The 112334-nt window shown below is 69.5% G+C and carries 113 protein-coding genes, 1 tRNA gene and 1 pseudogene (2 of these 115 cut by a window edge); 77 read left to right on the top strand and 38 right to left on the bottom strand.

Annotated features, from left to right (window positions below; genetic code table 11):
- Window positions 1–337 carry the start of a helix-turn-helix transcriptional regulator gene (locus DEU35_RS01145; RefSeq protein WP_116238383.1) on the bottom strand. The gene continues 2240 nt to the left of window position 1, outside the view, so the window shows 337 of its 2577 coding nt (coding positions 1–337); the start codon lies at window positions 335–337; its stop codon lies off the left edge, out of view.
- A 200-nt stretch (window positions 338–537) separates the two neighbouring features.
- Between DEU35_RS01145 and miaB the strand changes: the two genes are divergently transcribed.
- Genes miaB through dapF form a run of 4 tightly spaced genes read left to right on the top strand, consistent with a single transcriptional unit; the run spans window position 538 to window position 4341 of the window.
- Window positions 538–2085, top strand: a complete 1548-nt coding sequence (gene miaB / locus DEU35_RS01140) for a tRNA (N6-isopentenyl adenosine(37)-C2)-methylthiotransferase MiaB (protein WP_103210435.1) — start codon at window positions 538–540, stop codon at window positions 2083–2085.
- Window positions 2082–3011, top strand: a complete 930-nt coding sequence (gene miaA / locus DEU35_RS01135; RefSeq protein ID WP_116238382.1) for a tRNA (adenosine(37)-N6)-dimethylallyltransferase MiaA — start codon at window positions 2082–2084, stop codon at window positions 3009–3011. The genes miaB and miaA overlap by 4 nt, the downstream gene beginning before the upstream one ends.
- Entirely contained in the window at window positions 3008–3448 is a 441-nt protein-coding gene (locus DEU35_RS01130; RefSeq protein ID WP_116238381.1) for a GNAT family acetyltransferase, read from the top strand. The genes miaA and DEU35_RS01130 overlap by 4 nt, the downstream gene beginning before the upstream one ends.
- A 38-nt stretch (window positions 3449–3486) precedes the next feature.
- A complete protein-coding gene (gene dapF / locus DEU35_RS01125; RefSeq protein ID WP_103210443.1) occupies window positions 3487–4341 on the top strand; it encodes a diaminopimelate epimerase in 855 nt (284 codons plus the stop codon).
- 140 nt (window positions 4342–4481) lie between these two features.
- Here dapF and DEU35_RS01120 read toward each other — a convergent pair whose 3' ends face one another.
- The gene (locus DEU35_RS01120) at window positions 4482–5126 is read right to left on the bottom strand and encodes a class I SAM-dependent methyltransferase (RefSeq protein ID WP_103210445.1); all 645 of its coding nucleotides are present in this window, start codon (window positions 5124–5126) and stop codon (window positions 4482–4484) included.
- Window positions 5127–5212: 86 nt separating this feature from the next.
- Here DEU35_RS01120 and hflX point away from each other — a divergent pair, with 86 nt between their 5' ends.
- Entirely contained in the window at window positions 5213–6730 is a 1518-nt protein-coding gene (gene hflX / locus DEU35_RS01115; protein WP_103210447.1) for a GTPase HflX, read from the top strand.
- 119 nt (window positions 6731–6849) lie between these two features.
- Here the strand turns inward: hflX and DEU35_RS01110 are convergent, their stop codons facing one another.
- Entirely contained in the window at window positions 6850–8736 is a 1887-nt protein-coding gene (locus DEU35_RS01110; RefSeq protein WP_116238380.1) for a prolyl oligopeptidase family serine peptidase, read from the bottom strand.
- Window positions 8737–8886: 150 nt separating this feature from the next.
- Window positions 8887–9576 carry a transcriptional repressor LexA gene (gene lexA, locus DEU35_RS01105; RefSeq protein WP_103210451.1) on the bottom strand — a complete coding sequence of 230 codons (690 nt, stop codon included), beginning with the start codon at window positions 9574–9576 and terminating at the stop codon, window positions 8887–8889.
- A 258-nt stretch (window positions 9577–9834) separates the two neighbouring features.
- On the opposite strand from lexA, the gene DEU35_RS01100 reads away from it, so the two are divergent.
- Genes DEU35_RS01100 through DEU35_RS01075 form a run of 6 tightly spaced genes read left to right on the top strand, consistent with a single transcriptional unit; the run spans window position 9835 to window position 14155 of the window.
- On the top strand, window positions 9835–10185 hold the full coding sequence (locus tag DEU35_RS01100) for a LysM peptidoglycan-binding domain-containing protein (RefSeq protein ID WP_116238379.1): 351 nt from the start codon (window positions 9835–9837) through the stop codon (window positions 10183–10185).
- Between the two features lie 46 nt (window positions 10186–10231).
- Window positions 10232–11326, top strand: a complete 1095-nt coding sequence (locus DEU35_RS01095; RefSeq protein ID WP_103210456.1) for a histidinol-phosphate transaminase — start codon at window positions 10232–10234, stop codon at window positions 11324–11326.
- The gene (gene hisB / locus DEU35_RS01090; RefSeq protein ID WP_116238378.1) at window positions 11323–11937 is read left to right on the top strand and encodes an imidazoleglycerol-phosphate dehydratase HisB; all 615 of its coding nucleotides are present in this window, start codon (window positions 11323–11325) and stop codon (window positions 11935–11937) included. Before DEU35_RS01095 ends, hisB begins: the two co-directional genes overlap by 4 nt.
- A complete protein-coding gene (gene hisH, locus DEU35_RS01085) occupies window positions 11934–12584 on the top strand; it encodes an imidazole glycerol phosphate synthase subunit HisH (RefSeq protein ID WP_116238377.1) in 651 nt (216 codons plus the stop codon). The genes hisB and hisH overlap by 4 nt, the downstream gene beginning before the upstream one ends.
- A 46-nt stretch (window positions 12585–12630) precedes the next feature.
- A complete protein-coding gene (gene priA / locus DEU35_RS01080; RefSeq protein WP_103210464.1) occupies window positions 12631–13377 on the top strand; it encodes a bifunctional 1-(5-phosphoribosyl)-5-((5-phosphoribosylamino)methylideneamino)imidazole-4-carboxamide isomerase/phosphoribosylanthranilate isomerase PriA in 747 nt (248 codons plus the stop codon).
- Window positions 13361–14155, top strand: coding sequence for an SseB family protein (locus tag DEU35_RS01075; protein WP_103210466.1), 795 nt, complete (start codon window positions 13361–13363; stop codon window positions 14153–14155). The genes priA and DEU35_RS01075 overlap by 17 nt, the downstream gene beginning before the upstream one ends.
- 355 nt (window positions 14156–14510) lie before the next feature.
- On the opposite strand, the gene DEU35_RS01070 is transcribed toward DEU35_RS01075, so the two are convergent.
- Entirely contained in the window at window positions 14511–14936 is a 426-nt protein-coding gene (locus DEU35_RS01070) for a DUF1844 domain-containing protein (RefSeq protein ID WP_371861588.1), read from the bottom strand.
- Window positions 14937–15180: 244 nt separating this feature from the next.
- Here DEU35_RS01070 and infC point away from each other — a divergent pair, with 244 nt between their 5' ends.
- The 31 genes from infC (at window position 15181) to DEU35_RS00915 (ending at window position 45422) form a co-directional block, all read left to right on the top strand.
- Complete coding sequence (gene infC, locus DEU35_RS01065; protein ID WP_115920336.1) at window positions 15181–15807, top strand: translation initiation factor IF-3; 627 nt, start codon at window positions 15181–15183, stop codon at window positions 15805–15807.
- Window positions 15808–15854: 47 nt separating this feature from the next.
- A complete protein-coding gene (rpmI, locus tag DEU35_RS01060) occupies window positions 15855–16049 on the top strand; it encodes a 50S ribosomal protein L35 (protein WP_013583375.1) in 195 nt (64 codons plus the stop codon).
- A 29-nt stretch (window positions 16050–16078) separates the two neighbouring features.
- Window positions 16079–16462 (top strand): 50S ribosomal protein L20, encoded by a 384-nt coding sequence (rplT, locus tag DEU35_RS01055; RefSeq protein WP_056227445.1) that lies wholly within the window; start codon window positions 16079–16081, stop codon window positions 16460–16462.
- A 112-nt stretch (window positions 16463–16574) separates the two neighbouring features.
- Entirely contained in the window at window positions 16575–17372 is a 798-nt protein-coding gene (locus DEU35_RS01050; protein ID WP_103210468.1) for an RNA methyltransferase, read from the top strand.
- Between the two features lie 75 nt (window positions 17373–17447).
- A complete protein-coding gene (locus tag DEU35_RS01045) occupies window positions 17448–18206 on the top strand; it encodes an amino acid ABC transporter ATP-binding protein (RefSeq protein ID WP_056227450.1) in 759 nt (252 codons plus the stop codon).
- Window positions 18207–18336: 130 nt separating this feature from the next.
- The gene (locus DEU35_RS01040) at window positions 18337–19257 is read left to right on the top strand and encodes a glutamate ABC transporter substrate-binding protein (protein WP_103210473.1); all 921 of its coding nucleotides are present in this window, start codon (window positions 18337–18339) and stop codon (window positions 19255–19257) included.
- A gap of 76 nt (window positions 19258–19333) precedes the next feature.
- A complete protein-coding gene (locus tag DEU35_RS01035; RefSeq protein WP_094733477.1) occupies window positions 19334–19984 on the top strand; it encodes an amino acid ABC transporter permease in 651 nt (216 codons plus the stop codon).
- Window positions 19981–20904, top strand: a complete 924-nt coding sequence (locus tag DEU35_RS01030; protein WP_170210597.1) for an amino acid ABC transporter permease — start codon at window positions 19981–19983, stop codon at window positions 20902–20904. Before DEU35_RS01035 ends, DEU35_RS01030 begins: the two co-directional genes overlap by 4 nt.
- Window positions 20905–20959: 55 nt before the next feature.
- The gene (gene pheS / locus DEU35_RS01025) at window positions 20960–22000 is read left to right on the top strand and encodes a phenylalanine--tRNA ligase subunit alpha (RefSeq protein ID WP_103210477.1); all 1041 of its coding nucleotides are present in this window, start codon (window positions 20960–20962) and stop codon (window positions 21998–22000) included.
- A complete protein-coding gene (pheT, locus tag DEU35_RS01020) occupies window positions 22000–24510 on the top strand; it encodes a phenylalanine--tRNA ligase subunit beta (RefSeq protein ID WP_116238376.1) in 2511 nt (836 codons plus the stop codon). The genes pheS and pheT overlap by 1 nt, the downstream gene beginning before the upstream one ends.
- Window positions 24511–25039: 529 nt before the next feature.
- Window positions 25040–26089 carry an N-acetyl-gamma-glutamyl-phosphate reductase gene (gene argC, locus DEU35_RS01015; protein WP_116238375.1) on the top strand — a complete coding sequence of 350 codons (1050 nt, stop codon included), beginning with the start codon at window positions 25040–25042 and terminating at the stop codon, window positions 26087–26089.
- Window positions 26086–27243, top strand: coding sequence for a bifunctional glutamate N-acetyltransferase/amino-acid acetyltransferase ArgJ (gene argJ / locus DEU35_RS01010; protein WP_116238374.1), 1158 nt, complete (start codon window positions 26086–26088; stop codon window positions 27241–27243). Before argC ends, argJ begins: the two co-directional genes overlap by 4 nt.
- Entirely contained in the window at window positions 27240–28142 is a 903-nt protein-coding gene (argB, locus tag DEU35_RS01005; RefSeq protein WP_103210488.1) for an acetylglutamate kinase, read from the top strand. The genes argJ and argB overlap by 4 nt, the downstream gene beginning before the upstream one ends.
- Window positions 28139–29356, top strand: coding sequence for an acetylornithine transaminase (locus DEU35_RS01000; protein WP_116238373.1), 1218 nt, complete (start codon window positions 28139–28141; stop codon window positions 29354–29356). Before argB ends, DEU35_RS01000 begins: the two co-directional genes overlap by 4 nt.
- Window positions 29353–30276: an ornithine carbamoyltransferase gene (gene argF / locus DEU35_RS00995; protein ID WP_116238372.1), complete on the top strand. Its 924-nt coding sequence runs from the start codon at window positions 29353–29355 to the stop codon at window positions 30274–30276. The genes DEU35_RS01000 and argF overlap by 4 nt, the downstream gene beginning before the upstream one ends.
- A complete protein-coding gene (locus DEU35_RS00990) occupies window positions 30273–31427 on the top strand; it encodes a heparan-alpha-glucosaminide N-acetyltransferase domain-containing protein (protein WP_258873298.1) in 1155 nt (384 codons plus the stop codon). The genes argF and DEU35_RS00990 overlap by 4 nt, the downstream gene beginning before the upstream one ends.
- Before the next feature lie 9 nt (window positions 31428–31436).
- Entirely contained in the window at window positions 31437–32867 is a 1431-nt protein-coding gene (gene argH / locus DEU35_RS00985) for an argininosuccinate lyase (protein WP_103210496.1), read from the top strand.
- Window positions 32868–32918: 51 nt separating this feature from the next.
- Window positions 32919–33566, top strand: a complete 648-nt coding sequence (locus DEU35_RS00980) for a SatD family protein (protein ID WP_116238370.1) — start codon at window positions 32919–32921, stop codon at window positions 33564–33566.
- Window positions 33563–34276 (top strand): hypothetical protein, encoded by a 714-nt coding sequence (locus DEU35_RS00975; RefSeq protein ID WP_103210502.1) that lies wholly within the window; start codon window positions 33563–33565, stop codon window positions 34274–34276. The genes DEU35_RS00980 and DEU35_RS00975 overlap by 4 nt, the downstream gene beginning before the upstream one ends.
- A gap of 67 nt (window positions 34277–34343) precedes the next feature.
- Complete coding sequence (locus tag DEU35_RS00970) at window positions 34344–35219, top strand: DUF2510 domain-containing protein (RefSeq protein WP_116238369.1); 876 nt, start codon at window positions 34344–34346, stop codon at window positions 35217–35219.
- 54 nt (window positions 35220–35273) lie between these two features.
- Window positions 35274–36587 (top strand): tyrosine--tRNA ligase, encoded by a 1314-nt coding sequence (tyrS, locus tag DEU35_RS00965; protein ID WP_103210507.1) that lies wholly within the window; start codon window positions 35274–35276, stop codon window positions 36585–36587.
- Between the two features lies 1 nt (window position 36588).
- Window positions 36589–37389 carry a DUF4184 family protein gene (locus tag DEU35_RS00960; RefSeq protein ID WP_116238368.1) on the top strand — a complete coding sequence of 267 codons (801 nt, stop codon included), beginning with the start codon at window positions 36589–36591 and terminating at the stop codon, window positions 37387–37389.
- A 153-nt stretch (window positions 37390–37542) separates the two neighbouring features.
- Window positions 37543–38445 carry a ParA family protein gene (locus tag DEU35_RS00955; RefSeq protein ID WP_056227506.1) on the top strand — a complete coding sequence of 301 codons (903 nt, stop codon included), beginning with the start codon at window positions 37543–37545 and terminating at the stop codon, window positions 38443–38445.
- Complete coding sequence (locus tag DEU35_RS00950; protein WP_116238367.1) at window positions 38429–39292, top strand: ScpA family protein; 864 nt, start codon at window positions 38429–38431, stop codon at window positions 39290–39292. The genes DEU35_RS00955 and DEU35_RS00950 overlap by 17 nt, the downstream gene beginning before the upstream one ends.
- Window positions 39282–39902, top strand: coding sequence for an SMC-Scp complex subunit ScpB (gene scpB / locus DEU35_RS00945; protein WP_396652077.1), 621 nt, complete (start codon window positions 39282–39284; stop codon window positions 39900–39902). Before DEU35_RS00950 ends, scpB begins: the two co-directional genes overlap by 11 nt.
- A complete protein-coding gene (locus DEU35_RS00940) occupies window positions 39899–40705 on the top strand; it encodes a pseudouridine synthase (RefSeq protein WP_116238366.1) in 807 nt (268 codons plus the stop codon). The genes scpB and DEU35_RS00940 overlap by 4 nt, the downstream gene beginning before the upstream one ends.
- A gap of 52 nt (window positions 40706–40757) precedes the next feature.
- Window positions 40758–41891 carry a prephenate dehydrogenase gene (locus DEU35_RS00935; protein ID WP_116238365.1) on the top strand — a complete coding sequence of 378 codons (1134 nt, stop codon included), beginning with the start codon at window positions 40758–40760 and terminating at the stop codon, window positions 41889–41891.
- Window positions 41884–42627, top strand: a complete 744-nt coding sequence (cmk, locus tag DEU35_RS00930) for a (d)CMP kinase (protein WP_246077949.1) — start codon at window positions 41884–41886, stop codon at window positions 42625–42627. Before DEU35_RS00935 ends, cmk begins: the two co-directional genes overlap by 8 nt.
- The gene (gene der / locus DEU35_RS00925) at window positions 42617–44140 is read left to right on the top strand and encodes a ribosome biogenesis GTPase Der (protein WP_056227518.1); all 1524 of its coding nucleotides are present in this window, start codon (window positions 42617–42619) and stop codon (window positions 44138–44140) included. The genes cmk and der overlap by 11 nt, the downstream gene beginning before the upstream one ends.
- Before the next feature lie 294 nt (window positions 44141–44434).
- Window positions 44435–44872: a DUF805 domain-containing protein gene (locus DEU35_RS00920; RefSeq protein ID WP_116238364.1), complete on the top strand. Its 438-nt coding sequence runs from the start codon at window positions 44435–44437 to the stop codon at window positions 44870–44872.
- A gap of 103 nt (window positions 44873–44975) precedes the next feature.
- Entirely contained in the window at window positions 44976–45422 is a 447-nt protein-coding gene (locus DEU35_RS00915; RefSeq protein WP_103210522.1) for a DUF805 domain-containing protein, read from the top strand.
- A 161-nt stretch (window positions 45423–45583) separates the two neighbouring features.
- On the opposite strand, the gene DEU35_RS00910 is transcribed toward DEU35_RS00915, so the two are convergent.
- Complete coding sequence (locus DEU35_RS00910; protein WP_116238363.1) at window positions 45584–45997, bottom strand: GNAT family N-acetyltransferase; 414 nt, start codon at window positions 45995–45997, stop codon at window positions 45584–45586.
- Between the two features lie 164 nt (window positions 45998–46161).
- Between DEU35_RS00910 and DEU35_RS00905 the strand changes: the two genes are divergently transcribed.
- The gene (locus DEU35_RS00905; RefSeq protein ID WP_116238362.1) at window positions 46162–47064 is read left to right on the top strand and encodes an NUDIX domain-containing protein; all 903 of its coding nucleotides are present in this window, start codon (window positions 46162–46164) and stop codon (window positions 47062–47064) included.
- Between the two features lie 124 nt (window positions 47065–47188).
- Here the strand turns inward: DEU35_RS00905 and DEU35_RS00900 are convergent, their stop codons facing one another.
- Together DEU35_RS00900 and DEU35_RS00895 are read right to left on the bottom strand one after the other, a co-directional pair.
- The gene (locus DEU35_RS00900) at window positions 47189–47572 is read right to left on the bottom strand and encodes an RNA-binding S4 domain-containing protein (protein WP_116238361.1); all 384 of its coding nucleotides are present in this window, start codon (window positions 47570–47572) and stop codon (window positions 47189–47191) included.
- 42 nt (window positions 47573–47614) lie between these two features.
- The gene (locus DEU35_RS00895; RefSeq protein ID WP_116238360.1) at window positions 47615–48193 is read right to left on the bottom strand and encodes a GNAT family N-acetyltransferase; all 579 of its coding nucleotides are present in this window, start codon (window positions 48191–48193) and stop codon (window positions 47615–47617) included.
- Window positions 48194–48316: 123 nt separating this feature from the next.
- Here DEU35_RS00895 and DEU35_RS00890 point away from each other — a divergent pair.
- A tRNA-Pro gene (locus tag DEU35_RS00890) sits at window positions 48317–48393 on the top strand.
- Window positions 48394–48849: 456 nt separating this feature from the next.
- Window positions 48850–49170, top strand: coding sequence for an RNA polymerase sigma factor (locus tag DEU35_RS00885; protein ID WP_147301813.1), 321 nt, complete (start codon window positions 48850–48852; stop codon window positions 49168–49170).
- A gap of 407 nt (window positions 49171–49577) precedes the next feature.
- Here the strand turns inward: DEU35_RS00885 and DEU35_RS00875 are convergent, their stop codons facing one another.
- Window positions 49578–52286 carry a hypothetical protein gene (locus DEU35_RS00875; RefSeq protein ID WP_258873297.1) on the bottom strand — a complete coding sequence of 903 codons (2709 nt, stop codon included), beginning with the start codon at window positions 52284–52286 and terminating at the stop codon, window positions 49578–49580.
- A 136-nt stretch (window positions 52287–52422) separates the two neighbouring features.
- On the opposite strand from DEU35_RS00875, the gene DEU35_RS00870 reads away from it, so the two are divergent.
- From DEU35_RS00870 to DEU35_RS00850, 5 genes are read left to right on the top strand one after another with little or no spacing between them, the layout of a single operon-like run.
- Entirely contained in the window at window positions 52423–54609 is a 2187-nt protein-coding gene (locus tag DEU35_RS00870) for a glycoside hydrolase family 36 protein (RefSeq protein ID WP_258873296.1), read from the top strand.
- Window positions 54606–55925, top strand: a complete 1320-nt coding sequence (locus tag DEU35_RS00865) for an ABC transporter substrate-binding protein (protein ID WP_116238357.1) — start codon at window positions 54606–54608, stop codon at window positions 55923–55925. Before DEU35_RS00870 ends, DEU35_RS00865 begins: the two co-directional genes overlap by 4 nt.
- A gap of 56 nt (window positions 55926–55981) precedes the next feature.
- The gene (locus DEU35_RS00860) at window positions 55982–56920 is read left to right on the top strand and encodes a carbohydrate ABC transporter permease (RefSeq protein WP_181904529.1); all 939 of its coding nucleotides are present in this window, start codon (window positions 55982–55984) and stop codon (window positions 56918–56920) included.
- On the top strand, window positions 56917–57792 hold the full coding sequence (locus DEU35_RS00855; RefSeq protein WP_258873295.1) for a carbohydrate ABC transporter permease: 876 nt from the start codon (window positions 56917–56919) through the stop codon (window positions 57790–57792). Before DEU35_RS00860 ends, DEU35_RS00855 begins: the two co-directional genes overlap by 4 nt.
- On the top strand, window positions 57789–58868 hold the full coding sequence (locus DEU35_RS00850; RefSeq protein ID WP_258873294.1) for a LacI family DNA-binding transcriptional regulator: 1080 nt from the start codon (window positions 57789–57791) through the stop codon (window positions 58866–58868). The genes DEU35_RS00855 and DEU35_RS00850 overlap by 4 nt, the downstream gene beginning before the upstream one ends.
- A gap of 671 nt (window positions 58869–59539) precedes the next feature.
- On the opposite strand, the gene DEU35_RS00845 is transcribed toward DEU35_RS00850, so the two are convergent.
- From DEU35_RS00845 to DEU35_RS00840, 3 genes are all read right to left on the bottom strand, one after another.
- Window positions 59540–59998, bottom strand: a complete 459-nt coding sequence (locus DEU35_RS00845; RefSeq protein ID WP_103210536.1) for a hypothetical protein — start codon at window positions 59996–59998, stop codon at window positions 59540–59542.
- 83 nt (window positions 59999–60081) lie between these two features.
- Complete coding sequence (locus DEU35_RS16940; RefSeq protein ID WP_170210598.1) at window positions 60082–60246, bottom strand: hypothetical protein; 165 nt, start codon at window positions 60244–60246, stop codon at window positions 60082–60084.
- A gap of 144 nt (window positions 60247–60390) precedes the next feature.
- Window positions 60391–60756, bottom strand: coding sequence for a hypothetical protein (locus DEU35_RS00840; protein WP_103210537.1), 366 nt, complete (start codon window positions 60754–60756; stop codon window positions 60391–60393).
- 395 nt (window positions 60757–61151) lie between these two features.
- Between DEU35_RS00840 and DEU35_RS00835 the strand changes: the two genes are divergently transcribed.
- Both DEU35_RS00835 and DEU35_RS00830 read left to right on the top strand, forming a co-directional pair.
- A complete protein-coding gene (locus tag DEU35_RS00835; protein WP_258873352.1) occupies window positions 61152–62231 on the top strand; it encodes an acyl-CoA desaturase in 1080 nt (359 codons plus the stop codon).
- Between the two features lie 157 nt (window positions 62232–62388).
- Window positions 62389–63330, top strand: coding sequence for an alpha/beta fold hydrolase (locus DEU35_RS00830; RefSeq protein ID WP_258873293.1), 942 nt, complete (start codon window positions 62389–62391; stop codon window positions 63328–63330).
- A 166-nt stretch (window positions 63331–63496) separates the two neighbouring features.
- Here DEU35_RS00830 and DEU35_RS00825 read toward each other — a convergent pair whose 3' ends face one another.
- From DEU35_RS00825 to DEU35_RS00810, 4 genes are all read right to left on the bottom strand, one after another.
- Window positions 63497–64126 carry a hypothetical protein gene (locus DEU35_RS00825; RefSeq protein WP_147301812.1) on the bottom strand — a complete coding sequence of 210 codons (630 nt, stop codon included), beginning with the start codon at window positions 64124–64126 and terminating at the stop codon, window positions 63497–63499.
- A gap of 116 nt (window positions 64127–64242) precedes the next feature.
- A complete protein-coding gene (locus DEU35_RS00820) occupies window positions 64243–65910 on the bottom strand; it encodes an FAD-binding dehydrogenase (RefSeq protein ID WP_116238352.1) in 1668 nt (555 codons plus the stop codon).
- A 93-nt stretch (window positions 65911–66003) separates the two neighbouring features.
- A complete protein-coding gene (locus tag DEU35_RS00815; protein WP_116238351.1) occupies window positions 66004–67296 on the bottom strand; it encodes an ABC transporter permease in 1293 nt (430 codons plus the stop codon).
- The gene (locus DEU35_RS00810; protein ID WP_116238350.1) at window positions 67293–68000 is read right to left on the bottom strand and encodes an ABC transporter ATP-binding protein; all 708 of its coding nucleotides are present in this window, start codon (window positions 67998–68000) and stop codon (window positions 67293–67295) included. The genes DEU35_RS00815 and DEU35_RS00810 overlap by 4 nt, the downstream gene beginning before the upstream one ends.
- A 132-nt stretch (window positions 68001–68132) precedes the next feature.
- On the opposite strand from DEU35_RS00810, the gene DEU35_RS00805 reads away from it, so the two are divergent.
- Genes DEU35_RS00805 through DEU35_RS00795 form a run of 3 tightly spaced genes read left to right on the top strand, consistent with a single transcriptional unit; the run spans window position 68133 to window position 70706 of the window.
- Window positions 68133–69341 (top strand): sensor histidine kinase, encoded by a 1209-nt coding sequence (locus DEU35_RS00805; protein WP_146035581.1) that lies wholly within the window; start codon window positions 68133–68135, stop codon window positions 69339–69341.
- Window positions 69338–70000 carry a response regulator transcription factor gene (locus DEU35_RS00800; protein ID WP_103210559.1) on the top strand — a complete coding sequence of 221 codons (663 nt, stop codon included), beginning with the start codon at window positions 69338–69340 and terminating at the stop codon, window positions 69998–70000. The genes DEU35_RS00805 and DEU35_RS00800 overlap by 4 nt, the downstream gene beginning before the upstream one ends.
- 25 nt (window positions 70001–70025) lie before the next feature.
- A complete protein-coding gene (locus DEU35_RS00795; protein ID WP_116238349.1) occupies window positions 70026–70706 on the top strand; it encodes a pentapeptide repeat-containing protein in 681 nt (226 codons plus the stop codon).
- 120 nt (window positions 70707–70826) lie between these two features.
- Here DEU35_RS00795 and DEU35_RS00790 read toward each other — a convergent pair whose 3' ends face one another.
- Entirely contained in the window at window positions 70827–71039 is a 213-nt protein-coding gene (locus DEU35_RS00790) for an alternative tryptophan synthase beta-subunit (protein ID WP_103210564.1), read from the bottom strand.
- Between the two features lie 137 nt (window positions 71040–71176).
- Here DEU35_RS00790 and DEU35_RS00785 point away from each other — a divergent pair, with 137 nt between their 5' ends.
- Together DEU35_RS00785 and DEU35_RS00780 are read left to right on the top strand one after the other, a co-directional pair.
- Window positions 71177–71536: a YnfA family protein gene (locus tag DEU35_RS00785; protein WP_116238348.1), complete on the top strand. Its 360-nt coding sequence runs from the start codon at window positions 71177–71179 to the stop codon at window positions 71534–71536.
- A gap of 19 nt (window positions 71537–71555) precedes the next feature.
- Window positions 71556–71765 carry a hypothetical protein gene (locus DEU35_RS00780; protein WP_103210570.1) on the top strand — a complete coding sequence of 70 codons (210 nt, stop codon included), beginning with the start codon at window positions 71556–71558 and terminating at the stop codon, window positions 71763–71765.
- Window positions 71766–72009: 244 nt separating this feature from the next.
- Here DEU35_RS00780 and DEU35_RS00775 read toward each other — a convergent pair whose 3' ends face one another.
- Window positions 72010–72444 carry a DUF2000 domain-containing protein gene (locus DEU35_RS00775; protein WP_103210573.1) on the bottom strand — a complete coding sequence of 145 codons (435 nt, stop codon included), beginning with the start codon at window positions 72442–72444 and terminating at the stop codon, window positions 72010–72012.
- A 49-nt stretch (window positions 72445–72493) separates the two neighbouring features.
- On the opposite strand from DEU35_RS00775, the gene DEU35_RS00770 reads away from it, so the two are divergent.
- Both DEU35_RS00770 and DEU35_RS00765 read left to right on the top strand, forming a co-directional pair.
- Complete coding sequence (locus tag DEU35_RS00770; protein WP_116238347.1) at window positions 72494–73285, top strand: AraC family transcriptional regulator; 792 nt, start codon at window positions 72494–72496, stop codon at window positions 73283–73285.
- Entirely contained in the window at window positions 73282–73677 is a 396-nt protein-coding gene (locus DEU35_RS00765; protein ID WP_103210577.1) for a barstar family protein, read from the top strand. The genes DEU35_RS00770 and DEU35_RS00765 overlap by 4 nt, the downstream gene beginning before the upstream one ends.
- A gap of 29 nt (window positions 73678–73706) precedes the next feature.
- Here DEU35_RS00765 and DEU35_RS00760 read toward each other — a convergent pair whose 3' ends face one another.
- The 7 genes from DEU35_RS00760 to DEU35_RS00735 all read right to left on the bottom strand — a co-directional run bounded on the left by DEU35_RS00760 (window position 73707) and on the right by DEU35_RS00735 (window position 77542).
- Window positions 73707–74195: an NUDIX domain-containing protein gene (locus DEU35_RS00760; RefSeq protein ID WP_219728536.1), complete on the bottom strand. Its 489-nt coding sequence runs from the start codon at window positions 74193–74195 to the stop codon at window positions 73707–73709.
- Window positions 74188–74352 carry a hypothetical protein gene (locus DEU35_RS16935; protein WP_180993486.1) on the bottom strand — a complete coding sequence of 55 codons (165 nt, stop codon included), beginning with the start codon at window positions 74350–74352 and terminating at the stop codon, window positions 74188–74190. The genes DEU35_RS00760 and DEU35_RS16935 overlap by 8 nt, the downstream gene beginning before the upstream one ends.
- An 84-nt stretch (window positions 74353–74436) precedes the next feature.
- Complete coding sequence (locus DEU35_RS00755) at window positions 74437–74967, bottom strand: hypothetical protein (RefSeq protein ID WP_147301811.1); 531 nt, start codon at window positions 74965–74967, stop codon at window positions 74437–74439.
- Entirely contained in the window at window positions 74964–75530 is a 567-nt protein-coding gene (locus DEU35_RS00750; protein WP_180993487.1) for a GAD-like domain-containing protein, read from the bottom strand. Before DEU35_RS00750 ends, DEU35_RS00755 begins: the two co-directional genes overlap by 4 nt.
- Window positions 75531–75540: 10 nt before the next feature.
- Window positions 75541–76836 (bottom strand): polymorphic toxin type 15 domain-containing protein, encoded by a 1296-nt coding sequence (locus DEU35_RS00745; protein ID WP_103210585.1) that lies wholly within the window; start codon window positions 76834–76836, stop codon window positions 75541–75543.
- Window positions 76833–77150 (bottom strand): hypothetical protein, encoded by a 318-nt coding sequence (locus DEU35_RS00740; protein ID WP_103210588.1) that lies wholly within the window; start codon window positions 77148–77150, stop codon window positions 76833–76835. Before DEU35_RS00740 ends, DEU35_RS00745 begins: the two co-directional genes overlap by 4 nt.
- Entirely contained in the window at window positions 77147–77542 is a 396-nt protein-coding gene (locus DEU35_RS00735; RefSeq protein WP_258027969.1) for a YbaB/EbfC family nucleoid-associated protein, read from the bottom strand. Before DEU35_RS00735 ends, DEU35_RS00740 begins: the two co-directional genes overlap by 4 nt.
- A 121-nt stretch (window positions 77543–77663) precedes the next feature.
- On the opposite strand from DEU35_RS00735, the gene DEU35_RS00730 reads away from it, so the two are divergent.
- Window positions 77664–77966, top strand: coding sequence for a hypothetical protein (locus DEU35_RS00730; protein ID WP_116238345.1), 303 nt, complete (start codon window positions 77664–77666; stop codon window positions 77964–77966).
- 29 nt (window positions 77967–77995) lie between these two features.
- On the opposite strand, the gene DEU35_RS00725 is transcribed toward DEU35_RS00730, so the two are convergent.
- Window positions 77996–79774: a Na+/H+ antiporter gene (locus DEU35_RS00725; RefSeq protein ID WP_103210594.1), complete on the bottom strand. Its 1779-nt coding sequence runs from the start codon at window positions 79772–79774 to the stop codon at window positions 77996–77998.
- A 161-nt stretch (window positions 79775–79935) separates the two neighbouring features.
- Here DEU35_RS00725 and DEU35_RS00720 point away from each other — a divergent pair, with 161 nt between their 5' ends.
- Both DEU35_RS00720 and DEU35_RS00715 read left to right on the top strand, forming a co-directional pair.
- Complete coding sequence (locus DEU35_RS00720) at window positions 79936–80406, top strand: hypothetical protein (protein WP_103210596.1); 471 nt, start codon at window positions 79936–79938, stop codon at window positions 80404–80406.
- A 2-nt stretch (window positions 80407–80408) separates the two neighbouring features.
- Entirely contained in the window at window positions 80409–81188 is a 780-nt protein-coding gene (locus DEU35_RS00715) for a hypothetical protein (protein ID WP_103210598.1), read from the top strand.
- Between the two features lie 61 nt (window positions 81189–81249).
- Here the strand turns inward: DEU35_RS00715 and DEU35_RS00710 are convergent, their stop codons facing one another.
- The 7 genes and pseudogenes from DEU35_RS00710 to DEU35_RS00680 form a co-directional block, all read right to left on the bottom strand.
- Window positions 81250–84600, bottom strand: a complete 3351-nt coding sequence (locus DEU35_RS00710; RefSeq protein WP_116238344.1) for an ATP-binding protein — start codon at window positions 84598–84600, stop codon at window positions 81250–81252.
- A complete protein-coding gene (locus DEU35_RS00705; RefSeq protein WP_396652076.1) occupies window positions 84597–85331 on the bottom strand; it encodes a DUF4194 domain-containing protein in 735 nt (244 codons plus the stop codon). Before DEU35_RS00705 ends, DEU35_RS00710 begins: the two co-directional genes overlap by 4 nt.
- Window positions 85318–86823, bottom strand: a complete 1506-nt coding sequence (locus DEU35_RS00700) for a DUF3375 domain-containing protein (RefSeq protein WP_103210602.1) — start codon at window positions 86821–86823, stop codon at window positions 85318–85320. Before DEU35_RS00700 ends, DEU35_RS00705 begins: the two co-directional genes overlap by 14 nt.
- A gap of 57 nt (window positions 86824–86880) precedes the next feature.
- Window positions 86881–88857, bottom strand: coding sequence for a glycosyltransferase family 39 protein (locus DEU35_RS00695; protein ID WP_116238863.1), 1977 nt, complete (start codon window positions 88855–88857; stop codon window positions 86881–86883).
- 207 nt (window positions 88858–89064) lie between these two features.
- Window positions 89065–90420 (bottom strand): annotated as a pseudogene (locus DEU35_RS00690) (APC family permease); the annotation flags it as partial.
- A gap of 251 nt (window positions 90421–90671) precedes the next feature.
- Window positions 90672–92066, bottom strand: coding sequence for an aspartate aminotransferase family protein (locus DEU35_RS00685; RefSeq protein ID WP_116238342.1), 1395 nt, complete (start codon window positions 92064–92066; stop codon window positions 90672–90674).
- Window positions 92063–92533, bottom strand: coding sequence for an Lrp/AsnC family transcriptional regulator (locus DEU35_RS00680; RefSeq protein WP_116238862.1), 471 nt, complete (start codon window positions 92531–92533; stop codon window positions 92063–92065). The genes DEU35_RS00685 and DEU35_RS00680 overlap by 4 nt, the downstream gene beginning before the upstream one ends.
- Before the next feature lie 144 nt (window positions 92534–92677).
- Between DEU35_RS00680 and DEU35_RS00675 the strand changes: the two genes are divergently transcribed.
- Window positions 92678–94321, top strand: a complete 1644-nt coding sequence (locus DEU35_RS00675; protein WP_116238861.1) for a cellulase family glycosylhydrolase — start codon at window positions 92678–92680, stop codon at window positions 94319–94321.
- A gap of 92 nt (window positions 94322–94413) precedes the next feature.
- The gene (locus DEU35_RS17505) at window positions 94414–96411 is read left to right on the top strand and encodes a glycosyltransferase family 39 protein (RefSeq protein ID WP_116238341.1); all 1998 of its coding nucleotides are present in this window, start codon (window positions 94414–94416) and stop codon (window positions 96409–96411) included.
- 174 nt (window positions 96412–96585) lie between these two features.
- Here DEU35_RS17505 and DEU35_RS00665 read toward each other — a convergent pair whose 3' ends face one another.
- Entirely contained in the window at window positions 96586–97377 is a 792-nt protein-coding gene (locus DEU35_RS00665; RefSeq protein ID WP_116238340.1) for an alpha/beta fold hydrolase, read from the bottom strand.
- 57 nt (window positions 97378–97434) lie between these two features.
- Here DEU35_RS00665 and DEU35_RS00660 point away from each other — a divergent pair, with 57 nt between their 5' ends.
- From DEU35_RS00660 to DEU35_RS00635, 6 genes are all read left to right on the top strand, one after another.
- Window positions 97435–98001, top strand: a complete 567-nt coding sequence (locus DEU35_RS00660) for a mismatch-specific DNA-glycosylase (RefSeq protein WP_103210617.1) — start codon at window positions 97435–97437, stop codon at window positions 97999–98001.
- A 41-nt stretch (window positions 98002–98042) separates the two neighbouring features.
- Complete coding sequence (locus DEU35_RS00655) at window positions 98043–98462, top strand: DUF2809 domain-containing protein (protein ID WP_103210619.1); 420 nt, start codon at window positions 98043–98045, stop codon at window positions 98460–98462.
- 62 nt (window positions 98463–98524) lie between these two features.
- The gene (locus DEU35_RS00650) at window positions 98525–98821 is read left to right on the top strand and encodes a DUF1905 domain-containing protein (protein ID WP_103210621.1); all 297 of its coding nucleotides are present in this window, start codon (window positions 98525–98527) and stop codon (window positions 98819–98821) included.
- Between the two features lie 3 nt (window positions 98822–98824).
- A complete protein-coding gene (locus DEU35_RS00645; protein ID WP_103210623.1) occupies window positions 98825–99304 on the top strand; it encodes a prepilin peptidase in 480 nt (159 codons plus the stop codon).
- 67 nt (window positions 99305–99371) lie between these two features.
- The gene (locus DEU35_RS00640) at window positions 99372–100442 is read left to right on the top strand and encodes a YihY/virulence factor BrkB family protein (protein ID WP_116238339.1); all 1071 of its coding nucleotides are present in this window, start codon (window positions 99372–99374) and stop codon (window positions 100440–100442) included.
- The gene (locus DEU35_RS00635) at window positions 100435–101166 is read left to right on the top strand and encodes an NAD(P)H-hydrate epimerase (RefSeq protein WP_116238338.1); all 732 of its coding nucleotides are present in this window, start codon (window positions 100435–100437) and stop codon (window positions 101164–101166) included. The genes DEU35_RS00640 and DEU35_RS00635 overlap by 8 nt, the downstream gene beginning before the upstream one ends.
- A gap of 10 nt (window positions 101167–101176) precedes the next feature.
- Here the strand turns inward: DEU35_RS00635 and DEU35_RS00630 are convergent, their stop codons facing one another.
- Window positions 101177–101932, bottom strand: coding sequence for a glutamine amidotransferase (locus DEU35_RS00630; RefSeq protein WP_116238337.1), 756 nt, complete (start codon window positions 101930–101932; stop codon window positions 101177–101179).
- Between the two features lie 68 nt (window positions 101933–102000).
- Between DEU35_RS00630 and DEU35_RS00625 the strand changes: the two genes are divergently transcribed.
- Window positions 102001–102228, top strand: coding sequence for a response regulator (locus tag DEU35_RS00625; protein ID WP_103210629.1), 228 nt, complete (start codon window positions 102001–102003; stop codon window positions 102226–102228).
- The gene (locus tag DEU35_RS00620) at window positions 102225–102869 is read left to right on the top strand and encodes a CYTH domain-containing protein (protein ID WP_116238336.1); all 645 of its coding nucleotides are present in this window, start codon (window positions 102225–102227) and stop codon (window positions 102867–102869) included. Before DEU35_RS00625 ends, DEU35_RS00620 begins: the two co-directional genes overlap by 4 nt.
- Window positions 102870–103022: 153 nt before the next feature.
- Here the strand turns inward: DEU35_RS00620 and lpdA are convergent, their stop codons facing one another.
- Both lpdA and DEU35_RS00610 read right to left on the bottom strand, forming a co-directional pair.
- Window positions 103023–104420: a dihydrolipoyl dehydrogenase gene (gene lpdA, locus DEU35_RS00615; protein ID WP_103210632.1), complete on the bottom strand. Its 1398-nt coding sequence runs from the start codon at window positions 104418–104420 to the stop codon at window positions 103023–103025.
- 9 nt (window positions 104421–104429) lie between these two features.
- Window positions 104430–105071 (bottom strand): copper resistance CopC family protein, encoded by a 642-nt coding sequence (locus DEU35_RS00610; protein ID WP_116238335.1) that lies wholly within the window; start codon window positions 105069–105071, stop codon window positions 104430–104432.
- A gap of 294 nt (window positions 105072–105365) precedes the next feature.
- On the opposite strand from DEU35_RS00610, the gene DEU35_RS00605 reads away from it, so the two are divergent.
- The 3 genes from DEU35_RS00605 to DEU35_RS00595 all read left to right on the top strand — a co-directional run bounded on the left by DEU35_RS00605 (window position 105366) and on the right by DEU35_RS00595 (window position 107181).
- Window positions 105366–105854, top strand: a complete 489-nt coding sequence (locus tag DEU35_RS00605; protein WP_174799632.1) for an FHA domain-containing protein — start codon at window positions 105366–105368, stop codon at window positions 105852–105854.
- Window positions 105854–106540 (top strand): MerR family transcriptional regulator, encoded by a 687-nt coding sequence (locus DEU35_RS00600; RefSeq protein WP_103210636.1) that lies wholly within the window; start codon window positions 105854–105856, stop codon window positions 106538–106540. Before DEU35_RS00605 ends, DEU35_RS00600 begins: the two co-directional genes overlap by 1 nt.
- Before the next feature lie 95 nt (window positions 106541–106635).
- Window positions 106636–107181: a MerR family transcriptional regulator gene (locus DEU35_RS00595; RefSeq protein ID WP_103210638.1), complete on the top strand. Its 546-nt coding sequence runs from the start codon at window positions 106636–106638 to the stop codon at window positions 107179–107181.
- 185 nt (window positions 107182–107366) lie between these two features.
- On the opposite strand, the gene DEU35_RS00590 is transcribed toward DEU35_RS00595, so the two are convergent.
- The gene (locus DEU35_RS00590; RefSeq protein ID WP_103210640.1) at window positions 107367–108179 is read right to left on the bottom strand and encodes a ParA family protein; all 813 of its coding nucleotides are present in this window, start codon (window positions 108177–108179) and stop codon (window positions 107367–107369) included.
- 68 nt (window positions 108180–108247) lie between these two features.
- Between DEU35_RS00590 and DEU35_RS00585 the strand changes: the two genes are divergently transcribed.
- Together DEU35_RS00585 and DEU35_RS17340 are read left to right on the top strand one after the other, a co-directional pair.
- Window positions 108248–111655: a pyruvate carboxylase gene (locus DEU35_RS00585; protein ID WP_116238334.1), complete on the top strand. Its 3408-nt coding sequence runs from the start codon at window positions 108248–108250 to the stop codon at window positions 111653–111655.
- 46 nt (window positions 111656–111701) lie between these two features.
- A protein-coding gene (locus tag DEU35_RS17340) for a MinD/ParA family protein (protein WP_258873291.1) crosses the window boundary here: on the top strand, window positions 111702–112334 show its beginning. It continues 1701 nt past the right edge of the window; only the first 633 of its 2334 coding nucleotides appear in the window; its start codon is at window positions 111702–111704; its stop codon lies off the right edge, out of view.

The following is a 112334-nucleotide window of genomic DNA, read 5'->3' as shown; positions in this document are numbered from 1 at the left end:
CGACATCGAGCGAGTCGACATCGTCGACGACCACCACACCCTCGACGACGCTCGTGGCGGTGTGCTCGCTGAGGGCGCGGAGCCCGACGTGCCCGGAGGCGTCGATGGCTCCGAACTCGACGTTCGACAGCGCGCAGGACGTCCGCAGCTCGACAGCAAGAGCGTCGTGCCGCTTCAGTTCTGCGGCGATGGTGCGCAGAAGATAGCTTCGTCCGCTCCCGCGCGGACCCGCCAGCACCAGCGATGTGCCGCCTCGAGCTCGCTTCGCCAGCGCCGCAGCATCCCGGTCCGTTCCGACCAGCCCTCTCGACCACTTCGTCGAACGGTCTTCCCCCATATTCTTCTCCCCCCGGAGACCGCCCGTGGATCTTGTAGGCGGTGACGTGTCCCCCAAATTACCTACACGAGACGCACTTTCTTGTCCCGAATACGCACCCTTTGACCCGGTATGCGCCAGAAGGTGCGAGCTCCGTGGGGGAGGGGATCGCACGCGAACAGACGGTCGAGGCGGTGCCGACGTTTAGACTTGCTCGCATCATGACCACCCCCGTTTCGACCCCGACGCTCATCGAACCGTCCGCCGCCGCTCACGGTGTCGATGGCCCGCGCACCTACGAGGTCCGTACGTTCGGCTGCCAGATGAATGTGCACGATTCGGAGCGGCTTTCGGGCTCGCTCGAGAGTGCAGGATACGTCCGCGCGGACGCCGGCGCCGAGGCGGACGTCGTCGTGATCAACACCTGCGCGGTGCGCGACAACGCCGCCGGCAAGCTCTATGGAACCCTGGGGCACCTGAAGTCGCGCAAGGATGCGCACGCCGGGATGCAGATCGCCGTCGGCGGTTGCCTCGCCCAGATGGACAAAGAGGCCGTCCAGCAGAAGGCTCCATGGGTCGACGTGGTGTTCGGCACGCACAACATGGGCTCACTGCCCGGCATGCTCGAGCGTGCACGTCACAACGGCGAAGCCGAGCTCGAGATCCTGGAGTCGCTGGAGATCTTCCCCTCGACGTTGCCGACCAAGCGCGATTCCGTCCACAGCGGATGGGTGTCGATCTCGGTCGGCTGCAACAACACCTGCACCTTCTGCATCGTGCCGAGCCTGCGCGGGAAGGAGAAGGACCGCCGCCCCGGCGACATCCTGAACGAGATCCGCCTGCTGGTCGATGACGGCGCCATCGAGGTCACCCTGCTCGGGCAGAACGTCAACTCGTACGGCGTCGAGTTCGGAGACCGTCTCGCCTTCGGCAAGCTGCTGCGCGCTGCGGGCGAGATCGAGGGCCTCGAGCGCATCCGTTTCACGAGCCCTCACCCGGCTGCCTTCACCGACGACGTGATCGCGGCCATGGCGGAGACCCCCGCCGTCATGCCGCAGCTGCACATGCCGCTGCAGTCGGGCTCGGATCGCATCCTCAAGGCGATGCGCCGCTCGTATCGTAGCGAGAAGTTCCTCGGCATCCTGGACCGTGTGCGCGAGCGAATTCCGAACGCGGCCATCACGACCGACATCATCGTGGGCTTCCCCGGTGAGACCGAGCAGGATTTCCAAGAGACGCTGCGGGTCGTCGAGGCCGCGCGCTTCTCGAGCGCCTTCACGTTCCAGTACTCGATCCGCGAGGGCACCCCCGCAGCGACCATGGCCGATCAGGTGCCCAAGGCCGTCGTGCAGGAGCGTTACGAGCGCCTGCTCGCGCTGCAGGACCGCATCGCGGCCGAGGAGAATCAGAAGCAGCTGGGTCGTACGCTCGAGGTGCTCGTCTCGGCCGGTGAGGGTAAGAAGGACGCCTCGACCCACCGTCTGACCGGTCGCGCCGAAGACAACCGCCTGGTGCACTTCGAGCTGCCGGAGGGGTCGCCTCTCCCGCGCCCTGGCGACGTGGTGTCCGTCACGGTGACCCACGCGGCGCCCTTCCATCTGCTCGCCGATGCCCCCGACGGAGCACCGCTGCGCATCCGCCGGACGCGCGCGGGCGACGCGTGGGATCGTTCGCAGGCCGAGTCCTGCGGCGTCCCGGTGCCGGCGGGCGAGAGCGGCGTGGCGCGCGCCGTGTCGCTGGGGCTTCCCACCCTTCGCGTCGGCGTGTGACCGCGCCCGTCCTCTGGGCCGTCGTCGGCGCGACCGGGACGGGCAAGACCGGTCTTTCGCTCGATCTCGCCGAGGCTGTGGCCGCCCACGGACGGCGGGCGGAGATCGTCAACGCCGACGCCATGCAGCTGTATCGCGGCATGGACATCGGCACCGCAAAACTTCCCGAGACCGAGCGCCGCGGCATCCCGCACCATCTCTTCGACGCGCTCGCGGTCACCGACGAGGCCGCGGTGGCCTGGTATCAGGATGCCGCCCGCACGGCGATCCGAGAGATCCACGGTCGGGGGTCCGACGCGATCCTCGTGGGCGGATCGGGGCTCTACGTCTCGAGCGTTCTCTGGGACTTCCGCTTCCCCCCGCGCGACGAGAAGCTGCGCGCCGAACTCGAGGACGAGCTCGAGCGACACGGTTCGGGTGTGCTCTTCGCACGTCTCCGCGAGGCCGACCCCGCGGCCGCCGAGCGCATCGACCCGCGCAATGGCCGCCGGGTCGTCCGTGCCCTCGAGGTGCTGGCACAGGGCGACCAGACGCACGGTGGTGCTCTCCCCGAGGCGCCGGAGTTCTGGCATCCGGCGACCCGGATCGTGGCCACCGCCGTCGACCGCGAGGAGCTCGTGCCGCTACTCGACGCGCGCGTCGAGCGGATGTGGGCGGACGGGCTGCTCGACGAGGTCGACGCGCTGCGCGCGGAGGGCCTCGAGCGCGGCGCGACCGCGGGGCGGGCGATCGGATACGCGCAGGCCCTCGGGCACCTCCGGGGCGAACTCGCCCGGGACCAGGCCATCGCCGAGACTCAGGCGCTCACGCGGCGCTACGCGCGTCGGCAGGTGTCGTGGTTCCGGCGGTATGCCGGAGCCCTCTGGGTCGATGCGCGGACCGCGGATGCCGGGCTCCTGGCATCCCGAGTGGGGGAGGAATCGTGACGATCGACATCCGGGCATTCGAGGCGACCGATGAGGACGCCGTCGTAGCGCTGTGGGAAGAAGCGGGTCTCACCCGTCCGTGGAACGATCCGCGCGCCGACATCCGCCGCAAGCTGACCGTGCAGCCGGAGCTCTTCCTCGTGGCGGTCGACGACGCCCGGATCGTCGGCAGTGTGATGGCGGGATACGACGGCCACCGCGGCTGGCTCTACTACCTCGCCGCCGCGGCCTCGCATCGTGGCCGTGGAATCGGTCGGCTCCTCGTGGCGGAGGCGGAGCGTCTGCTCGAAGCGATGGGCTGCCCCAAGGTGCAGCTCATGGTGCGTCCCGACAACACCGGTGCACGTGGGTTCTACGAAGCGCTCGGCTACGAGCCCTTCGACACCTGGGCGACCGGCAAGCGGCTCGTCGTGGACGGGCCCTCGTCCTCGGCATGAGCGGCCAGCGCGCGGCGACCGCTCTCTAGACTGGGCGCATGGCGACTCTCGCGTTCACCAAGGGGCACGGCACCGGCAACGACTTCGTGGTGGTGGCCGACCCCGACGGGGAACTCGAGCTCTCCGACGCGCAGATCGCCGTGCTCTGCGACCGTCACTTCGGCATCGGAGCCGACGGGTTGCTGCGTGTTGTCCGTTCCGCCGCTCTCGATGAGGGCGCCGAGGCCGCGGCATCCGGTGCCGAATGGTTCATGGACTACCGCAATGCCGACGGATCGAAGGCGGAGATGTGCGGGAACGGCACGCGCGTGTTCGCCCGGTACCTGAGCGACACCGGTCTCGCCACGCTCGACGGAGGGCTGCGCATCGGCACGCGCGCGGGGGTGAAGACCCTCACGCGCAGCGAACGCGGTTACGAGGTCGACCTGGGCGTCTACGCGATCGAGGGCGATGAGACGCTCGTGCGCGCCAAGGGGCTGCCGGTCGCGCGCCCGGGGGTGGGAGTCGACGTCGGCAACCCGCACGTGGTGGTGGCACTGTCCTCGGAGGCGGAGCTCGAGGGGCTCGATCTCACGTACCAGCCGGTCCTCGACCCGTCTCCCCGTCACGGTGCGAACGTCGAGTTCGTCGTTCCGTCCGACCCGCTCGTGCGCGACGGGGTCGGCGCGATCCGCCTGCGCGTGTTCGAGCGCGGAGTGGGGGAGACGCTGAGCTGCGGCACCGGCGTGGCCGCGGCAGCCCTGGCTGTGCGGCACTGGGCAGGGGTGGCCGCCCCCGACTCCTGGGTCGTCGATACGCCCGGGGGAACGTTGGGCGTGCGCGTGGCCGAGGGTCGCGTCTTTCTGTCGGGCCCGGCATCGCTGGTGTTCACGGGCGAGGTCGCGCTCGCCTGAGGCGCGCGGCCTTCTCGTTGACGCGCGAGATCACACGGTGGCGTGAGGTGCCCCGATCGGCGCACGAGCGATCGGATGACAGAACGCGGACGGTGCGATCGCGGCATCCGGTCGCGGCGCGGCGAGGAGGAGTCTCGGCGTCAGGAGACGACGTCGATGAGCTCGCTCGGCGGCGAACCGTGCTTGCGCACGCGCAGCACACGGAAGCCGCGGCCGGTGGCGGCGCGCTGCACGCCGTACCCCTCCGGGAAGGTCGCCGCGAGCCAGCGCTGCAGGGAGTCGGAGCCGAGATTGCGCTGGACGACGAACCAACCGTCGCTGCGCTCCGAGAGGCGCGGGATCCAGTGCTGGAGCATGCTGTGCAACTCGGACTTGCCGACGCGGATCGGCGGATTGGACCGGATGGTGCGGAACGACACGTCGTCGGGAACATCCTCGGGTCGCACCGCGTTGATGTTGTGGAGGCCGTGGGAATCCGCGTTCCGCCTCACGAGATCGAGAGCACGCTCGTTGACGTCGACCGCCCAGATGGTCGCGTGCGGTGAGGCGAGCGCCAGCGACAGCGAGATCGGACCCCACCCGCACCCCAGGTCGAGGAAGTGCCCACCGGCGGGAGGGGGCGGGGTGTTCGCGAGCAGCACCGAGGTGCCGGCATCCACGTGGTCGGGACTGAAGACGCCGCCGGCCGTGACCACCTCGAGTTCTCGACCGGCCAGCGTCACGCGAAGGCGGCGGAGCTGCTCGGGACTCGACGGCGACGCGCTGAAGTAGTGCTCGCTCCCCATCACGCCAGGATATCCGACCGGCCCCCACGCCGCCGGGCCGGATAAAGTGCCAGAACACGCGGGAACACCGCGAACGGAAGGAACCCATGACCGAACAGACCACACCCCCGAGCACCGACGCGTCTCCGGTGGATCCGGTGGACCGTGTGCTCTCGCGCGCCGAAGCGCACCGAGGGGTCCGGGTCTTCGGTGCCGCGCAAGCTCTCCAGGACGTCACCACGGCCTACGGCGGCGACTCCGACGGCGACCAGTGGGACCGCGAGGAACGTGCGGCGTTGCGTCGCGTCGCCGGTCTCTCGACCGAGCTCGAAGACGTCACCGAGGTCGAGTACCGACAGTTGCGCCTCGAGAACGTCGTGCTCGTCGGCGTGCACCCCCAGGGTGAGCAGGCGGATGCCGAGAACTCGCTGCGCGAACTGTCGGCGCTGGCCGAGACGGCCGGTGCCGTCGTCCTCGACGGCGTGCTGCAGCGGCGGCCCCATCCGGATCCGGCGACGTACGTCGGACGCGGCAAGGCGGCGGAACTGCGCGACATCGTCGCCGCCGTCGGTGCCGACACCGTGATCGCCGACACCGAACTGGCCCCCAGCCAGCGGCGCGCCCTCGAAGACGTCGTGAAGGTCAAGGTGATCGATCGCACGACGGTGATCCTCGACATCTTCAGCCAGCATGCGAAGAGTCGCGAGGGAAAGGCTCAGGTCGAGCTCGCGCAGCTCGAATACCTGCTCCCGCGCCTGCGCGGATGGGGCGACTCCATGTCGCGTCAGGCCGGCGGACAGGTGGGCGCGGGCGGCGCAGGCATGGGCTCGCGCGGTCCCGGTGAGACGAAGATCGAACTCGATCGCCGTCGCATCCGCACGAAGATGGCGCTCCTGCGCAAGCAGTTGCGTGATTTCGCGCCGGCCCGCGAGGCCAAGCGCGCCGAACGCAAGCGGCACACGATCCCCTCTGTCGCGATCGCCGGGTACACCAACGCCGGTAAGTCGAGCCTGCTCAACCGCCTGACGAGCGCCGGAGTGCTCGTCGAGAACGCCTTGTTCGCGACCCTGGATGCCACGGTCCGTCGCTCCGAGACGAGTGACGGCCGCGTGTACACGTTGACCGACACGGTCGGCTTCGTGCGGAACCTTCCGCATCAGCTCGTCGAAGCGTTCCGCTCCACGCTCGAGGAGGTCGGCGACGCCGATGTCATCCTCCACGTCGTCGATGCCTCGCATCCCGACCCGGCCGCGCAGCTGATGACGGTACGCGATGTGATGGGCGACGTCGACGCGAACTTCGGTCAGGAGATCGTGGTCTTCAACAAGGCGGACCTGGTCGGCGAAGACGACCGTCTCGTGCTGCGAGGGCTCGCGCCGAACGCGAAGTTCGTCTCGTCCCGGACAGGGGAGGGCATCGAGGAGCTGCGCGCCGCCATCGAGGACGCCCTGCCGCGGCCGGCGGTCGAGGTGCAGGCGATCGTTCCCTACGACCGTGGCGACCTCGTCTCTGCCGTGCACGAGAGCGGATTGATCGTCGCCCAGGAGCACCGCGAGAGCGGGACGTTCCTGCACGCTCACGTGGGCGCGCGCCTCGCGGCGGAGCTCGCCGCGTTCGGAGCCTGATCCCCGGTCGGATCACGGGCCCCCGCGCTTCGGCGTGGGGGCCCGTCCCTTTTGCCTCCGTCGGCCGCGCGGGGCGCCTCCGCCCTGAGGGTTGTCTGCGCCTCCGGCGCCTCGAGAGGTCAGCTGAGCTCGAGTGCCCGGACGCCGGGGGTCTCGAAGCCGAACACCGCGCCGAGGAAGCCGAGCTCGCGCTCGAGTGAGTCGATCACCGTCTCGGACCGCCGGAAGCCGTGACCCTCGCCCTCGTACAGCACGTACGCGTGCGGCACGCCGTGCGCGGTGAGAGCATCGCGGATGGCCTCGGCCTGCGAGGGCGGGACGACTCGGTCTTCCGAGCCCTGCAGGATCAGCAGGGGTACGCGGAACAGATCCGGGCGCCCTAGAGGTGATCGCTCGACATACACCGCCTCGGCCTCGGGCAGGGGGCCGATGAGTCCGTCGAGGTAGCGAGCCTCGAAATCGTGGGTGTCCTCGGCGAGAGCGCGAGCATCTCCCACGCCGTAGCGCGAGATACCGGCCGAGAACACGTCGGTGCGGGTCACCGCGGCCAGCACCGTCCACCCGCCCGCCGATCCGCCGGCGACGGCGAGACGACCGGGGTCGGCGAGACCCGCCTCGGCGAGGGCGGATGCCGCGGCTGCGACGTCATCGACATCGACGACGCCCCACTGTCCCTTGAGTCGGTCGCGGTACCTGCGCCCGTAACCGGTGGAGCCGCCGTAGTTGACGTCGAGAACGCCGATCCCGCGACTGGTGAAGAACGCCGTCTTCGCCGAGGGGGCGGGGCCCACGTGCGAGGTGGGTCCACCGTGCACGAGGACGACGTAGGGCGGCCGCTCGTCTGCGGCGGGAGTGACGTCGGGGTTGGTCGGGGCGTAGGCGAAAGCGTGCACCGGGCCGTGGGGGCCGTCGGTCGATAGGGCGCGGGCTACCGGCATCCATTCGTCCCCCCAGGAGCCGGCACCGCCGGTGACGAGCTCGACCGAGCCGGAGTCGAGGTCGACCAGCCAGAGTCCCGAGCGTCCGCCCGCATCGGACCCCGAGACGAGCACGCGCGCCTCACGGACATCGTCGATCGCTGCTCCCGCGACGACGGGGACCCCGACCGGGCGCACGCCGCTGGGGGCGATCTCGACGATGTCGTCGGCTCCGTTGGTGCGGACCGCGACGACGCGCCCGTCGGCGGCGGCCCCGAACCACCGGGTGCCGAGGACCCACAGGCCGCCGCCGGTGTCGGCGTCAGCGGGGGCGAGGGCCTGGGCGTCGCCGTCGAGAGGGCGGCGGAAGAGGTTCCAGCGCCCGTCGGGATCGTCGGCGTAGAGCAGCTCGTCGTCCGCTATCCAGACGGGCTGCAGCGGCGCGCGCGACTCGCCGCCCGCCACATCGCGGACGGATCCCGTCTCGAGGTCGGCAACGCGCAGGACCGTGGCATCCCACGGCATGTCGGGGTGGTTCCAGGCGACCCAGGCCAGACGCCGACCGTCGGGGGAGAGGGCCGGCTGCGCGAGGAAGTCGCTACCCTCGGCGAGCACCTCGACCGTTCCGTCGAGCGGGATGCGCACGATCGCCCGGCGCGGAACTCGGGAAGAGCCGTGGGTCTCGCGGACGGCCAAGAGGACGCCGTGCTCCCAGCGGAGGCCGCCGTGGCGTACGGCGTCGTCGGCGGGAGTCAGCGCCCGCGCGGTCTCGCCCGGACGGAGCGCGTACACGCGCTGGTCGGTCTTCTCGACGTAGTACAGCTCACCGTCGTCGGACGCCGTCCACGCGCCGCCGCCGTACTCGTGGACCGCGGAGCGCGCATTGGCGGGTGCGGGGAGCACCGTATCGGTCGAGCCGTCGGCCCGGCGGCGTTTCACCGCGACGCGACCCGCTTCGTGGGGGACGGACTCGCCCCACCAGATCTCGTCGCCCACGAGCCGCGCTCCGTCGACCCGCGGTGACGCCTGCGCGACCGACCCGGCCGTGATCGGGGAGGGCCAGGAACCGTAGGGGAGCGTGTCAGCCATGACACCAGCCTAGGCAGGGGCTCCGACATTCGACCCGGCGATCGCCCCGCATCCGTGGGAACCCGAAGGCGGGTGAGGTGCCGAGCGGCCCGAGCGTGCAGAGGGCCGGATGCCGCCGCGCGTGCGGGCATCCGGCCCTCGATGGTCCGATCAGACGGTGCGCAGCACCGCGACCACGCGACCGAGGATGACCGCCTCATCGCCGAGGATCGGCTCGAACGCGCTGTTGCGGGGGAGGAGCCAGGTGTGGCCGTCGCGCCGGCGGAACGTCTTGACGGTCGCCTCGTCGTCGAGCATGGCGGCCACGATCTCGCCGTTCTCGGCGGTGGCCTGAGAGCGGATGACGACCCAGTCCCCGTCGCAGATGGCCGCGTCGATCATGGAGTCGCCCGAGACCTTGAGCATGAACAGGTCGCCCTTTCCGACGAGCTGGCGCGGGAGAGGGAAGATCTCCTCGACCTGCTGGTCGGCAGTGATGGGCACGCCGGCGGCGATGCGACCGACCAGGGGCACGAGGGCGGCGTCGCCCAGGGCGGGGGCGGTGTCGGCGGGGTTCTCGGCGGCGGCGCCGGGAAGATCGATGAGCACCTCCATCGCACGTGTCTTGCCGGGGTCGCGACGGAGATATCCGCTGAGCTCGAGCTGATTGAGCTGGTGGGTGACGCTCGAGAGCGACTTGAGGCCGACCGCGTCGCCGATCTCGCGCATGCTCGGCGGATACCCGTGCCGAGCGATCGAGCGCTGGATCACTTCGAGGATCGCCAGCTGCTTGTCGCTGAGGTTCTTCCGCCGCCGCGTCTGCGGCCGCTCGCGGCCGGCAGCGGTCGTCGCGTCGGTCATCTGTGCTCCCCTCGCGCCGCGGGAACCACGGCGGAAATTCGAATGTCGGAGGTTGGTGATGAGGTCTCCGTGTCGAAACCGTATCCGGTCGACGACCCGAATGACACGGAGCCCCACGCGTGTCGCGTTCGATTCGTATGCGATACACGACGTCTTGACACTCGAACAGGTTCGAAGATAGATTCGGAATACAGATTCGCACCACCGCCCTCCCGGCCGAGGGCGGGGTGCGAATCTCTCCCCACCAAGGAGCACATCATGAGCAGCATCGCCCTCACCGCCCCGTCCACCCGCCTGCGCATCACCGCGCGCGGCCGTCGTGTCGTGGCGTTCCTCGTCTCGCTTCCGATCGTCGCCGTGCTTGCCGTGGCGATCGTCGGCGGCGGGTCCGCCCTTGCGTCCGGCGACGCCGGCGCCCCTGCCGGGGCGTTCACCGAGATCACCGTCATGAGCGGCGAGACCCTGTGGTCCATCGCTGAAGACGTGGCCCCCTCGGCCGACCCGCGTGACGTGGTCGCCGAGATCACTCGCCTCAACGCTCTTCCCGGCGGCTCGGTGTCGGCGGGTCAGCGCATCGCGATCCCCGCCGAGTACGCCCCCGCGGCCTGAGCGCCCCGACCCGGCTCGCGCACTCCGCCCTCCCTCGACGCCTACGATGGGTGAGGTGACCGTACGCCTCGACGACCTTCCTCTTCGCGACGATCTGCGGGGCATGACCCCGTACGGAGCCCCGCAGGCCGCACTGCCCGTGGCGCTCAACGTCAACGAGAACACGCATCCCGTTCCGTCCGAGGTGGCTGACGACATCCTCGATGCCGTGGCTCGGGCGTTGCGGGACGTCAACCGCTACCCCGACCGTGAGTTCACCGGTCTGCGCGAGGCCTTCGCGGGATACCTCGGGCACGGTCTGAACCCCGACCAGATCTGGGCGGCCAACGGTTCGAACGAGGTGCTTCAGCACATTCTGCAGGCTTTTGGCGGCCCCGGTCGCACGGCGATGGGCTTCGCCCCCACCTATTCGATGTACCCGATCCTCACGCGTGCCACGGGCGCGCGCTGGATCGTCGGGGAACGCGAGCACGACTTCACCCTGTCGCCCGAGTCGGCCGCCGCCCAGGTGCGCGAGCAGCGCCCCGACATCGTCTTCCTCTGCGCGCCGAACAACCCGACGGGCACCCCCCTGCGCCTCGACGTCGTCGAGGCGGTGTACGACGCGACCGACGGCATCGTGATCGTCGACGAGGCCTATGAGGAGTTCGCGCCCCGTGACGAGCCCTCGGCGGTGTCGTTGCTTCCCGATCGCCCGCGTCTGGTGGTCTCGCGCACCATGAGCAAGGCCTTCGCCTTCGCGGGCGCCCGGGTGGGCTACTTGGCGGCCGACCCCGCGCTGGTCGACGCCCTCCGCCTGGTGCGGCTGCCGTACCACTTGAGCGCCCTCACGCAGGCGGCGGCGACCGCCGCGCTCGGCCACGCCGAGACGATGCTGTCGATGGTCGACGAGATCGTCGCGCAGCGCGACCGGATCTCGGCCACGGTGTCGGCCCTCGGCTACACCGCCCACGAGTCGTGGACCAACTTCGTCCTGTTCGGCGGCGTCGACGACCCGGCGGCCACCTGGAAGGCGCTGTACGACCGGGGCGTCCTCATCCGCGACGTCGGCATCGCCCACCACCTGCGCGTCACCGCGGGAACGGCCGACGAGACCACCGCATTCCTGGACGCGCTGGCCTCGGTAGGATCGCGGTCATGACCGGCCCCGCCTCGCCCCGTACCGCCTCGATCGCGCGCGAGACGAGTGAGTCCCGAGTCGAGCTCGAGCTCGACCTCGACGGACGCGGCGTCAGCGACATCTCGACGAGCGTGCCGTTCTTCGACCACATGCTCACCGCTTTCGCGAAGCACTCGCTGACCGACCTGCGCGTCCGCTCGACGGGCGACACCCACATCGATGCACACCACACGGTCGAAGACACCTCGATCGTGCTCGGGCAGGCTATCCGCCAGGCGCTCGGCGACAAGTCCGGTATCGCTCGCTACGGCGACGCCCTCGTGCCGCTCGACGAGGCCCTCGCGCAGGCCGTGGTCGACATCAGCGGGCGCCCGTACCTCGTGCACACCGGTGAGCCCGCCGGCTTCGAGCACCACCTCATCGGCGGTCACTTCACCGGTTCACTCGTTCGCCACTCCTTCGAGGCGATCTCGATCCACGCCGGTCTGACCGTTCACGTGCGCATCCTGGGTGGACGCGACCCGCACCACATCGCCGAGGCCGAGTACAAGGCGCTCGCGCGCGCCTTCCGTCAGGCCAAGGCTCTCGATCCCCTCGTCGACGGTGTCCCGAGTACCAAGGGCGCGCTGTGACCCGCAAACCCGTCGTCGCCGTCTTCGATTACGGCTCGGGCAACGTCCACTCCGCGGTCAAAGCGCTCATCGAGGCGGGAGCCGACGCCCGGCTCACCGCCGATCGTTCCCTGCTGCTCGACGCCGACGGTCTGCTCGTTCCCGGCGTCGGCGCGTACGGCGCGGTCATGGGTGCGCTGAACGACAGTCGCGGCGGCGAGATCATCGATCGCCGTCTGGCGGGCGGTCGGCCCGTCCTGGGTATCTGCGTGGGCATGCAGGTCATGTTCGAGCGTGGCATCGAGCGGGGCGCCGACACCCCCGGGCTGGGGGAGTGGCCCGGTACCGTGGCCGAGCTCGAGGCGCCGGTGCTCCCGCACATGGGCTGGAACACCGTGGCATCCGGTGAGGGATCGCGCTTGTTCGACGGACTCGAGGGCGAGCGGTTCTACTTCGTCCACTCGTACGCGGCGCAGGACTGGTCGCTCGAGGTCACCCCGCCCTTCCCTCAGCCGGTCCTGACCTGGTGCACGTACGGCGCGCCCTTCCTGGCGGCCGTCGAGAACGGCCCCCTGTCGGCCACGCAGTTCCACCCGGAGAAGTCGGGCGAAGCCGGTATCCGGTTGCTCGCCAATTGGATCGACGGGCTGCGCGCGACTACTGTGTGACCTCGTGCCCCGGCTCGGCGAGATGCGCCGAAGGGTGCGAGGAGCCATGAACGATTTCGCGTCCACGCCCGAACTTGTGCTGCTTCCCGCGGTCGACGTCGCCGACGGTAAGGCCGTCCGTCTGACCCAGGGTGAGGCCGGTACCGAGACCAGCTATGGCGACCCCGTCGATGCTGCCGCCGACTTCGCTCGCCAGGGCGCGCAGTGGATCCACCTCGTGGACCTCGACGCCGCGTTCGGCCGCGGTAGCAACGCGAGCGTCATGCGCAAGGTGATCAAGCAGGTCAAGGGCGTGCAGGTCGAGCTCTCCGGCGGCATCCGGGACGACCGTTCGCTCGAGGCGGCGCTCGAGAGCGGAGCGACCCGCATCAACCTGGGTACCGCGGCCCTCGAGAACCCCGAGTGGGCCGCCGACGTCATCAACCGCTACGGCGAGGCGATCGCGGTCGGTCTCGACGTGCGCGGCACGACTCTGGCGGCGCGCGGCTGGACCCGCGACGGCGGTGACCTGTGGACGGTCCTCGAGCGCCTCGAGAACGCCGGCTGCAGCCGCTACGTCGTGACCGACGTCACCAAGGACGGCACGCTCCGCGGTCCCAACATCGAGCTGCTGCGCGAGATGGCCCAGCGCACGCCCAAGCCGATCGTGGCCTCGGGTGGCGTCTCGAGTCTCGACGACATCGCTGCGCTGCGCGAGCTGGTGCCACTCGGAGTGGAGGGCGCGATCGTCGGCAAGGCGCTCTACGCGGGTCAGTTCACCCTGGCCGAGGCGCTGGATGTCGCCGGACACTGACGATCCGCACGGCCACGGCATCCACGGGGATTCCGCCGGCGTTCCGTGGGAGGGCCGGAGCTTCCAGCCCAATCAGCACTCGGGCGACGACGGCTCCGCCGATCCGGCGCTGCTCGCCTCTCTCTTGGCGTTCCGTGCCGGCGAGGGCGATGCCCGTGCCATCGTCGATGCCTATCGCGACGCGCGCCTGCTGATTCCCCTGGTCGCCGAGAAGGGCGACCACGGCGTCGGTGCGCACGGCCTCGAGGTCGACAAGACGCAGGAGCTCTCGATCGTGACGGTCGCCGCACCGGACGGCCGCAAGGTGCTCCCGGTCTTCACCTCGGTGGCGGCTCTTCAGGCGTGGGATGCCATGGCCCGCCCGGTCCCCGCCGACGGGCGCCGCACGGCCCTGGCGGCGGCGTCGGAGGACACCGAGCTCATCGTCGTCGACCCCGCGTCGGAGACGGAGTTCGTGATCCGTCGTCCGGCCGTCTGGGCGATCGCCCAGGGTGAGCCGTGGGAGCCCGCGCACACCTCTCCCTCGATCTTCACGGGCCTGCAGGAGAGCATCTCGGGCGAGCTCGCCGTGCTGGACCTCGCCGTCGAGTCAGGGGATCCCACCGGTCGCCTTCGCGGCCCGGAGCTCGTGGTCCACCTGCAGCTCATGTCGGGCCTCGAGCAGGAGGAGTTGGATGCCACGCTGGCGCGCCTCGCCCGCCGCTGGTCGGCGGACGACCGCATCGCCGTGCTGGTCGACTCGCTGACGGTCAAGCTCCACCGCAGCACCGACGTCTGACCCGTCTGTCGACCTCGGTCCGACGGCACGCGCTCCGAGACCCCCGCAGTCTCGGTGAAGTCGGCCTGCGGCACAGGACGAAGGCGGTGCCCCTTCCCGAGTCGATCGGGGTAGGGGCCCGCTCATACCCGTACGGGTGTCACGGAAGAGGCGGCCTGCGGCACAGGGCGCAGTGATGCCCCCTTCCCCAGGCAATCGGGGTAGGGGGCCGCTCCCACACCCTCAGCGGTCACAGAAGAGGCGGCCTGCGGCACAGGACGAAGGGGGTGCCCTTTCCCTGGTCGATCGGGGTAGGGGCCCCGCTCTCGACCTGGGAAAGGGCACCCCCGCAGTCCGGTACCCCAGTACGACCGACTTACGTGACCGGCCCCGTCCACTTCTCGCCCGGCCCCTTGCCGATCGGGTCCTGGATCGTGGATGCCTCGCGGAACGCGAGCTGCAGCGACCGCAGACCGTCGCGCAGCGAACGTGCGTGCATGTCGCTGATCTCGGGGGCCCCGGCGGTGATGAGGCCGGCCAGCGCGTTGATGAGTTTGCGGGCCTCGTCGAGGTCGAGCTGCTGTCCGGGGTCGTCTGCGAGGCCGGTCTTCACAGCGGCGGCGCTCATGAGGTGCACGGCGGCCGTGGTGATGACCTCGACGGCCGGAACGTCGGCGATGTCGCGGGTGGCGGACGAGGCCGCGCGCTCCTGCTCCTCCCAGCGGGCGAGGCGCTCGTCTTCGGCTCCGTGGCGGTGCGCGGCCTGGTCGTCGGCGGGCTGGTCGGAGGGGATCGTGTCCACGTGAATCTCTCTGCTAGACTATGGCGGGCTTCGGAGTGTCTCACTCCGTACGAAAGAGGATCACATCCCACCCGCGCTTGCCGCTCCAGGCTACCGGGTTCCCGCACTCCGCTCCGTTTCGCACGGGGCCGTCAGGGTGCAGAAGCCGGTGTCGAAAGCACCGTGCCGGGTGGCGTGTTCTCCTCTTCGCCCGCGATTCCGACGGATCGCGGCGGCCACCACCCGTACGAAAGAGGAGTTCCGCATCAGCGATCCCCGCACCAACGAGCGCATCCGAGTCCCGGAGGTCCGTCTCGTCGGACCCAACGGCGAGCAGGTCGGCATCGTCCGAATCGAAGCTGCGCTGCGCCTGGCCCAGGAAGCGGACCTCGACTTGGTCGAGGTCGCGCCGAGCTCGAAGCCGCCCGTGGTCAAGATCATGGACTACGGCAAGTTCAAGTACGAGGCCGCTCAGAAGGCCAAAGAGACGCGTCGTAACCAGGCGAACACCGTCCTCAAAGAGGTCCGGTTCCGTCTGAAGATCGAGGCGCACGACTACATCACCAAGCTCAAGCGCGCCGAAGGCTTCCTTCAGGCGGGCGACAAGGTGAAGGCCATGATCCTGTTCCGTGGTCGCGAGCAGTCGCGTCCCGAGCAGGGCGTCCGTCTGCTTCGCAAGTTCGCCGAAGACGTCGCCGAGTTCGGCACCGTCGAGTCGAACCCCACGATCGACGGCCGCAACATGGTGATGGTGGTCGCTCCTCACAAGAACAAGTCCGAGGTCAAGACCGAGCAGAACGCGCAGCGCACGGCGAACCGTGAGGCCGCGCGCAGCGCCGCTCGAGGCGACTCGGCACCCACAGACGAAGCTGCTCCGGCGTCCGCCGAGTAAAGCTCCCCGACTCCCGCTCCGGCGGGAACCCCAACGAAGGAAGACAGATGCCGAAGCAGAAGACCCACTCGGGCGCCAAGAAGCGCTTCAAGCTCACCGGTAGCGGCAAGCTCATGAAGCAGCAGGCCGGCATGCGCCACAACCTCGAGGGCAAGGCCTCCAAGCGCACTCGTCGCCTCAACCAGGAGCAGGTCCTGGCCAAGGGTGACTCCAAGGTCGCCAAGAAGCTCCTCGGCCTCTGAGCGCCGACGCACGTTAGGAAGAATGAGAAATGGCTAGAGTCAAGCGGGCGGTAAACGCCCACAAGAAGCGTCGCGTCATCCTGGAGCGCGCCTCCGGTTACCGCGGTCAGCGTTCGCGTCTGTACCGCAAGGCCAAGGAGCAGGTCACCCACTCCCTGGTCTACGCGTACCGCGACCGCCGCAAGCGCAAGGGCGACTTCCGTCGTCTCTGGATCCAGCGCATCAACGCCGCCTCGCGCGCGAACGGCATGACGTACAACCGCTTCATCCAGGGCCTCGGTCTCGCGGGTGTGCAGGTCGACCGTCGCATGCTCGCCGAGCTCGCCGTGAACGAGCCCGCCGTGTTCGCGTCGCTCGTCGCGACCGCGAAGGCTGCGCTGCCGACCGACGTCAACGCCGCGAAGACCGCGTAAGACACGTCCTCTCGAGCGGGCGTCCTCTTCGGAGGGCGCCCGTTTCGTTGTTCCTGCGGGTCGTTCGCGCGGCGTCCCGAGCAGCATTCCGCCGGGGTCATACACTGGTGACGTGCTCGAGAACCCTCGTTCGCCGCGGGTGCGCGCCGTGGCCAAGCTCAGCAAGCGCGCCGCCCGCCAAGAGACGGGTCTGTTCCTGCTCGAAGGCCCGCAGGCCGCTCGGGAGGCGCTCGCCTGGGCCCCCCAGACCGTGCTCGAGGTCTATGCGACTTCTGCCGCGCTCGAGAAGCACACGGATGTGCGCGAGGCCGCGGAGCGAGCGGGTGTCGATCTGCAGGTCACCACCGAGGCGGTTCTGGACGCGATGGCCGATACGGTCACGCCCCAGGGGATCGTGGCGGTGGCGCGTCAGTCACCCACCGCGCTGGAGGACATCCTGGCCGGGGAGCCGCGCCTCATCGCGATCTGCGAGGAGGTGCGCGACCCCGGGAACCTCGGCACCATCATCCGGGCCGCGGATGCCGCGGGCGCGGACGCCGTGATTCTGACCGGCCGCACCGTCGACCCCTACAACCCGAAGGTCGTCCGCTCGACCACCGGATCGCTGTTCCATGTGCCGGTTGCCGTCGAGCTCGAACTCTCGGACGTCGTCGCCAGCGCTCACCAGGCGGGGCTGCGCATCGTCGCCGCCGATGTCGAGGGCACCGACTTCTTGGCATCCCGAGGGCTTCTGTCGGAGCCGACGGCCTGGCTCTTCGGCAATGAGGCCCGGGGACTCGACGAGTCCGCCCTCGCCCAGGCGGACCTCGCTCTGCGCTTGCCGATCTACGGTCGCGCCGAGTCTCTGAACCTGGCCACGGCGGCGAGCGTGTGCCTGTACGAGACGGCTTTCGCCCAACGAGCGCGCTGACGCCTGCTGTTACAGAACGGTTAAGGCGTGCGCCGGAATGTGGTCGGGCGCCCAGCATCCTCATAGGGTGAAGGCATGGCATCCGTTCCCCCGAAGACCGAGCCCCTGGTCGTCGTCGCCGACGTCCAGAAGCATTACGGGCAGTTCCAGGCTCTGAAAGACATCGACCTCACCGTCGACCGCGGCGAGGTCGTCGTGGTGATCGGACCCTCGGGGTCCGGCAAGTCGACGCTGTGCCGCACCATCAACCGCCTCGAGACCATCACGAGCGGTTCGATCACGATCGATGGCAAGGAGCTTCCCAAAGAGGGGAAGGGTCTGGCCGAGCTGCGTGCCGACGTCGGCATGGTGTTCCAGTCGTTCAACCTCTTCGCACATCTGACGATCCTCGAGAACGTCACGCTCGGGCCCATCAAGGTCCGCAAGATGAAGAAGGCGGATGCCGAGAAAGAGGCGCGTGCGCTTCTCGACCGCGTGGGCGTCGGACACCAGGCCGACAAGCTCCCGGCCCAGCTCTCGGGCGGTCAGCAGCAGCGCGTGGCGATCGCCCGCGCGCTGGCGATGAAGCCCAAGGTCATGCTCTTCGACGAGCCGACCTCGGCTCTCGACCCCGAGATGATCAACGAGGTGCTCGACGTGATGGTCGGCCTCGCCAAAGACGGCATGACGATGATCGTCGTCACGCACGAGATGGGCTTCGCCCGCAAGGCCGCGAACCGCGTGGTGTTCATGGCCGACGGGCAGATCGTCGAGCAGGCGACGCCCGAGCAGTTCTTCACGCGCCCCGAGTCCGACCGGGCGAAAGACTTCCTCTCGAAGCTCATCACCCACTGACGAGCCCCCATCATGACGGCGACGGACGAAGAGGTTCCTCGCCGAAGCGCGCAGTTCCGCCCCGGGCGATTCGCCGCGTGCTCTCCAGACTCTTGTATCCGCACAGCACACGTAACCAAGGAGACATCACATGCGTAAATCTCGTTTTCTCGCCGGCGCGAGCATCGTCGCCGCCGGCCTGCTGGCCCTGACGGCCTGCAACAGCGGCACCCCGGGCGCTGCCCCCGGCTCCGACGGCGGCAGCGGCTCCGACACCCCCGTGTACGGCGCGGTCGCCAGCGACGTCAAGATCGACGGCAGCAAGACCTTCGACAAGATCACCTCCGCCGGCAAGATCGTCGTCGGTGTGAAGGAAGACCAGCCCGGTCTCGGTTACCTCGACCCCGTGACGGGCGAGCGCAAGGGCTTCGACGTCGACGTCGCACGCTGGATCGCCGCCTCGCTCGGCTACGACCCGGCCGACACCTCGAAGGTGGAGTACAAGGCGATCGCGTCGGCCAACCGCGAGCAGGCGCTCATCAACGGCGACATCGACTACTACGTCGGCACCTACTCGATCACCGACAAGCGCAAGGACCAGATCTCGTTCGCCGGTCCGTACTTCCTGACCGGTCAGGGCCTGCTCGTCGCCGCCGACAACGACACCATCACGGGCAAGGACTCGCTCACCGCCGAGACCACCGTGTGCTCGGTGACCGGTTCGACGCCGATCCAGCGCATCCGCGAGCAGACTCCGGCCAAGGTCGTCGAGTTCGACACCTACTCGCAGTGCGTCGAGAAGCTCAAGAACGGCGAGGTCGACGCGGTCACGACCGATGAGGCCATCCTCCTCGGCTACGCCGCCCAGGATCCCGACAATCTCAAGATCGCGGGCGAGCCCTTCAGCGAGGAGCGCTACGGCGTCGGCATCACCAAGGGCGACACCGCCTTCCAGGAGTTCGTGAACACCATGTTCACCGACGGCGGTTCCACCTGGGAGGCCATCTTCGAGAAGAACCTCGGCGCCTCGGGTGTCAAGGGCGAGCAGCCGGCGGTCGACCCCGTCAGCTGATCTCCCGGTGCGGGCGGCGCACTCCGCGCCGCCCGCACCCCCGACGAGCACGACGAGAAAGAACGGACAGCGTACGGTGAACCAGATCTTCGACTACCCCGACCTGTGGGCGCAGGCGCTCTGGGGGACGGTCGTGCTCTTCGTGGGCGGCGGCCTGATCGCGCTCGTGCTCGGCTTCATCGTGGCGGCCATGCGCGTTTCGCCCGTGCCCATCGCCCGCGCGGTCGGCGCGGTCTACGTGAACTGGATCCGCAACACCCCGCTCACGTTGGTGCTGTTCTTCTTCGCGTTCTGCGTGCCGCTGCTGATCGACGTCCCGCGCGGGAGCTTCCTGACCCTCGCGGTGTGCGGCCTCGGCATCTACACGGCGACCTACGTGGCCGAGACACTGCGCTCGGGCATCAACACCGTGCCCGTCGGCCAGGCGGAGGCGGCCCGCGCTCTCGGTCTCGGCTTCGGCCAGGTCATGACGCTCGTGGTCCTGCCCCAGGCGACCCGTTCGGTCATTCCCCCGATGATGAGCGTCTTCATCGCCCTGCTCAAGAACACCACCGTCGCCGCCGGATTCTCGGTGGTCAACCTCGGGAACATCCGCGCGACGATGAGCGAGAACGGCGAGAACCAGCTCGTCACCATCCTTCTGGTGATGGCGGTCTTCGTCATCCTGGTCCTGCTGCTCGCGGCGCTGCAGAACGCGGCCGAGAAGAAGTGGAAGGTCGTCCGATGAGCTCCTCCGTCCTCTATGACGTACCGGGTCCCCGCGCACAGCTGCGCAACCGCATCCTCGGCGTCGTCACCCTCGTCCTCGTCGCCGCCGTCATCGGCTTCGTCGTCTGGCGCTTCATCGACACCGGCCAGTTCTCGGCGGCGAAGTGGAACGTCTTCAGCTACAGCGCGATCTGGGAGCGTTTCGGCCAGGCGACACTCGCGACGCTCGCGGCGTTCGCCGTCGCGGCCGTCGGCGCGCTCGTCCTCGGCTTCATCCTTGCCATCGGCCGCATGTCCGACCACCGATGGGTGCGCCTCCCCGTCGGCTGGGTCGTCGAACTGCTCCGCGCCGTCCCCGTCCTCGTCTTCATGCTGCTGCTGTACTACGGTCTGCCCGTCATCGGCATCAAGATGTCGTCGTACTGGGCGGTCGTCATCGCCCTGATCCTCTACAACGGCTCGGTGCTGTCCGAGGTCATCCGCGCCGGCGTCGAGGCGCTCCCGCGCGGACAGAGCGAGGCCGGCTACGCCGTGGGGCTCCGCAAGGCCGGTGTGATGCGCCTGATCCTGCTCCCGCAGGCCATCCGCGCCATGCTGCCCGTGATCATCGCCCAGCTCGTGGTGACCCTGAAGGACACCGCTCTCGGCTTCATCATCACGTACCCCGAGCTGTTGTACTTCGCTCGTCTTCTCGGCTCCAACGGCGAATACGGGTCGCCGCTGATCCCGGCCGCGATGGTCGCCAGCGTCATCTACGTCGCGATGTGCCTCGCCCTGTCGTACACCGCGCACCGCGTCGAGCTCGGCCTCCGCCGCTCGCCCAAGGGCGGCAATGTCGCTCCCGCGGAGCCCGCGGGACAGACCGGCACCGACACCGAGCTGATCGTCGCCCAGCGCGGCCTCGGCAAGTACGACGCGGGTAGCGGCGGCGGAATCTGAGTCATCGGTCCGACGGGCGGGGGAGTGTCCCCGCCCGTCGGTAGACTCTCATCTCGTGTCCGACGCACCCGAGATCACCCCTGAGGCCGTCGCCTCCGCGGTCGATGAGGCCCTTGCCGCCATCGCCGCCGCCGCGACCACGGCCGAGCTCAAGTCCGCCCGCTCCGCGCACACGGGGGAGCAGTCCTCCCTCGCGCAGCTGAACGCCCAGATGCGCAACGTCGCCCCCGAGCACAAGGCCTCTTTCGGCAAGCTCGTCGGGCAGGCCCGCGGTCAGGTGAACCAGGCGCTCGCCGCCCGCGAGAGCGAGCTGGCCGAAGCCGAGACCGCCGCCCAGCTCGAGGCCGAGCGCATCGACGTCACGGCGCTGCCGCAGCGCGCACGCGTCGGGGCACGGCATCCGATCTCGCTCCTGCAGGAGCAGGTGTCGGACATCTTCGTCGGCATGGGCTGGGAGATCGCGGAGGGCCCCGAGCTCGAGCACGAGTGGTTCAACTTCGACGCGCTCAACTTCGACGTCGACCACCCCGCGCGTCAGATGCAGGACACCTTCTTCGTCGACCCGGTCGCGCGCCACCTGGTGCTGCGCACCCACACCAGCCCGGTTCAGGTGCGGTCGATGCTCGAGCGCGACCTGCCGATCTACGTGCTCTGCCCCGGCCGGGTGTACCGCACCGACGAGTTCGACGCGACGCACCTGCCGGTGTTCACGCAGTTCGAGGGTCTCGTGATCGACAAGAACATCACGATGGCCCACCTCAAGGGCACGCTCGACCACGCCGCGCGCGTGCTTTTCGGGCCCGAGGCCAAGACGCGCTTCCGCGCGAACTTCTTCCCGTTCACCGAGCCGAGCGCAGAGCTCGACTTGTGGCATCCCACCTTCAAGGGCGGGGCGCGCTGGATCGAGTGGGGCGGCTGCGGAATGGTGAACCCCAACGTCCTGCGGGCCGCCGGTATCGATCCCGAGGAGTACTCGGGCTTCGCGTTCGGCATGGGCATCGAGCGCACGCTCATGTTCCGCAGCGACGTACAAGACATGCGCGACATGGCCGAGGGCGATGTCCGATTCAGCGAGCAGTTCGGAATGGTGGTCTGATGCGCGTCCCGCTCTCCTGGTTGCGCGAGTACGTCGACGTGCCCGCCGAGGCCACGCCCGAGGACGTCCTCGCGGCTTTGGTGTCGGTCGGCTTCGAAGAGGAGGACGTGCACCGCTTCGAGCTGTCCGGCCCGATCGTGGTCGGCGAGGTGAAGGAGTTCACTCCCGAGCCCCAGTCCAACGGCAAGACCATCCGCTGGTGCCAGGTCGACGTCGGAACCGAGAACGGGGGAGTGCGCGGCATCGTCTGCGGCGCGGGCAATTTCTTCGAGGGCGACAAGGTCGTGGTGACCCTGCCCGGCTCTGTGCTGCCCGGACCCTTCCCGATCGCGGCTCGCAAGACCTACGGCCACGTCTCCGACGGCATGATCGCTTCGGCGAAAGAGCTGGGTCTCGGCAGCGAGCACAGCGGCATCCTGCGTCTGATCGATCTGGGAATCGATGCGCCCGTCGGCACGGATGCCATCGCGCTGCTCGGTCTGGATGACCTCGCGGTCGAGATCAACGTCACTCCCGATCGCGGCTACGCCCTGTCGTTGCGCGGGGTCGCCCGCGAGTACTCGCACGCGACCGGCGCGGACTTCCGCGATCCGGGCCTCGGCCACGACGGCGCCGCGGGACGCACGCCCTCGGGCTTCCCGATCACGGTCGCCGACCAGGCTCCCATCCGCGGACGCCAGGGCGCCACGGAGTTCGTCGCGCGGATCGTCCGCGACGTCGACCCCTCGCGTCCGACCCCGCCGTGGATGATCACGCGCCTGTCGCTCGCCGGGATCCGCTCGCTCGGCGTGCTGATCGACATCACGAACTACGTCATGCTCGAGCTCGGCCAGCCGATCCACGGCTATGACCTCGACCGGCTGCAGGGCGGCATCACGGTGCGCCGCGCGGAGCAGGGCGAGAAGCTCGAGACGCTCGACGGTCAGGTGCGCACGCTCGACTCCGAAGACCTCCTGATCACCGACGAGTCGGGCCCCATCGGCCTCGCCGGTGTCATGGGCGGCGGTCCGACCGAGATGAGCGACGCGACTCGGAACGTGCTCATCGAGGCGGCGACGTTCGACCAGGTGTCGATCGCCCGAACGGCGCGTCGGCACAAGCTCCCCTCCGAAGCATCGCGGCGCTTCGAGCGCGGCGTCGACCCGCTCGTGCCGTACGTCGCGGCCGAGCGTGTCGCCTCGCTCATGGTGGAGCTGGCCGGCGGCACGCTCGACACCGAGCTCGGCGGGTCGCTCGGCTCGAGCTACCGTCGCGAGGCGATCACGCTCCCCGCGGGCTTCGTCCCCGGACTGATCGGCGTGGAGTACACCGATGACGAGATCGTGTCGGCGCTGCGACTCATCGGATGCACGGTCGAGGAGCGCGACGGAGGGTGGTCGGTGACCGCCCCGTCGTGGCGCCACGACCTCAGCGACAAGTGGACGCTCGCCGAAGAGGTGGCGCGCATCGAGGGCTACGACCGCATCCCGGCCGTGCTGCCGACGCCCCCGTCCGGTCGCGGGCTCACCGCCGCGCAGCAGGGGCGCCGCCGCGTGGCCAACGCCCTGGCCGCGGCCGGCTTCGTCGAGACGCCGTCGTTCCCGTTCACGACCGAGGAGCAGAACGCCCTGCACGGTTCGCCGTCCGGTGACCCGCTGCCGAGCGTGAAGCTGGCGAACCCGCTCGACGGACTGGCGCCGTTCCTGCGTCGCTCGCTCGTTCCGGCCCTGCTGCAGGTCGCGCACCGCAACGTGTCGCGCGGCATCGTCGACCTCGCGCTGTTCGAGACCGGCACGGTCTTCCTCCCGAAGCCCGGCGTGCGATACGGCACCCCGTCGGTCCCGCCGCTGGCGGTGCGACCGGATGCCGCGACGCTCACGGCCCTCGACGCGTCGATCCCGCCGCAGCGTCGCCACGTCGCCGTGCTCCTGACGGGACACACCGTTGCCAAGCAGCCGGGTCAGCCCGCGGTGGCCGCGGACCTCGCCGCCGCCGTGGATGCCGTCCGAGTGCTCACCGCCGCCGCCGGTCTCGATGTGGAGCTGGTGCAAGCGCAGCGCGCGGCGCTGCACCCGGGTCGCACGGCTCGCGTGCTCGCCGCGGGCACCGACATCGGTTACGTCGGAGAGCTGCTGCCCGTCGTCGCCGCGGCCGCCGATCTGCCCGGTCGCGTTCTCGTGGCCGAGCTCGACCTCGACGCCATGCTCGAGCTCGCACACGCGCGCGTGGTCGCGGCATCCCTCTCGGGCTTCCCGGCCGCCACGCAGGACGTGTCTCTGACGCTGCCGATCGATGTCGCCGCCGGCGCGGTGCGCGCCGCGCTGCTCGAGGGCGGGGCTCCGCTGCTCGAAGGTGCCCGGCTCGTCGACGACTACCGCGGCCCGGGCCTCGCCGAGGGAACGAAGAGCCTGACATTCGCGCTGCGTTTCCGCGCCGAGGACCGCACGCTGACCGCGGCCGAGGCGACCGCGGCGAAGCTCGCGGGTGTCGCCGTGGCCGCCGAGCGCTTCGGTGCCGCCATCCGCGACTGACCGTTCTGCACGACCCGGAGCGCCGCCGGCCCGCGCCGTGCGGCGCTCCGGCGTTCCGCGAGGGTCTCGTCGTACGGGGCGGTGTGTGACGGCCGCGAGGCTGGACCGGGCCGCCTCGGCACGCGCCCGGGAGGGATGCGCCCGCGTGCGCACAGGAGTCTGCCCTCATCGCCGGTAAGGGGGCAGTCGGACGTGCGCGGCGATGAGGGCAGGTTTCACAGCATACGTCCTTCGTGTCCCCCATTCGGGGGACGTGGGGTGAGGGTGTCGCCGGCGCGGCGTCTCCCGGAAGTCTGCGGCGACACCGACGTTGATTTGCCCCTCCGCCTCCGCTGCCGTTACCCTCGCCACATGTCGTCGATCACCGTGCGCACCGAGGAGCTCTTCGTGAGCACCGGTGGCGAGCGTCGACGTCGGGTCGCGCGCCGATTCTCGGCGACCTCGTAACCCGCCACAGGTCGGGCGTACGGGCGTCGCCGCCCCGGTTCATGCGGATTTCCGCACCAGCCCCGACTCGTAAGGTGGATACATGACCCTCTCGGTCGCCGTCTCCGGCGCTTCCGGCTATGCGGGTGGCGAGATCCTCCGCCTCCTGGCCTCTCATCCCGACGTCCAGATTCGTACCGTCACCGCGCACTCCAGCGCGGGACAGCCCCTCGTCGCCCACCAGCCGCACCTGCGGTCCCTCGCGCACCTCGTGCTGCAGCCGACCACACCCGAGGTGCTCGCCGGGCACGACGTGGTGTTCCTGGCTCTGCCGCACGGTCAGTCCGCCCAGTACACCGACGCCCTTGGCGGCACCCCCCTCGTGATCGACGCGGGTGCCGACCACCGGCTCACGTCAGCGGAGGACTGGGCGGCGTTCTACGGCGGACCGCACCCCGACCCGTGGGCGTACGGCGTTCCGGAGCTCCCCGTCGCGGGCGCCAAACAGCGTGAGAACCTCCGCGGGGCCACGCGCATCGCTGCCCCCGGCTGCAATGCGTCGACGGTCGCTCTCTCCCTCGCACCCGGCGTGGCCGCCGGGGTCATCGTGGCTTCCGATATCGTGTCCGTGCTCGCCGTCGGCCCGAGCGGTGCCGGGAAGTCGGCGAAGACGAACCTCCTCGCGAGCGAGATCCTCGGTTCCGCGAACCCCTATGCCGTGGGTGGCACGCACCGCCACATCCCCGAGATCCGGCAGGCGCTGATCGCCGCCGGTGCGCCGAGCGACGGCATCCGGTTGTCCTTCACCCCCGTGCTCGTACCGATGTCGCGGGGCATCCTCGCCACCTCGTCCGCTCCGATCCGGGAGGGGGCGACGGATGCCGAGATCCGCAGCGCCTGGGAGACGGCTTACGCCGACGAGCCCTTCGTGGAGCTCCTCCCCGAGGGGGTGTTCCCGCGTACGGCTGACGTGCTCGGCGCGAACGTCGCGTCGATGGGAATCGCCATCGATCGCGCGGCGAATCGGGTGACGATCGTCGCCGCGGTCGACAATCTCGTCAAGGGCACCGCCGGCGCTGCCGTCCAGTCCATGAATCTGGCGTCGGGTCTCGCCGAGACCACCGCCCTTCCTTTGAACGGAGTCGCCCCGTGAGCGTGACCGCCCCCGCAGGATTCGAAGCCGCCGGTGTGGCCGTCGGCCTGAAGTCGACGGGCGCGCGCGACGTCGCCCTCGTGGTGAACCGCGGTCCGCTCAAGGTGGGAGCGGCGGTGTTCACCTCGAACCGGGCCAAGGCCAACCCGATCCTCTGGTCGGAGCAGGTCGTCACGGACGGCACGATCGAGGCAGTGGTGCTCAACTCGGGCGGAGCCAACTGCTTCACCGGCTCGTTCGGCTTCCAGACCACGCACCAGACCGCCGAGCGCGCCGCCGCGCTCCTCGGCGTCGGAGCGGGCGACGTGGTGGTGTGCTCCACCGGCCTCATCGGCACGGGCGACGAGGTGTTCCGGGCCAAGGTCCTGCAGGGCGTGGACGAGGGCGTGGCCGCCCTCTCGCCCGAGGGGGGAGAAGACGCGTCGCTGGCGATCATGACCACCGACTCGAAGCCGAAGCGCGCCGTCCACACCGGCGAGGGCTGGTCGATCGGCGGCATGGCCAAGGGCGCCGGGATGCTCGCTCCGGGCCTGGCCACGATGCTGGTCGTCCTGACGACCGACGCGGTCCTCGACGCCGCGGGGGCCGACGCGGCGCTCCGCTCCGCGACGCGCGTCAGCTTCGACCGGCTCGATTCCGACGGCTGCATGTCGACCAACGACCAGGTCACGCTCCTCGTGAGCGGCGCGAGCGGCATCCGCGTGGATGCCGAGGAGTTCGCCGCAGCCCTCGCCGCGGTGTGCGACGATCTCGCCGCTCAACTGCAGGGGGATGCCGAGGGATCCAGTCACGACATCACGATCCGCGTCGTGAACGCGGCGAACGAGGACGACGCCGTCGAGGTCGGTCGTTCGGTCGCGCGCAACAACCTCTTCAAGGCCGCGATCTTCGGCAACGACCCCAACTGGGGCCGCGTTCTCGCCGCGATCGGCACCACCCACGCCGCCTTCGACCCCTACGACGTGGACGTCTGGATGAACGGCGTCCGTGTGTGCACGGCGGGCGGTCCCGATCGCCCCCGCGACGACGTCGACCTCACGCCGCGTGCCACCGACCTCGTCATCGACCTGCGGGTCGGAGACGCCGCGGCCACGATCCGCACCAATGACCTGACGCACGATTACGTCCACGAGAACAGCGCCTACTCCTCATGACCCATGTCGATCTGCAAGACACCGATCCCGCCGAGGCCAGTGAACGGGCGGTCACGCTCGTCGAGTCGCTGCCCTGGGTGCGCAAGTACCGCGACCAGGTGGTGGTGGTGAAGTACGGCGGCAACGCCATGGTGAGCGACGAGCTGCAGGATGCTTTCGCCGCGGACATCGCCTACCTGCGCTACGTGGGCGTCAAGCCCGTCGTCGTGCACGGTGGGGGACCCCAGATCTCGTCGATGCTCGACCGTCTCGACATTCCCAGCGAATTCCGCGGCGGCTACCGGGTCACCTCGACCGAGGCGATCAGCGTGGTCCGAATGGTGCTGACCGGGCAGATCAACCCGCAGCTCGTGGCCAAGGTGAACGCGCACGGGCCGCTGGCCACCGGCCTGAGCGGCGAGGACGCGGGCCTCTTCGGGGGCCGCCGTCGCGGCGTCGTCGTCGACGGTGTCGAGCACGATCTCGGTCGTGTCGGCGACGTCGTCACGGTCGACCCGCAGCCGGTGCTCGACCACCTGGCCGCGGGCCGCGTGCCCATCGTGTCGAGCATCGCGCCCGACCTCGACAACCCGGGCACCTCGTTGAACGTGAACGCGGATGCCGCGGCGGCGGCGCTGGCGACGGCCCTCAACGCCAAGAAGCTCGTCGTCCTGACCGACGTCCCCGGGCTCTACGCCGACTGGCCCAACCGCGACTCGCTCGTGTCGCACCTCACCTCGACGGAGCTGCGCGCGATGCTGCCGACGCTCGAGTCGGGGATGATCCCGAAGATGCAGGCGTGCCTCGACGCCGTCGACGGGGGAGTGCCCACCGCGGCCATCATCGACGGACGGGTGCCGCACTCGGTGCTCGTCGAATTGTTCACCAGCAAGGGAATCGGAACGGAGGTGGTCGCATGACCACCGCAACCTGGCAGGACGACGCCGGACGCGATCTGGTCCGCAGCTTCGGCGACCGCATGGCGCTTTTCGTGCGCGGAGAGGGGGCCTACGTCTGGGACAGCGAGGGGGCGAAGTACCTCGACTTCCTCGCCGGCATCGCCGTGAACGCCCTGGGCCACGCGCACCCGGTCTTCGTGAAGGCCCTCACCGAGCAGGCGGCGACGCTCGCCCACGTCTCGAACTACTTCGCCACGCCCCCGCAGCTGGCGTTGGCCGCCCGTCTGAAGCGTCTCGCCGGTACGGGGGAGTCGGGTCGGGTGTACTTCGGCAACTCCGGTGCCGAGGCGAACGAGGCGGCGCTCAAACTCGCTCGTCTGCACGGTCGCGGCACCGACCGCTCCCGCATCCTGACCTTGAAGGGCGGCTTCCACGGCCGCACGATGGGTGCTCTCGCCTTGACGGGGAAGCCCGCGCTGCAGGCCGACTTCCTCCCCATGGTGCCGGGTGTGGAGCACATCGACGCGACCGTCGCGGCCCTCGAGGCCGCAATGGACGAGCGTGTCGCCGCTCTCCTCGTCGAGCCCATCCAGGGCGAGGCCGGGGTCGTCGAGCTGCCCGAGGGCTACCTGCAGGCGGCCCGCGAGATCACGCAGCGCCACGGTGCGCTGCTGATCGTCGACGAGATCCAGACCGGCGCCGGCCGCACCGGCGCCTGGTTCGGTTTCCAGCACGCGGGCATCGTGCCCGACGCGATCACGGTCGCCAAGGGCATCGGCGGCGGATTCCCGATCGGCGCGCTCGTCACCTTCGGCGCGGCGAGCGACCTCTTCTTCCCCGGCACGCACGGCTCGACCTTCGGCGGCAACGCCCTGGGCACCGCCGTCGGCGGCGCCGTGCTCCAAGAGATCGAGTCCGCGGGCCTGGTCGAGAACGCCGCCCACCGCGAGACCCAGCTGCGCGAGGGGATCGCCGCTCTCGGCTCCCCGCTCGTCGCGGGTGTGCGCGGTCGCGGTCTGCTGCTCGGCATCGGCCTCACGAGTCCCGTCGCCAAGGCCGTGGTCGCCGCCGCCCAGCAGCACGGTCTGATCGTCAACGCCGCGAACGACACCACGATCCGCATCGCACCGCCCCTGACGATCCAGGATGCCGAGGTCTCGGCGTTCCTCGACCTCTTCGGTGCCGCGCTGGCCACCGTCTCCGATGCCCTGATCCTCGAAGGAGCCCCCGCGTGACCCGCCACCTGCTGCGTGACGACGACCTGACCCCGGCCGAGCAGGCCGAGATCCTCGACCTCGCGATCGAGCTGAAGAAGGACCGCTGGGCGCAGAAGCCGCTCGAAGGTCCTCAGACCGTCGCCGTGATCTTCGACAAATCCTCGACCCGCACGCGCGTGTCGTTCGCGGTCGGGATCGCCGACCTCGGCGGCTCGCCCCTGATCATCTCGACCGCCAACAGCCAGCTCGGCGGCAAGGAGACCCCCTCCGACACCGCCCGCGTGCTCGAGCGGCAGGTCGCCGCGATCGTGTGGCGCACCTATGCGCAGGCGGGACTCGAAGAGATGGCGAGGGGAACGCGCGTTCCGGTGGTCAACGCGCTGAGCGACGACTTCCACCCGTGCCAGCTGCTCGCTGACCTGCTCACGATCCGCGAGCACAAGGGCGAGCTGAAGGGCCTGACCCTCTCGTTCTTCGGCGACGGCCAGAGCAACATGGCCCACTCGTATGTGCTCGCGGGGGTCACCGCCGGCATGCACGTGCGCGTCGCCGCCCCGGCGGACTACGCGCCGCGGGCCGACGTGATCGTGGATGCCGAGCGCATCGCCGCCGGGACCGGCGGGTCGATCACCCTGATCGACGACCCCGAGGTCGCGGCATCCGGAGCCGATGTCGTCGTCACCGACACCTGGGTGTCGATGGGCAAAGAGGAGGAGAAGATCGCGCGCATCCGCGACCTGGGCGGCTTCAAGGTCACGAGCGAGCTCATGACGCGTGCCGCCGACGACGCGATCTTCATCCACTGTCTGCCCGCCGACCGCGGCTACGAGGTCGACGCCGAGGTCATCGACGGCCCGCAGAGCGTCGTCTGGGACGAGGCCGAGAACCGTCTCCACGCCCAGAAGGCGCTCCTGGTGTGGCTTCTGCGCCAGCAGTGACCTCTTCGCCGCTCGGCCGCGCCTGGTCCCGTTTCGACGGACCGGGCCGGCTGGTCGGCGTGGACCTCGCGCGCGGGCTGGCCGTGCTGGGCATGCTCGCCGCGCACCTGCTCGACACCGAGCGCACCCTCACTGCGGATCCGAGCACGTGGGTCACCCTCGTGAACGGTCGTTCGTCGATCCTGTTCGCGGTGCTCGCGGGCGTGTCCATCGCCCTCGTCACCGGTGGGCCCCGACCGCTCGCTCCGCAACGGCGCCCGCGTGCGGCGGCCCGGCTGGCGCTGCGTGGAGCCCTGCTCTGGGTGATCGGCCTGCTGCTGGTCATGACGGGGGTGCCCGTCTACGTCATCCTCCCCGCCTACGCCCTGCTGTTCGTGCTGGCGCTGCCCTTTCTCGGCATGCGGGCGCGCCCCCTGTTCCTCGTGGCCGGAGTCCTCGCGGTCGTCATGCCGTGGATCCAGCCGTTCCTCGACGCGGCGCCCGTGTGGGCGGGCCCGGCGGGTGCCGAACTCGAAGCCGCGGTGGGGTGGGCGTACCCGTTCACCGTATGGATCGCGTTCCTGCTGGCGGGGATGGGCGTCGGCCGACTCGACCTGCGCAACATCGCCGACCAGGGCCTGCTCGCCATGGCGGGTCTGTCGCTCGCGCTCGCCGGTTACGGCTTCGCGATCGCCACGGCACCGGTCGCCGAGGACACCCCTTTCCTCACGGCGGTGCTGACCGCCGAGGACCACTCCTCGGGTCTGTGGGAGGTCATCGGCTCGGGCGGCTTCGCCGTGATGACGATCGGGGTGTGCCTGCTGCTGTGCCGCACGCCACTGCGCTGGGTTGCTGTGCCGTTGCGCGCGGTCGGCTCGATGCCGCTCACCGCGTACGTTCTGCAGCTGGTGGTCTGGGCCATCGTGGCGCAGGTCCTGCTGGGGGACACGTCCGACCTCGTCGGTATCCGTGAGGCGGGGCTGTTCGTCCCTCTGACGCTCGGGCTCATCGCGGGCTGCACGGTGTGGGCGCTCACGATCGGGCGAGGGCCCCTCGAGATGTTCGTCGATAACGTCGTACGCCTGATCGTGGGGCGGGATGCCACGCCGGGAGCCCGGTCGTCGGGGCCCGCGCCCGTCACGGGCTCCGGCGGTGTCGGCGGCCCTCGGTAGGCTGGGGGCATGAGCAGCGAGACCGGTCAGTCGACGAACGAGGGCGCCCTGTGGGGAGCCCGTTTCTCGGGCGGACCGTCTCCCGAACTGGCGGCGTTGAGCCGCTCGACCCACTTCGACTGGGACCTCGCCCTCTACGACATCCAGGGTTCGCACGCCCACGCCGCCGCCCTCGAAGCGGCGGGGTACCTCTCCGCCGACGAGGCGCAGTCCATGCACGACGGCCTCGACGAGCTCGCGGCGCGTGTGCAGGACGGCTCGCTCGTCGCCGCCCCCGGTGACGAAGACGTGCACGGCGCCCTGGAGCGCGTGCTGATCGAGACGGTGGGCCCGGCCCTCGGCGGAAAGCTTCGCGCCGGGCGCAGTCGCAACGACCAGATCGCCACACTCGTGCGGCTGTATCTGCTCGACCACTCGCGCACCCTCACGCGCGAGCTTCTCCGGCTGATCGACGCTCTCGTCGCGCAGGCCCAGGCGCACGAGAGCGCGATCATGCCCGGCCGCACCCACCTGCAGCACGCGCAGCCGGTGCTCCTGGCCCACCATCTGCAGGCCTACGGCTGGGCGTTCGTGCGCGGCCTCGAGCGCCTGCGCGACTGGTCTGCCCGCGCCTCGGTCTCGCCCTACGGCGGCGGCGCGCTCGCCGGGGCGACCCTCGGCCTCGACCCGCAACTGGTCGCCGACCGCCTCGGTCTCGCCCGCCCGGCCGAGAACTCCCTCGACGGCACCGCCTCGCGCGACGTGGTCGCCGAGTTCGCCTTCATCACCGCGATGATCGGCGTCGATCTCTCGCGTCTGGCCGAAGACGTGATCCTCTGGAACACCCGCGAGTTCGGCTTCGTCACGCTCGACGACTCGTACTCGACCGGCTCGAGCATCATGCCGCAGAAGAAGAACCCCGACATCGCCGAGCTCGCGCGGGGAAAGGCCGGTCGCTTGATCGGCAACCTGGCGGGTCTGATGGCGACGCTCAAGGGGCTGCCCCTGGCGTACAACCGCGACCTGCAGGAAGACAAAGAGCCGGTCTTCGACTCGGTGCGCACGCTCGAGCTCGTGCTGCCCGCGTTCTCGGGCATGATCGCGACCCTCCGTTTCCACACCGATCGCATGGCCGAGCTCGCTCCGCAGGGGTTCTCGCTCGCGACCGACGTCGCCGAGTGGCTGGTGCGCCAGGGCGTGGCCTTCCGCGACGCCCACGAGATCTCCGGCGCCCTCGTGCGCGCGTGCGAGGAGCGCGAGATCGGGCTTGAAGACGCCGACGACGCCCTGCTCGCCTCCGTTTCGGCAGAGCTCACCCCGCGGGTACGCGAGGTGCTGACGATCGAGGGGTCGGTGTCGAGCCGTACGGGTGTCGGAGGCACTGCTCCGGAGCGCGTCCGCGAGCAGCGCGAAGAGCTGGTCGCTCGAGCGCAGGCGGCATCCCGATCCCTTATCGGCTGAATATCAGTTATTCGCTTATCAAAAAGAGATCATAAGCGTTAGGCTTATCGCATGACCGTCGCCGTGATCGCCGACATCGTCGCCTCCCGGCGGCTGGACGATCGCGCCGGGGCGCAACGGTCCCTCGTCGACGCCGTGCGCGCCGTCGAGCGCGATCTGCCCGTCGCCGCGGCGCCCCTCGCGTCCGTGGTGGGCGACGAACTGCAGGGCGAGTACGACGATCTCTCCGCTGCCCTCGCCTCTTTGCTGCTGCTGCGCCTCGCCCTGCCCGACGAGGTCGACTGCCGTTTCGGAGTGGGCGTCGGAGAGGTGCGGCCGATCGAGCTCGCCGATCGAACCGTTCCCGAGGGCCCGGCCTGGTGGGCCGCACGCGAAGCCATCGGCCACATCGAACGACTGCAGCAGCGCGCCGCGCCGCTCGCGCGCACCTGGATCGTTCTGGCCGAGGGGCACGATCCCACCATGACCGAGACCGTCGCGCTCGCCCGCGCCTACGTCCTGAGTCGCGACCAGCTCGTGTCGGCGATGAGCGAGAGGTCGCGTCGACTGACCTACGGGCGCTGCGTCGGCCGTTCCCAGCGAGAGCTCGCCGACGCCGAGGGGATCAGTCAGTCTGCGGTCTCGCAGGCTCTCGCCGCCGCTGGCGCTGCCGTCCTCGTCGAGGGCTTCGAAGCCCTCACCGCGACGGTGCGCTCATGATCGCGGCCGGTCTCCTTCTGCTCGCGGTCGGGGCGGTCGATCTCATTCGCCAGATGATACGGAGGCGGCGCTGGCTGGCCATGGCGGTGGCATCGGTCGTGCTCGTCCTGATCTCGGCGGGGTTGGATGCCGTGATCGCGGGGCTTCTCGCCGTCGCCGTCGCCGCCATCTGGACGTGGGTCGTGCCCGAAGACGGTCCTGCTCGCGCGGGCCTGTGGCCGGTCGCCCTGCTCGCACTGGCCGCGGCGGCGTGCGTGGTCATCGCGCCGGGGCGCGAGAGGCCGGGGTTGCTCGGCGAGACGTGGGCCGCGTACCGGCCGGGGGCGACGGTGTCGATCGACGTCGCCGTCCTGGTCATCGGCTGCCTGGTGTTTCTGCTGGAGTCCGGCAACGCGGTGGTGCGTATCGCCCTGCGCTCCGAGATGGGCGGGCGCGTGGCCGACCCCGAGGGCGACGCGAGACCGACCCTCAAGGGCGGTCGTCTGATCGGGCCGCTCGAGCGCATTCTGGTCTTCGTGCTGACGCTGGCGGGCGCATACACGCTGCTCGCCGCTGTGCTCGCGGCGAAAGGGATCGTGCGTTTCCCCGAGATCTCGCGGGACCGCGACGACGGCGACCGCGCAGAGTATTTCCTCATCGGCAGTCTCGTGAGCTGGGTCACCTCGCTGGCGGTCGCGTTCCTCGTGTGGTGGGGCGTGCACGCGCGCTGACGCGTTTCGTGACCGACGCAGGGAGGGACCGGTACGGTCGAGGGACACTCCAGGGGGAGATGACGTCATGAACGCTGCACCGGGTTGGTACGAGGCGGAGACGCCGGGGCGCGTCCGCTGGTGGGATGGAACGCAATGGACGGCGCACGAAGCGCCGGCCGGGCCGTTCGCGACACCGCAGCCTGCGGCGCCCCCGCCGGCAGGTCCGCAGCCGGGTTGGTATCCCACCAAGCCAGGGGAACTGCGCTGGTGGGACGGCCGCATCTGGACGGGCTCGCGCGTGCGCGAGGGCAGAGCGGGAATCGACTGGGCCACCCTCGAGCAGCCCGTCTTCGGGTGGGTCGCGGGCGGGATGTTCCTGTTCGCGGCCCTGTGCTTCGTGCTGTCGGGCGTTCTCGCGCGAAACCCGACCGTTCTGCCCCTGTTCCTGCTCGCGCTGTCGGCACTGTGGTTCGCGATGGCCGCGCAGAGCACGCGTGTCCGGCGTCTCCCGATGCCGGCCGGAGCCCCGGCCGCACCCGACCACCTGCGCCCGTTGCCCGGCGAGGTCGACGGACCCGGCGCCGGGTGGTACCCGATCACCCACGCCGCCCATCGGTGGTGGACGGGTGAGCGGTGGGCGGCGTACCTCTCCTCGCGTTTCGGCGTGCGCCCCACCTTCCACGGCGAGCAGTCGCTTCGGACACTCCGTGTCGTGATGATCGTGTTCGCCGCGCTGACAGGCCTGGCGATCCTCACTGGCATCGCGCTCGTCGTGATCGCCGTCGGCCCCGTGCAGCTCGCGATCGGATGGTTGATGATCGTGTGCGCGTCCGTGTTCGGCGCCGTCATCGGCGTCATCTGGGGGGTCTCGCGGTCGCAGACCCGCCTCCTCCTGCTCCCGACGGAACCGCCCGGCCGGGCGGCCCACGGCGCCGGCCAGCCGGCGCAGCGACCGTGGTGAGCGTTCGAGGGGATGGCATCCGGAGTCGGACACCCCCGCTGATACCCTGAACCGGTGTCTGCCTCCACCGATGCGGCGCCCGTGAGCGCCCTCGCCCCCGCCAACGACCCGGCCTTCGACAACGTCTGGGACGAGCTCGTCTGGCGCGGTCTGGTGCACGTCTCGACCGACGAGGGCGAGCTGCGCGAACTGCTCGGCGCAGGCCCCATCACCTTCTACTGCGGCTTCGACCCGACCGCGCCCAGCCTGCACCTGGGAAACCTCGTCCAGCTGCTCACGATGCGTCGCCTGCAGCTGGCCGGCCACCACCCGCTCGGACTGGTCGGCGGGTCGACCGGTCTGGTGGGCGACCCGCGTCCCACGGCCGAGCGCACGCTCAACGCACGCGAGACGGTCGAGGAGTGGGTGGGCCTGCTGCGCGGCCAGGTCGAGCGCTTCCTCAGCTTCGAGGGCGAGAACGCCGCGCGCATCGTCAACAACCTCGACTGGACCGCGCCGCTCAGCGCCATCGACTTCCTGCGCGACATCGGCAAGTACTTCCGCGTCGGCACGATGCTGAAGAAAGACGCGGTCAGCGCGCGCCTCAACTCCGAGGCGGGCATCAGCTACACCGAGTTCAGCTACCAGATCCTGCAGGGACTCGACTACCTCGAGCTGCACCGTCAGTACGGCTGCGTGCTGCAGACCGGCGGCAGCGACCAGTGGGGCAACCTCACGAGCGGCACCGATCTCGTGCGCCGCGCCGAGGGGGTCTCGGTGCACGCCATCGGCACGCCGCTGATCACCAACAGCGACGGCACGAAGTTCGGCAAGAGCGAGGGCAACGCCATCTGGCTGGATGCCGACATGTGCAGCCCCTGGGTCATGTACCAGTTCTGGCTGAACACCGACGATCGCGACGTGATCGAGCGTCTCAAGGTGTTCACGTTCCTCACGCGCACCCAGATCGAGGAGTATGAGGGACTCGTCGCGTCCGAGCCGTTCCGCCGCGCCGCGCAGAAGCGTCTCGCGCGCGAGGTGCTGACGACCGTGCACGGCGTCGAGGCGACCGAGGCCGTGATCGCGGCCACGGAGGCGCTGTTCGGTCAGGGTGATGTGACCGTCCTCGATGCCGCGGTGCTGCGCAGTGCGCTCGAAGAGCTGCCGCACGCGACCGTCGCCGCCGGCACCACCGTCGTCGAGGCGCTCACCGCCACGGGTCTGTGCGCCAGCCTCAGCGAGGCGCGTCGCGCGATCTCGCAGGGCGGCGTCTCGCTCGACGGCGAGAAGGTCACGAGCGACGAAGCGGTCGTCGCGGGAACGCTGCCCGGCGGCGTCTCGGTGCTGCGCCGCGGAAAGAAGACGCTCGCGGGGCTTTTCCTGAGCTGACATGCCGTTCACGCCGAGCCACGCCGTCGTCGCACTGCCCTTCGTGCGCACGCGGCTGGTGCCGGCGGCGATCGCGGTCGGGGCCATGACCCCCGACCTGCCGCTGTTCGTGCGGGGGATGTGGCCCGGCTACGGTCTGACGCACGACTTCGCGTGGCTGCCGGTGACCGTCGCGGTCGCCTTCGTGCTGCTGTTGATCTGGCGGTGCGTGCTGCGTCCGGCGACCCGCGAGCTGCTGCCGCGACCGGTGGCGCAGAGGTTGCCCGTCGAGTGGGATACCGGTGCCCGCGCGGCCTTGCGCGAGAGCGTCGGCGGGGGACTCCCCGGCATCCTGTGGCTCGTCGTCTCGCTCGCGCTGGGCGTCGCGTCGCACATCGCGTGGGACCTGTTCACCCACGAGGGTCGAGTGGGGGAGCAGCTGCTGCCCGCCCTTGCGGGGCAGTGGGGGCCGTTCACGGGGGCCAAGTGGCTGCAACACGCCTCGAGCGCTCTCGGTGTGGTCGTGCTGGGGATCTTCGCCCTCGTGTGGTTGTCGCGGCGGCGGCCCGAGCCCGTGCGGCGCGTGATCCCGGATGCCGCCCGCTGGGCGTGGTGGGTCTCGCTCCCTGTCGCGCTGATCGGCGCCTCGCTCGCGGCCATCGCGGTGCAGGGGCCGTTCGACGCGGACTACACCCCCACGCACCTGATCTACGGCGTCCAGACGAAGGTCGCCGCGGCCTGGGCGGCGCTGACGCTCGCCCTGGCGCTGTTCGTACAGTCGCGGCAGGCGCGGGCAGTGACTCGCGAGACGGCGTCTCGCTGACGAGTCGGTTGCAGGCTGTCACGGTGTTGTCAGCGAGATGCCGTCTCGGCGGTCGGGGGCGGTCCCGGCGCGGTCGGATGCTCGTGCAGGTGTGGCGACCACCCGCGGGTCACACGGGCCGGGCGACGGGCGGCGGCTAGACTCGGGGACGTTATGACGAAGGCGGGAGACTCGGTGTCGGCGAGCACAAAGGGCCAGAAGACGGGCGCAGACGAGGTCATCCTCGGACCCACCGGTCGCCCCTACCAGGGGTTCCCCACCCCGAAGCCGCTCGACAGCCACGGCCCCGCGCGCATCATCGCCCTCTGCAACCAGAAGGGCGGCGTCGGCAAGACGACCACCACCATCAACCTGGCGGCCTCTCTCGCCGGGTACGGCCGTCGCGTGCTCGCGATCGACTTCGACCCGCAGGGTGCGCTGTCGGCGGGACTCGGCATCCAGACGCACGACGTGCCGACCATCTACGACCTGTTGCTCGACACCAAGCGCGACCCGCGCGAGGTCATCGTCTCGACCCGCGTCGAGGGTCTCGACATCCTCCCCGCGAACATCGACCTGTCGGCGGCCGAGGTGCACCTGGTCAACGAGGTCGCGCGCGAGACGATCCTCGCCCGGGTGCTCCGCAAGGTCGCGGCCGACTACGACGTGATCCTCATCGACTGCCAGCCTTCGCTCGGTCTGCTGACCGTCAACGCGTTGACCGCCGCGCACGGAGTACTGATCCCGCTCGAGTGCGAGTTCTTCGCGCTGCGCGGCGTGGCCCTGCTGGTGGAGACGATCGACAAGGTGCGCGACCGCCTCAACCCGGCGATCGAGCTCGACGGCGTCCTCGCCACGATGTACGACCCCCGCACGCTGCACTCGCGCGAGGTGCTCGAGCGCGTGGTCGAGGCGTTCGGAGACGACGTGCTCGAGACGGTCATCGGTCGCACGGTCAAGTTCCCGGATGCCTCGGTCTCGGGCATGCCGATCACGGAGTTCGCGCCCGAGCACGCCGCCGCCCAGGCCTACCTGCGGCTCGCGCGGGAGCTGGTCGCCCGTGGCGCCGTCGCCTGACGACACCCCCGCCGGTGCCGCTCTCGCGGTGCCATCGGCCCCCGAGCTCGGCGAAGGACCCGACGCCCCCGGCTTCCGCGTCACCCTTCCCGACTTCGACGGTCCTTTCGACCTCCTCCTCACCCTCATCTCGCGCGCCGAGCTCGACATCACCGAGGTCGCGCTGAGCCGCGTCACCGACGAGTTCATCGCGTACCTGCGCGCGATGGGCCCGGAGAGCGACCTCGACGAGGCGTCCGAGTTCCTCGTCGTCGCCGCGACCCTTCTCGATATGAAGATCGCCGGCCTCCTCCCGCAGGGAGAGCTGGTCGATGCCGAGTCGGTCGCGCTCCTCGAAGCACGAGACCTGCTGTTCGCCCGCCTGCTGCAGTACCGAGCGTTCAAGGAGGTGTCGGCCTGGTTCGCACGCTGCCTCCAGCGCGAGGACAGACGGCACACGCGCAACGTGCGGCTCGATGAGAAGTACCGCAGCGCGGTTCCCGAGCTGAAGTGGACGTTGAGCGCCGACGACTTCGCCGCGCTGGCGGTCGTCGCCTTCGCGCCCAAGCAGATCCCCACCGTGGGTCTCGACCACCTGCACGCGCCGCTCGTGAGCATCCGCGAGCAGGCCGCGATCGTGGTGACCCTGCTGCGGTCCGCGGGAACCCTGAACTTCCGCGACCTCGTCGCCGGCGTGACCGAGACCGGGGTCGTCGTCGCGCGGTTCCTGTCGATCCTCGAGCTCTACCGCCACGCGGCGCTGTCGTTCGAGCAGCTCGAACCGCTGGGAGAGCTGACGCTCCGCTGGACCGCCGAGAGGTGGTCGGAAGAGAACCTCGCCGCCCTGGGAGCCGATTATGACCGATGACGCCACGCCGCACCGCATGACGGAGGCGGCTCCTCCCGTGCGCCCGAGCGACCCGGCATCCGTCGCTCGTCGCCTCGAGGCGATCCTGCTGGTCCTCGACGAGCCGCAGAGCCTCGTGAGCCTCGCCGCCGCCGTCGGGGCGCCCGTTCCGGCCGTCCGCCAGGCTGTCGAGGCCCTCGTCGCCGACTACGACGGCGAGACAGGTGGACCGGTGCGCGGCTTCGAGCTGCGCGAGGTCGGCGGCGGCTGGCGCCTCTACGTGCGCGAAGAGTACGACGACGTGGTCGGCGAGTTCGTGAACACCCAGGCGCCCTCACGACTCTCCCAGGCGGCGCTCGAGACCCTGGCGGTCATCGCGTACAAGCAGCCCGTCACGCGCGGACAGGTGGCATCCATCCGGGCTGTGAACGTCGACTCGGTGGTCCGCACGCTTCTGTCGCGCGGACTCATCACGGAGGTCTTCACCGACTCCGACACGGGCGCCATCCATTACGGGACGACCGACCAGTTGCTGGTCAACCTCGGCATCAACTCGCTCGACGAGCTGCCGCACATCTCGCCGTTGCTCGACGACGGCTCAGACGGATTCGACGGAGAGGTATTGAAATGAGCGACGCTTCGACAGGCTCGGCGGCCGAGGGCTCGGGCTCCGCGAGCGATGACGGGATCCGCCTGCAGAAGGTGCTGGCGAACAGGGGAGTGGCCTCGCGCCGCGTCGCCGAGCAGATGATCGTCGAGGGACGCGTGCGCGTGAACGGGCTCGTCGTCACCGAGCTCGGCCGTCGCATCCACCCCGAGACCGACCTCGTCGACGTGGACGGCACGGCCATCCAGCTCGATGAGTCCAAGCGCTACGTCATCCTCAACAAGCCCACCGGTGTCGTCAGCTCGATGAGCGACGATCGCGGCCGCCCCGACCTGCGCCAGTACGCGAAGGACTGGGACGAGCGGCTGTACAACGTCGGACGACTGGATGCCGACACGAGCGGCCTTCTCGTCCTCACCAACGACGGCGACCTCGCGCACGTGCTCGCGCACCCGTCGTTCGGAGTGACCAAGGTGTACATCGCGAAGGTCGAGGGGCAGGTGCTTCCCCAGACGATCCAGCGCCTCATCCGAGGTGTCGACCTCGAAGACGGGCGGATCGCAGCCGACAAGGCGCGGTTGCTCGACGCCTCCCGCGGCGAGAGTCTGGTCGAGCTGACCCTGCACTCCGGCAAGAACCGGATCGTCCGCCGCATGATGGCGGAGGTCGGTCACCCGGTCGTCGAGCTGGTCCGGCGTCAGTTCGGGCCGCTTCACCTGGGAACTCTCCCGGTGGGCAAGGCCCGCGAGTTGACTACAGTAGAACGCGGTGCCCTGCTCACGCTGTCCCGCCAGGACGACAGTACTCCGGCCGATCCGGCGGAGTGAGCCTCTCGGGCGCTTCGCGGTGCCAGCGGCGCCGCCCAGGGTAGGAGACCCGATGAGCCAAGTCAACGGAACGTCCGCGCGCGCGGCCGGGCCCTTGGCGACCCGTACGAGCGGCACCGTCCGCGTCGTCGGCTCGGGCCTGCTCGGGGCCAGCGTCGGTCACGCGCTCACCGCGCTCGGCGTCGACGTCGTGCTCGTCGACGCGTCTCCCTCACAGCTGCGCCTCGCGATCGACTACGGCGCCGGCCGCGCCGAGCGTCTCGACGACCGTCCCTCGCTGATCGTGGTGGCCGTGCCGCCCGACGTCACGGCCGACGTCGTGCAGCGCGAGCTGGAGAGATTCCCGGATGCCGTCGTCACCGACGTCGCGAGCGTGAAGCTCGAGCCGCTGCGCACCCTGCGGGAACGCGGCGTCGACCTCACGCACTACATCGGCTCGCACCCCATGGCCGGTCGTGAGCGTGGGGGAGCCATCTCGGCCCGCGCCGACATCTTCGTCGGACGCCCGTGGGTGGTGTGCCGCGACGGCGAGACCTCTGCGCACGATCTCTCGCTCGTCGAGGGGCTCGCCCTCGATCTCGGCGCGACCCTCATCGAGATGACGCCCGAAGAGCACGACGAGTCGGTCGCACTCATGTCGCACGTACCGCAGCTCGTGGCGAGTCTTCTCGCCGGGCGCTTCGTCGAGGCCCCCGACGGGTCGCTACGGCTCGCGGGCCAGGGCGTGCGCGATACGACGCGCATCGCGGCATCCGCCCCCGAACTGTGGGTGCAGATCCTCGGGGCGAACGCGGCACCCGTCGTCGCGGTGCTCGATCAGCTCGCCGCCGACCTCGCCGACGTCGCCGAGGCGCTGCGCGACCCCGAGGTGCCCGGCGCGCGGCGCGCGGTGGCCGACACCATCCGCCGCGGCAACGAGGGTGTGGAGCGTCTGCCCGGCAAGCACGGCCAGAACCGCCGTTTCGATACGTTCGTCGTCATGGTCGACGACACCTCCGGCCAGCTGGGGCGCCTGTTCGGCGAGCTCGGCGATCTCGACGTCAACGTCGAAGACCTACGCCTCGAGCACTCGCCCGGAGCCCCGTTCGGCTTGGCCGAGATCAGCGTCGTCCCCGACGCGGTCCGCCGCGCCGTCGACGGCCTCCAGCAGCGCGGTTGGCGGATTGCGAGCACCACCCATGACTGAGCCCACCCCCGCCCTCTTCCGGCCCGGCCTGGCCGCGCCCGCCGAGGGCTCGGCATCCGCCCCCGTCGTCGTCGCGATCGACGGCCCCGCCGGAAGCGGCAAGTCGAGCGTGTCGAAGGCCGCCGCCGCCCGCCTCGGGTACGGCTTCCTCGACACCGGCGCCGCCTACCGCGCCCTCGCGTGGCACGCCCTCGCTCACGAGGCCGACACCTCCGACGCGACGGCGGTGCTCGAGGTCTTCGGCGACTTCGAGTACGCCATCTCGCTCGACCCGGCCGACCGCTGGGTGCGCGTCGGTGGCACCGACGTCACCGCCGCGATCCGCGAACCCCGGGTGACCGATGCCGTGAGCGGAGTGGCCCGCGTCGCTCCCGTGCGCCACGCGGTGAACGAGCTGTTCCGCCGGCTCGTGGCATCCGCGGTTCTTCCGGGCGTCGTGGTCGAAGGCCGCGACATCACCACGGTCGTGTTCCCCGACGCGCCCGTGCGCATCCTCTTGACCGCGGCCCCCGAGGTGCGCGCCGCGCGCCGCAGTGCGGAGTTGACGGATCAGGATGCCGCCAAGGTCGCCGCAGCCCTCCACCAGCGCGACGCCGCCGATTCCACGGTCGTCGACTTCCTCACCGCCGCCCCCGGCGTGCAGGTCGTCGATTCGACCCACCTCGATTTCGAACAGACCGTCGACGCCGTGCTGAGCGTCGTCGACAACACGATGGGAGCCCGCGATGGGCGTTGAAGACGAGTACGAAGGCGGGCCCGACCAGCTCGCCGAGAAGATGGAGCAGCTCGACGAGGTGCTCGCCGAACAGCGGGCCGAAGCGCTGCGCGCGGGCCTCGAGGACTTCGACCTCGACGAGGAGGACGCGGCTCTTCTCGCGGGTCTCGCCTCGGGTGAGGGAGCGATCGAGTTCCTGCCGGCGCTGCCGGTGGTCGCGATCGTCGGCCGGCCGAACGTGGGCAAGTCCGCGCTGGTGAACCGCATCCTCGGCCGCCGCGAGGCCGTCGTCGAAGACACCCCCGGCGTCACGCGCGACCGCGTCACCTACAAGGCGGAGTGGCTCGACCGCCGCTTCTCGCTGGTCGACACCGGCGGCTGGGAGCCCGACGCGAAGGGCATCGACCGCTCGGTCGCCGCGCAGGCCGAGGTCGCGATCGATCTCGCCGACATCGTGCTGTTCGTGGTGGATGCCACAGTGGGGGCGACCTCGACCGACGAGCACGTCGTGAAGCTGCTGCGCAAGAGCGGCAAGCCGGTGTTCCTCATCGCGAACAAGGTCGACGACGCCCGCCATGAGCCCGAAGCAGCCGCTCTGTGGAACCTCGGCCTCGGTGAGCCGCACCCTGTCTCGGCCATCCACGGCCGCGGTGTGGCCGACCTGCTCGACGAGATCATGAAGGTGCTGCCCGACGTGTCGGCGGTCGCCAAGTACGAGATCGGCGGACCGCGACGCGTCGCGATCCTCGGTCGCCCCAACGTCGGCAAGTCGTCGCTGCTCAACAAGGCCGCCGGCGAAGAGCGCGTGGTCGTGAACGAGCTCGCCGGGACGACCCGCGACCCGGTGGACGAGGTCGTCGAGCTGGGCGGCAAGCTCTGGACGCTGGTCGACACCGCCGGCATCCGTCGCCGGGTGCACCTGTCGCAGGGCGCCGATTTCTACGCGTCGCTGCGCACCTCGACGGCGCTGGAGAAGTCGGAGGTCGCGGTCGTGGTGATCGACGTCTCGCAGCCCATCAGCGTGCAGGACCTGAACATCATCGACCTCGTGCTCGAGTCGGGCCGCGCGCTGGTCCTGGCGTTCAACAAGTGGGACCGCCTGAACGACGACGACATGGAGAACCAGGATCGTCGCCGCTACCTGGAGCGCGAGATCGAGCAGGACCTGGCGCACGTCGCGTGGGCTCCGCGCGTGAACATCTCGGCTCGCACCGGTCGTCACCTCGACAAGCTCGTGCCCGCTCTCGAGCAGGCGCTCGAGTCGTGGGACACCCGCATCCCGACCGGCAAGTTCAACGCGTTCCTGTCGGAGCTCGTCGCCGAGCACCCGCACCCGCTGCGCGGAGGAAAGCAGCCGCGCATCCTGTTCGGCACGCAGGCGGCCACGCGTCCGCCGACCTTCGTGCTGTTCACGACCGGGTTCCTCGACCCGGGCTACCGCCGGTTCATCCAGCGGCGCCTGCGCGAGATCTACGGCTTCGAGGGCACGCCGATCGTGCTCAACATGCGCATCCGCGAGAAGCGCCAGCGCTGAGTCGCGCAGCGAGCGCCCCGGTCCCCGTGTGGGGGTCGGGGCGCTTTCGCGCGCTGGACATGCGCCTCGCGCGCACGGCGGTGGGGCGGCGGCGTGTGCGCGCGGCGTCTGCGGGCCCGTCGGTCGCAGGCTGACGCGGGTGTGTCAGCGAGATGTCGTCTCGCGCGCGGTGGGTGCCGTCAGGCACGGACGGGCACGAGCGCAAGCGGGGTCGGGCCGGACCGGGCGGTCGATAGAGTGCTCTCGCGACGGCGACGCCGTGGCATCCACCCTCTGTCGACGCCGGGAGACCCCATGACCGCCGCCGTCCCGCCGCTCGACCAGCCCTACTACGGCGCGCCGCTGGGCGCTGCGGTGCGCCGCATCTTCGCGAAGTACGCCACCTTCCGTGGGCGCGCGAGCCGCAGCGAATACTGGTGGTGGGTGGTGACCGCCGCCGTCGTGGGCACGGTGCTGAATGCGCTGCCCACGCTGACCGATGGCATCCGCATCGAAGCCGACGGCTCGACGACCATCACCGGACCGCTCGGGGTGATCCTCGGGGCGATCTGGCTCGTGTGGGCTCTCGTCACCATCGTCCCGACGTTCGCCGTGCTCGTGCGGCGCCTGCACGACACCGATCGGAGCGGGTTCTGGGTGCTGATCGGGGTGGTGCCGCTCATCGGCGTCCTCGTTCTCTTCGTCTTCACGCTCCAGGGGCCGCGGCCGGAGGGCGCGCGCTTCGACGAGTGAATGTCGACGCATTACACGACGAGAGCTGCGGAATCGGTACAGTTCATGCGCACCGACATTCATGCCGGTGCGCATTACTCGCCAATGTGTCAGGGGGACACTCATGTCGTACTCGCAGAACACCGTCGCGCTGGATCAGCCGTACTACGGCGCGCCGCTGGGGGCAGCCGTCCAGCGCTTCTTCAAGAAGTACGCCACTTTCACCGGTCGGGCCAGCCGGAGCGAATTCTGGTGGTGGGTCCTGGTCAATGTCGTGGTCGTCGGCGTGCTGAACATCCTCTCTGCCGTCACGGGCGGCGCCGGTGGCGTCGATGAGTACGGAATGCCCACCGGCCCCTCGGGCCTCGGCGTGGTGTTCCTCGTCCTCACGGCCCTCTGGAGCCTCGCCGTGCTCGTCCCGGGCATCGCGTTGACGGTGCGTCGTCTGCACGACACGAACAAGAGCGGCTTCTGGATCTTCATCGCCCTCGTGCCCGTGATCGGGCCGATCGTCCTGCTCGTGTTCGAGCTGCTCCCGTCCGACCCGGCGGGCGTGCGATTCGACGCGTGATCCGCCGACGAGCGCCCCGGCCCGATGGGGCGGGGCGCTCGTCGTCCCGGATGCCGTGACTCCGTCGCTCCACTCGCGCTCGGGCCTCAGCGGTGGGGGATGACGGACGGTGACCGACGTGTCAGCGGGATGCGGTGGCGTCGGCCGGGGCATCCGGTGTCTCAGAGCGGCGCCGCGGGGCGGACGAGAGCCGTCTGATCGGGCTCGGCGAAACCGAACCGACGGTAGAGGCCGTGCGCGTCGCTCGTGAAGAGGGTCCAGCGGAAGTGAGGACCCGGACCCTCGTCGATCATCAGCGAGACCAGGCCCTTGCCGAGGCCGTGGCCGCGGTGCGCGGCGACGACGAAGACGTCGGCCAGGTAGGCGAATCCGACGCCGTCGGAGATCGCCCGCGCGAAGCCCACCAACGCGCCCGTCTCTCGGTGGTACGCGGCGACGACACGCCAGGCGCTGTCGAGCTGGGCTTCGACGTCGGCGCGGGTGCGCCAGCGACCCCAGTACGCCTCGGTGCTCAGCCATTGCCAGACCGCGTCGCGGTCGATCCGGTCGGGGTCGTCGTCGAATTCGTACTCCATGGGACGATCATGGCAACTCGAGGCGGTTCCGACTTCCCCGCGGTCGAGGAGCGGCGGTCATATTGCGATTCTCGGCGCGAACTGTGCGGCGGCGCGGGTGATCTCATGGCGTCTCGTGACGCTGGACGGGGACCGTCGGTCGTGTGTGTGCCAGGCTGGAGCCGATGACGATCGAGCCCCCTGCCCCCGGCGAGCCGCGGCGTCCGCACGGACCCCGCGACCCCGGCGACGCCTGGGTCGTCGCGCCCACGGGCGAGAAGTACTGGGGGCGTTTCGGTGCCGCGGGGCTGCTCGCCCTCGACCCCGAGCGCGGCGTTCTGCTGCAGCACCGGGTGTCGTGGAGCCACTTCGGCAATACCTGGGCACTGCCGGGAGGCGCGCGGCACGAGGGCGAGTCCGCTCGCGATGGCGCGCTGCGCGAATCGGGCGAGGAGGCGGGAGTCCCGGCGGATGCCGTCAGCGCGCGCTTCGAGAGCGTTCTCGACCTCGGCATCTGGTCGTACTCCACTCTCGTCGCGGACGTGACGACCCCGTTCGCGCCGGTGATCAGCGACCCCGAGAGCGTGGCGTTGACCTGGGTGACTGTCGACGACGTCGACTCCCTCCCGTTGCATCCCGGATTCGCGGCGTCATGGCCCGCTCTGCGTGACGCGTTGACCGTACGGCCCGCGATTGTCGTCGACGTGGCGAACGTCATGGGCTCGGTACCCGACGGGTGGTGGAAAGACCGTGCCGGCGCCGCGACCCGGCTGCTCACCCGGGTCTCGACGCTTGCGGAACGGGGGGTGGATGCCGACCTCCTCGGCCTGTCCGCTACACGATGGTTCCCGTCGGTGACGGCGGTGCTGGAAGGTCAGGCGCGGGCGGCGGAGCCCGCGGTCCCTGCGATCGACGTGCGTCGCGCCGAGGGCGAGGGCGACGACGAGATCGTCGCCGCGGTGCGCGAGCTGGCGGGGACGTTCCGGCCCATCGTGGTCGTGACCAGTGATCGCGGGCTTGCGGCGCGCGTCGAGGAACTCGGCGCGACGGTGCACGGAGCGCGGTGGTTGCTGGAGCAGCTGGGCTGACAGGGCGCCTCGGCACCTGCGGGTCGCTCGCGCGTCGATGGGTCGTCTGCGGTCCGCGCGGGGTCCGTCGGCGAGAAACATCCTCAGCGGGGGTGCGCAGATCGCCGAGGGTGTGACCCGCTGGTCAGTCGAGTTCGCGGCCGCGGAGCTTCTCGATGTCGCGGCGGTCGCGCTTGGTGGGGCGTCCGGCGCCGCGGTCTCGGACCGGCACGAACGGCACGCTCTCTTTCGAGGGCGGCGGGGGAGTGCGGTCGTCCACCGACTCCGCGACGAGTGCCGCGCCGACGCGCTTCGCGATCGTCTTCTTCACCACGAGAATGCGGTCGAAGCCCTGGATGCGCACACGCAACTCATCGCCGGGGCGCACGGGTTGGGCGGCCTTGGCCCGCTCACCGTTGACCCGGACGTGCCCCGCGCGGCACGCGGTGGTCGCCGCGGACCGGGTCTTGTAGACGCGCACCGCCCAGAGCCACGCGTCGACGCGGGCGGTGGTCGTGTCATCCGTCATGTCGGGTCTTTCGTCGGTGAACCTCCATCGTAGGTCGGGCGGTCAGTCGTGGAGAGTCAGCGCGACGAGCGCGCGGTCGGGTTTGGGGCGATCGACGACGTCGAAACCCGCCTGCTCGAACATCGACACCGTGCCGCGATAGAGCTGGTTGGCCGAGCGTTTCGTGACGGTGGGATCGAGGGGATACGCCTCGACGACACGAGCACCGGCCGTGCGGGCGGTGGAGACCGCGGCATCCAGGAGCTTCTTCATCAAGCCGGTGCCACGGTGCGCCGTGCGGACCACGAAGCACGAGACCGACCAGACGTCGTCGGCGTCGAGGGGCTCCTCTGTCGCGGTCGTGACGTCGCGGGTGCGGAGGAGGCGGGCCTGGTCGACGCGGGGGCCGACACGCACCCAGCCCGCGGGTTCGCCGTCGACGTAGGCGATGAGCCCCGGAGAGTGATCACCGTGCATCTCGGCGTGAAAGCGCGTGGTGAGGTCGTCGCGCGAGCTCCGCTGGAACTCCGCGTTCGTGAGCAGCCACCACTGGCACTGGCACCCGGGACCGTCTCCGCTGTCGAGCGCCGTCTCGGCGTCGTCGAAGCGGTCGCCGGTGGCGGGGAGGATCTCGATCGTCATGCCCGAGACCGTAGCGAGGGGCTCCGACATCGACAAGGGAGTGCGCACACGCCCGGGGTGGCCGTTGGTTCGCGGGGGAGTCGGCGAGGGGCTAATATAGGGGAGTTGCCCGTTCGCGGGTAACGGGATGTGGCGCAGCTTGGTAGCGCACTTGACTGGGGGTCAAGGGGTCGCAGGTTCAAATCCTGTCATCCCGACCAATTGATAGTTACTCAAACCATTGGACAAGTTGTCCTTCTGGTTGGTCGACGAGGAAGAGCCTTCCGCGGATACGCGGGAGGCTCTTTCGTTTGTGCTGGAGTTTGCTTGCCAGTTGTGTAGCGCTTAGTTGACGTCGGTCCTGATCGGACGAATCGACACGGTCGTTGGATTCTTGCAGCGGCGGAAGGACGGCCGGAAGTTCAGCGTGCAAAGCTCCTACCGAACGTTCCACTTCAACTGACCGTTGGCTCCGGTGGACTCAGGCCCCCGAGCCGGTTTGCTCGGCGGACGACGGGTCACGGCTTAGACGAGTTGTGAATTGGCGAATGCCGTTTCGTCGACGTACCAACGCGCCGCTAACTCCCCGGCGGTCTGTCCCGACTACTTTGTGAAGCGACGACCATCGGCGCTGATGGAGGGTGACGAGATGAGTGCACGAGGCGAAGGGCCGGTCCGTGGCTGATCCCTCCTACGACTGGGCGGCTCTGTATCAGAAGCATCGCGACGCGATGTGCGGGGTCGCCTACGAAGTGCTGCGCGGGAGTAGGCGTTGGGATCTGGCCGCCGATGCGGTCCAGGAGGCGATGGTGTCGCTCATGAAGGCGCCTCCGACGGAGCCTCCACGTAGTTGGGAAGCGTTGCTGGTGGCCACGTCGAAGCGACGGGCGCTCGACATCGTGCGATCCGCCGCGGTCGTGCGGGGTGTGGAGTACACCGAAGAGTGCGTGCCCGGAGTGGCGGCGCCAGATGAAGACCGTCAACGGCGCGACCGGTAAGTATCTCCGCACCGATCGGGACGACACGACCCGCAACAACCTGGACGACCTCCCGGACCTGTGACGGTAGCGCCGAACAGGTGAAGGACCGCCCCGTCTATACAGGTGCGGTCCTTCACCTGTTTGACGGCCGAACGGCAACGTTACGCGGTCTTTGCCTTCGTCGGCTCACGCAGCACGACACCAGCCCTCAGGATGGCTGTGTTGCCTCCGCGTTTACGTGCAAGTACCCGGCACCCTCGCGACCGCCAGAAGCCTCTAGACCGTCTGGCGCGGCCCCCACCGCAACTGCTGCCGACCGCCCCATGCGCACGCCGGTCTTCGCACCTTCGCCTCACAGCCCCTCCAGCGCAAAGCGCGGCTCTCGCATCTTCGTAGATGCGAGAGCCGCGCTCATGGGGGCGACGTCAGCTGATCTTTACTGTCGTCGGCTGCCCAAGACGTGCCGGGGCGATGACGACGTAATCGATGTCGGGGGCCCACGGTCCGTCGTTGCCGAGGATGATGGCCCCGTTTGTCGACGTCAGCGTGACCGGAATTGTGCGCTCCCAGAAGCTGTTCCACGCATATGTGTAGCGGAAGTAGCCTTCGCCGACCCGGCCCTTTCCGGCCTCCGTCACCTGGAGCCGACGGTCCACCACCTGCGGGTTGTAGTCGTGGCGACCTGACACCTCGGCGTTGGCATACTTCACCACGATGTTGAAGTCGCCTGCGGTGTTGAACCCATCGCTGCGCGCAATACTCAACGTGTTGCCGGTGCCGTTGCCGAGGTTTCCGACGAACTGGCCGCCTGACACGTTTGTGCCCGACGCCGCGTCGTACGTCCCGATCCGGGCACCGCCCGCCCGCGTACCCGACTCAGCTTCGACCTTGATCGCCGCCGAATCCGCGGAGGCCACGCGGGTCGTGGTCACCGCCGTCAGAGCGATACCCGCCTGCGAGCGCACCTCGATCTCGTTGATGCCCTCCGACATGTGCAGCCGCGCCGTGGTCGACCACGTTCCGGCCGCGTTCGCCGTGCCCGTCGCCGCGCGCCGGCCGTTGAGATCGACCGCGACATCAGACGCGCCCGTCGTGCGATAGTCGACCTTGACGTCGTAGTAGCCCGACTGGAAGGCCGTGGCGTACACGTCGGCGCGTCCGTCCGCACCGACGCGCGCCGCGCCGCGGCTACCCGACACGTCGTAAGCGAGAGCGGCCGAGCCGGCCAGGCGGATCGTGGATGCCGGGTAGACCGTCGCCTCACCGTCGGTGACATCAGTGAGCACGAACTTGTCGAGTGTGATGTCGGAGTTCGGCAAGACGCTTGACCCGTCGGCGCTCGCCCGCAGTGACAGCGTGTGCGTACCCTTCGTCAGCGCGATCTGCACCTCGGCGCTGCCGCGGTACTTCCACCGGCTGTTGTCGTTCAGCGCAAGGTCGGCGGTGTACTGCACGGTGGTGCGGTTAACCCCATCGACGAAGAGCGCGTGACGGCCCGGGGTCCCCGGCGTGGCGCCAATCACCTGGAAGCGGTATGTGCCGTCACGCGGGACGGTCACGCTCCAGTCCGCCTTCGCGGATGCGTTGTTGAACGAGCCCACGTCACGGCCGTGCGAGGCCAGGAACATCCACCCGCCGTTGCCGGTCGGAGACTGGTCGTAGACGCGCGCGCCCGTGATCGCGGTGTTCTCGGCCTCGATCGAGGTCGACCACACCTGCGCGGTCGACGGCACGGCATCTCGTTGCGGCGTCACGACCACCTGGTATCCGGCGTACCGGTCGTAGTTGGGCACACTGACCTGCAAGGAGCCGTTGCTCACGGCCACTCCCGAGAGTCTGGCGACCACGCGCGGCGTCGCTGCGAGGCCCTCGGCGCCGGAGAGCGGCGCCTCCCGGACCTCGACGTCTACACGCGAACCAAAGGTGGACGAGCTCAGTCCGTTGAGTGCCAGCGACACGGTGTCGGCGCCGGAGCCGCCGTAGAGAACGGTCGCCTTCTTATCCGTCGTGTCGATCGCACCGATGCCCTGCAGGGTGTCGGCGACGTTCAGCTGGGGAGGAGTGACCTTCACGGTCTTGCTACCGGCGAGATCTCCGTACCACTTGAACATCCACCAGCCGGCGTTGGCCCCGTTGGGGCGGGCGGAGTTGTCGGAGAAATTGCCCGCGTAGTTCCAGTAGGCGGTCTGCGCGTCGACCTTGGTGTCTTCGAACATCGAGAACCACTGGATCAGCTGCCCCGGTACGCCCATGTCGCGCAGGAGGCCGTACTCGGTGATGTTGATCTGGCGCGGGCTGATGCCGCGCTCGGCTTCGAGCTTGCGGTACTCGTTGTAGTGCGAGCGGTAGGTGGCCAGGTTGTCGATGCCGAGTTCGTGCCAGATCATGAATTCGGGCAAGGTATTGGTCTGCTTGGCATAGTCCAGCCAGACGGCGGTCCGGTCGGCGCGCCACGCGGCATCGCCCGGGCCACCGATAACGGGCGTCAGCCCGTGGCGAGCGTAAACCTGACGGATCTTGTCGACGGCCGCTTTCCAGTCGGGCAAAAACTGCTGATTGAAGAAGTCCCAGTTGGCGTACCAGTTGCCGGCGTCGGGCTCGTTGAAGGGGATGAAGACGTACTTGTCGGGGTACGCCGATTTTGTTGCGACGGCCTCAGTGACGAACTCCACCACTTCGAGGTAATCCCAGATGCCGTTGGGCTGGTTCGTGTAGGTGCCATCGGCCTGGTTGTAGGTGCGATCGTCGCCGGGGCGGTTCCCGCCGTTGTACGCCCAGTCGGGGTAGTAGTCCTGCACGTAGATGTCGAGCTGGGTACCGTTCTTCGAGAAGAATCCCTTCTCGATCTTCAAGGCATCGCCACTGGGGTGCTGCGTCCCGTAGGGCGCCTTCTGTGAGGTGTTGGTGATGTGGGCGCCGTTGATCAGCGCCTGTGTGGGGGCTCCGTCGTCACCCAGGCCGTACAGGGTGCCGGACGCGCCGCCGCGGAAGTCGCCGGTCGTGGCGGCGAAGTCAACGGACAGATTATCGGTCGTTGCAGCCGTCGCCGGGGGCGCGGCGGCCGCGAGTGTGCCGAGTGCGAGGGCTCCGGCTGCACCCGCTGCAATCCATCGGGGGTGTCTCATCGGGGTCATGTCTCCATCGATCAGAGGGCGCGGCGTTGCGCCCGGGAGCAATGTAACCGGAGTTTGATAGCGATTTCAAGATAGAGTTGATAACGCTTTCACAATGGGCTAGCGTCCTCGACAGTTCGACACGACGGAGAGACGAATGACGACGATGCAGCCCGTGACCACCGGCGCGGCTCCCACCTCCACCCTGGACTGGGGCAACGACCTGGTGACGTTGACGTTCGGGTGGGATGCCGAGAAACCCGTCGCGTGCACCGCCGTCGAAGTCTCCGGGCACACGAGGACCGTGCACCGCGTGCCGTTCGTCGAGGTGCTCACCGCCGACGCCGGCCACCGCCCCGCGTCGGGACGCCTCGCCCACACCGAGCACGGAGCCCGCATGCGCTACGTGGCGCACGACGAGAGCGTCGAGAACGGCCTGCACACCCTGGCGATCCTGCAGCGCTCGGGCGATCTCGAGGCGCGCATCGAGCTGACCGCCCACGCCGGCGTGGCGGCCGTGACAAGCCGGGTCGTCGTCGGAAACGTCGGCGAGGGGCGCATCGTCCTACGCGCCGTGGCATCCTGGGTCAGCGGGTTCACCGACCAGGGCAGTGAGGGCGACGCGCTCTCTGAGTGGGAGCGCCTCACAGGCGTCAGCGACTGGCTCGGCGAAGGACGCTGGTCCCGCACGCCCCTGCGCGGCCCCGACTTCGTCCCCCTCGCCGAGCACTTGACCGGACACAACCCCCGCGGCAGCCTCGCGGCCGTCTCCACGGGCACATGGTCCACCGCGCACGAGCTTCCCACCGGCATCCTCGAGTCCCGCGCGGCGCACCTCGCACTGGCGTGGCAGATCGAGCACAACGGCGCTTGGCGATGGGAGATCGGCGAAGACACCGCCGGCGGCTACCTCGCCCTCTCGGGCCCGACCGACGCCGACGCAGGGTGGTCGCACGTTCTCGCTCCCGCCGACCGTTTCGAGAGCGTCCCCGCCACAGTGGCCTTCGGCTCCGCGGCTCCCGCCGCCGCCGACGCGCTGACCGATCACCGACGTGCCAGTCGGCGCCCACACCCCGACAACGCGGCGATGCCCGTCATCTTCAACGACTACATGAACACACTCGACGGCGACCCGACCACCGAGAAGCTGCTTCCGCTCATCACAGCCGCAGCCGAGGTCGGCGCCGAGGTGTTCTGCATCGACGCCGGCTGGTACGACGACTCGGGCCACTGGTGGGACACGGTGGGTGAGTGGCTGCCCTCCACCACGCGCTTCCCCGGGGGTCTCGGCGAGGTGATCGACGCCATCCACGCCGCGGGCATGGTGTCAGGGCTCTGGCTCGAACCGGAGGTCGTCGGCATCCGGAGCCCGCTCGCCGAGCGTCTCCCCGCAGAGGCTTTCCTGCAGCGCAACGGCGAGCGTGTCGTGGAGCACGACCGGTTCCACCTCGACCTCCGCCACCCCGCGGCCCGCGCGCACCTCGACGCGGTCGTCGATCGGCTGATCGCAGACTTCGGCGTCGGCTTCTTCAAGATGGACTACAACATCAACCCTGGCCCCGGCACCGACCACGACGCCGACAGCGTGGGCGACGGACTGCTCAAGCACAACCGCGCCGTCCTCGACTGGCTCGACGGGGTACTGGACCGGCATCCCGCGCTGATCATCGAAAACTGCAGCTCGGGCGCGATGCGCATGGACTACGCGATGCTGTCGCGCCTGGCGATGCAGTCGACCTCCGACCAGCAAGACTTCCGCAAGTACCCCGCGATCGCGGTGAGCTCACCCCTGTCGATCCTTCCCGAGCAGGCCGCGAGCTGGGCATATCCGCAGCCGGAGATGGATGCCGAGGAGTCGGCGTTCTGCCTCGTCACGGGTCTGCTCGGACGCTTCTACGTCTCGGGGCATCTGAACCGCATGGATGCCGCGCAACGCGAGCGCGTCGCGACCGCCATCACCGTCGCGAAGGACCTGCGCATCGAGATAGCTGCGTCCCACCCGCACTGGCCCCTCGGCTTGCCGCGCTGGGACGACCCGTGGCTCGCCCTCGGGCTGCGCGGAGCGGACGACGACCTCGTCTCCCTTTGGCGCCGCGGCGGCACCGCGGACGTCACGCTGAGCTTCCCTCACCTCGTCGGCGCATCCGTCGAGGTGACCCCGGTCTTCCCCCTGGACCTCCCCTCTTGGCACACCGACTGGGATGCCACGACGGGAACCCTCCACGTGCACGGCGTCGACACCCGACTCGCCGCGCGCACCCTGCGTCTGACGACACGGCCCGCCGCGTCGATACCGACGCCAGCACCAGGTCACACTGATCACACCGAAGGAGCAATTCAATGAAGAAGCGGTTCATCGCCGCCGCGGCGCTCACCACCGTCGCGGCCATCGCCCTCGCCGGCTGCTCGGACCCCGGCGCTGGAGGAGGCGCCGCGGCCGGGCCCGCCGACTGGCCCGCGCAGGACACCAAGCTCGACGGCACCACGCTGACGATCTGGGCCGCGCAGAACTCGAACAAGATCCCGGACAGTGTCGTCAAGGGATTCGAGGCGGCCACCGGCGCCACCGTCGACGTCGTGACTATTCCCGACCCGTACGAGCAAAGCGTGCAGACCAAGGTCGCCACGGGAGACAAGCCCGATCTGGCGTTCTGGCAGCCCACCGCGTCGCAGCTGACGGCTCTGAATGCGTCGACCAACCTGCAGCCGCTCGATGGTGCGCCCTTCATCGACAAGTACACGCCGGAGCTGAAGGACATCACCGGCATCCTCGACGACACCCGCTACGCAGCGCTCATCACAACGCCGGCCGTGGAAGGCGTGTACTACAACAAGGAGGTGTTCGCGAAGGCGGGCATCACCCAGACGCCCGGCAACTGGGACGAGTTCCTCGCCGACGCACGCCAGCTGAAGGCCGCGGGCGTCACGCCGTTCTTCGACTTCGGCGGCGGCACGCCGTGGGCCACGCAGTGGTGGGTGCAGGTGCAGCTCGCCGACGCCGCCAAGGAAGGCCTGTGGGAGCGCGTGAACGAGAACAAGGAGAAGTTCACAGACCCGACGATCCAGGGCGCCATCGACACCTACCAGGGTCTGATCCAGGAGGGGCTGTTCAACAGCAACCTCAAGACCGCCACGTTCGAGGACCAGGGCCCGGCCCTGCTGTCGGGCGAGGCCGCCATGGCCGTCCAGGTGAACTCGTTCTTCGGCCAGCTGCAGTCGCTCGCCGACACGTCGGAGCTCAACCAGAAGATCGGCTTCTTCCCCATCTCCCCCACCGGCAACGTCGGCACCTTCATCCCCGACCAGGCGAACGCTCTCGTGGCCTTCAAGACGGGGGATGCCAAGCGCGAGGCCGCTGCGCGTCAGCTTCTGTCGTACTGGCTCGGTGACGGGTACCCGGACTTCGTCACCACTCAGAAGACGGTGTCGCTGCAGGCAGAGGTCGCGTCCTCGTCGGAGGTCCCGCAGGCGCTGCTCGACGTGAGCAAGTCTCTGGGCGGCTCCGTCGGCTCGATGCAGGCGCTCGCGGTCGCGAATCCCGACCTGTACCTCAATCTCGGCGACATGATCCAGGGCACCAAGACGCCCGTTCAGGTAGCCGAAGCCACCCAGGCGCAGTTCGCTGAACTCGCCAAGGCCATCGGAACACCCGGCTTCTGACCCACCCGGGGCGCCGGAACCCGATCCGGCGCCCCCTTCCCCGGGAGGAACCCCGCATGACTTCGACCCTCGAGCGTCCTCGTACGGTGACGCCGCCGCCACGGTCGGCCAGGATCGCCCCGCGAGGGCGACACGCAAAGGACCATCCCCTGTGGTTCCTCATCCCGGCACTCGCGGTGCTGGTTGTGTTCTTCGCCATTCCCACCGTCTTTAACTTCGTTTACGCCTTTACGAACTGGTCGAGCTTCAAGAGCTCGATCGACTTCATCGGCCCCGGCAACTTCGTCTCGCTGTTCTCGAACGGCTCCCTCGTGAACGCCCTCACGGTGACCCTCGTCTACGCCGTGCTCGTCGCGATCTTCCAGAACCTCTTCGGCCTCGCGCTCGCACTCCTCCTCGAATGCGACACCCGCGTAAACCGGACGCTGCGCGTCGCCTTCTTCGTGCCCGTGATCATGTCGGCCCTTGCCGTCGGCTACATTTTTCAGGCCATGCTCAAGCCGGACGGCGCCCTCAACGGCATCCTGAGCACCCTCACCGGGCAGAACATCGACATCGCGTGGCTCGGCAGTACGACGTGGACGATCGTCGTCGTCGCCCTGATCCACGCCTGGAAGTGGATGGGCCTGTCGATGCTCATCTACCTCGCGGGACTCAAGACCATCAGCGACGACGTCATCGAGGCCGCGCGTCTGGACGGCGCCGGGTGGTGGACGACCTTCCGCTCGATCCGTTTCCCGCTGCTCGCTCCCGCGGTGACCTTTAACGTCGCGACCGCTCTGCTGGGCTCGATGAACGGATTCGACATCGTGCAGGCGACCACCGCCGGAGGCCCCGGCGGCACCACCGAACTGCTGAACATCTTTATCTTCCGGACCTTCGGCCAAGGCCTGTTCGCACAGGCGACGACGATGAGCCTCGTGCTCTTCCTCGTCGTCGCGGTCCTCGCCTTCCCCGTCATCCGGGTTCTACGCAAGCGGGAGGACGTGCTGTGAGCCAGACGATGACCATCACCACCGGGCGCACGCGCCGAGAACCGCGCCGACGACGCCCCTTCGCCCGCGTCGCGCAGCCTGTGGCCGCGATCATCGTCGCCGTCGCGCTGCTGGGCATCCCGTTCCTGCTCACGGTGCTCACGGCGTCTAAGACGCAGGCCGAGGCGTTTGTGCCCACTTTGGCGCTGCCGTCGGAGTGGCACCTCCTCGACAACTTCGCCACCGTGATCGGCGACGGTCGCATGCTCGCGGCCTTCGGCGGGAGCGTCCTGGTGATGGTGCCAGCCGTGCTGGGCGTGCTGATCCTGGGCTCGATGGCGGCCTGGATCCTCGGTCGCCGGAAGTCGAAGGGGTTGGCCTTCGTCTACGCCGTCGCTATCAGCGGGATCGTGCTGCCTCCGGCGGTCGTCACGATCGTGCTGCTGCTGCGTCAGCTCGGTCTCGCGGGTACCGCGATCGGCATGATCGGGGTGTACATGGGCATGTACATATCGACGGTGATCTTCTTCGTCACCGGGTTCGTCCGCACCATTCCGCTCGAGCTGGAGGAGGCGGCTCGGGTGGACGGCGCGTCGCCCGTGAAGGTGTTCGTGAAGATCATCCTGCCCCTGCTCATGCCGGTGCTGGCGACGGCGACGATCCTCATCTGCCTCTACATCTGGAACGACGTGTTCTACGCGCTGTTCGTCGTGGGGGGTCGACTCGACACGCTTCCGCTGAACCTGTACCAGGTAGCGAGCGCGGGTCTGTACCTTCAGAACTGGCACCTCATCTTCGCGTACATCATTCTGATGAGCCTGCCCCTGCTGATCACCTTCATGGTGGCCCAGCGCAAGATCATCTCAGGCATCACCAGCGGCGCCGTCAAATGACCATCGCCGCGTCCCAAGGACGGAGCACGATGGAGAACCCCCGCACCAAGCCGGCGACGATCGCCGACGTGGCCGCTCGGGCGGGGGTCTCGGTTCCGACGGTGTCGCGCGTGCTCACCGGCGCCGCAAAGGTGAGTGCGGGCAGGCGCGAGGCGGTGGAGGCGGCGATCGCGGCGCTGGACTTCCGGCCGAGCGCTGCGGCGCGCGTCCTCGCCTCGCGCAAGGCCCAGGTGATCGCTGTCATCGCCGGTGACACCTCGCAGTACGGCTACGCCGAGACCATCCGAGGCATCGAGGAGGCCGCCCGCGCCGAGGACTACACGGTCATGATCACCGTGGTCGAGAGCACCGACGAGGCCGAGATCGACCGCGCGATTGCCGCGACGCTCGCGCAGCCGCTCGCGGGGGTCTGCGTGTTGAAGTTCGACCCGCCCGGAGTGGCCGCGCTGCACCGAATCCCATCTGCCCTGCCGGTCGTGGCACTGTCGGGTGTTCGGGAGCCTGGACTGCGTCAGGCAGTCCTCGACGAGGCTCGGGCGGCAGAAGAGCTCACCGATCATCTCCTCGACTTGGGTCACGCCACCGTCCACCACGTGCGCGTGCCCCCCTCGCGCCGCGAGGACGGACGGACTACCGGCTGGAGACGCGCTCTTAAGCGCCGCGGTGCGGCCATGCCGCCGTTAGCCGACGCCACATGGGATCCGCGGTCCGGCATCGAAATCGGACGGAAGCTTGCAGACGACCCAACAGTGACCGCCGTATTTTGTGGCAATGACGAGATCGCTATGGGTGTGATTCGCGGAATCGTCGCATCTGGTCGCCGCGTTCCCGACGACATCTCCGTCGCGGGCTTCGACGACCATCCTCTGGCGGCGCTCTGGACGCCCGCGCTTACCACCGTGGACCAGGACTTTGCTGGCCTCGGCCGGCGCGGTCTGCAATTGCTGCTCAACGAGATCGCGGGCGAGACCGGGCGCCGCTTCTCTTCAGAGCGACCGCAACTTGTCGTGCGCGAGAGCACTGCGCCACCTCCGCCCAGCGCTGCGATGAGGCGCATTTCCTCGTTCCTGGGATAATGCGTCAGGCCGCGACGTCCCACTCTGCCCGGTAGGCGGCGGACGCAGAGCGCAGGAACGCGATGCGACCGGGGGCGAGAGCCTAGCGATGGGTGATGCCGCGAGTAGGCCTGCCCCAACCCCGTTTCGCCGACGGCCTTCCTCTCGTCGGCGAGTGTTACTAGAGCTTCCCTTTCGAGAGGCGTGCAAAGGGGTGTCAGGCGCGTCCCAGCAGCTCGCGTAGACGGCGGGAGCCTTTGCCTGATACGCCTTGTGACATGACGTAAGACGCGGCCGCATCGGCATCCAGTCGGCTATCTCGGACGTGCTGCAAGAGGAGGTCCCGGGCATGTTGCTTCTCATGCGAGCCGCTCCAGCCGTTGTTGCCGCCGAAGAAGACAGCGCGGTCAAGATCACATCAACGCGCTGATTGTCGCTCAAACGGTTCCAGCCACGCTTCACGCGCGGTTGCAACTCGCGCCCACAACTCCCGATGCAGTCGGAAACCTGGCGGAGTTGCGCCGCCGTAACCGAGGTCGTCGATTTGTTGGAACAGAGGTAGACAATGTCGACCGAGAGGACTGTTTGCGAAACGGCCCGGTGTTGTCGTGGCGATCATGTTCTCTCAGAACTCGCGGTCTCGAAGCCGTTCCCCCTCGAGCGGCGGGATCACCTGTGCGGGGTCTTCGAGGTCAGCCGGCGTCGCCGGAACGCTGGAACCGAATGCGTCCTGCGCGTGCTGCGACGGCATCGATGCGGGTGCCCTCCGCGCCGGCTGCGTCCTCGACGAGCTTGCGTGCCGTGGCTTGTTCTTCGCGAATGTGCGAGGTGATCAATGCGAATTGATCGGCGAGGACGGTTGCCAGTCCCGTCTCGAGCTGTTCGAGGGTCGTATTGCGGATCTCGAGGCGCCGGTCGGAGACGCGCACGGTCACGGACGGGTATCCGGCGGTGGCCAGCGCCTGCTGCGTCGCTGCGGAATGGATCGCCACCACCTCTTCCGGGAGGGGGCGGCGAGAGAACACCGCGTCGACCTGGTAGGTGTCGGGAGTTTCGGGGGTGCCCAGGGTTCGAGGAAGCGAGCCCGCCAACACCGTCGTGAGACCGAGCAGATCCGAGCGATCGGAGGCGGGCGAAGGGGAACTGGTCATATGATCTCGACTTTTCGGCAGGCGTCGCAGAGCGAACTGAACGCGAGGGTCCCCCGTCGAAATGGCTCGAACGAAGGCTGGTTCTAGGAGGCGCGCCGACGTGTCCGAGATCGGATCACGCCGAACAGGAACGTGCCGACGAACAGGATGATGCCGATGATTGCGAGCCAGAGCAGCCCCTGGAAGGCGAATCCCACGACTGTCAGCACCGCCCACACGGCGAGCAGAATTACGAGAGTGCGCCACATATCGCCGACTCTACGCTCATTATTTTTTTCCCGTCATTTTCTTTTTACGGGCATTTTGTGAAATCGAATAGTTCACCAATTAGCGCGCCGCACTTCGCGGGGAGCCGGTGATTCCACGGTCGACGGATGATGTCGGGTGCGCATTCACAGCCCGTAGTAGTCTTCGTCGTCCCACGACGTGACGGGGGCCGGGTCCCAGGTTTCGGGTGACGAGGGCGCGATGGTGATCGCCGTTCGTGGGTAGGACGCCTGCATCCGCATCATGGTGACCTGATCGGAGAAGTCGGGCACCTCGCCGACCCAGGCGAGGGGCACACTCAGCATCGCGGGCGATGGGCCGACGGTCATCCACGCGGTTCCCTGGCCGCCACCGTCGCCCTCGACGACGATGGGCACCTCAACCCGCTGAGGAACGCCGGTCGCGGCGATCCCCACGACGAGGTGAAGGAGCGCGTCGGCGACTTCGTCGGTGGTGACGAACCGTCCACCCGCGTAGCTGACCTGTCGCATCTTCCCCAGTGTGCGCCCCGTCTTGCGGGGGCAGACGGTTTCGGGGGGTGGGTTGATTATCGTCGCATCTTGCTTGAGGGTTCCGAACCGTTCAGGCGGGCGGCTCGAAAGCACGTGCCGTCGAGGCCGTCGATGACACGCGCCACCTGATCGGCGCCTCGGACGCATCGAAAAGAACGTTCTGTGTCCTGAGGCTGGCAATTGTCTGAGCAGAATGTGCGCGCGGGGCGGCGAATATGCGGATTTCCGCCGATTCCGGCGTCGGCGTATACGTCGTGGCGCATACCGCCCCCGTAGCGTGGCCCTCACGTCGTCGGCATCCGCTTTCGTCGTCGAAGACTTCGGTCACCCCCACCGAGGAGCACGCATTGGCTGCACCCGTCATCGAGTCCCGGATGGGACCGATCCGTCAGACCTACAAGGGAACGACGGAGTTCCCGCCCATGGCCAAGGCCTACACCGAGTTGTCGCAGGTCGTCCGAGAGACAGGCCTGCTCGTTCGCGCCCGCCGGTTCTACGCGATGGTCGGCACCGTCCTCGCCCTCGGGTTCGGCGGGGCGATCACCGGATTCGTCCTGCTCGGCGACAGCTGGTTGCAGTTGCTGATCGCCGCAGCGCTCGGCATCCTGCTCACCCAGGTGGCGTTCCTCGCCCACGAGGCCGCGCACAAGCAGATCTTCGCCTCGGGCAAGGCCAATGACCGTCTCGCGCTGTGGCTCGCTGCCGGCGTCGTGGGCATGAGCCTGTCGTGGTGGACCTCGAAGCACACGCGTCACCACGCCAACCCCAACCGTGTGGGCAAAGACCCCGACATCGAGATCGACACGATCTCGTTCATCGAGGTCGACGCCGCCAAGGCGCGCGGCCTGCAGCGTTGGATCACCCAGCGCCAGGGGTGGGCGTTCTTCCCCCTGCTCACGCTCGAGGGCGCCAACCTTCACTTCATCGGTCTGCGCCACCTGCTCTCGAAGGAGCCGGTCAAGGGTCGCTGGACGGAGCTCGGCCTGATCGCCCTGCGCTTCGCGGTCTTCGTGGCTCCGGTGTTCGTCTTCCTGCCGCTCGGCATGGCCTTCGCCTTCGTTGGCGTGCAGCTCGCGGTGTTCGGTCTCTACATGGGCGCCTCGTTCGCGCCGAACCACAAGGGCATGGCCGTCATCGCTCCCGATGCGAAGCTCGACTTCTTCAGCAAGCAGGTGCGCACTTCCCGCAACATCTCCGGCGGCTGGTGGGCCACGTGGCTCATGGGCGGGCTGAACTACCAGATCGAGCACCACCTGTTCCCGAACATGCCGCGCCCGCACCTCAGCAAGGCCCGCGCGATCGTCAAGGAGCACAGCCAGACGCTCAACGTCCCCTACGTCGAGACGACGTTGTTCGAGTCGTACGGCATCGTCATCCGTTACCTGAATCAGGTGGGACTCGCCGCCCGCGACCCGTTCGAGTGCCCCATGACCTCGGCGGCCGCGCGGGCCTGACGCCCGCACGACCATCCATCCCAGAGGGCCCCGCATCGCGCGGGGCCCTCTGTCGTGGTTTCGGTGACAAATGTCACCGCGAGTGGTGACCGAAGGCTCTCCCGCCCACGGGCAGCCGCTGGTCGACTGGAGGAACCTCGACCCGAAGGACCTTCCCGTGAAGAAATCCACCCGCCTCGCCCTCCTGCTCCCACCCGTCGCGATCGTCGGCGTCCTCGCGGTGACGCTGGCCACCACGGCCACCGTCAACGCCGTGGCCACCCGCGCCGAGGCCGCGGAGATCACCCCGTACGGCGAGCGGGTGCCCGTGGGGGATCGTTCGATGAACGTCGTCATCAACGGTGACCACGCGGAGACCATCGTGCTGCTGCCGGGCCTGGGCACCGCGGCGCCCGGCCTCGATTTCGCGCCGCTCATCGACCAGCTCGACGACACCTATCGTGTCGTCGCCGTCGAGCCGTTCGGCACGGGGTTGAGCGATCAGACCGACGAGCCGCGCACGGCCGCGAATATCGCGCGCGAGGTGCACACGGCCCTGGAGTACCTCGGCGTCGACCGCTACGCGCTCATGGGGCACTCGATCTCCGGCATCTACGCGCTGACCTACGTCGAGGCGTATCGCGACGAGGTGACGGCCTTCGTCGGCATCGACAGCAGCGTGCCGGATCAACCCGGAGGTGACGAGCCGATCGCGACCGACTCCCTCGCGCTCCTGGACACCCTCGGCGTCACCCGCGCCCTTCGTGCGTTCGCCCCCGATCCGTACGAGGGGCTGCCGTACGACGCGAGCGCGCGAGAGCAGATGCGTCTGCTCGCGAACGCGAACTCCGCGGCGCCGACCGTGCTCGACGAGATGGCCCACGCATCGACGAACTTCGCCGACGCGAGCGGTCGACGCTTCGCCGCCGACCTCCCGGTGCTTCTGTTCGTGCGCGAGGCGGACGACGACGTCGAGGGCTGGGTCGACCTGCGCCGCACCCAGGCGGCATCCGTCGACCGGGGCGAGGTGGTGCTGATGGCGGGCGAGCACTACCTGCACCACACGCTCTCGCGCGAGATCGCCCAGGATACGCGCCGGTTTCTCGAAGTCTCGCGCTAGGGCACGTTGCTGAACCCCCGGTTGCGCTCCTCGGGCGTTTCTGGATGTCGTGTCGCGTGAGGTGATCTCGGATGAGGTGTGGGCCGTGATCGGTCCGCTGTTCCCGGAAGCGTAGGCCACCGGGCGGCCTCCGGTTGATCGTCGGACGGGGTCGCGGCGACCGCGGCTATCGGGCCGAGCGGCCGGTACGGAGCCTTTGTACGAGGAGCACGATCGTCATCAGGAAGGCGAACAGCGGCAGTCCCACGGCACCCAGCGCGAGCAGGGTGCCGGCGGGATAGTCGACGTTTCCCATCCGTCCGAGCCCCACGCCGCTACCGCCGGCGGTCACGTCGCCGGCCAGCCGGAACTTCCCGTCGTACGCGTCGAGCCGCGACGAACACGTGACGGATGCGGCGGAGCCGCCCGCATCCGCGATGCTCTGCACAGGTGAGAAGCCGTCGCCGTGGGTCATCCACCACAGGGTGTCGTCCCACCCCGGTGACGGGACCGACCAGATGCCGAGTGCGCGCCCGTCGGCGGTCTCGGCCCGGCACTCGACGAGTCCCAGCAGCGGTGCCACGCCCGACGCCCACACTCCCGTGACGCCCTCAGCGGGCAGCTCGACCGTCTGGCCCAGCGGCACCGTCTGCGCCTCCGCGACCGACCGCGACACCGGCATGACCCACAGACCCCAGATGAGTGCGCTCGCCACGACGCACACCACGACGAGCGTCCATAGCAACAGCACCCTGTGCCGCATTTGCATCCGCGAGTCCTGCGCGCGAAACGCTTCGTCGGCGGGCGGTGGGGTCACGTGTCGAGTGTACGGATTGCATGCTGGCGGCAGCGGAGCATTCCCCCATATCAGGCGCTCCACACGGGCCCGAGGCCGCGCTGCTACACCGAGTCGCGCGCCCCGGCCGCCACCCCTCACACGACCCCCGCCAACGCCCTCCCTACCGTCCGCCCGGTGAACAGACAGCCCCCGAGGAAAGTCCCTTCCAGGGCGTTGTACCCGTGGGCCCCGCCGCCGCCGAAGCCCGCGGCCTCGCCCGCCGCGTAGAGGCCGGGGATCGGCATCCCGGATCCGTTCAGGGCGCGGCCGTCGAGGTCGGTCTGGATGCCGCCGAGCGTCTTGCGCGTGACGATCCAGAGCCGTACGGCGATGAGCGGGCCGTGGCGGGGGTCGAGGATCGCGTGGGCGGGGACCGTGCGGAACAGCCGGTCTCCGCGGAAGCGTCGGCTGTTCTGGATGCCGATGGTCTGGGCGTCTTTCGAGTACGGGTTCACGACCTCGCGGTCACGCGCCTCGAGCTGCCGGCGGATCGAGTCCTCGTCGAGAAGGTCGTCGCCGGTGAGGGCGTTCATGCCGCGCACGAGTTCGGCCAGGGTGTCGGCGACGACGAAGTCGGCTCCCTCCCGCTTGAAGTCCTCGACGGGGCCGGGAGCGGCACGCCCGAGCCGCGTGCGCAGCAGCAGAGCCAGGTCGCGGTCGGTGATGTCGGGGTTCTGCTCCGACCCCGACAGGGCGAACTCCTTCTTGATGATCGTCTGATCGAGCACGAACCACGAGTAGTCGTACTCGACCAGATCGGGCGTCGATCGCAGGATCTTCAGGGTGCCGAGGGTGTCGTACCCGGGCAGCCCCGGGAGGGGCAACCGGCGGCCGCGCGCATCGAGCCACATCGACGACGGACCGGGCAGGATCCGGATGCCATGACCCGGCCACACGGGATTCCAGTTCTGCAGCCCCTCGGTGTAGTGCCACATGCGATCGCGGTTCACCAGGCGCACTCCCTGGTCCGCGGCGATGTCGAGCATGCGGCCGTCGACGTGGGCGGGCACGCCGGTGACCATGGTGCGCGGGGGAGTACCGAGGCGCTCGGGCCACCACCGGCGCACGCGCTCGTGGTCGCCGCCGATGCCGCCCGACGCGATGACGACGGCCTGCGCCGAGAGCTCGAACTCGCCGACCACCTCGCGTGACGACGACACCCCGCGCGGGGAATCGTCGGGGGCGAGGACCGCGCCGCGCACGCCCGTCACGGCGCCGTCGGTGAAGACCAGTTCGTCGACCCGGTGGCGGAACCGCAGGTCGACGGCATCCGCTTCTCTCGCTCTGTCGGCGAAGGGTTCCGAGATCCCGGTGCCCGTTCCCCACGGAACGTGGAAGCGGGGAACCGAGTTGCCGTGGCCCCCGGCGCTGAGCGACCCGCGCTCGGCCCAGCCGACGACGGGGGTGAACCTCACGCCCTGCTGCTGCAGCCACGAGCGCTTTTCGCCGGCGGCGAACTCGACGTACGCCCGCCCCCACTTCTGCGCCCACTCGTCTTCGGGGTGTGCGCCGTCGAGGCGGTCCCAGCCTGCGGAACCCTGCCAGTCCTGCCAGGCGAGATCGAGGGAGTCCTTCACCCCGAGGCGGCGTTGCATGGGGGAGTCGACGAGGAAGATCCCGCCGAACGACCAGAAGGCCTGCCCGCCGAGGTTGGCCGCATTCTCCTGCTCGACGATGATCACGCGCTTGCCCGCGCGCACCAGTTCATTGCTGGCGACGAGGCCGGCGAGGCCCGCCCCGATGATGATGACGTCGGCGTCCATGTTCTCCCTCGGCGTCGAGTAGCGGGTCCACGTTACGCCGTCGACGCGTTCAGGGCCGGTGCCCGAGAATGTTCCCGCGCACCGGCCCTCGACTCACTCGTACCGCAGCGACTCGACCGGGTCGGCGCGCGCGGCACGCGCCGCCGGCAGTGTTCCGGCGAGGAAAGCGATCCCCATCACCGCCAGCGTCGTCACGACGATCGACACCGGATCGAAGGCGATGAGCTGCAGGCCGGGGAGGTCGCTGAACAGGCTCGTCGCGAGTTGGGCGCTGACCGCCGTCCCCACCCCGATCGCCACGACTGCGCCGAGCGCACTGCCCAGCAGACCGATGAAGATCGCCTCGAGGCTGAAGAGCGAGAACACGCGTCCGCTCCCCATACCCATCGCCTTCATCAGGCCGATCTCGCGGGTCCGCTCCTGCACCGACATGAGCAGGGTGTTCACGATCCCGAAGCTCGCGGCCAGCAGCGCGATGATCGCGAAGGCGTTCAAGACCAGCACGATCCCGTTGATCACCGCTTCGAAGGTGCCCAGCTGATCGGCGACCGTCGTGCCCGTGTAGCCGGCATCGGTGAGCGCGGCCTTCACCTCGGTCGCGTCCGCGTCCGCTGTCATCGTCGCGCTCGCCGAGGCGTACCGGTCGAGCTGGTCGGCGGGGACGCCGGTGTTCTGCGCGGCCGACAGGGCGTTCTCGAGCGCGGCGTTCGTCGTCAGCGTCGTGGTGCTGCCGAACGCCTCCTCGGTCACCCCGGTCACCGTCGCCTCGACCGTGTGTTGCGTGCGCACCGGATCGGTGACCGCGATGGTCACGGTGGCACCCACGGCCGCTTCGGCGCCGGCGAAGCCCATCGGCACCACCAGGGCGTCGGGGAGGGCGACCTCCAACGTCTCGGAACCGTCGTCGGGCGCTGCCCCCGCGCCCAGCTGCGGCGTCTGTCCCGCCACGAGGCTCCCGGCCCGCGCGACATACGGGTCACCGCCGGGCGCCTGCACGTAGTCGATCGTCACGGACTTCACCGGTACGACCCGCGCGATGCCCGGCACCGCCGCGAGCGTCGTGATGTCCTGATCCGTGAGCGCTGTCACCTCGTTCGTCGATCCCGGAGGGCCCGCCTGACGCCCCGACGAGATGGCATCCGGATCGTACTTCTGAGGAGCGGTGGATGCCGCGGCGTCGGTGCTCGTCTTCGTCACCGTCAGCGCGTCCGAGGCGCCCATCGCGCTCACGGTGCTGTCGATGAAGGCGTTGATGCCGGTTCCGAGTCCGTTGGTGATGGTGAGGGTGAAGGCACCGACGAAGATCGCCAGCACCGTCAGGATCGTGCGGGTCTTCGAACGGAAGGTGTTGGCGACGGCGGTGCCGACGAGGTCGAGGGTTTTCATGCCGCGCTCCGCTCTTCGGCGACGATCAGTCCGTCGCGGATCTGCACGCGGCGGTCGCACCGGGCCGCGAGCTCTTCGTCGTGCGTCACGACGATGAGGGTGATGCCGTGCTCCCGGTTGAGGCGGAAGAGGATGTCCTCCACCACCGCGCCGGTCGCCGAGTCGAGGTTGCCGGTGGGTTCGTCGGCGAAGATCACCTGCGGGTCGTTCACGAGCGCCCGCGCGATCACCGCGCGCTGCTTCTGTCCGCCCGACAGGGCCGTGGCCTTGTTGCGGGCTTTGTCGCCCATGTCGAGCTCGGCCAGGGCGGCCAGCCCTCGACGCTTGCGCTCGGCGCGCCCCACGCCGGCGATCTTCAGCGGCAGCACGACGTTGTCGAACACCGACGCGGTCGGCGTCAGGAAGAACTGCTGGAAGACGAAACCGAAGGTCTTGTTGCGCGTTCGGTTGAGCCGGCGTCCGCGCAGGGTCGTGGCATCCACTCCGTCGAGGCGCACGGTGCCGCGCGTGGGAGCGTCCATCAGCGCCAAGAGGTGCATGAGCGTGGACTTGCCCGAGCCGCTCTTGCCGAGGATGGCGATGCTCTCGCCGCGGTGGATGTCGAGGGTCACCCCGCGCAGCGCGTCGAAGCGGGCGGAACCTCGGCCGTACGACTTGTGCAGGTCGGTGATCGAGAGGAGTGGGGGAGCGGGATCGGATGCCATGACCCCACCCTCGCGCTCGGACCCCGGATGCCGCGTCCCACCGCCGGGGAGGACGCCTCCCCCCACGGGGGTATTCGCGAATGACCCGCCGGGGCGATCGCCGGACAGGGAGTGAGGGGACAGACTGGTCGGGTGAGCGCCCCCGGATCGACCATGCCCGCGGGCCGCGCGATGCGGTCGGTGCGTCCGTGGCTCGTCGACCTCGGCTTCGCCCTCCTCATCGTCGGGCCCGCGTTCGCCCCGATCCCCGTCGCCGAGATGCGCCCCGCCAACACTCTCGCCCTCGTCCTGGTCCTGCTTCCGGCCGCGGTGCTGCCGCTGCGGCGCGTGCGTCCTCGGGTCGCGCTCGCCGCGTGCGCGGCCCTGTACCTGGGGGCGCTGAGCCTGGGGACCCTCTCGCCCGGTGCGACCCTCGCGCTGATCGTCTCGATGTACGCCGTCGCCCAGCGCACGACCCGCCGGGTGTCGGTCCCGGCCGGTCTCGTGGCCGTGGCGATCGTGGCGGGGGTGAGCATCGCGATCACGCTCGTCACCGGCACGGACACGCGTTTTCTGCAGGTGGCCCTCGCTCTCGCGCTCGCTGGCGCGGTCGGCGACGCATCCCGATCGCGACGCGCGTACGTCGAGGCGGTGGAGGAACGGGCACGACGGGCCGAAGAGACCCGCGAGGCCGAGGCCCGCCGCCGCGTGACCGAGGAACGCCTGCGCATCGCTCGCGACCTGCACGACGCGGTCGCGCACCGCATCTCGGTGATCAGCCTCAACGCCGGCGTCGCATCGTCGTCGCTCGAGACGCGGCCCGAGAAGGCACGCGAGGCGCTCGCCACCATCCGCACCACCTCGCGCGACGTGCTCGGCGAGATCGGGGCCATGCTCAGCGTGCTCCGCGCTCCCGACGAGGCCGCGGCGCTCGAGCAACCCGGGCTCGCGCGCGTTCCCGAGGTGGTCGAGTCGGTGCGCGTGGCGGGGTGGGACGTCGTGGTGCGCGACGAGATCGGAACGGATGCCGAGGCCTCCGGCATCCCGATCGGAATCGGCATCGTGGCCTACCGCGTCGTGCAAGAGGGCCTCACGAACGCGGTGAAGCACGGCGCCGCGCGCCGCGCGCACGTCCTGATGCGTCGCGATGGAGGTGCGCTCGAGATCGTGGTGACTAACCCGCTCGATCGCGTCTCCGACCCTGAGGACGCGCCGCCGACATCGGGGTTCGGGCTCCTCGGCCTGCGCGAGCGCGTCGACGCCGTGCGCGGAGAGCTCGCCGCCGGTCTCGCCCCCGGCGGCTTCCGGCTGGCGGCGCGTCTTCCCCTCCCCGCCCCCGTTCGTTCGGAGACCGCCCCGTGACCACCGTCCTCGTCGTCGACGACCAGTCGCTCATCCGCTCCGCCGTCCGCGACCTGCTCGACGCGGCCGAAGGGATCATGGTCGTGGGCGAGGCCGCCGACGGCGAAGCGGCTGTCGCGCTCGCCCGGAGCCTCCGACCCGATGTGGTCGTGTGCGACATCCGGATGCCGCGGATGGACGGCATCGACGCCACCGCGGTGATCTGCGCCGACCCGGCCCTCACCGACACCCGCGTGCTCATCCTGACCACCTTCGAAGAGGATGAGTACGTCGTCTCGGCCCTGCGGGCCGGGGCCAGCGGATTCATCGGCAAGGGTGCCGAGCCCGACGACATCGTCCGCGCCGTGCTGGCGGTGCACGAGGGCGGAGCCCTCCTCTCGCCGGCGGCGACGCGCGCGTTGATCGAGACCTGGGTGCGCGCGGCGCCCGCGCAGGTGGGCGCGCCTGCGTCGCTCGAGGCGTTGACCGATCGCGAGCGCCAGGTGCTGCTGCTCGTCGCCCGCGGACGCTCGAACGACGAGATCGCCGGGGAGCTGTTCATCTCGCCGCACACGGCGAAATCGCATGTCAAGAACACGATGCTCAAGCTCGGGGCTCACGATCGCGCGCAACTTGTGATCGCGGCGTACGAGAGCGGGCTGCTCCGTCCCGGTCGCTGACTGTTCTCGCTCGTATGATCGGGTGGTGGCGATCACGACGAAAGAGATCGGTGAGCTCCGTCGGCGCTGGAAACGGGAGAACTACCGGATCGATCGCCAGGACCTCATCGACACGCTCCTGGACACAGCGACCCCGGTGGAGTTGCGCGGCACTGATCTCGCCGGCGTCGCCCTGAACATCACCGCGGCTCCCGAATTGTGGAGCGCGTGGATGCGCGGTTCCCATCTCGAACGCGTCGACTTCCGTTTCGCGCGTCTCGGGAGCACGTTCAACGACGCCACCATTTCGGCGTGCGACTTCACCCGCTCCACGATCGAGCGCGCCACCATGCTGGGGACGCGGGTGATCGACACGTTGTTCGTCGAGACGAAGATCCGCCATGTCCTCATGGACAGAGCCGTGTTCGACCACTGCACCTTCGCGGGTGCGCATTTCGAGGGCAGCCTGCGGGCGACCACGACGAGCGGGGGTCGCGGTGTGGTGTTCCGCGGGTGCGACTTCGAAGGTGCCCGATTCACGGGACAGCAGTGGCGACAGGCAGCATTCGTCGACTGCCGGTTCCGGCACACGGTCGTCACGCAGTCGGATTTCGGTGCGGCGACGTTCTCCGAGTGTCGATTCGAGGGGGGTTCTTGGGACCCGGACTCCATCTCTCGAGCGAGATTCGAGGGGGAGCAGCCGCGCGTCCGCAGCGAGGCGCACTGACCCGGGGTCTCATGTGCGGATCATGCGCGCACTCCCTCGCCGGAACGGGTGGTCCTCACGTCGAAGCTCGGGAGGGAGGCCTCGGCGGTCGGCCGTCTCCGCCCCGCTCCCTCACGATTCTCAGCGCGGGACGACGGGCGCCTCCGCTCGCCGCGGTGGGTAGTCGCGAAGCGAGATCTCGCGGCTGTCGAACATCCCTCGGCGTGCGCGGACCATGGTGACGCCGGAGCGGCGCAGGTTCTCGGCGAGTTCCGCCGTCAAGGGTGCGTGGTGCGTCTTCTGCCAGCCGCCCGCCAGCGTGTAGGTGTGGGTCACCGTGCGGGGTCGAGTCATGGATGCCTCCTGAGGGGAACCGTAGCGCCCGTGAATCGCACACGTCTCAAATGTTTCGCACCCGTCATCTGCCGGTTTTCCGGCGTAACCCGGTCGGTCACGAGGGGAGCCGCAGCGACACCCCCGATAATGTCGCGATGACCACCGCGCGCATCGTGATCCTGTTCGCTCTAGCCGCGGTCGCCGAGATCGGTGGCGCGTGGCTCGTCTGGCAGGCCGTTCGCGAGAACCGCGGCTGGTGGCTCGGGCTGCTCGGCATCCTGGCACTCGGCGCCTACGGGTTCATCGCCGCTCTGCAGCCCGAGGCGAACTTCGGGCGCGTGCTCGCCGCGTACGGCGGGGTGTTCATCGCGGGCTCGCTCGCGTGGGGGATCGTCGTCGACGGGTTCCGACCCACGGTGTGGGACTACGTCGGCTCGGCTGTCGCGCTGGTGGGCGCGGCGATCATTATGCTCGCGCCTGCGCTGGCAGGGACGGATCAGCCCGCGGGAGCGTGAGGCGCTCTACGCTGGCGCCATGACCACTGCCGCCGAAGGCTCGAACCCGCTGCGTACCGTGCTCGCGAAGATCGACGCCGACGTGCCCCTCAAGACCCCGTTGCACTCCAACCAGGCCCACATCAGTCCGCGGCTCGACCGGCTCGAGGCGAAGCTCGCCTACATGGCCGACTACATCGCGTTCCTCGAGCAGCGCATCCAGTCTCTCGAGGGAAGAGTAGTTAGCTAGGCGAGATATTAGGCGGTTGTCAAGCGCCCTCCGCGGCGAGGGTCTCTCGCGGACACTTGATCCATGAAGAACGAGAACACGCCTCACGAGGGCCTTGCCGACGACTTCGCCGATCTCGACACCGCGCGCCCCTTCGGCTCGTACCTGTCGGTGATCAACGGCGGCAACTAGTCGTCCGGAACCTCCGAGCGGGGTTCGCACGAGAGGGCCGGATGCTGTGGGCGTCCGGCCCTTCGTCGTCCGCTCACTCGTGGAACGTCGCCCCCTTGACCACCCGGTCGACGACGTTGCGGGGACCGCGCACGGCGATGCCGACCAGATCGAGATCGGATGCCGTGACGGCGGCGACCGCGGCGCGGTTGGCGGCGTCGTGCGACGTCCCGAAGAGCTCGCGGGTGTAGATCGCCAGGGCGACGTCGTCGCGTGCGGCGGCCTTGGCCCGTGCTCGGGACAGGGCGTCGCTGTCGCCCGTGAGCACGATGACCGGTTGGCGCAGCATCGGCAGGTAGGTCGTGCCGTCGGCGTCGCGGTAGGGCTCTCCGACGAGGCCGTCGGCGCTGGTGGCGATCCCCGACATCAGGAAAGCCGTCACGTTGAGTTCCTGCCACGCGGCGAGGTCGGCTGCGAGCAAGACGACCACCTTCGTGTCGAAACGGGGCGGGTCAATCACATCGGTCATGGATCCAGCTTCGGCCCGCGGTGTCGGAGGCGTCTTGTACGTTTCTTGCATGGTCGATCGCGTACGGGCTTGGCATCCCGAGGTGCCGTTCCTGCGCGAGACGTACCACGCCGATCTCGATCATGCCTATCCCGTGCACACGCACGACGACTGGACCGTCATGCTCGTCGACCGCGGGGCCGTGTCGTACGGTCTCGACGGCGCGGCGCATCAGGCGGTGCCCGCGGCGGTCACGCTCCTGCCGCCGGGCATCCCGCACGACGGGCGTCCGGCGCGCGCGGGTGAGGGGTACCGCAAGCGCGTGCTGTACCTGTCAGGCGACTGGTTGTCCGAAGCGACGGCGGCGCGCATCGCGCGACGGCCGACCCTCGCCCGCGATTCGGCGGTGGCCGCAGCACAAAGGATCCACGCGGCGCTCCGGCATCCCGGAGACGAACTCGCCGCCGAGCACTGGCTGATCGCCGTTCGCGAGGCCGTGCTGTCGCACGCGGGGTCGGAGGCGGCGGTGTTCGCCGATGTGCCATTGGCGAGGCGATTGCGCTCGTTCCTCGACGACCGGTGGGGGGAGTCGTTCACCCTCGCCGACGCCGCCCGTGAACTGCACGCGCACCCCAGCCACCTGGTGCGCGTGTTCTCGCAGACCTACGGCATCGCCCCGCACCGCTATCTCGTGACGCGTCGGGTCGACGCCGCGCGCCGCATGCTCGTCGACGGCGGCCGGCCTGCCGAGGTCGCCGCCCGCACGGGCTTTCACGATCAAGCCCACCTCACGCGTCACTTCCGCCGGGTGTTGGGCGTCACTCCGGCGGTCTTCGCCGGCTCCGGACGAGGGATGCCATGACCCCGCGCACCATCGAGATCGACGGTGCGGCGGTCCACGGCATCCCGTCGTTGTACTCCGAACTGAACCGCGTGTTCATGCCCGACGAGGACTGGACGCTGGGGGAGAGCCTGGATGCCCTCGACGACCTGCTGTACGGCGGGTTCGGGGTGCTCGACGGGGCGGAACCGGTGCGGGTGGTGTGGGAACGCTCGGACGTCGCTCGAGAAGCGTTGGGGGTGGAGGCCACCCGCGAGTACTACCGCGCGAAGCTCGCTCGGCCGCAGGTGTATTCCGTGGCCACCGCTCAACGCGCCCTCGACGCGCTCGAGGCGGGCGTGGGAGAGACGTACTTCGAGCTGGTGGTGCGGGTGTTCCGGGATCACGGGAACATCGAGCTCGTGCTCGATTGAGTCGGCGCACGGGGGCCGCAGGGTGAGGCTCACCGCGCGTTGCGGGTGAGGACGGATCGAACCAGACGCTCCGCGGCCGCGGGGTAGAGGGGAACGGCATCGGTCTCGGCATCGATCGGTCGCCAGACCACCGGCACCACGGAGCCGTCGGACTCGGTGAGGCTGCCGCCGTGCTCTCCGGGCGAGGGATCGAGTCCACCGGAGTAGAGCGCGACGATCTCGTGACCCCTCTCGCCGTCGGAGCGGAAGAGGCTCTCGACCGTGTCGAGGTAGGTCAGATCCGTGATGCGCGCACCGAGCTCCTCCTCGACCTCGCGGACGATCGCCTCGCGATGCGTTTCGCCGAATTCGACGCTGCCGCCGATCAGGCGATGGAAGCCCCGCGGGTTCTCGAGGGTCGGGGCGTGGGCGCTCACGAGATGGGAGGGGGTATCCGGGTGGGGGATGACGAGCATGGCTTTCACGCGGATCTGTGAAGGGGCGTGCCGGGACTCTTCGGTCGGGTCGACATCAGGCATGGTCGTGCAGATGCTCGTTCATCCGAGCCAGGATCGCGCTCCGATACGGCAGCTTCGTGGCGGCGGTCAGAGGGGAAAGCCGGGTGGCGTCTCCGGTTCGGTACGTCGCAAGGAAGTCCGCGACGGGCCTCAGGTAGGCGGTGAGAAAAATGTCCATGAGTTTCTCCTCGGGCAGGCCCGCTAGCGACGACCGACGCAGTGCGACGCGGCCGCGGAGACGACATGCGTTTGAGGGGTCACGTCATCGCAAATGCGCGCGGACATAGCTCTCCATCCGGTCCACGACGGAGTCGCGGAACGGGAGCTTCTTGGCGAAACTGATCGGGGATACTCCGTGTACCGATACCGAGGTGAAATCGGCATCCTCACGCTCGAACCACAGGTCGTAAATCGGATTCAGGTCCTCGTCGCTGTATTTCATGTTCAGGTCTTCGAGGAAAGGGACGCGTCCGTTCTCGTCTCGCGCGTTGATATCGGCGCCGGCATCAATCAGTCGTCGTGCGATGCGCGCGTCTTCTTCGACGTTGTGGGAGACCTGGCCGAAGAGGACGTGAAGAACGGTTGCTCCGCCGAGACCTGCCGTGAGGGGTGCGCCGCCGTCGAGCAAGAAATGGCCGAGGCTGTATCTACTCGGCAGGTCTTTGTTGGCGAGTGCCTGCAGCAGGAGCCCACACCCTCTCGCGTCCACCTTTTGAGCGTCGCCGGGGCGAAAGAGTGAAAAGAAGGTGTGTGCGGGTTCCCTAGAGGCGGTCGCGAAGAGATCGATGATCAACTCGCAAACGGAATCGGCCCCGCAAGCTGGGTAGTGAACGCGATGTGCTCGAAAATACGGGAACGGGTCAGGTACTCGACCCCTTCTGGGCCTCCTGCAGGCAATGGAAGCTTGTATGCATAGATGTAATCGAAATCCTCGGGGGTATTGAGTGAGCCATACGTCACGGCAGCCTCGGCGTACGGCGCGTAGTCCATGAATCTGTTGAGCCAGCTCTCCTGGGCTGCGAACAGTCCGATGAGGTCCAGACTCGATCCGACTCCGCCGGTGGCCCGGGCATAGCGGAACTGCAGGACGCGGTACTTCCCGTCGAACGAGACCACCACGTCCCCCATGGCCGTGGCGAGGACCGGAATCATGTCCGACCGGGGAAGAAATTCTCCGATCATCGAGGTGTAGTAATCCGGGTTCACCACGCGCAGGAACCCGTCGGCAGCCAGGCCGAATCCTTGCGCCTGCCACAGCTCGACGAGAGCCGGCTCTACCGACGGGCGGTATCGGTCGATGACCGCCTCGGGAACCGGGGCAACCGGCACGAAATCTCTAAACAGTTCGACACTCATCATCGAAATCCTATCCGCCGAGTTTGATGTTGAGGAGGGTGTTCCGGAGTTGCTCCGGCGTCATAGTCGCAGCGATGTCCTTAACCGCTTGCTCGAGATCCGGGACGCGTGACCGCCACTGAGAACCGATTGATGAGTTGACAGCGGCATCCCCGACCCCGTCGAAGTCGAGGGGATCCCCGCCAGCCACAGCATCCAGCCGATGGATGGCATGTTGAGACTTCATCCACTCAAGGGCAGCTTGCTCCGCCTCGTCGTACGGCATGCCAGACCGCACGCGCTGGGCGATCGCGTCACTCAGGGCGACCTCTCTCACCGCGGCCTGCTCGGCCTTCACTGCGCTCGAGCGGTCCCCGGTGAACTCATCCCTTCGCTGCAGCCATGTCTCGAACGTCGTGTTGTCCAAGACGTCCTGAGCGTTGGTGATCTGACGATCCCACTCGGGGCGACTGTGCTTCGGGTTGTACGTGAAGTCGACGTTCAACTGAGTCGGATGGCGCACGAGGCTCTCGGCTGCAGTTTCCGCGGCGTGTACCGTGCTGGAGCCCTTGTTGCCCCCGGCCCACTTCGTCAGGAACTGCAGCGCCTTGCCCGCCATGCCACTCAGCTCGTCGACGAGCCCGCGCAGCTTCGTGAAGGCGTTGACGACGGTGGTGATGGTCTTGCTGATGCGCGGCACAAGCGCAGAGACCCGCGAACCGACCTGCGCGGCGATCACGGGTGTCGCGAGGCCGACCGTCGCGACCGCGGTGATGGCGGCCGAGATCGCCATGCCGACGATCTGACTGATGGCGTCTCGCACGAGATCGTGGGTCATCTGCACGAGAGAGGACGCCATCGACAGTCCCGTCGAGATCGCCCCCGCCCACTGGCCCGACGTCGTCAGGTGCTGCGACAGCCCCTGCACGTGCGCCGTGTACGCGGTGATGGTCTCACCCGACAGTCCGTCGAGGTCAGCGAGCCGGTTCTGCGCGGTGACGCCGAGCTCGCTCATCCGGGCGCCCACGTTGCTCCAGGTCGCGGCGAATGCCTGCACTTCGGCCGCGTTTCCGGTCAGATCGTTCAGCCACCCCTTGAGCGGCTCGATGTGGTCGAGCAGCCACCCCAGGCCGTTGGCGATCAGCGTGCCGATGGGGTCCATCACGGCGGCGACGGTGTCCATCGCGGCCGAGAATCCCGCGATCCCTCCTTCGACCCAGTTACCACTCTGGATGGCATCGGCCAGAGCCTGCCCGTCGGTGATGAGGAACGCGCCCGAGAACGCGGACGTCGTGTCCACGGGAGCCGCCACGAGCGAGTTGCTCATCCAAGGCCTCCCTCGAGATGCTTCGTCACCTGGATGACGGTCTCTTCGAACGTGTCGAAGTCGGCGACGACTCCGCGCAACTCCTGCGCCGTGCGTTCGAGTACGCCTTCCGCGCCGCTGATGTGCTGAGAGACCGCCCCCGACACCATTCCGACAGGGGGAACGATCCAGGCGCAGAGAACGCCGAACGCCCCTCCTCCGAGGTTGACACTCTGAATCGCCGATGCGGCCTCGGCGGCATCCGAGGCCAGCTGCTGCACGCGCGAGGCATGCTGGAGAAGAATGTCCGCATCCATCCGGATCTGCTGGCTCATCGCAGCCCTCCTCGGCGCGTCACTCCATCGTCTTCCTGGTCGGGAATGAGCTCCGCGGCCACGACACCGACGATGGGGTCCGACTCGCCCATGATCTCGGTGGTCACCTCGAGGGTGCGAACGCGAGCGTTCTTCGTCGCCTTCGCGATCAGCTCCATCACCTCGGTGCTGACGCGTCGGCCCCCACGGTCGAGCGCCGAGTCCGCGATCTCGAGGTCACGGATGACCCCCGCCGCGTCCACCTCGACCGAGATGTCTCGGGTGCGTGCCACGGCTTTCGCCCGTACATCCGCGATCGCGGCCTGGAGCATGGGCAGCTTCTCGCCGCGTTCCTGAGCCCGACGCGTATCTTCTTCGATCCGCGCTAGCGTTTCTTCCGGTGATCCGTACACGCTGAGCCCCCACCCCGGCCACACGCGGCAGACGCTCCTCCACAGCGCGCGGCAATCGTCACTTATCCACAGACGAGGGTAGGTCGGAAAGTCGTCGAACAGGATGAGAATCGTCTCATCTGTGTGCGAGCGCGTGGCTCGGTCGACGGCCTGCAGGGCATTCGCGCGCGGCGACGTCGACCGGCCGTGGGACCTGGTGGGCGAGGTCACCGTTATCGGGCCGCCCGCGACACTGTCGCTCACGATGGTCGACGGGTACGTGCCGGTCACGTGCTCGATGCGCTACCTCGGCGCCGATCTCAATCAGCTTGCGGCGATCGTCCGTTTCTTCCGCGACCATCCCGAAGAACGCGCTGTGCTCGAGACCGGGGGAGAGGTGGCGCTCAACCGCGCAGCAGACGTGCTCCGTCCCGTCGGGGGCTGATTACGACGCGGGACATCCCGCCGATGCCCCTACTCGCTCGCCTTCTCAAGCCCCCGCGTGCGGATCTCTTCGAGGTCGAGGCCCGCGAGAATCTTCCGCGCGACGAGGTCGTCGATGGTTCCTTCGCGGCGGAGGCGCAGCAGCACCTCGCGCTTGCGGTCCAGCACCGCCAGCCGCAGTCGTTGCGCCTCTTTGTGGCGCAGCAGGGGAGAGCGCTGGGTGACGTCGATGTCGTCGCTCACGGCGATCATCTGCAGGGGGCCCGTGAAGGCCGCTGCCTCGTCGGGGCTGTCCGCCGTACTGTCTGCGCCCGCGCGGCGACGCTCGGCTTCGGAACCATCCGGCGGCACCGGCCCCGTCGAGGACGGGTCATCGCCGAGCGACGCGTCGAGCTCGGCGAGGTCGCGTTCTTCGATCGCGCGTTGCCGCGCGATGGCGCGGGCGTTCGCCAGCTCGAGACGTTCGTAGCCTTCGCGTCGCGCACGGTCGCGCACGCGGTCGCTGATGCCGTGCTCTGTCGCCAGGTCGTCGAGGGCGGCGAGGGCCGCACCTGAGATCGCGCGCTCGGCGAGCTCGTACTCCTCGATCGCGGCGTCGTCGTTCGGGAGCTTCGCCCACCGGATCACGGCGGGCAGCAGGGGACCCTGGACGAGCAGGGTGAGCACGATCACACCCGCCGTGACGAACACGATGGCGTCGCGACCCGCCACGGGCGCGCCCTCGGCTGTGGTGACCGGCACCGACAGGGCGATCGCGAGCGATACAGCGCCGCGGAATCCCGCGACCGTACTCACCACGCGAGATCGATGCCGCAGCGAGCGTGACGATCCGGCGGCGGGTCGCGAGAACGGCGAGAAGAGCCACTGGAACAGATACCGCACCACGAAGAGGGCGATCCACGCCGCAACGGTGACGAGGAGCAGCAGACCGATCTCCGACCCGGAAATTTCGTGCAGCACGAGTTGCACCTCGAGCCCGATCAGCACGAAGAGCGCGCCGTTGAGCAGGTAGACGCCGAAGGGCCACGTGGCATCCGCCGCTCGTCGCGACATCGCGGTGGTGATGCGCGGCGACACCCACGCCATGATCAGACCCGCGAACACCACGGCGAGCACCCCTGAGGCCTCGACGAGTTCGGCGATGAGGAATGACACGAACGGGACGAGCACCATCGTGAGGTTGATCGTGAGCGTCGACTGCATGCGGCGCAGGGCGAAGAAGGCGGCGGCCGCCACCGCGATACCCGCCGCCGCGCCACCGAGGTACGACAGCAGCACCATGCCGGTGATCTGCAGCGGCGTGATCTGATCGCCGAGCAGAAGAGCGACGGCGATCGCGTAGAGCACGAGCGCGGTGCCGTCGTTGGTGAGGCTCTCGGCCTTGAGTTTCATGAAGGTCTTGGCGGGCAACAGACGTCCGAGCGCTGCGACGGCCGTGGCGTCGGGCGGAGCGACTGCGGCACCGAGCACGAGGGCTGCCTCCCACGGCACCCCCATCCAGTTCGCGACCCCGGCGACGGCGAAAGCGGATGCCACGACGAGAAGCGTGCTCATCGGGATGATGTAGCGCAGCGACCGGCGCACCGACCTCAGAGAGGTCGTCCACGCCTCGCGGAACAGCATGACGGGCAGGAAGAGCAGGAGAACGGTCTCGGGCGGGAGCTCGATCTGACGGAGCTCGGGGATGAAGCCGAGCGCGAGGCCGATGACCAGCAGCACGAGCGGTGTCGCGACGCGCAGTCGGGGAGCCAGGACGGTGCCCACGAGCATCGCCAATCCCAGCAGAACCGTGATCTCGAGTCCTTGCATGCCTGCCGCCTTCCGCCGTGCCCCTGAGCACAGCGTAGAGATGTGCGTGGACATTCCCGATTTCTTGCCCATGCGTTCGCAGGAGTGTCCACGGGCAACCTACGGGCGATCCTTTACGGCCGCACTACTCTGGCTAGACGTTCGGCGATCGGGGATCTTTGATGTCGCTCGTCGGAAACAGCGGAGACACGATGCGGCGCGAGGTCATCGTGCCACCCGCTCTCTACCTGCCTCTCGTGGACGATCTCGATAGGCGCGGGCGACTTGCCGTCGTCCAGAAGCTCGCCGGCAACGTGATCGACGTCGTCTCCCTCGCCGCTGATGTCGCAGAGGGCGGTTCGCTCAGCTCCGGCATCGCGGAGATCACGGGAGGCATGGCCGGCGGTGCCGGAGGTGCGGCGGCCGGTGGAGCTGCGGCAGCCGCCCTCGGAAGCAACCCGGTCGGGTGGGTCATCGGCGGAACGGTCATCGGCGGCCTTGCCATTGGAGCCGGTGCCAGGTGGTTGTGGGAGGCCGCGGTCCCCCTGGACTCACGCGAAACCGTCGACGACTTCTTCACCGGGCGTCAGGCGAGGTTGGAAGGGTATGTTCCCCCGTCCCCCCGATCGCAGCCGTATCAAGGAGCGAACTGACCGTGGCCATCAGCACGATGTCGCCCCGACTTCCGTCCACCGACCCGCGCATCCCCGTCTTCCCGAATGGTCGGCGCCCCACCTGGCTCGTCGCCGTCGTCATTCTGTTTGCCGTCCTCCCCGTCCTCATGGCGGTCGCCGACGACCGGGTCGGGCTGCGCCTGATGATGGGAGCGCTGACCCTCACCATCCTCGGGGCGGCGGCGTGCCTGCATGTGCTTTTCCGCACGATCCAGGAACGCCTCCTGCGCGTCGACCAGTCGGCATCCGGAATCTGGTTCCGTCCGGCTCCGGCGGCGACCGCGGTGCCCTTCGTGTGGGGAGCGCTGCTCCTTCTTCCCGCGATCGCCCAGATCGTGGTGGATGCCGGGAACCTTGCAACCATGCCGTCGTTCCTCCTGACCCGCGCGCCCTATGCCCTGGGCCTCTTCGGCGTCGGCGTACTCGTCGTGAGTGCTCTGCGTCTGCGCGAGCCCGCCGGTCTGCATCTGACGCCGGAAGGTCTCACAGGCATCCGGGGTCGCGGTCGAGTGAACTGGTCGTGGGATGAGCTCGCCGAGGTCGGGGTCGGCTCGGGTCCGGTCGCCAAGCTTCACCTCATCGCCACGGGGGCTGGCCCGCGCGTCGAGGCACCGATGCTCGCGCTCGGCTCAGACCCCAATCAGGTGGCGACCGTCGTCCGGTACTTCCGCAACGATCCGGCGGCTCGTTCGCAGTTGAGCGAGAAGGGCCCCATGGTCCTTCGCCGAGTGGACGACTCTCTTCGCGCTCTCGAGCGCTGACCGACGGCGCGCAGGAATCCCGCGATACCGCGAGCGCGGACCCCGCGAGCCCTCGCGGCGCTCACTCCGCCGCCAGCCCCACCTTCGCCTTCGCCCACGATCGTCCGCGGGTGTCCTTGAGGATGTCGTACTCGACGTCGACGTGCGGTTCGATCGCGCTGTACTTGTCGTTCGGGGCACCGATGACGAGCTGGAAGCCCAGGCCGCGCCACGCGCCGATCGCGCGCTTGGTGAAGTGCGCGTCGGCTTTGATGAGTGCCTCGTCGAGGAACACCGGGGCGTACCGCGGCCGCTCGGAACCGGCATCCCCGAGTTGGTAGCGCAGAGCAGCGCCGACGATGAAGGCGATGAGCTCCTGCGACTCGCCTCCCGACTTCTCGCCGATGTGGTCATAGAGGGCGACGTGCTCGCCGGTGTCGGCGCGGAAGCGCTCGGCGCTGACCCGCACGTGGTTGCGCACGTCGACGAGGTCGGCGAAGTCGGGTGCGGTCGGCCGGATGCGGCCGATGAGCCGCGCCATCCGCCCGTACACGGCTTCGCGCTCCTCATCCGATGAGGCGGCGTCGATCGCGGCTCGCACGTCGCGGAGCTCCCGGCGGAAGCGCTTGCGCACCTCCGACTGGCTCTCGCGCGGCACGATCTGCAGCCGGTGCTCGTCGTCGTAGAACGGAAGGTCCCGCATGATGTCGTTGATCGGCGCAATCCGCTCGCGGATCTCGCGCAGGGCCCGGGTGAGAGCGGAGTCGAGGCTCGTGAGGTCGTTGCCCGACAGGCGCAGCAGCGAGTCGCGCCACTCCGCCTCGAGCTCGTGCAGGCCGCTGGCCTCGAGATCGGCGAGGATCCGCTCGAAGTCGCCGAGCGACTCGTCGGGGTCGGCGAGCAGGTTCGGGCTCGGCCACCGGTCGGTGAACGCGGTCATCGTGCGGCGGAGGCTCTCGCGCTGGTCGGCCCACGTCTCCTGCGCCGCACGCTGCTCCTCGAGCAGACGCTTCGACGCCGACTCCAGGGCCGCGTCGAATCGGGCGAGCTGCTGTGACGGCGTGGCGTCGGACGAACCGGGCGCCACGAAGAGGCTGTCCAGATAGCCCGCTTCGTCGTCGGTGAGCGTGAGACCCGCGTCCTCGGCGCGTTCGAGACGCACGTGCGCGGCATCCACGTCGTCGGTGATCTGCGCCCACCGCGCCGCGAGCGCCTGCTGCTCGGTCTTGGCCCCGCCGATCTCTTCGCGCAGACGCGCGGCGCGGGCACGGGTGCCCGAGATCTGTTCCTGCAGTTCGGCGATCCGCGGGTTTCCGGCGGTGATCTCGACGATCGTCTCGTTCCAGCGGTCGAGTTCGCGCTGGACCGATGCCACGTCGACCTGGTCCCAGGTCAGGTCGGCGATCTTCTCGTACGCGCCGCGCCGCTCGTCGAACGCGTCGAGGGCGGCCGCGGCTTCGTCGACCGCGGCCTTGGCGGCGGTCAGATCCCGGCGCACCGTGACGATCTGCTCGCCGAGCTCTGTCAGCCGCACGCGGGAGGAGAACCCGAGAACGCTGTGACGGATCGACCCGCCGTGAGCACCGCGCGCGCCCTGGCTCGTCTGCCCCGAGATCGTCAGCGCCATGCGGTGCCGCGACAATTCGGCCACGGCATCCACGCAGACGAAGGCGAACTGCTGATCGAGCCGGTCCTGCAGCCACCCGGTGAAGGGGGAGCGCCGGTACTCCAGGCGCCCCGGCAGCGTCGCGGGATCGAGCCCGGTGCGCTCGGGCAGGTCGGTCGACACGCCCTCGAACCGCAGGCGCTCCGACAGTCGCACGCCGTCGATCGCGGAGCGGAAGGATGCCAGGTGTGCGGCATCCACGAGCAGCGTCGTCGCGAATCCGCCCAGGGCGAGCGTGAACGCCCCGCGCCAGGGCTCGAACTCGGTGCGGACGTCGACGAGCTCGGCGACGAACGGCAGCTCGGCGGCGGTCAGCCCGGCGGCCTCGGCCAGCGCCTCGCGGGCCTCGTGCAGGCGCGGGGGGATGTTGTCGTCGCGGGTCTGCGTGCGCCGGTGTTCTGTCTCGAGGGCGGACAGCTGCTGGCGCAGATCGGTGTGCCGGCTGCTCGCGGCGACGAACGCGTCGCGCACGGCGGCCTTCGCATCCGCGTCGCCCAGGGTCTGCCGGGCCTCCTCGACGAGCGCGGCGAACTGCTTCTCGGACGACACCTCGGTCGACAGCACCGCGAGCGCCGCTTCGAACCGCTCGCGGTCGCGCTGCATGCCGGCGAGGCGCCGCTCGAGGTTCCGCAGCTCGCGCTGGGCGGCGTCGAGTCGATCGCCGCCGGCCGCGCGCAGCACGTCGCCGAGCCCCTCGCGCTCCGCTTCGGCGGCGTCGGCGAGGGCCTGGCGTTCGCGCACGAGCGCATCGGTGGCGTGCGTACGATCACGCAGCTCGGCCTCGACGGCGCCGAGCAGGTCGACCCGGCGCTGGGCGCGCCAGAGCGAGGCGCGCGAGTCGGGGTCGCCGAGGCGCCCGAGCGCGTCGATGAGGCGCAGGCGCTCGGCGGCGTCGTCGATGCGTGTCTTCATCCCGCGGATGGGCTGCAGCGCCCGCACCTGCTGGCGGGCCTCGAGCATGCGCGTGCGCGTCGATTCGAGGCCGTCGAAGTGCGTGACGACGGCGTCGGCGACCGCGAGCGTCTCGGGCTCCTCGAGCACCATGCGCTTGTACAGGTCGTCGACGGTGGTGATCTGCTGACCGGCCTGGATGCGCGCGAGCAGGCTCATCGCCTTCGTCCCCGCTCCCGCCGCCCCGATGCCGAGAACCGCGTGCAGCCGCGCCGAGAACTCGCGGTCGGTCGCGAGGGTGTCGAGGCCCGTGGCCCGTACCGCGGAGTCGGAGAGGTGGCTCTGTGCCGCCCGCTCGAGCTGGCGCAGGTCGAACGCGCCGTGCACGCTCGCGCGCACCTTGACGGCGTCGTCGAGCGTGCGGGCGGCGGCGGGGAAGTACCAGGCCCGCACCGCGGTGAACCGTGCGCCGTCGTGGTCTGCCCAGGTCATGCCGATCGCGGTCCACGTGTCGACGCCGTCGCCGCGCAGCACCCGCACCTTCGTGCCCTCGTCGGTGCGCGACTCGTCGAGCTTGCCGCGGCCGTACGAGAGGATGTTGCGCTGCTCCTGCCCGCGCGGCCGACCCACGACGGCGCCGTTCGAGGCGCCGTTGAAGGGGGTCGTGTGCGGCATCATCAGCGCGACGTACGCGTCCATGAGGGTGGACTTGCCCGAGCCCGATCCGCCGCACAGCAGCGTCGCGGTCGGCGCGAAGCGCACGCGGTGCGTGCCGTCGTATCCGCCCCAGTTGATCAGCTGCAGGTCTTCGGCGACCCACTGCTGCCCGCGGGAGGCGGCGGGGATCAGCCCGAACAGCGTCTCGAGCATGGTCATGCGCGCTCCTCCTCGAGGATTCCGGATGCCACGGCGTCGGCGTCATCGGTCAGGGGCGTCGGGGTGTCGGCATCCCGTGTCTGCTCCTCCAACCACCGCTGCAGATCGCGCAGCACCTCGGCGCTGAGCACGATCTCGATGAGCGGCCCGATGCGGTAGCGCCCCTCGGACTCCTCCTCGATGATGCCCTCGCGATCGAGACGGGCGATGGCGGTGCGGACGGCGCGTTGCTGGCTCGCGCGCGTGCCATCCGTTTCGCTGAAGTAGGTGAGCACGGTCTGCTCCACCTCTTCGACGTCGACGCGGGCGGATGCCGTGCCCGCGGTCGTCTCGCGCTGGAATACCGTCCGCAGGTACACCAGCACCAGCGTCTCGGCGCGCGAGTACGACTCGTCCTTCAGCAGGATCGGCACGTCGACGTCGTCGCTGCGGACCTGCTCCTTGTACGCGACCCCGCGGGCGTGGTCGACGACGAGGCGCACGAACAGGTCGTTCAGGCGCGACTCGATCATCTGCTGGTGCTCGAGCAGCAGCTTCCACTCGGCGGGGGAATTCTCGGCGACGAGGAAGCGGCGCTGCAGAATGCGCACGAGCACGCGCCGCACGTCGGCGTCGAGGATGCCGCGATCGCCGGCGAACAGCGCGTCGGGGTCGTTCTCCATCGCCACCGGGGCGATGAAGGCGGGGGTGTCCGTGTCAGGGGCGGACGGGTCGATGTCAGTCATCGGCATCCGTTTCTGTGGCAGTCGGGGGTTCCGCGTCCGAGACGCGGGCGGGCGCAGCGGTGACCGCGCCGAAGGCGAAGCGCCGGGTGGTGCCGTCGGGGCGCACGGCCTCGACGATCGAGACGTCGTCGGTCTCGACCAGGCCCTCGCGGTGGACGATCTCGAGCAGACCGACGAGGTCGACCGGGCGCCGGGTCTCGGCATCCGCTCCCGCGAAGGCCGTCGCGAGGTCGAAGCCACCGGGAAGCGTGGCCACGTACGCCTCCAGCTCGGCGTAGTGCGGGCCGCCCCACGCGCGCGTGTCGGCGTTCACGAACTCGACGTCGGAGTCCCCGGATGCCAGCGGCTCCGGCGCCCCGGGAGGACGCACGTCGCTGAGGGAACGACGCAGGTGCCCGATGTCGGCGAGGGGGAGCGTCCGCACGGGCTCGACGCGGCCGGGGGAGCGGGTCTGGCTCCAGCGGTGCAGCCCCGCCATGACCGAGCGCAGCAGGTCGTCGACGTGTCGGTCGCGGATCGGGTCGTGCGTGCGCACCTGCGCGGTGATCACGTGCGAGGCCCGCCGCTGGGCGGTGAGCACCTCCTGCACGCCGGCCTCGACGCGGCGCGCGATCGCGTCGAGCTCTCCGCGCTGCTCGGGGGTCATCAGGCGCGAGAACGGCTGAGTGAGCACGGCGTGCAGCTGGTCGGTGAGGTCGTCGATGTTCTCGGGGTCGCCGATCAGGCGCAGCGCGCCCTGGAACGCCCGACCCTCGGGGGTCGCCTGCATCACCTGACGCCCGCGCTCGAGGTACTCGCGCAGCACCTCGCCGGTGGGACGCACGTCGCGACGCAACTCGGCGACCACGTCGCGCTGCATCGCGGCGATTGACTCGGCCACGCGCGAGAAGTCGGCGGGGAGTTCTCGCGCGAGGTGGATGACGTTTTCGGCCTCTTCGAGCAGATGATCGTCGTCGAGCGGTTCGACGACGCCCTCGTCGAGGGCGGCGATCTCGGCGTCCAGGGCCGCTCTCTCTTCAAGCAGCGCCTCACGGCGACGACCGGGGTCGCTCTCGGCGTCGCGCGCGAGCCGGTCGACGGCATCGAGTAGGGTCCGCACGCGAGAGCGCGAGACGCGCGCGCGCCCGCCGCCGGCGCGACCGGCGATCTCGAGGGCGCCGACCGCGTGCGCCGAGAGCCGGTACACCTCGACGTCGTCTTCGATCTGCAGACCGAGCCATCCCACGCGCACCCACCCGCGGCAGATCTCTCGAGCGGAACCCGCGGGGATCCGCCGGTCATCGTCGGTGTCGATGCCCGCCGCGCGCAGCTCGTCGATCGCCTCGGCCACCTCGACGTGGGCGTCGGCGACCGCGACGGCGGGTCGGTCGGGGGTGAAGACGATCGACAGCACCGCGACGACGAACGGCGCGAACCGTCCGTGCAGCAGGTCGAGCGTCGGGTTCTTGAACGCCGTCACCGAGCGCAGGTACGCGGCTTCGGTTCGGGTGCTGCTCACTGGCTGAAGTCTACCGGCGGCGCGGCGCGCGCCGTGGCGCGGTCCGTGGAGCGCGGATCACTCGCCCGCGCACTCGTAGAGGGTGGCGCCGGTGACCTTGTTGACCTCGCCGCCTTCCTTCGACTGGCTGAAGTCCCACTCCTTCACCTCGTGGCATCCGGGGCCGGTCGCCACGCGTCTCACCGGGTCGCCTTCGGGAGCACCGGATGCCACGACGAACAGTCGCGCGTGGCCGCTGCGGACCATCTGCTCGAGGTCGTCCGTCGTGAACACGGGCACGTGTCCGCTGTAACCGCCGTCGGTCAACACGCTCGCCCCGGTGGCGTCGATCACTTGCGACGACAGGGCCCACGAGTCGGTGACGAAGAGCGGCGTGCCGTTCTCTCCGCCGCCGTGCTGACGAGCCGCCGCCACCATCTGCGTGACCGCCGGGCTCATCTGCGGGGTTCCGCCCCAGATCGAGGGGGACGAGACCGTGAACGTCTCATCGGGGTGGCCGCCGCGCGCGGTGACACCGACGTACGCGTCACCGCCGCTGCCGTCGCGCGCATCATCGAGCACCTGCAGGCTGGTCGCCACGGGCAGGCAGAGTAGGGCCACGGCGAGCGCGGCGGGGGCGACCCGTCGCAGGTGAGACAGCGTCCCCCGCATCGGCAGCGCGGCGAGTGCGCCGACGGCCAGCCCGGTCCCGCCGATCGCGACCGCGGGCACGAGGAGGACCTCGGGAAGCCGCGCTCCGCCGATCAGGACGACCCACCACACCGCCTGCACGGTCACGACGGCGGGCAGCACGAGGCGGAGGTGTCGGCGCGTCGAGCGCAGGAGGCGCGCACCCTCCCGCCACGCGATGGCGACGAGCAGCACAGTCGGGACGCCGAGCGATGCGACGTAGGCCGTGTGCGGTACGCGCGTGACCGTGAGGACCGCCGCTGCGGTCGCGAACCACGTCGCGGCGACGACCACCAGAGGAAAACGCGCGACGGACACCGGCGTGCCGGGGCGGCCGCGTCTGGGCAGGTACCGCCAGAAACCGAGGGCGATGCCCGCGAGAGCCGCCGGGTACAGCCAGCCGATCTGTGTGACGAGCGGCAGTTCCAGCAGCTTGGTGAGCGTCGGCGAACCCCCCGAGCCGGAGGGGGCCGGCGTCGTGAGCGCGTGGCCCAGCGCGGCGAGGGTCGCGCCCAGCCCGCCCGCCGAACTCGAGGCGCCCACCGACCCCGGCACCGCTCCCGGGGCGAGGCGGTCGAGGCCGTTGTATCCGAAGACCATCGCGAAGATGTCGTCGTTCGTCGAGCCGTCGACGTAGGGGCGCGCATCGGCCGGCACGAGGGCGAAAACGGTGATCCAGGCGACGGATGCCACGACGGCTGCGCCCGTGACGACTCCGGCGCGGACGAGGCCGCGGCGCCACCCGGGGGTCGCGGCGAGCGTGCCCGCGACGAGGGCGGGAAGGAGGAACCACGCGGCCATCATCTTCGCCTGGAAGCCCACGCCGATGAACACCGCACAGACCGCCAGGGGCCACCATCTGGCGGTGAGCACCGCGCGCTGCCACCACACGAGGGCGACGGCGAGGGCCATCGTGAGCAGTCCGTCCTCCATCGGGTGGGCGAACATCGACACGAAGATCGGCGTCGAGGCCGCTGCGGCGGCGGCGAGCAGCCCGGCGCCGCGTCCTCCCCAGCGCAGTGCCAGCACCGCGCACGCGACGATGGTCACGACGCCCTCGATCACCTGGGGGAGGGCTATGGCCGAGATCGACATCCCGAACAGCCGGATGCTGAGCGCCTGGGGCACGGCGAAACCGCTGAGCTTGTCGAGGGTGACCGTGGCATCCGGATCGAACGCTCCGAAGAAGAGCGCATGCCAGGACTGCGACATCGACCGGGCCGAGGCCTCGTAGAACGAGAAATCACCGCCGCGAGCCAAATTCCAGCCGGTCAGCACGACGAAGCCCGCGACGATCAGCGTCAGCGAGATCCGCGCCCACCAGGGTTCGCGCCACCAGCGCGCGAGGGGGGCGGAGAACGGCACGGTCCACAGCATCGACCTTCCGGTGCGGGCGATCGTATGCGCGAGGTATCAGTCTGCTGTGACGAGGGAAGCGCTCAAGTAGGGGGGACCGAAGGGTGGGGTGCGCAGGAACTGGGGTGCGCAGGAACTGGGGTGCGTCGGTTCGTCACGGCCCGTCCACGGGGCGGCCGCGACACCCCTGCAGAAGGGATGCCGCGGCCGAGGCGATCAGACCTCGGAATGAGGCCCGGGGACGGTCTTGTTCACCCCGGTCACCGGCTCGTTCTCGTCGAACGAAGCGATCGGTCGACGGAAGCCGCGCGTGAGGATCACGAGGTAGATGACGCCGAGCGCGGTCCAGATCAGCCCGCCGATGAGGGCGTGCATGTCGAGGTTGACCCACAGCAGGCCGGTGAGCAGCATGCCGATGCCGGGCATCACGATGTAGCGCAGGATGTCGCCGGGGGTCTTGTGCAGGCCCTTGCGGACGGCGAACCACGCGATCACCGAGATGTTCACGAACGTGAAGGCGATGAGCGCGCCGTAGTTGATGTACGCCGCGATCTGCTCGAGCGTGAACTCGATCGCCAGCAGGCTCACGAGCCCCACGATGACGATCGAGAACGTGGGGGTGTGCGTCTTGGGGTTGATGAAGCCGAAGACTCTCCGCGGCAGCACGTTGTTGCGCCCCATCACCATGAGCATGCGCGACACCGATGCGTGCGAGGCGAGCCACGAGGCGAGCGTCGCCGCGAAACCCGCCGCGGTGAGCACCGCCTGCAGCACGGGGCCGCCCACCTGCACGCCGATCTCGGGCAGCGTGCTGTCTTCGATCGCCTCCTGCGGGAACGCGGTCGAGTCGGGGAAGCGCAGCTGCGTCACGTATGAGGCGATGAGGAAGATGAGACCGCCGACGACGAGCGTCAGCACGATGGCGCGCGGCATGATTCTCGGGGTCTTGGCCTCTTCGGAGTACATCGACACCGCGTCGAATCCGATGAACGAGAAGCACACGACGGTGGCTCCCGCGAGCACCGCGCCGAACTGCACGTCGCTGTGGGCGAAGGGGGCGATCGACACGGGCGTGCCGGCTCCCGCGCCGCCGACGAGCTGCACGACGACCATGACGACGAAGACCGTCATCACGAGGATCGAGAACACGAGCAGCAGCATGTTGACGTTCGAGGTTCCGCGCATCGTCAGGTAGATGATGCCCGTCACACCCGCCGTGAAGACGACGACCCAGAGCCAGCCCGGGACATCGGGGAACAGGGCTTCCATGTAGCTGCGCAGGATGAGCGCGTTCACCATCGGCAGCAGCATGTAGTCGATGAGCGCGGTCCACCCGACGACGAAGCCGACGCCCGGGTGGATGGACTCGCGCGCGTACGTGTAGGCGGAACCTGCGCTGGGGATGACGCGGACCATCTTGCCGTAGCTGATGGCGGTGAAGATCAGCACGACGAGCGCGACCGCGTAGGCGGCCGGGACGACGTTGTCCGTCTTCTCGGCGACGAGGCCGAAGGTGTCGAACACGACGGTCGGGGTCATGTAGCCCAGGCCCAGGCCGACGATGGACCAGAGCCCGAGCGTGCGGGCGAGCTTGGCGCTCGAGTGGGACGGGGCCGCCGAGGCGGCGAGGTTCTCGTTCGTGGCTCCTCCTGGAGGGTGCGGGGCGCGACGTCGTCGCGACCGGAGATGGTGTCGGGTACAGCATCGAGAGCACCGCTCGCGGGTGGGAGCGGGAGTACCGGCGGGGGTGGTGCCGGGGGAGCGGCGGGCGCCGCCGGTGGAGCGGGAGGGATGCCGACAGGGGTGGCGCCGGCATCCCGAGGTCAGAGGCGGGTCCAGGCCTCGGTCAGGACGGAACGGAGGATCTGTTCGATCTCGGTGAACTCGCCGGGGCCGATCGTGAGGGGCGGGGCGAGCTGGATGACGGGATCGCCCCGATCGTCTGCGCGACAGTAGAGTCCGGCGTCATACAGGGCCTTCGAGAGGAAGCCGCGCAGCAAGCGCTCGGATTCGTCATCGTCGAAGGTCTCTTTCGTCGCCTTGTCTTTGACGAGTTCGATGCCGAAGAAGTATCCGTCGCCGCGCACGTCGCCGACGATGGGCAGGTCCAGCAGCTTCTCGAGCGTCGAGCGGAAGACGGGGGAGTTCGTGCGGACGTTCTCGAGCAGCCCCTCCTCCTCGAAGACGTCGAGGTTCTCCAGCGCGACCGCGGCCGACACGGGGTGTCCGCCGAACGTGTAGCCGTGCGGGAAGGTCGCATCGCCGTGGGCGAAGGGCTCGTACACCCGGTCGCTGACGATCGTGCCGCCCAGAGGCGAGTAGCCGCTCGTGACGGCCTTGGCGAACGTGATCATGTCGGGTTGGTAGTCGTAGGCCGTGGCGCCGAAGTAGTGGCCGAGGCGGCCGAAGGCGCAGATGACCTCGTCGGAGACGAGCAGGACGTCGTAGCGGTCGCAGATCTCGCGCACTCGTTGGAAGTAGCCGGCCGGGGCGGGGAAGCAGCCGCCCGCGTTCTGCACCGGCTCGAGGAAGACGGCCGCGACGGTCTCGGGCCCCTCGAACTGGATCATCTGCTCGATGCGGTCGGCGGCCCACAGGCCGAACTCCTCGGGGGTGCCGCCCCCGAACCCCGATTCCTCGGCGCGGTAGAAGTTCGTGTTCGGGACGCGGAATCCCCCCGGCGTCACGGGCTCGAACATGTGCTTCATGACGGGAAGGCCCGTGATGGCCAGGGCACCCTGCGTGGTGCCGTGGTAGGCGATGGCGCGCGAGATGACCTTGTGCTTGGTCGGCTTTCCCTGCGTCTTCCAGTACTGCTTCGCGAGCTTGAACGCCGTCTCGACGGCCTCGCCCCCGCCGGTGGAGAAGAACACGTGGTTCAGATCACCGGGGGCGAGATGGGCGATCCGCTCGGCGAGCTCGATCGCGGCCGGATGGGCGTACGACCACAGCGGGAAGAACGCCAGTTCCTCCGCCTGCTTCGCCGCGGCCTGAGCGATGCGCCGTCGGCCGTGGCCCGCGTTGACGACGAAGAGCCCGGCGAGACCGTCGATGTACCGCTTGCCCGCGGCATCCCAGATGTGGTGTCCCTCGCCTTTGACGATGATCGGCACCCCGGGGCCGTCCGTCATGACGGACTGTCGGGCGAAGTGCATCCAGAGGTGATCCCGGGCCTTGGCCTGGAGATCGGACTGCTGATCGGTGCCGAGAAGGGTCATCGCGTCCCCCAGTTGTAGAGCTGACGGTGGAGTTTGAGGTAGACGAACGTCTCGGTCGAGACGACGTCGGGCAGGGCTCGGAGGCGGTCGTTGAGCAGGTCGATGAGATCGTCGTCGCTCTCGCACACGACCTCGACGAGCAGATCGAACGAACCCGCGGTCGAGACGACGTAGGTGACTCCGGGAAGCTCCGCCATCGCGGTGGCCACGACCCGGGTGTCGCCAGAGACGCGGACGCCGATCATGGCCTGGCGCGCGAAGCCCAGCTGCATCGGATCGGTGACCGCGACGATCTGCAGGATGCCGGCATCCTGAAGTTTCTGCACGCGCTGGCGCGTCGCGGTCTCGCTCAAGCCCACCGCCTTGCCGATCTCGGCGTAGGAGCGGCGCCCGTCCTCCTGCAGCTGCTCGACGATGGCCTTCGAGACGGCGTCGAGGGCGGTGTTGCGTTCGATCGACGGGCTCATGATCGACGACGGTATCAGCGGAATCATCCGCAGTACAGCGCTGGATCCGACGTTTACAGCCGCGTGATGGAGCGGAAACCGCGGTCCACGCGGAGTCGGTTCGAGGGGGCTCGTTGTCCCAGTACGATGACCGCGGGGGTGCACATGTCCGCACTGCGCACGAACTGGTCGTCCACGCGTCGCGTCCTCCGCCGCGCGGCGGCCTTCGCCGCGGGCGCGACGCTGGTCGCCGCGGGCGCGATCGCCTCTCCCGCATCGGCCGCGTCGACGCTACCGGGCTGGCTCTCGACCAACGGGTCGACGATCGTGACGGCGGCCGGTGCTCCGTTCACGATCAAGGCCGCCGCGTGGTTCGGGATGGAGACCTCGAACTGCGCTCCGCACGGACTGTGGTCGATCTCGCTCGACGACGGTCTCGCCGCGATCGCGGGCATGGGATTCAACGCGATCCGCCTGCCCTTCTCGAACGAGTGCCTCACCGCGAAGGCGTCGAACTCGATCAACGCGGCCGTCAACCCGGGATTGGTCTCGCTCACTCCGCTCCAGCTGATGGACACCGTCGTCGCCCGCGCCAAGGCCCACGGCCTCTCGGTGATCCTCGACCGGCATCGCCCCGATTCCGCCGCGCAGAGTGAGCTCTGGTACACCGCGCAGTACAGCGAGCAGCGGTGGATCGACGACTGGAAGATGCTGGCGGGCCGCTACAAGAACGAGCCCTCGGTCATCGGCGTCGACCTGCACAACGAGCCCCACGGCGCCGCCTGCTGGAACTGCGGCGACCCGACACGCGACTGGCGCGCGGCGGCCACCCGCGCCGGCAATGCCGTGCTCGCGGTGAACCCGAACCTGCTGATCATCGTCGAGGGTGTCGAGCGCCAGAACGACGGGTCGAGCACGTGGTGGGGCGGCGGGCTGAAAGATGCGGGTGCCGCACCGGTGACCCTGGCGGTGAAGAACCGGGTGGTCTACTCCCCGCACGACTACCCCGCGAGCGTCTACACGCAGCCCTGGTTCTCGGCATCCGGCTATCCCGCCAACCTCGAAGCGGTGTGGGATGCCAACTGGGGTTACCTCGTGCGCAAGAACATCGCTCCCGTGCTGCTCGGCGAGTTCGGCACGAAACTCGAGACGGCCAGCGACCGCGCTTGGCTCGACGCGCTCGTGGGGTATCTCGCGAAGACGAAGATCAGCTACGCCTACTGGTCTTTCAACCCCAACAGCGGCGACACCGGAGGGCTCGTCGGCGACGACTGGCGTACGCCGCAGAGAGCGAAGCTCGCGGCTCTCGCGCCGATCCTGACACCGGCCGCGGCACCGGCACCGCAGCCGAACCCCGCGCCGACAGTGACTCCCCAGCCGACGCCGAAGCCCAGCGCTTCCGCGTCGACGACCCCGAAGCCCACGGCGACGCCGAAGCCCACGGCGACGCCGAAACCGGCCACGCCCAGCGCGTCGCCCACGCCCACCGTACAGCCGGGGGCGAGTTCACCCGCCGGCATCACCGCCGCGTGGGTTCCGCAGAGCACGTGGGGCGAGGGATACGTCGCCGAGGTCACGGTGACGGCCACCGGGCCGGTCAAGAAGTGGTCCGTGTCGTTCGACGCCCCCGGTACCACCGCGGTGTCGAACGCGTGGGGCATGAGCTGCTCCGTCGCCGCGGGCCGGGTGACGTGCACCGGTCGCGACTGGGCGGCTGCGCTCGCGCCCGGTCAGACCGTGCGGGTGGGTCTGCAGGCCGCGGCCACGCGAGCGCCATCCGCTCCGACGCTCACCGTCTCGGCATCCTGAGTCGCCTCCGCGGAATGAGCGGAACCTCATCCATCGCTCGCACATAGCCTCCGCAGGGCTGCGGTGAGGCAAGCGCTGCCTACGATGCGCCGGTGACCGCTGCTTCTCCTCACCTTCCCGCACCGACGCTCCCGCTGGCGTCGACCTTGCGCCGCCCCCGCCGGTGGACCGTCGGTCTCCTGGCCATCGGGCTCGTCTCGCTCGTCCTCACGGGGTGGCAGATATGGGCGGGGGCGCCGAGCGAGTACTACGCATCGATCGCTCTGTCGATGAGCCGATCCTGGTCGAACTTCTTCTTCGGAGCCGTCGACCCCGCCGGGACCGTGACGCTCGACAAGATCCCCGGGTCGTTCTGGATCCCCGCGCTGTTCGTGCGGGCCTTCGGGTATTCGGCGTGGGCGGTGATCCTGCCGAACGCCCTCGCGGCGGTGGCCGCGGCCCTCGTCACCGCCGTCACCGCACGACGCGTCGCGGGAGAACGTGCCGGGCTGATCGCCGGAGCGGTGGTCGCCGTGACGCCGATCCTGGTGGCGGTCGCGCGCTCGAACCAGCCCGAGACGTTCTTCGTGCTCGGTCTGTCGCTGACGGCCTGGGCGGCGGTGCGAGCCGTCCAGGCGCGGAGCCTCGGGTGGCTCACCGCCGCGGGAGCCCTCATCGGCCTGTCGTTCCAGTTCTACGAACTCGAGGCCTGGGCGGTCTGGCCGGCACTGGCCGCCGCGTACCTCTTCACCCGGCAGTCCTGGGGCCGACGGATCGGCCACCTCGCGCTCGCGGGGCTGGTGAGCCTCGCGGCCTCGCTGTGGTGGGTCGCGATCGTCTCGCTCATCCCCGCCGGAAGCCGGCCGTACATCGGCAGCACGATCGCGAACAACCCGTGGGAGATGGTGTTCGGCTACAACGGGCTGGGCCGTTTCTCGGCGACCGCCGACAGCGGAGCCTACGAGTCGTTCACTCCGCCGTTCTCGGGGGAGCCCGGGGTGCTGCGCCTGTTCAACGCCCAGCTCGCGGGCCAGGTGGCGTGGCTCATCCCGGCCGCCGTCGTCGGCCTCATCGTGCTGTGGGTGCTGCGCTTCTCGCGTCCGCTCACGGTGCTGCTGACCGTGTGGCTCGTGACGTTCGCCGCGATGTTCTCGGCCGTCGCGGGAATGCACCAGTTCTACACGGCCTCACTCGCGGTACCGCTCGCTCTCGCGGTCGGCGCCGCGCTCGCCGCGGCACATCGCGCGGGGAAGGTCTGGCCGCAGATGGCGATCGTCTGCGCCGCGGGGGCGACGGCTCTGGGCATCGGCTTCTCCACCGGCGGGTACAGCGTGCCCGTCTCGATCGCCCAGGCGCTTGCGGCGGTCATCGCGATCGTGCTGCTGTCGACGCGTCATCGCGGGCGCCCGGTGGCGACCGTCGCACTGATGGTGGGTCTGCTGCTGACCCCGGCCGTCTGGTCGGCGGTCACCGTCGCGCACCCCAACTCGATCAACCCCGTCGCGGGAGGGGTCTCGGAGAGCTCGGGTTTCGGCGGCCGGGGCTTCGGTGGAGGCGAGTTCGCCGGGGGGATGCCGACCGGCGGGCGCGGTAGTCAAGGAGTGGGTGCCGCGCCCGGTGGCGCAGGAACGCCAGGGCAGGTCTTCGGGCAGGGATCCGGCCGGGGAGGAGCGCCCGGCGGCTCGACCTCGGGGCACACGCGCGGGGGATCGGGTGGGGCGCCGACCGGTGGGGCGGGCTTCGGTGCGGGCGGCGGGGAGGACAATGCCGCACTCCTGTCGTGGTTGCAGGCCCGCAGCGCGGGGTCGACGTACCTGGCCGCGACCTTCGGGGCGCAGTCCGCAGCGCAGTTGATCATCGCTTCGAACGGCGGGTCGTTCCTCCCGATCGGTGGATTCAACGGCACGGACGACGTGCCGACCCTGCAGGCGTTCACCGCGATGGTCGATTCCGGTCAGGTGCGGTACGTCATCGGCGGCGATCAGCGCGGCGGCGGCACGTCCATGGCGGCCGCGGCCACGACCACCGCGTCGTCGCAGATCCGCACCTGGGTGACCCAGCACTGCGCGACCGACGCGTCCGCCCCCGCGACCGTCTACGACTGCGGCTGATTCGGCATTCCCGCGTGGAGCGAGCCCCGAGCACGTCGAGTGTCCGAAACACCCGGACGACTTCGAAAACGCCCCGGGTGTCTTGGACACTCACCACGCGGCGCGGGATGCGCCGCGAAGCACGGCGCGAGATGCCGGCGGGCGGCGCGACAGGCACAGTGCCCGTAGCGTGAGTCAGCGCCCCAGGAAGTCCATGCCGGCCTCGCGGAACGCCCGCGCGCCGGGAGCGTTGACGTGGTGGCGGCCGGGGATGTCGGCGAACTCGCCCCGGGGCAGAAGCCCCGCCAAGTGCTTCGACTGGTCGTGGATGGGGTCTTCCGTTCCCGTAGCGATGAGCACGGGCTGCTGCGGGGGCGACGAGGGATCGGGGTCGGTCTCGCCCAGGCGCATCCCCTCGGCGATCGCGACGAGCGCACGCAGGTCGTTCCCCGGGACGCGTTCAGCGAGCGAGACGTAGCGCAGGGTCGTGGCATCCTGAACCGGTTCTCCGTGGTCGAGGAAAGCGCGAGCCTGGTCGACCCGCAACCGGGCGAGTGGACGACCGTCCGGGATGCCGCCGAGCACGGCGCGCTCGACATGTTCGGGCGCGTCGACGGCGAGCTGCCAGCCGACCCGCCCGCCCAGGGAGTATCCGAGATAGCGCACCTGATCGAGCAGGTACGTGTCGAGCACGGCGACGAGGTCGGAGACCAGCGTGGGCATCGTGTACGACGCGGCGTCGTGCGGCTTGTCGCTCGCGCCGTGGCCGCGCTGGTCGACCGCGATGACGCGGTATCCGGCGCGCAGCAGGTCGCGCACCCATCCGGTGTTCACCCAGTTGTCGCGGGTGCTGGACCCGAAACCGTGGACGCAGAGCACGGGGTCGCCCTCGACGTCGCCCCACGAGTAGGTGGCGAGACGCACGTTGTCGCCGACGATGACGAACTGCGCGGGAGGGACCTCGGTCAGGGCGGGAACGGCATCCATTCCTCCGATCCTGGCAGAGCGAGCCGGCCCGTACGCGGTAGTGGTCATAGTGGTCTCATGGGATATACGCGCGCCGAGCTCGAGTCGTATCGGGATGCCACGCGGCCCGACCTCGTGGAGTCGGGCGTGCGGCTGCTCTTCGTCGGCATCAATCCGGGACTGTGGACAGCGGCGACCGGCACCCCGTTCGCGCGTCCGGGCAATCGCTTCTGGCCGGCGCTGGTGAGGGCGGGGATCCTTCCGCGTCTGCCCGCGTACTCGAAGCCTCTCGGCGACGAGGACCGCCGCATGATCTTCGACGCCGGGGTGGGCGTGTCCAACCTCGTCGCGCGGGCGACCGCGCGGGCCGACGAGCTGTCGCGGGAGGAGCTGCGCGCGGGTGCGGCGTCGCTCGTCGAGCGGGTCGCCGGGTGGCGTCCTCAGGCTGTCGCGGTCGTCGGGCTGACCGCCTACCGTCAGGGGTTCCAGCGGCCCCGCGCGACCGCGGGGCGACAGGAGGAGTCGATCGCGGACGTCCCCACCTGGGTGCTGCCCAACCCCAGCGGGCTGAACGCCCACGACACCGTCGACTCTCTCGCTCGCGCGTACGCCGACCCGGCGCGGGCCGCGGGGGTCATCCGCTGACGCGGGTCTCACGCCGCGGCGGAAGGTGTCACGATGGCAGGATGCCGCCCACCCGACGCCGCGTGATCGCCCTGTTCGCCCTGGCCGCGGTCGTCGCCGCGGGGCTCGTCGTCCACCTCGTGCTGCCCTCGAGCGCCGCGACCGACATCGCGGGGGACGCGCTCTACACGGTCGCGATCTATGCCGGGGTCGTGGTGGTTCTCCCGCGGCTGCGGCCGTTCTTCGTCGGCCTGACCGCCGGAGGGTGGAGCGTCGCCGTCGAGCTGTTCCAGGCCACGGGGATTCCTGTCGAACTGGCGGAAGGGTTCCGGCCCATCGCGCTGGTGCTCGGGACGGGGTTCGACGCGCGCGATCTCGTCGTCTACCTCTGCGCGGCGGTGGTCGCCGTCGGAGCGGATGTCGTCGTCGGGCGTTCGCTGGAGCGCGGCACGGGAGCATCGAGGCTCCTCCCCAGGGGATGACGTCCTCCGTCGGTCGTTCCTCGCCGGTATCGTGACCAGCTCGCGAGAGAAGAGGAGCGGCGATGAGAGTGCGGTTCGAGGGAGACGTCTTCCGCTGGGCAGCACGCAGCGACAGCGACTGGTACTTCGTCGCGCTGCCACCCGAGCCGAGCGCGGAGATCCGCGAAACGCAGACGTACCGCCGCGGCTTCGGCGGGGTGCGGGTCGACGCCACGATCGGCCGCACGACCTTCCGCACCTCGATCTTCCCGCAGGCCGGGGGCGTCTACGTCCTCCCTCTCAAACGCGCGGTGCGCGACGCCGAGGCGATCGACCCCGGGTCGGTCGTGCGGGTCGATCTCTTCGTGCTCGACGCCTGAGCGGTGCCGGTGTTGGTCGCGCTCGCCACCGCCGTGTTCGCCGTGGCCAGCGTCGGACTGGTCGTGGTCGACGTGCGCACCCACCGCTTGCCCGATGCCGTCGTGCTGTCGGCGCTCGTCGTGGTCGCGGGGCTCCTGACAGTCGAAGCCCTTCGCGTGGGCGACACACCGCGCGCGGTCGGCGTCGTCGGGGGTGCGGGAGCGACGTTCGCCGTCGCCCTCGCGCTGCACCTCGGCCGCCCCGGGGCGTTCGGAGGCGGAGACGTCAAGCTCGCCGCTCTCGTCGGCGCGCCGCTCGGATGGTACGGGCCCGAGGCCGTGGCATCCGGTCTGCTCATCGCTCTTCTTCTCGGCGGGGTCGCCGCAGCGGGCGTGCTGCTCGCCGGCGGTCGGCGCGTGCAGATCGCCTACGGCCCCTGGCTGTTGCTGGGCGCGTGGCTGCGCCTGCTGAGCGGCCCCGGAGAGCCGACACCGTCGAGCTGACCTGTCGCTCCCGACCCCGACGGTCAAGCCCGAGGGACTCGCCCCCTCGCGCCGATAGCCTGACCACATGGCTGACCTCATCCGTCGTGTCACGGCGTGGGCGCTGCGGCTCCGTCTTGTGCGCGCGTTCCTCGTCTATTCGGGGGCGCGCGGCCCCATGCTGGCCGACAGTGTGACCTATCGCACCCTGTTCAGCCTGTTCGCTGCGGTGCTCATCGGGTTCTCGTTCGCGGCGATCTGGCTCTCGGGCAATCCCGAGGCGTTCGCGGCGCTCGAGCGCTCGGTCAACAACGTGGTGCCCGGCCTGGTCGGGCCCCAAGGTCTGCTCGATGTCAGCACGCTCGATGCGCCGCGCGAGTTCACCGTCGCGGGGGTCATCGGAACCATCGGTCTGCTCGGCGCCGCGATCGGTGCCGTGGGCTCGTTGCGCTCGGCGCTGCGGCAGATCGCCGGCGTCGCCACCGACGACACGCTCCCCATCCTCGTCATCGTGCGCAACCTCGCGGTCGCGATCGGCATCGGCGTCGCTCTCGTCGGCGCGGCCGTCGTGACCTTCCTCGCCACCGCGGGGCTCACGTTCGTGCGGGAGCTGCTGGGCATCTCCGCCGACTCCTGGATCTCCGCGGTGTTGACCTGGCTGGTCTCGACGGTCGTCGTCCTGGTTCTCGACACGGCCGCCGTGGCCGTGGCCTTCGCCGCCCTCTCGGGCGTCAAGACGCGCCGACCCACGCTCCTACGGGGTGCCCTTCTCGGCGGTGTGGGACTGGTCGTCCTGCAGCAGTTGTCGGGGCTGTTCGTCGGCGGGGCGGGCAACAACCCGCTGCTCGCGACGTTCGCCTCGCTCATCGCCCTGCTGCTGTGGCTGAACCTCTCCAGCCAGGTCATCCTCATCGCGGGCGCGTACATCACCGTCGCCACCGAAGAGGACCACGACCGCGTCCGCGCGAAGTACGGCGCGTCGACCATGATCCAGTTCCGCGTCCGCCGGGCCGAGAAGGCGGTGCGGGCTGCGACCGGCGAGCTCGACGCCGCCCGCGCCGCAGAGGCGAAGGAGCGTGAGAACCTCGCGAAGAACGACCCTGCCGCGGCCGCTCGCGAGGACCGCGCCGAGGCTCGCGCGGGGTCCCCCGATGAGTGAGTCCGCGAGCGGGCTGCTGGCCTCGGGGGAGCGCGTCGCCGCGTACAGCGCCGACGCCGTCCGTGCCGCTGAGAAGCCTCTGCTGGCGGGGGGCCTGCCGCTCATGCGCTGGGCCGCCGCGGCCCTGGCCGACATCGTCGCGCAGCAGCTCGCCGCGCGCCCCGGAAGAGTTCTCGTCCTCGTGGGCGCGGGCGACAACGGAGGAGACGCCCTGTACGCCGCGGCCGACCTCTGTGGCGTCGCCGAGCGAGTCGATGTCGTGCTCGTGCGCGATCGCGTGCACCGAGCGGCGCTCGATGCCGCGGTGGCCGCGGGAGCGCGCGTGCGTTCGGCATCGGAGGTCCGCGGTGAGCTGGCCGAGTACGTGCTCGTGCTCGACGGCATCCTCGGCATCGGTCGTCTGGCGGACCGGCGCCTGCGCGGGGGAGCGCGAGCCCTCGTGGAGTGTGTCCTCGGCCTCGAGAAGCAGCCGCTCGTCGTCGCGGTCGACCTGCCCAGCGGTCTCGATCCCGACGACGGGACAGCGGATGCCGCCGTGCTCGCCGCCGACGTCACGGTCACGTTCGGTGCCCTCAAGTCGGGCCTGGTCCGTGGACGGGGTCCGGAGCTATCGGGACGCGTGCATCTGGTCGACCTGGGGCTTGGTCCGTACCTTCAACTCGCGCATCCCGCCGTCACCGCCTCGGTCGAGGTCGTGCGGGTCACCGCGCCGCAACGCCGGTGACGACGACGCCTCAGCGGGCGTAGCGCTCGACGAACGTCCGCAGCATGCGCGAGGGGAAGGTCACGGGCGCTCGGCGAACGGCGGCCAGCGTCAGGCCGAGTTCGTCCGCCGCGAAGTAGCCGTAAGAGGCGTAGGCATGGATGCGCGTGACGATGCCGTCGAGGTCGAGCTCGGGGTGGAACTGGGTCGCGTAGACGTTCTGCTTGACCCGGAACATCTGCACGGGGCACGTCGGCGACGACGCGAGAAGGGTCGCCGCGGGCGGAAGAGAGCGGATCGCCTCTTTGTGTCCGACGAAGGCGGGGAAGGTCGCGGGGAGGCCTTCGGCGAGCGGATCGGCGCGGCCGGCCGGGGTCAGCGACACATCGACCACGCTGATCGGCTCGGCGAACGTGCCGTCGATGGGCGCGGCGAGGTGCGTCCCCAGGGTGCCGACCCCGTAACAGGCGCCCAGGAAGGGGAGGTCTCGGGCGACGACCTCGTCGACGAGGGCGGCCATCTCGGCTTCGACGCGCTGCTGAACGGCGGATTTCCGCTCGATCGGATCGGAGGCGTTGAAGGGGCTTCCACCGACCAGGATTCCCGACACCTCGTCGAGGTCGAACTCGGGCATCGGATCACGCTCGAGCCGCACGCGGAGCAGTCGCTCGGGCGGCAGACCCGTGAACCGCAGGAAGAGGGCGTACTCCTCGTCGGCCGGCTGGTTCTCGGCGCGCGTCGCCAGCAGCACGAAAGGGCGGTCGCCGGGCAGATCGGTCGAGGTCACTCCAGCGATTGTAGGTCAGCGCTGTCAAGGCGCCGGGCGGTGTCGGTGCCGCGGTCTACGCTGGCGTCATGGCTATTGCACGACTGACCGGAGGCCCGCTCGACGGGCAGGTGCTCCCTCTCGAGAACGAGTCCGACGACACGCTGATCATGCCCTACAGCGAGGGCCAGCTGGTGTACCGACGCGACGGCGGCCTCGCGAACGAGGGCGAGTCCGATGGACCCACCGAGGCCGTCTTCGTCTACGCGGAAGAGACCGAAGACATCAACCCCGACGCCGACGGACGCGACGATTGAGCGGAGCCCCGAGCGGGTCGTCGAACGTCGAGATCGAGTCGAAGTACGACGTCGACGATGAGACGCCCCTTCCCGACTGGGCGGCCCTTCCGGGCGTGACGCGGGTCGGCAGCCCCGAGCCACGCGATCTGGACGCACGCTACCTCGACACCGCCGACGCCGACCTGGCGCGGGCGGGGATCGCGGTCCGCCGACGCACGGGTGGCCCCGACGCCGGATGGCACGTGAAGGGTCCCGTCGAAGGCGCCGGGCGCAGCGAGACGCAGTGGCCGCTCGAGGACGCCACCGATTCCGACACCGATCCGGTGGTGCCCGAAGCGATTCGGCATGCCGTCGCCGCGGTCGCGACGCCACCGTTCACGCCCCTCGCCCGCGTGCGAAATCGCCGCACGGCCTACGCCCTGCTCGACGCCGACGGGAACGAGGTCGCCGAGTTCGTCGACGATCGCGTCCGTGCGCGCGACGAGCGACGCGGTGTGGAGTCCGCGTGGCGGGAATGGGAGGTCGAGCTCGGTCCCGCAGCTCCCACCGACGACGAGGGCCGCAAGGCGTTCTTCGCGGCGGTCGATGCGGCGGTGTTCGCTGCGGGCGGCCGCCCCGCGGCATCCGGATCCAAGCTCGCGCGCGCTCTGGGACACTGACCCCTTCGCGCCACGCGTACCCGGGGCGTCTGCCCGACGACACGGTTGTTTCGCGCAGCCGAGACGTCGAGCAGGCGCCCTCTCGCGTTCATGCCCGCGGAGACGACGAAGGCCCGCCCGGTCGAACCGGGCGGGCCTTCGTGCGTCACGCGATCAGAGGTTGATCATGTGTCCCGTCAGGCCGTGGAAGGCCTCCTGCAGACCCTCCGACAGCGTCGGGTGGGTGTGCACGTTGCGGGCCGCCTCGAGGGCCGTGAGGTCCCACTTCTGGGCGAGGGTGAGTTCGGGCAGCAGCTCGGACACGTCGGGGCCGATGAGGTGGCCGCCGATGAGCTCGAGCGTCTCGGCGTCGGCGACGAGCTTGACGAAGCCGACGGGCTCGCCCAGGCCGTTGGCCTTGCCGTTGGCCGAGAAGGGGAACTTCGCGACCTTGATGTCGTGACCGGCGTCGCGAGCCTGCTGCTCGGTGAGGCCGAACGAGGCGACCTGCGGGTTGCAGAAGGTCGCGCGCGGCATGTTGCGGTAGTCGCCGAGGGTCTGCGTCTCGGCGCCGGCGATGGTCTCGGCGGCCACGACGCCCTGCGCCTCGGCCACGTGGGCCAGCTGCAGCTTCGCGGTGACGTCGCCGATCGAGTAGATGTGCGGGACGTTGGTGCGCATGTGGTCGTCGATCTCGATGGCGCCGCGCTCGGTGAGCTTCACGCCGGTGTTCTCGAGACCGAAGCCGTCGACCTTGGGAGCGAAGCCGATCGACATGAGCACGCGGTCGGCGTCGATCGAGCCGGTCGAGCCGTCTTTCGCGGTGTAAGCGACGGTGACCTTGTCGCCGTGGTCGGTCACAGAGTCGACCTTGGTCGAGGTGAGGATGTCGACGCCGTAGCCCTTGTACTGCTTCTGGATCTCTTTCGAGACCTCGGCGTCTTCGTTCGGGAGGGCACGGTCGAGGAACTCGATGATCGTGACCTTCACGCCGTAGTTCGTCATGACGTAGGCGAACTCCATACCGATGGCGCCGGCGCCGACGATGACGATCGACTCGGGGAGCTCGCGGGTGAGGATCTGCTCCTCGTAGGTCACGACGTTCTCCGACAGGCTGACGCCGGGGAGCAGGCGGACGGTGGAGCCGGTGGCGATGATCACGTTGTCGAAGGTGACCTGCTCCTTCGAGCCGTCGGTCAGCGCCACGTCGAGCGTGTGGTCGTCGGCGAAGAAGCCGCGGCCCTCGTACTCGGTGACTTTGTTCTTCTTCATCAGGTAGTGGATGCCCTTGACGTGGCCGGCGGCGACGCTGCGCGAGCGGTCGAACGCCTTGCCGAAGTCGAAGGTGACATCACCCGAGATGCCGAACAGGTCGGCCTTCGCGTGGAACGTGTGCGCGAGGTCGGCGTTGCGCAGGAGGGCTTTGGAGGGGATGCAGCCCACGTTGAGGCACACACCGCCCCAGTACTTCTCTTCGACGATCGCGACCGACAGTCCGAGCTGTGCGCCGCGGACGGCGGCGACGTACCCGCCGGGACCCGCACCAAGAATGACCAGATCGTAATGAGGCATGGTTCCAGCCTATCGCCCGGTGCCGCCGCCGCCGGCGGTCTTGCGACCCGCGCGCGAGGCGAAGACGTAGACGAGGACGCCGGCCACGACCACCAGGAGGACGGCGAGCAGGATCCACGGCAGGGGGGACGTTTCCGAGGTGTTCTCGGTCGGCGCGGCGGTGTCCTCCGTCGGGGCCGAAGCTGAGGCGCTCTCGGCGGGCGTGGGGCTCGCCGAGGCCGTGGGGGTCGCGGTCGCGGTGGTGGTGGGGGCGGCCGCAGGGACGGTGAAGGCGAAGTCGCCGTCGATGGGGTGCCCGTCGCTCGAGACGACGCGCCACTTCACGGTGACGGTCCCGGATGCCGGCCCCGCCAGGGCCTGCGTCACCTCGGCGCCCGAGACGGTCGGGGCGCCGTTCGCGAGCGAGACTCCGGAGGAGTCGGTGACCTCGATGACGGTCGCCCCGGCGTCGGTGAGGATGTCGGCGCTGTACGAGAAGGTGATCTGCGCGGGCAGCGATTCGAGCGTCGCGCCGGCGGCGGGGTCCGTCGAGACGAGTTCGTCGTGGGCGGCGGCGGGCAGTGCCGGCACGAGGAGGGCCGCTGCCGCCAGCAGGCCGGCGGCCAGGATGGCGGGAAGGGTACGTCTGCGAGGCGTCTCGATGGAAGTCACGCATCGAGCCTAGCCAGGGTGAACGCGGCCGGGCCGGGGCGTGCACGGGACCCCGGCGGCCGTCCGGGCGGTCCGGGGTGAAGACGGCGCGCCGACAGCAGGTGATGCGGACTCGACAGGGGCACGTTCGGGTCGATAGGTTCGAGTGTCTCGTCGACCGCCTCCGCATCCCCCAAACCGCGGTGTCCCGGTTTCGGCGAATACAGACACATCACGCCTCACCATGGCCTGCTCGAAGTCGGTCGACCCCGCCGCTGGCGACCGATCGGTTATGGTGAATATGAAGGAGAAGCCGTGGACGAGACCAGCCGATTCGAGCGAGACGAGATCCGGCGCGCGGCCGATGCCGCCGCAGCCGGTGGTTCGCACGACACGACCCAGACCCACGACGCCGACCTGTCGTTCGTGCCCTTCGGGGCCGACCTCACCGAGGCGGAGCTCGAGGCGATCGAGGCTCTCCCCTCGGGGGCTGCCCTGCTCATCGTGCGCTCCGGCCCGACGACCGGCGCTCGTTACCTCCTCGACACCGACGTGACCACCGTCGGGCGTCACCCCGAGGCCGACCTCTTCTTCGACGACGTCACCGTCTCGCGTCGGCACGCCGAGATCCTTCGCTCCGGCAGTTCGTTCGAGATCGTCGACCAGCGCTCGCTCAACGGCAGCTATGTCAACGGCGAGCGCGTCGACCGCTCGGCTCTCGTCAACGGCGCCGAGGTGCGCATCGGCAAGTTCCGTCTCAACTTCTTCGGCTCGCCGGTCGACCTGCCCGCGGCAGAGCACTGATGGCGGCAGCCCCCTCCCGTAGTCGACAGGCGGCTGCGGGGCTGCTCAGCATCGGGCAGGTGCTCGCGCGGCTGACCCCCGACTTCCCGGCACTCACTTCGAGCAAGCTGCGCTTTCTCGAGGTGCAGGGGATCGTGTCGCCGACGCGCACGGAGTCGGGCTATCGCAAGTTCTCGCCCGCCGACCTCGAGCGCCTGCGTCTCGCGCTCACCCTGCAGCGCGACCACTACCTTCCGCTCGTCGTCATCCGCGACTACCTCGCCGATCTCGATGCGGGGCGCAACCCGGCACCGCCCACCTCGATTCCGTCCATGACGAGCGCTCCGCGCCGCTATCGCCGCGAAGAGCTCTTGTCCGCCGCGGGTGCACGCCCGCAGCTCCTGAACGACGCCGTCAGCACGGGCGTGATCGCCGGTGCCGACACCTATTCCGAGCAGACCGTCACGCTGCTGCGGGCACTCGTGGCCCTCGATCGCCACGGCATCGAGCCGCGCCACATCCGCTCGCTCCGCCAGAGTGCGGAGCGCGACGTCTCGCTGGTGGAGTCGGCGCTGTCGGCCCTGCTGCGGCGCCCCGACGCGCCGTCCCGGGCCCGTGCAAGCGAGCTCGCACCCGAGCTCGCGGCTCGTCTCGACGAAGTGCGGACCATGTTCGTGCGCGACGCTCTCGAGCGCATCCTGTCCTGATCGCGACACGCCGCGGCCCTCGGAGCGGATGTCATTGCCGGGGGACCTCCGCTGATCTAGCGTGGAGGAAACGAACCGATGAGGAGGACGCGAGCATGAACGCTGGCGACGCGCTCGGTGAACCTCGGTTCGCCGCTGATCTCCTCTTCACCGACGGTCTGCCCGAGATGGACGACGACACCGGTTACCGCGGAGCCGTCGCTGCACGTGCCGCCGGTATCACCTACCGCCAGCTCGACTACTGGGCCCGCACCGAACTCGTCGTCCCGACGGTGCGCGGGGCGAGCGGTTCGGGTTCGCAGCGCCTCTACGGGTTCCGCGACATCCTCGTGCTCAAGCTCGTCAAGCGCCTTCTCGACACCGGCATCTCGCTGCAGCAGATCCGCACGGCGGTCGAGCAGCTCCGCGCCGCGGGTATCCGCGACCTCGCCGGCACCACGCTCATGAGCGATGGAGCGTCGGTCTATCTGTGCACCTCGAACGACGAGGTCATCGACCTCGTCAGCCGCGGCCAGGGCGTCTTCGGGATCGCCGTCGGCAAGGTCCTTCGCGAGGTCGAGTCGACGTTGGTCGACTTCGAGAGCGCGACCCCCGACGCCGTCGACGAGCTCGCCGCCCGTCGCGCCGCGCGCACCGCCTGACAGCGGCCCCGACTCCACGGTTCCCGGATGCCATGGCATCCGGGATTCTCCTCGTGGGCAAGGTCGTTCCGTGTCGACGAGGTCTGGAGCGGCGGAGAACGCATTCTCCCGCGATGACGCGTTTCCGAAACGGGAGACGCCGTCCGGCTGCGGGGCAGCGGGACGGCGTCTGACGGGACTTCTGCTCAGGCCTGGGGCGCTTCGTTGTCGACGGGGATGCGGCCGGTGCGGACGATCCGGTCGAGCAGCGCGTCGAAGTCTGCGGCGAGCTCCTGCGCCGAGTCGCCGGGCCAGACGTGCAGCGGCTTGGCCGCTCCCTGCGCCTGCTGGAGCGAGGTGCGCTCGGGCAGCTGCGGGTTGAGCACGAGAGGGCCGAACATATCGCGCAGTTCCTTGATGCGGAACTGGTGCTCGATCGACTGGGGGCGCACGCGGTTGACCACGACACCGAGGGGTTGAAGACGCGGCGAGAGGCCGCGACGGATCTCCTCGATCGCGCGGAGGGCGCGATCGGCGGCGGCCACGGAGAACAGACCCGGCTCGGTGACCACCACGACGCGATCGCTCGCCGCCCACGCGGTGCGCGTGAGGGCGTTGAGCGAGGGGGCGCAGTCGATCAGCACGAGGTCGTAGTCGGCCTCGATCGTCGCCAGGGCCTCTTCGAGCTTCCAGACATCGCGGACGCTGGGGTGCGGACCGTCGAAGTTGATCGCCGAGGGGCTGCCGATGAGCACGTCGATCGTGCCCGGATGCACCTTCGCCCACCCGCTGGAGGTGATCGCCTGTCGGACGACCTTCTCTTTCGGGTTGGCCAGGACATCGGCGATGTTGAGCCGACCGGCGACCTGGATGTCCATCCCGGTCGACACGTCGGACTGAGGGTCGAGGTCGACGACGAGAGTGCGGACGCCACGTGCGAAGGCCGCGGAAGCCAGCCCGAGTGTCACGGTCGTCTTGCCGACCCCGCCTTTGAGAGAGCTGACGGAGAGTACGTGCACGAGAGTCCACGTTACCGTCCCCTAGGCTGTGAGCACATTCAGCTCCGCCAGCTTGACGTGAGGTGCGCATGTTCTCGAAAATCCTGGTCGCCAATCGCGGAGAGATCGCGATCCGCGCCTTCCGCGCTGCATACGAGATCGGAGCCCGCACCGTCGCGGTGTACCCGTACGAGGATCGTGCTTCCCTCCACCGCCTGAAGGCCGACGAGGCCTATCAGATCGGGGAGCGAGGCCACCCGGTCCGCGCCTATCTCGATGTCGACGAGATCATCCGCGTCGCGCGCGAGTGCGGTGCGGATGCCATCTACCCGGGTTACGGCTTCCTCTCCGAGAACCCGGAGCTCGCCGAGAAGGCGGCCGCCCACGGCATCACCTTCATCGGACCTCCCGCCGAGGTGCTCGCGATGGCCGGCAACAAGGTGACCGCGAAGGAACACGCGATCTCCGCCGGAGTGCCGGTGCTGCGCTCGACCCCGGCGTCGGACGATATCGACGACCTGCTCGCTCAGGCCGACGACATCGGGTTCCCCGTCTTCGCGAAGGCCGTCGCCGGCGGGGGCGGGCGCGGCATGCGGCGGGTGGAGTCGAAGGGTGAACTCGCCCCCGCGCTGGCCGAGGCCATGCGTGAGGCCCAGAGCGCCTTCGGCGACCCGCGCATGTTCCTCGAACAGGCCGTCCAGCGTCCGCGCCACGTCGAGGTGCAGATCCTCGCGGATGCCGCGGGCGAGACGGTGCACCTGTTCGAGCGCGACTGTTCGGTGCAGCGGCGGCACCAGAAGGTCATCGAGATCGCGCCCGCGCCGAACCTCGACCCCTCGGTCCGCGACGATCTGCACCGCTATGCCATCGCGTTCGCCCGCTCGATCGGCTACCAGAACGCCGGAACCGTCGAATTCCTGCTCGAGACCGCGGGCCCGCGCACCGGCGAGGTCGTCTTCATCGAGATGAACCCGCGCATCCAGGTCGAGCACACGGTCACTGAAGAGGTCACCGACGTCGATCTCGTGCAGTCGCAGATGCGGATCGCCGCGGGCGCCACGCTCGCCGACCTGCACCTGCAGCAGGACGACATCCGCCTGCGTGGTGCGGCGCTGCAGTGCCGCATCACGACCGAAGATCCCACGCAGGGGTTCCGCCCCGACACCGGAATGATCACGACGTACCGTTCGCCCGGTGGGGCCGGCATCCGTCTCGACGGAGGCACGACCGCCGCGGGTTCGCAGGTGAGCCCGCACTTCGACTCGATGCTGTCGAAGCTCACGTGCCGAGGCCGCGACTTCGAGGCGGCGGTGTCCCGCGCGCGTCGGGCCCTCGCCGAGTTCCGCATCCGCGGTGTCTCGACGAACATCCCGTTCCTTCAGGCCGTTCTCGACGACCCCGCCTTCGTCGCGGGCGATCTCAGCACGTCGTTCATCGACGAGCGTCCCGGTCTGCTGAAGGGCCGCGAATCGAAGGACCGCGGCACCAAGATCCTCTCGTGGCTCGTCGACACGACCGTCAACCGCCCCCACGGGGAGAACCCGCTCTCGATCGACCCGAGCGCGAAACTGCCCGCACTCGATCTGGTCGCCCCGGCTCCGGCGGGCTCGCGCCAGCGGCTTCATGAACTCGGCCCGATCGGCTTCGCGAAGGCCCTGCGCGAGCAGACCGCCCTCGCCGTCACCGAGACGACGTTCCGCGACGCGCACCAGTCGCTGCTCGCCACGCGGGTGCGCACGCGCGATCTCGTACGGGTCGCCCCCTACGTCGCACGTCTGACACCCGGACTCCTGTCCGTCGAGGCGTGGGGCGGAGCGACCTACGACGTCGCGCTCCGCTTCCTCGGCGAAGACCCGTGGGAGCGCCTCGATGCGCTGCGCGAGGCCCTGCCGAACGTGGCGATCCAGATGCTCCTCCGTGGCCGCAACACCGTCGGCTACACCCCGTACCCCACGGAGGTCACCGATGCCTTCGTGGCCGAGGCCGTGGCATCCGGAGTCGACATCTTCCGCATCTTCGATGCGCTCAACGACGTCTCGCAGATGCGGCCGGCGATCGACGCGGTGCTGCGCACCGGCACCGCCGTCGCCGAAGTGGCCTTCTGCTACACCGGCGACCTGCTGGATCCCGCCGAAGACCTGTACACGCTCGACTACTACCTGCGTCTGGCGGAGCAGATCGTCGACGCGGGCGCGCACGTGCTCGCGATCAAGGACATGGCGGGACTTCTGCGCCCCGCGGCCGCGGCGACGCTCGTCTCGGCCCTGCGCGAGCGCTTCGACCTGCCGGTCCATGTGCACACGCACGACACCGCGGGCGGGCAGCTCGCGACCCTGCTGGCCGCGTCGGCCGCGGGAGCGGATGCCGTCGATGCGGCGTCGGCGCCCATGGCGGGAACGACGAGCCAGCCGTCGCTGTCGGCGCTCGTCGCCGCCCTCGCGCACACCGATCGCGACACGGGTCTCGACCTCGCGGCCGTGAGCGACCTCGAACCGTACTGGGAGGCCGTGCGTCACCTGTACCGCCCGTTCGAGTCGGGGCTGGCGGGCCCCACCGGGCGCGTCTACCGGCACGAGATCCCCGGCGGGCAGCTGTCAAATCTGCGCCAGCAGGCGATCGCCCTGGGGCTCGCCGACGACTTCGAACTCATCGAGGATATGTACGCCGCGGCGAACCGCATCCTCGGGCGCGTGCCGAAGGTCACGCCTTCGTCGAAGGTCGTGGGCGACCTCGCCCTGCACCTCGCTGCGGTCAAGGCCGACCCCGACGACTTCGAGCAGCACCCCGACACGTACGACGTGCCCGACTCCGTCGTGTCGTTCATGGCGGGCGAGCTCGGTGACCTGCCCGGCGGGTGGCCCGAGCCCTTCCGCTCGAAAGTCCTCGCCGGTCGGGATGCGAAGGTGGGCACGACCCCGCTGACCGACGACGATCAGGCCGCCCTCGCGGGGGAGTCCGCCGACCGGCGCGCCCGCCTGAACCGGCTGCTGTTCCCCGGGCCGACACGCATCTTCGAGCAGGCCCGCGAGACGTACGGCGATCTCAGCGTGCTCGACACGGCCGATTATCTCTACGGACTGCGTTCCGGAGGCGAGCACACCGTCGAGATCGAGCGGGGCGTGCAGCTCTTCGTCGGGCTGGAGGCCGTCGGTGAGGCCGACGACAAGGGCATGCGGACCGTGATGACGACGCTGAACGGTCAGCTGCGCCCGGTCTTCGTGCGCGATCGTTCGATTGACGTCGAGGCGCGCCAGGCCGAGAAAGCCGACACCTCGAAGCCCGGGCAAATGGCAGCGCCGTTCTCGGGGGTCGTGACGATGAAGGTGTCGGCAGGCGATCGCGTCTCACTCGGTCAGGCGGTGGCGTCGATCGAGGCCATGAAGATGGAAGCGGCCATCACCGCGACCGTCGACGGCGTGGTTGAACGCGTCGCGATCGGTACCACACAACAGGTGGAAGCAGGAGATCTTTTGCTGGTAATCCGTCAAGCGCAGTAGCCTGGGAGGGGGCGCTTTCGCGCCCTCTTCCCGTTTGGAGACTGCAGTGACCCCCGACCGCACCGACGCGAACCCCGACGAGAACGCCGAGCACGGCGTGCTCGAGGACGGCGGGAACCTCGATACAGCCAGCATCACGATCCTCGGCGGACACATCGCGCAGGTCAATGTCGACCTTCCCGTGACCGGCGACGATGACGACCTCGACGACGACGTGATCGAAGATGAGATCCCCCTCGACGAGGCCGATCTCGCCGCCCTCGACGCCCCGCGCCTCCCCTCTGCCGCGCCCGCCGACGATCACGCCGACGTCGTTCACCACCCGCACCTCGAGCAGATTCCGACGGGTGACATCATCATCGAGCCGCATCACACCGACACCGACGAGGAGTCGTTCGCCGACGACGACGTGCACGACGCGGAGATCGTCGACGAGACGCCCCGTGGCGGCTCCGAGCACGAGATCCCGGATGCCGATCACCCGGCCGCCGAAGAGAGCGTCGGCGACGAGGTTCCTCTTCGCGCGACCGCCGAGACCTCGGACGACCTGCCGGGAGCGGACGGACTCGCGGAGGGGGCGGACGAGTCCCGCGTGGCGGCCGAAGCCGAGAACCTTCCCGCCGACGACCCGGCGGGAGCGGACGACCGCTCCGACGACGACGTGCCCGCGCAGAGCGAT

It is taken from the genome of Microbacterium sp. AG157 (genome assembly GCF_003385695.1).
Lineage (GTDB): Bacteria > Actinomycetota > Actinomycetes > Actinomycetales > Microbacteriaceae > Microbacterium > Microbacterium testaceum.
The sequence above is the reverse complement of the archived record's forward strand: the minus strand, read 5'-3'. Positions and strand labels throughout refer to the sequence as shown.

Bases quoted from the DNA above. Each gene is read 5' to 3' on its own strand.
- miaB (WP_103210435.1), top strand. From the start codon at position 538: ATGACCACCCCCGTTTCGACCCCGACGCTCATCGAACCGTCCGCCGCC.
- dapF (WP_103210443.1), top strand. From the start codon at position 3,487: ATGGCGACTCTCGCGTTCACCAAGGGGCACGGCACCGGCAACGACTTC.
- DEU35_RS01120 (WP_103210445.1), bottom strand. From the start codon at position 5,126: ATGGGGAGCGAGCACTACTTCAGCGCGTCGCCGTCGAGTCCCGAGCAG.
- hflX (WP_103210447.1), top strand. From the start codon at position 5,213: ATGACCGAACAGACCACACCCCCGAGCACCGACGCGTCTCCGGTGGAT.
- DEU35_RS01110 (WP_116238380.1), bottom strand. From the start codon at position 8,736: ATGGCTGACACGCTCCCCTACGGTTCCTGGCCCTCCCCGATCACGGCC.
- lexA (WP_103210451.1), bottom strand. From the start codon at position 9,576: ATGACCGACGCGACGACCGCTGCCGGCCGCGAGCGGCCGCAGACGCGG.
- DEU35_RS01100 (WP_116238379.1), top strand. From the start codon at position 9,835: ATGAGCAGCATCGCCCTCACCGCCCCGTCCACCCGCCTGCGCATCACC.
- DEU35_RS01095 (WP_103210456.1), top strand. From the start codon at position 10,232: ATGGGTGAGGTGACCGTACGCCTCGACGACCTTCCTCTTCGCGACGAT.
- hisB (WP_116238378.1), top strand. From the start codon at position 11,323: ATGACCGGCCCCGCCTCGCCCCGTACCGCCTCGATCGCGCGCGAGACG.
- priA (WP_103210464.1), top strand. From the start codon at position 12,631: ATGAACGATTTCGCGTCCACGCCCGAACTTGTGCTGCTTCCCGCGGTC.
- DEU35_RS01075 (WP_103210466.1), top strand. From the start codon at position 13,361: ATGTCGCCGGACACTGACGATCCGCACGGCCACGGCATCCACGGGGAT.
- rpmI (WP_013583375.1), top strand. From the start codon at position 15,855: ATGCCGAAGCAGAAGACCCACTCGGGCGCCAAGAAGCGCTTCAAGCTC.
- rplT (WP_056227445.1), top strand. From the start codon at position 16,079: ATGGCTAGAGTCAAGCGGGCGGTAAACGCCCACAAGAAGCGTCGCGTC.
- DEU35_RS01045 (WP_056227450.1), top strand. From the start codon at position 17,448: ATGGCATCCGTTCCCCCGAAGACCGAGCCCCTGGTCGTCGTCGCCGAC.
- DEU35_RS01040 (WP_103210473.1), top strand. From the start codon at position 18,337: ATGCGTAAATCTCGTTTTCTCGCCGGCGCGAGCATCGTCGCCGCCGGC.
- DEU35_RS01030 (WP_170210597.1), top strand. From the start codon at position 19,981: ATGAGCTCCTCCGTCCTCTATGACGTACCGGGTCCCCGCGCACAGCTG.
- pheT (WP_116238376.1), top strand. From the start codon at position 22,000: ATGCGCGTCCCGCTCTCCTGGTTGCGCGAGTACGTCGACGTGCCCGCC.
- argC (WP_116238375.1), top strand. From the start codon at position 25,040: ATGACCCTCTCGGTCGCCGTCTCCGGCGCTTCCGGCTATGCGGGTGGC.
- argB (WP_103210488.1), top strand. From the start codon at position 27,240: ATGACCCATGTCGATCTGCAAGACACCGATCCCGCCGAGGCCAGTGAA.
- DEU35_RS01000 (WP_116238373.1), top strand. From the start codon at position 28,139: ATGACCACCGCAACCTGGCAGGACGACGCCGGACGCGATCTGGTCCGC.
- argH (WP_103210496.1), top strand. From the start codon at position 31,437: ATGAGCAGCGAGACCGGTCAGTCGACGAACGAGGGCGCCCTGTGGGGA.
- DEU35_RS00980 (WP_116238370.1), top strand. From the start codon at position 32,919: ATGACCGTCGCCGTGATCGCCGACATCGTCGCCTCCCGGCGGCTGGAC.
- DEU35_RS00975 (WP_103210502.1), top strand. From the start codon at position 33,563: ATGATCGCGGCCGGTCTCCTTCTGCTCGCGGTCGGGGCGGTCGATCTC.
- DEU35_RS00970 (WP_116238369.1), top strand. From the start codon at position 34,344: ATGAACGCTGCACCGGGTTGGTACGAGGCGGAGACGCCGGGGCGCGTC.
- DEU35_RS00960 (WP_116238368.1), top strand. From the start codon at position 36,589: ATGCCGTTCACGCCGAGCCACGCCGTCGTCGCACTGCCCTTCGTGCGC.
- DEU35_RS00955 (WP_056227506.1), top strand. From the start codon at position 37,543: ATGACGAAGGCGGGAGACTCGGTGTCGGCGAGCACAAAGGGCCAGAAG.
- scpB (WP_396652077.1), top strand. From the start codon at position 39,282: ATGACCGATGACGCCACGCCGCACCGCATGACGGAGGCGGCTCCTCCC.
- DEU35_RS00940 (WP_116238366.1), top strand. From the start codon at position 39,899: ATGAGCGACGCTTCGACAGGCTCGGCGGCCGAGGGCTCGGGCTCCGCG.
- DEU35_RS00935 (WP_116238365.1), top strand. From the start codon at position 40,758: ATGAGCCAAGTCAACGGAACGTCCGCGCGCGCGGCCGGGCCCTTGGCG.
- cmk (WP_246077949.1), top strand. From the start codon at position 41,884: ATGACTGAGCCCACCCCCGCCCTCTTCCGGCCCGGCCTGGCCGCGCCC.
- der (WP_056227518.1), top strand. From the start codon at position 42,617: ATGGGCGTTGAAGACGAGTACGAAGGCGGGCCCGACCAGCTCGCCGAG.
- DEU35_RS00920 (WP_116238364.1), top strand. From the start codon at position 44,435: ATGACCGCCGCCGTCCCGCCGCTCGACCAGCCCTACTACGGCGCGCCG.
- DEU35_RS00915 (WP_103210522.1), top strand. From the start codon at position 44,976: ATGTCGTACTCGCAGAACACCGTCGCGCTGGATCAGCCGTACTACGGC.
- DEU35_RS00910 (WP_116238363.1), bottom strand. From the start codon at position 45,997: ATGGAGTACGAATTCGACGACGACCCCGACCGGATCGACCGCGACGCG.
- DEU35_RS00905 (WP_116238362.1), top strand. From the start codon at position 46,162: ATGACGATCGAGCCCCCTGCCCCCGGCGAGCCGCGGCGTCCGCACGGA.
- DEU35_RS00900 (WP_116238361.1), bottom strand. From the start codon at position 47,572: ATGACGGATGACACGACCACCGCCCGCGTCGACGCGTGGCTCTGGGCG.
- DEU35_RS00895 (WP_116238360.1), bottom strand. From the start codon at position 48,193: ATGACGATCGAGATCCTCCCCGCCACCGGCGACCGCTTCGACGACGCC.
- DEU35_RS00875 (WP_258873297.1), bottom strand. From the start codon at position 52,286: ATGACCCCGATGAGACACCCCCGATGGATTGCAGCGGGTGCAGCCGGA.
- DEU35_RS00870 (WP_258873296.1), top strand. From the start codon at position 52,423: ATGACGACGATGCAGCCCGTGACCACCGGCGCGGCTCCCACCTCCACC.
- DEU35_RS00865 (WP_116238357.1), top strand. From the start codon at position 54,606: ATGAAGAAGCGGTTCATCGCCGCCGCGGCGCTCACCACCGTCGCGGCC.
- DEU35_RS00860 (WP_181904529.1), top strand. From the start codon at position 55,982: ATGACTTCGACCCTCGAGCGTCCTCGTACGGTGACGCCGCCGCCACGG.
- DEU35_RS00850 (WP_258873294.1), top strand. From the start codon at position 57,789: ATGACCATCGCCGCGTCCCAAGGACGGAGCACGATGGAGAACCCCCGC.
- DEU35_RS00845 (WP_103210536.1), bottom strand. From the start codon at position 59,998: ATGACCAGTTCCCCTTCGCCCGCCTCCGATCGCTCGGATCTGCTCGGT.
- DEU35_RS16940 (WP_170210598.1), bottom strand. From the start codon at position 60,246: ATGTGGCGCACTCTCGTAATTCTGCTCGCCGTGTGGGCGGTGCTGACA.
- DEU35_RS00840 (WP_103210537.1), bottom strand. From the start codon at position 60,756: ATGCGACAGGTCAGCTACGCGGGTGGACGGTTCGTCACCACCGACGAA.
- DEU35_RS00835 (WP_258873352.1), top strand. From the start codon at position 61,152: ATGGGACCGATCCGTCAGACCTACAAGGGAACGACGGAGTTCCCGCCC.
- DEU35_RS00820 (WP_116238352.1), bottom strand. From the start codon at position 65,910: ATGGACGCCGACGTCATCATCATCGGGGCGGGCCTCGCCGGCCTCGTC.
- DEU35_RS00815 (WP_116238351.1), bottom strand. From the start codon at position 67,296: ATGAAAACCCTCGACCTCGTCGGCACCGCCGTCGCCAACACCTTCCGT.
- DEU35_RS00810 (WP_116238350.1), bottom strand. From the start codon at position 68,000: ATGGCATCCGATCCCGCTCCCCCACTCCTCTCGATCACCGACCTGCAC.
- DEU35_RS00790 (WP_103210564.1), bottom strand. From the start codon at position 71,039: ATGACTCGACCCCGCACGGTGACCCACACCTACACGCTGGCGGGCGGC.
- DEU35_RS00785 (WP_116238348.1), top strand. From the start codon at position 71,177: ATGACCACCGCGCGCATCGTGATCCTGTTCGCTCTAGCCGCGGTCGCC.
- DEU35_RS00780 (WP_103210570.1), top strand. From the start codon at position 71,556: ATGACCACTGCCGCCGAAGGCTCGAACCCGCTGCGTACCGTGCTCGCG.
- DEU35_RS00775 (WP_103210573.1), bottom strand. From the start codon at position 72,444: ATGACCGATGTGATTGACCCGCCCCGTTTCGACACGAAGGTGGTCGTC.
- DEU35_RS00770 (WP_116238347.1), top strand. From the start codon at position 72,494: ATGGTCGATCGCGTACGGGCTTGGCATCCCGAGGTGCCGTTCCTGCGC.
- DEU35_RS00765 (WP_103210577.1), top strand. From the start codon at position 73,282: ATGACCCCGCGCACCATCGAGATCGACGGTGCGGCGGTCCACGGCATC.
- DEU35_RS00760 (WP_219728536.1), bottom strand. From the start codon at position 74,195: ATGCCTGATGTCGACCCGACCGAAGAGTCCCGGCACGCCCCTTCACAG.
- DEU35_RS16935 (WP_180993486.1), bottom strand. From the start codon at position 74,352: ATGGACATTTTTCTCACCGCCTACCTGAGGCCCGTCGCGGACTTCCTT.
- DEU35_RS00750 (WP_180993487.1), bottom strand. From the start codon at position 75,530: ATGAGTGTCGAACTGTTTAGAGATTTCGTGCCGGTTGCCCCGGTTCCC.
- DEU35_RS00745 (WP_103210585.1), bottom strand. From the start codon at position 76,836: ATGAGCAACTCGCTCGTGGCGGCTCCCGTGGACACGACGTCCGCGTTC.
- DEU35_RS00740 (WP_103210588.1), bottom strand. From the start codon at position 77,150: ATGAGCCAGCAGATCCGGATGGATGCGGACATTCTTCTCCAGCATGCC.
- DEU35_RS00725 (WP_103210594.1), bottom strand. From the start codon at position 79,774: ATGCAAGGACTCGAGATCACGGTTCTGCTGGGATTGGCGATGCTCGTG.
- DEU35_RS00720 (WP_103210596.1), top strand. From the start codon at position 79,936: ATGTCGCTCGTCGGAAACAGCGGAGACACGATGCGGCGCGAGGTCATC.
- DEU35_RS00710 (WP_116238344.1), bottom strand. From the start codon at position 84,600: ATGACCATGCTCGAGACGCTGTTCGGGCTGATCCCCGCCGCCTCCCGC.
- DEU35_RS00705 (WP_396652076.1), bottom strand. From the start codon at position 85,331: ATGCCGATGACTGACATCGACCCGTCCGCCCCTGACACGGACACCCCC.
- DEU35_RS00685 (WP_116238342.1), bottom strand. From the start codon at position 92,066: ATGACCCTTCTCGGCACCGATCAGCAGTCCGATCTCCAGGCCAAGGCC.
- DEU35_RS00680 (WP_116238862.1), bottom strand. From the start codon at position 92,533: ATGAGCCCGTCGATCGAACGCAACACCGCCCTCGACGCCGTCTCGAAG.
- DEU35_RS00675 (WP_116238861.1), top strand. From the start codon at position 92,678: ATGTCCGCACTGCGCACGAACTGGTCGTCCACGCGTCGCGTCCTCCGC.
- DEU35_RS00665 (WP_116238340.1), bottom strand. From the start codon at position 97,377: ATGGATGCCGTTCCCGCCCTGACCGAGGTCCCTCCCGCGCAGTTCGTC.
- DEU35_RS00660 (WP_103210617.1), top strand. From the start codon at position 97,435: ATGGGATATACGCGCGCCGAGCTCGAGTCGTATCGGGATGCCACGCGG.
- DEU35_RS00655 (WP_103210619.1), top strand. From the start codon at position 98,043: ATGCCGCCCACCCGACGCCGCGTGATCGCCCTGTTCGCCCTGGCCGCG.
- DEU35_RS00650 (WP_103210621.1), top strand. From the start codon at position 98,525: ATGAGAGTGCGGTTCGAGGGAGACGTCTTCCGCTGGGCAGCACGCAGC.
- DEU35_RS00640 (WP_116238339.1), top strand. From the start codon at position 99,372: ATGGCTGACCTCATCCGTCGTGTCACGGCGTGGGCGCTGCGGCTCCGT.
- DEU35_RS00635 (WP_116238338.1), top strand. From the start codon at position 100,435: ATGAGTGAGTCCGCGAGCGGGCTGCTGGCCTCGGGGGAGCGCGTCGCC.
- DEU35_RS00625 (WP_103210629.1), top strand. From the start codon at position 102,001: ATGGCTATTGCACGACTGACCGGAGGCCCGCTCGACGGGCAGGTGCTC.
- lpdA (WP_103210632.1), bottom strand. From the start codon at position 104,420: ATGCCTCATTACGATCTGGTCATTCTTGGTGCGGGTCCCGGCGGGTAC.
- DEU35_RS00600 (WP_103210636.1), top strand. From the start codon at position 105,854: ATGGCGGCAGCCCCCTCCCGTAGTCGACAGGCGGCTGCGGGGCTGCTC.
- DEU35_RS00595 (WP_103210638.1), top strand. From the start codon at position 106,636: ATGAACGCTGGCGACGCGCTCGGTGAACCTCGGTTCGCCGCTGATCTC.
- DEU35_RS00585 (WP_116238334.1), top strand. From the start codon at position 108,248: ATGTTCTCGAAAATCCTGGTCGCCAATCGCGGAGAGATCGCGATCCGC.